This window comes from Microbacterium sp. BDGP8, assembly GCF_029991045.1.
Classification (GTDB): Bacteria; Actinomycetota; Actinomycetes; order Actinomycetales; family Microbacteriaceae; genus Microbacterium; species Microbacterium plantarum.
This window is the reverse complement of the sequence record NZ_CP120712.1, coordinates 454950-568208: the sequence shown is the minus strand read 5'-3', so window position 1 is coordinate 568208 and position 113259 is coordinate 454950. Positions and strand designations below refer to the sequence as shown.

The following is a 113259-nucleotide window of genomic DNA, read 5'->3' as shown; positions in this document are numbered from 1 at the left end:
GTGCAGTATCCGACCGTCGACCGGATCACGGTGCAGGTCCGCCGCATTGCCTGACCCGCAGCCGCCTCACCGAGGCGCCGCCGAGTCCGCTAGCTTCGGATCGTGACAGCGAGCGTCTCGGCATCCCTCTCCAGCGGTGAGGTGCGCGGCACGCGTCGCCCCGACGGCACTCTCGCGTTCCTCGGCATCCCGTACGCGAAGGCCCCGACCGGCACGCTGCGGTTCGCCGAGCCCGCGCCCGTCGAGCCGTGGGACGGCGTCCGCGACGCGACCGCCTACGGACCGACGCCGCAGCGCGGGGACGACGCCGACACCCTCATCCCCGAGCCGTCGATCCCGGGCGACGACACCCTGTCGGTCAACGTCTTCGCGCCCGACTCGCCCGCGCGGGCGGGCGGCGCACGGCATCCGGTGCTCGTCTACATCCACGGCGGAGCCTTCGTGCAGGGTTCGCCCGCGAGCCCCTGGTACGACGGCGGCTCGTTCGCGCGGGCGGGCATCGTCGTGGTGACGGTCTCGTACCGGCTGGGCTTCGACGGCTTCGGCCTCCTTCCCGGAGCCCCGACGAACCGCGCGGTGCGCGACTGGATCGCCGCCCTCGAGTGGGTGCGGGCGAACGTGTCCGCCTTCGGCGGGGATCCGGATGATGTCACGATCGCCGGGCAGTCCGCGGGCGGCGGCGCGGTGCTCACCCTGCTCGGGATGCCGGATGCTCAACACCTGTTCCGCCGTGTGCTGGCGATCTCGGCGGCCCTGACGAACGTGCCGCCCGCCCGGGCCGCGACGGCGACAGGCCGGCTCGCCGCGCGCCTCGGCATCGCCCCGACACGCGAGGCGTTCGCCGGCGTCGACGAGCTCACGGTGCTCACGGCGCAGCAAGCTCTCGAGTCGGAGCGGCACGGCAGCATCATCGCCTCGGTGCGCTCGCGGCTCGCCGAAGGGCTCACGTGGCGTCCGGTCGTCGACGGCGAGCTCATCCCGCGCCCCACCCTCGACGCACTCGCGGCCGGCGTCGGCGCGGACAAGACGCTCGTGCTCGGCACCACTGACGACGAGTTCACGATGATCACCGACGGGGTCGCCGGCCCGTTGCGTTTCGTCCCGCCGGCGCTCGCGCTGGCCGCCCTCGGGGTCGGCCACGCGATGCGCTGGCGCTACATCCGCGACAACCGCGCGCAGCGACGACTCGGCACCGCCGCGTTCCTCGGCCGTTACGCCACCGACCGCATCTTCCGCGACACCGTGCCGCTCGTCGCCCGGGCACGAAGCGGCTCGCCGACGTGGGCCTACCGGTTCAGCTGGCCCTCCCCGACCAAGCGCTGGGCGCTGCACTGCCTCGATGTGCCGTTCTGGTGGGACGTCCTCGACGCCGACGGCGTCGCGAGGCTCGCGGGGCCGCACCCGCCGCAGGAGCTGGCCGATGCGATGCACGGCGCCGCCGTGTCGTTCGTGCGGACCGGCGACCCGGGCTGGCCGCGATGGACGCCGGACGAGCGGGCGACCCGCATGTTCGGCGCTCCGCCGTCGGTGCCGACGGTCGCGGCCGACGGCTACGCGTCGGTGCGGGCGCTCGTCGGCTGACGGGGTACGGGTGAGAGGAGAAGACGATGCGTGAGAGCTCCGCCGCCTCCGCGGCCCGCGAACTCGTGGAGTCCGGGCGCGGATTCGACGCCGCGCTGATCGAGCGCGCCGCCTTCGCCGACGAACCGGCGGTCCAGGATCTGCTGGACGCGTCGGACGAAGAGCGCCGCCGCCCGGTCGGCCGCGGGTCGATGTTCCGCTCACTGGGCGTCGCACTGCTGGAGTTCCTGCCGATCATCGCCGCCGGGGTCGTCGTGATCCCCGCCCGAACGGCATCCGACCTGACCGTGCCGACCCTCGTCGCCGCTGCGCTGGCGATCGTGGCGGCGGCATCGCGTCCGGTGCTGTGGCGGCAGCTGGCGAGCGGGCGCGCCGAGGCGAGCGGTTCCCAGCTGTCCATCAATGCCATCTCGGTGCTCTTCACCGCGTTCGCGATCCTCATCGTCGCGCTGCGCTCCGATGACGCCGGTGCCCCCGGCCTCACCATCGGCGCCTTCGCCGTGCAGGGCATCGCGTCCGCCGTCACCGTCGCCACCATCGTCCGAGCCGGGCGTCGCGCCGGAGGGTCTTCGACTCCGCGCACGGGAGTCGAGGCCCTGCGCGCCGCCGTCGGCGCGCTGCCGGCCGCGCGACAGGAGCGGGCACGGGAAGACATCGCCACCGCGATGCGCGTGGCGGTCGACGGCGGCATCCTGAGCGAATCGGATGCCGCCATCCTGACGCGAGCGCCGCTCGGCGGTCTCACCCGAGCCCACTGGGCCCTGTCGCAGACGCGCCGCTGACGACGCCGCGGCTCAGGGAACGCGCTTGAGCCAGGCGTCCGTCGCGAACTTGGACTCGACGAGCGCTTCGGCCTCGGCGTACTCCTCGTCGGAGATCGTGCCGGGCACGGCGCCGTAGCGCTTCGAGAACACCTCGATGAACCGCTCGATGATCGCGTCGCGAGGCAGACCCGTCTGGCTGCGCAGCGGGTCGACGCGCTTGGCGGCCGAGACGGTTCCCTTGTCGCTGAGCTTTTCGCGGCCGATGCGCAGCACCTCGGTGAGGACCTGACCATCCATGTCGTACGACAGCGTGGCGTGGTGGAGCACCCCGCCGTTCGCGAGACGCTTCTGCGCGGCGCCGCCGATCTTGCCCGACGGTGAGGCGATGTCGTTGAGCGGCTGATACGTCGCCTCGATGCCGAGTGAGCGGAGGGCCTCGAGCACCCAGTCGTCGAGGAAGGCGTACGAGTCGGCGAAGGTCAGCCCCGCAACGAGGGATGCCGGCACGTACAGCGAGTACGTCACGATCGAGTTCGCCGCCATCATCATCGCTCCCCCGCCGGAGATGCGGCGCACGACGTCGAACCCGTGCTTCGCGGCACCCTCGGGGTCGACCTCGTTGCGGTACGACTGGAACGACCCGATCACGACGGCCGATTCGTTCCACTCCCAGATGCGCAGGGTGGGGTTCCGCCGGCCGTCGCCGACGCGGGTGGTCAGCACCTCGTCGAGCGCGAGGTTCATGCTGGGCGACACGGCTCGGTCGTGGACGACCTCCCAGTCGAACTCGCGCCAGCCCGGGGCCGTGATCATGGCGCGCCGCACCGCAGTGCCCACCGACTCGGGCGTGAAGCCGAGCAGCTGGGCGCCGTCGGGCAGCGCCGAACGGACGGCGGCCGCAATGGTGGCGACATCAGACTCCTCGGGCAGGCCCGTCACTGCCGCATCGATGTCGGCGAGCGCGTCGTCGGGCTCGAGGAAGAAGTCGCCCGCCAGGTGGAAATCGGCGATGCGGCCGTCGCGCACCTCGAGGTCGACGACGACCAGCTTTCCTCCGGGGACCTTGTATTCGCCGTGCATGCGTCCAGCCTAGGACCGGGCGGAGGATCGGTCGCCCGACGGATGCCGTTACACCTCGCGACGGACGACGGCGCGGGCCCCGCTCGGAAGAGTGGATGACATGAACCCCACCATCGATTCCGCCCCCGTCCTCGAAGCCCGCGGGCTCGTGAAGCGCTACGGGGCGCTCACCGCGCTCGACCGCGTCGACCTGACCGTGCGCGCCGGCGAGGCCGTCGCGATCATGGGCGCCTCGGGGTCGGGCAAGACGACGCTTCTGCACTGCCTCGCCGCAATCATCTCGCCCGATGCCGGCTCCGTCCGCCTCGCCGCTCCCGGCGCCCCGGCGCAGGAGCTCGTCGGCATGCCCGACGCCGACCGCTCCGCCGTGCGTCGCAGCAGCCTCGGCTTCGTCTTCCAGGACCACCTGCTGCTGCCCGAGCTCACCGCCGTCGAGAACGCCGCCCTTCCGCTGCTCCTCGTCGGCACGGCGCGAGCTGCTGCCGAAGCGCACGCCGCCGCCTGGCTCGGCGCCCTGGGCCTCGCCGGCATGGACAACCGGCGCATCGGCGAGCTCTCCGGCGGGCAGGCGCAGCGCGTCGCCATCGCCCGCGCCCAGGTGACCGGAGCCCCCGTGGTGTTCGCCGACGAGCCGACCGGCGCCCTCGACTCCACCACCTCCGCGGAGGTCCTCGATGCGCTGCTGCACGCCACCACCGGCCAGGGCCGCAGCCTCGTCGTCGTGACCCACGATGCGGAGGTCGCGCGCCGCTGCGACCGCGTCCTCCGGATGCGCGACGGACGCATCGTCGATTCGTCCGTCGCGCCCGCGCGTGGGACCGCAGCCGCCGAGGTGACCCGATGAGCGTCGTCGTCGCGACCGGTTCGCTCCCGCAGCCTCCGACCCCGCTGGCCCGAGCGACGGAGACACCGGGCAGTGTGCGCCGCGTCGCGGCTCTCACGGTCCTGCTCTCCCGGCCGGCGCGGCAAGGGTCTGCGGCCATCGTCCTGCCACTGGTCGCCTTCGCGGTGACGACGATGCTCATGCTGATCGTCGCGGGCGGCACCCGCATGTTCCTCACCGACCCGCGCACGGGCCAGATGGCTTTCCTCTACGGCGTGCTCAGCGTCCTCGCGCTCATCCTTCTCGCCGTTCCGACAGCAACCCTCGGGGCTGCCGCCGCGCGCCTGTCGAGCCGGCGCCGCAACGACCGGCTCTCGACGCTGCGCCTCCTCGGCGCCACCAACACCGAGGTCGGAGCGATGGCGGTGGGTGAGGCATCCGCCGTCGCGTTCGCGGGAGCACTGGTCGGCGCCGCCGCCTACGGCATCGCCCTGCCGCTGGTCGGGCTGCTCCCCTTCTTCGGTGGCCCCGTCGGTGCCGCCGCCGTGTGGGCCGGATGGCCGATCGTCCTGGCCGTCATCCTGGGCGTCGGGCTCATCGCGACGGTGAGCGCGGCAGCGAGCCTGCGACGCGTGCGGCTCACCCCACTGGGCGTGCGCCGCCGCACCGAGGCGCCGCCGCGACGCACCCGCACCCTCGTGATCTCCGGGATCGCGATCGTCGCCGTCGGCACGATCGTGGCCCAGTTCAGCAGCGTGAGCGCGGTCCTCGCCCCCGCAGCGTCGATCGCCCTCCTGCTGGCTCTGTTCGCCGGGGCCCTCGCTCTGGTGAACCTCATCGGTACGCCCATCGTCGCCGCACGCGGCCGCTCGATGGCACGCCGCGCCCGGACGGCTGCTCAGCTCATCGCAGGCCGGGAGCTCGCCGCACATGCCCCCACCGCCTGGCGTCGAGTCTCGAGCATCGCGATGATCTCGTTCATCGCCGTCGTCGGGGGCAGCGGCATCGCGCTCACCGAGATCGCCGGCGACGAGCCTGGAATGACGCTGTTCGCCGACATCCGCACCGGCGTCCTCGTCACCCTCGGGGCGGGCTTCGTCCTGCTCGCCGCCTCGGTGGGCGTCAGTCAGGCGGCGTCGGTGCTCGACGACCGCGAGCTCATCGTGGGCCTCGACCGGCTCGGCATGGAGCCCGCGGAACTCGCTCGGGCACGTCGCATCACGGTGATGCTGCCCCTGCGCTGGGCTGCCGCCGGCGGAGCGGTCGTCGGCGTGGCGCTGGCTCTCCCGGTCGTGGGGATCAGCCTGGTCGTCGCGCCGCTGACGATGGCCGTCATCGCGGCGACCTTCGTCGCGGGCTTCGGGGCGGTCGCGCTGGCGCTCCTCGCGTCACGCCCGCTCGTCACGGCAATCCGACGCGGTCCCGCCGGGTGACACCGACGCTGCTTGCCGCGATTCAGTCCCGCGGGAAGCGGGCGTCGAGCCAGGCGAGCAGATCGGCCTGCACGTCACCCCGGACCGCCTCGTTGAAGATCTCGTGACGAGCACCGGGGTAGACGAGCGTCGTCACATCCGTCAGGCCCGATCGCGTGCGGTAGGCGTCGGCGAGGCGATGGACGCTGCGAGGCCCGCCGACGGTGTCGTCCCGGCCGACCATGAGCAGCACCGGGACGTCGACACCGAGGTCGCGTCGGGGTCGGCCGATGAGCTTGAGCGTCTCGACCGGCCCGAACAGGCGGGGCAGCGCGGTCGTCGTCGTGAGCGGGTCGTCCAGGAAGCTCTGCTGGACGGCGGCATCCGTGCTCAGCCACTCGACGCCGTTCGCGCCGGGCGCCTTCCACGGCGCGTTCAGGTCGCCCGAGTTGAGCGATCCGGGCCAGCGCAGCGCCGACCCCGACAGCACGAGTGCCGCGTATGCCTCGGGCCGGTCGTCGAACAGCATCTGCGCGAGGAATGATCCCCACGAGTGGCCGAGGAGCACGATCGGCGCCCCGGGATGGTCGCGCTCGATGATGCGGGTCAGCTCGGCGCAGGCGTCGCGCGCGGCATGCAGCCCTCCCCGACCGAGCTTGCCGAGCTTGCTCGGATCACCGTGCTGCCGGATGCCGGTGCGGCCATGACCCCGGTGGTCATCGGCGTAGACGGTGAAGCCCGCTGCGGTGAGGATCCCGGCGAGTTCGGCATACCGGCCCGCGTGCTCGCCGACACCGTGCAGCAGCTGCACGACGGCCCGCTGCTCGCCATGCGCGGGATGGATGTCGTAGACGATCGCGACCCCGTGCGCGTCGATGAACTCGGGCATGCGGCGAGTCTACGTTTCCGGCCGTCGCATTCCGGACACCACAGACCGTTAGCAAGACTAATGAGCTAAGCTAAACATCACAGATGAGCACCTCTTCCCCCGCTTCCGCCCCACCGACCGCCATCGATCTCGCGCACGACGCGACCGACCTCCGCATGGCGACCTTCCGCCTCGCACGGCGGCTCCGCGCGCAGCGTGCCGTCGATTCGATGAGCGACGGGCAGTACGCCGTGCTCGCGAACCTGCACGTGCACGGTCCGCACACGCTCGGCGAGCTGGCCGACCGCGAGCGCGTATCGGCACCGTCGATGAACCGCACCGTCAACCACCTCGAAGAGCTCGGGTACCTGACCCGGACACCCGACGACGGCGACCGCCGCAAGGTGAACATCGCCCTCACCGACGAGGGCCGCACCGTCGTGATCGAGACGACCCGCCGTCGCGACTCCTGGCTCGAGCACGCGCTGGAAGAGCTCGAACCGGCCGACCGTGAGACTCTCGCGGCCGCCGCCGTCATCATGCGGGCGGTGGCCGACCGATGAGCTCCGCGATGTTCCGCTCCTTCTCGGTGTTCAACTACCGGGTGTGGTTCTTCGGCGCCCTCGTGTCGAACGTCGGCGCGTGGATGCAGGCCACAGCGCTCAGCTGGGTCGTCCTCACCGGCCTCACCGACAACGACGCGGGAGCGATGGGCGTCACGATGGCGCTGCAGTTCGCCCCGCCGCTCCTGCTCGTGGGCGTCACCGGGTGGGTCGCCGACCGTTTCGACCGGCGCCGTCTGCTCGTGGTCACGCAGAGCTCGCTCATGCTCGTCGGGCTGGTCATCGGCACGCTGCTGCTCACGGGCGTCATGACGCTCCCGCTCATGTACGTCTTCGCGTTCACGCTCGGCATGATCTCGGCCTTCGACAATCCGGCGCGCCAGGCGTTCGTCTCCGACATCGTCGCGCGCGAGATCGCGGCCAATGCGGTCGCGCTCAACGCGGCATCCTTCAACGGAGCGCGCATGATCGGCCCCGCTGCCGCGGGAATCGTCATCGTCGCGGTCGGCACCGGCTGGGTGTTCTTCATCAACGCGGCGACGTTCCTCGCGATGATCGTGGCGCTGTTCCTCATCCGACCCGGCGAGCTCATCCCGCGGGTCACCTCTCCCGGCGCGGCGCGCCTCGCCGACGGCTTCCGGTACGTGCGCGGGCGCCCCGACCTCATGGTGACGTTCGCGATGGTGTTCCTCCTCGGCGCCTTCGGTATGAACTTCCCGATCTTCGCCTCGACGATGGCGATCGAGTTCGGACGCGATGCCGACGGGTACGGCCTCCTCAGCTCGATCCTGGCGATCGGATCGCTCGCGGGCGCCCTGATGGCAGCACGTCGCGATCGCGCCCGCATCCGCGTCGTGATCTTCGGCGCCGGACTCTTCGCGCTCGCCGCAGCGGTGTCGGCCTTCATGCCGGACTACTGGCTGTACGCAGTGACCCTGATGTTCACCGGGTTCGCGGTCGTGACCACCCTCACGACGGCCAACGGGTACGTGCAGACCACGACCGACCCGGCGCTGCGCGGCCGCGTGCTCGCGCTGTACATGGCGATCCTCATGGGCGGCACGCCCATCGGCGCGCCGATCGTCGGGTGGGTCGCCGACCAGTTCGGGCCGCGCGCGGCCATCGGCCTCGGTGCCGTCGCCGCCTTCGTCGCGTTCGGGGTCGGGGTGACGTGGATGCTCGTCTCCGGACGCGTGCACCGCTCGAGCTCGCGCCGGTTCGCCCTCTCGCTCGACGAGACGCGTCCGATCTCGGTCGTCGCCCCGGAGGAGTTCAGCGACGAGGTCGCGGGCACGACGCCCATCTCCCTGCCCGACGCCACGTCCGACCGCCCCCGCACCCGCTGAAGCCCCCGCCCGATCCCGCCCGCGCCCGATACATCTGTCGGATGGGTGGGGCTGGTGAGCATTCGCACGGCCTCACCGGCCCCACCCGTCACTCCGGCCCTTCGGATGTATCGGGGCCTCGCGTCCGAGCGGGACGCCTCAGCACATCCGGGCGAAGTAGGGCACGTCGTAGGTGGCGTGGTAACCGACACCGTCGACCCACTGATACGCCGTGACGGTCGCCGACCCGGGCACGAGCGAGTCGCGGCCCGAGTCGAAGAGCCGGTACGCCGCGTCGGCCGCCGCGACCTTCTGCTGCGCGTGCTCGCCGCCGACCGCGGCCAGCCGCACGTCGACCGGCGCCCCCGCCTGATTCGCGGCATGGACCGCGACGTGCACCGCTCCGTTGACGCACTGCGACCGCGCGCTGACTCGGAGTGGCACCGGCTGCCCCTCTCGCACTGTGGCCGTCGCCGACGGCTGCGACTGCGCCGCCGAGCCGAAGGTGCCAGCGGGCGTGACGGTCGCGGTCCACTCCCCCGGCGGGACCGTCGCGAACCGCGCAGAGCGAGCCTCGGTCCCGACCTGCTGCTCGATCGTGTCGCCCGCCTCCGAGCGGAGGATGACGGTGAAGCCGGTGACCTCGGCGCCGGCATCCGTCGTCTTCCAAGTGACGTTGACGCCGGTCGAGTCCACCCCGATGCCGGGCGTCGCGACGGGCGCGGGAGCAGGCCGCAGCGGCACACCGGCGAAGTCCATGCCCGAGGCGAGGTGGAAACCGGTGTAGCTCGGCTGGTTGTAGGTCGTCTGCTGACGGGCGACCTCGGCGCGGTACTGCGGATCGTGCATGAGCGTGTACAGCTTGTGCTCGGTCACCTCGGTCGAGACGTACACCCGCAGCGCCGACGAGTCGGCCGTGCGCACGACCAGCTCTTCGCGCCAGTCTCCCAGCACGTCGGCGACGAGCCCGGGGTTGCCCTTCGTGCCGTTGTTGGCGAGGGTTCCGGATGCCGTCAGTACGGTGCCGCGCGCCCAGTCGTCGATCGTCGGGGTGACGTCACCGCTGCCGTTCACGATCTGCGTCGTGAGGTCGCCGCCCCAGCGGATCGAGGCGTTGGTGCCGGGCGTCGCCGCCGAGAGCACCTCGCCCTGGGCGGTCAGCAGGCCCGAGGCATCCGTTCCGCCGGGCATGCTCGACCAGACCTCCATGCCGGGCACGTCGGGGCGCACGTCGCCGATCATCCCGCGCCCGGTGTCACGGCCCGAGTAGGCGCCGAAGATGACCTCGCCGGTGGCGGCATCCCGCAGTGCCGTACCGTACGGCGCGTATGCCCCGCCCTCGTGCACGGTGAAGATCTCCAGGCCCGGGCGAGTCGGGTCGATGTCGGCGACGTGCATCGCGTCGCCGTGACCGAGGCGCGCCATCTCGCCCGGGGTCGCCGATCCCTCGGGCATCTCGGCGAACGAGCTGTAGAGCAGGCTGCCGTCGTCGTCGAGCGTCGCCGATCCGTAGACGATCTCGTGGCGGCCGTCTCCGTCGACGTCCGCCGCCGACAGACTGTGGAAGCCCTGCGTCGTGATCGAGCCGTACACGGGATCGGTGCCGTCGACCCCGTGGGGACCGTCGTTGAACGGGTTGGTCATCGGGGCATGCCCACTGTCGACGAACCACCGTTTCGAGAGGTTCTCGCCGTCCCAGTCGTAGGTCGCGATCGTCGTGCGGGTGTAGTAACCGCGAGCGAACACCGCCGACGGGCGCTCACCGTCGAGATAGGCGACGCCCGCCAGGAACCGGTCGACCCGGTTGCCGGGCTCGATGCGCGACATCGCGTAGTCGCCCCACAGCAGGCCGTCGTCGCCGCGGTCGGGCTCGTAGCGCACGGTCTGCAGCTCGGCCCCGCTCTCGCCGTCGAAGACGGTGAGGTACTCGGGCCCGTCGAGGATGAAGCCCTCGAAGTTCCGCAGGGCGTTGCGGGCGCTGCGGCTCGGGGCGTACACGTCGATGAAGTGGTCGACGAGGGCGCGGGCGTCGGCATCCGACAACGGGTAGTCGTAGCGCGGCTCGATGCCGAAGGCCTCTTCCAGGGTGGCCGGCCACTGGCCCGAGACGACTTCGTCGCGCGTCGACCATCCGCGGAACATCTCCTCGAGGTGGTCGGCGTAGTCGGCGGCGCTCATGCGGTAGTCATCGGTGTGGGCGTAGCCCGCCGCGACATCCTCGTCCGGCATCGTGACGTACTGCTCCGAGGCCACCGAGCCGTCGTCGGCGTAGGTGATCGACTTCGTCCCGGGCGCGGTCTTGAGCATCGTCTCCGACCGGCCGTCACCGTCGAAGTCGTAGACGAGGAACTGCGTGTAGTGCGCGCCGGCACGGATGTTCGGACCGAGGTCGAGCCGGTTCAGCAGGCGCCCCTCGAGGCTGTAGGTGTCGATGTAGACCCCGCCGGTGTACCCGACCTGCGAGACATCCTTGGAGTTCGAGGGATCCCACTTCACGATGAACTCGTAGCGCCCGTCACCGTCGACGTCACCGACGGAGACGTCGTTGGCCGAGTAGGTGTACTCCTCGCCCGCCGGGGTCACGCCGCCTTCGGGCCGCTGCAGCGCGATGTCGAGGAAGCCGGCATCCATCGCGATCGCGGCCTCGCTCGCCGCCGCCTCGACGCCCGCCGTGACCGGCGCCACGCGATAGACGGATGCCGCCGTCCCGGCGTCGTCGCGGTAGTTCGTGCTGTCGGTGACGGTGGCGATTGGAACGTCGTCGCGGTAGACGACGAAGTCGGTGCCCGTGAGGCCGGTCTCGCCGGCACCGCTGGCCTCGCCCGCGAGCAGACGCCAGCTGAGGAAGACGCCCTCGTCCGTCGGCACGGCGACCAGGCCGCGATCGAGGGTCTCGAGCCGCGGTATCGGCGCGGACGGCGGCGCCTCGACCCCTGCCGCGGGAAGCGTTGCGACGCCCCCGACCGTGAGGGTCGCCGTGGCGAGCGTGCCCGCGGCGAGGCCGGCGAGCAGCGAGGAGCGGAGTCTGTTCTTCATTGAATGGATCCCATCGGAATGCGCTTTCCTGCGTTCCGATGAGCCTAGGCGCACCTCCCCCGCGCGCCGATGAGTCTTCTCTCATCCGGTCCGCGCGGCCTCCACCCGATGGTGCCGAGGTCCCACTTGGGCCGGTAAAGCGGCGCGCAGAACCGGCCGAACGGGGACCTCGCGGGGCGACGGCGCCTCGCGCGGCGACGGTGCCTCGAGGGGCGACAGGATGCCGCGGTCAGCCGGTCGACTCGCGGACGACGAGCTCGGGGCGGAAGCGCACGCGGCGCTCGTGCTCGCCGGCGGGATCGTCGAGACCGCGCAGCAGGAGGTCGACGGCGCGGTATCCGATCTCGTGGGCGGGCTGGCGGATCGAGCTGAGCGGCACGACGGTGGCGGACGCGAAGTCGATGTCGTCGTAGCCGATGAGCGCGACCTCCTCGGGCACGCGAAGCTGCCCGAGGACCGCGAAGGCCTGCAGCACTCCGACGGCGAGCAGGTCGTTCGCCGCGAACACGGCATCGACGCGGTCCTCTCCGCGGCGGTCGCGCAGCTGCTCGCCGGCAGCACGGCCGTGCAGCACCGACAGGGCGGGCACGCCGAGCTCTTCCAGGTGGGCACCGGCGACTTCGGCCACCGCGCGCCGCGCACCCTCGAGACGATCGGCGACCTGACGGATCGACACCGGTCCGCGGACGAACGCGATGCGCCGACGCCCGCGGGCCAACAGGTGCGACACGGCGAGATAGCCGCCCTCGACGTCGTCGACCGACACCGAGGCGAAGAGGTCGTCGGGCACCTCGCGGTCGACGAGGACGACCGGGACCCCCGCCGCCTGCAGCCCACGCAACCGCTCCAGGTCGTCACTCGCGGGGGTCACGAGCACGCCGTTGACGCGCTGCTCGCGGAAGAGGTCGAGATACGCCGACTCGCGCTCGGGCTTCTCGTCGCTCGTGCTGAGCAGCACCGCCATGCCGCTCTCGGCAGCACGCTCCTCCGCGCCCCGCGCGACCTCGGCAAAGAACGGGTTGCCGATGTCGAGCACCACGAGGCCGATCGACCGGCTGCGTCCGGCCCGCAGCTGTCGGGCCGCATCGTTGCGGACGAACCCCAGATCGGCGATGGCCTGCTGCACGCGCGCGACCATCTCCGGCGACACGCGCGTCGGGTTGTTGAGGACGTTCGAGACGGTCCCCACCGAAACGGATGCCGCGACCGCGACATCCCGCACGCTCACTGCCATGCACACCACCGTAGCGCGAGCACGACGGCAACGGCAGGATGTGGGTAAGCGCTTGCCGTTTGTGCCCGCGCGCACAACCCGCTACGCTCGTGAAACGATTCACACCAGCTCACCAAGGAGCCTCGACGATGAGTGCATCTACCCACCGGGTCTGCTTCTCGCTGCAGATCCATCCGGACCTGCTCGACGAGTACGTCGCCCGGCACACCCCCGTCTGGCCCGAGATGCTGGCGGAGATCGCCGCGTCCGGCCGCCGCAACTACTCCCTGTTCCTCGGTGAGGGCGGCCGGTTGATCGGCTACTACGAGGTCGACGACGACACCGCGGCTCAGGCGTACCTCGCCGCGTCGCCCGTCGCAGCCCGCTGGGAAGCCGAGATGGCCCGCTTCTTCGTCGGACTCGAGGGGCGCCCCGATCAGGCCGCCACGCCCCTCACCGAGGTCTTCAACCTGCACGACCAACTCGCGGCGACCGCCACCGGCACGGCGACCGCCACCGGCACGGCCCCGACGACATCCACCGAAAACCCCGACGAAAGCGACGACGCATCGTGAGCACCCTTTCCCCCGACCACTTCGCCCTGCTCGAGCGCCAGGGCATCGAGCTGCCCAGCTGGGCGTTCGGCAACTCGGGCACGCGCTTCCGCGTGTTCCCCACCGCCGGCACGCCGCGCGATCCGTTCGAGAAGATCGCGGATGCCGCCGAGGTGAACCGTGTCACCGGGCTCGCCCCGGCCGTCGCGCTTCACATCCCGTGGGACAAGGTCGACGACTTCGGCGCCCTGCGCCGCCACGCCGAGGATCTGGGCGTTGCGCTCGGCACGATCAACTCGAACACGTTCCAGGACGAGGACTACAAGTTCGGGGCGCTGACCCACGAGGATGACGCGATCCGCCGCAAGGCCATCGACCACCACCTCGAGTGCATCGACGTCATGGATGCCACGGGCTCCCGCGACCTGAAGATCTGGCTGGCCGAGGGGTCGAACTACCCCGGGCAGAACGACATGCGCGCGCGTCAGGACCGGCTGGCCGACTCGCTGCAGAAGATCTACGACCGCCTGTCCGGCGAGCAGCGCCTCGTGCTGGAGTACAAGTTCTTCGAGCCGTCGTTCTACCACACCGACGTCCCCGACTGGGGGACGAGCTACGTGCAGGTGGCGGCGCTCGGCGAGCGCGCGATGGTCTGCCTCGACACCGGGCACCACGCCCCCGGCACGAACATCGAGTTCATCGTCATGCAGCTGCTGCGCCTCGGCAAGCTCGGCTCGTTCGACTTCAACTCGCGCTTCTACGCCGACGACGACCTCATCGTGGGCGCGGCCGACCCGTTCCAGCTGTTCCGCATCCTCGTCGAGGTGCTGCGCGGCGGCGGCTTCGACAACCCCGATGTCGTGTTCATGCTCGACCAGTGCCACAATATCGAGGCGAAGATCCCGGGGCAGATCCGTTCGGTGCTCAACGTCCAGGAGATGACGGCACGCGCGCTGCTCATCGACGCCGACGCCCTGGCCGCCGCCCGCACCGCGAACGATGTGCTCGGAGCACAGGCAGTCTTCATGGACGCGTTCTACACCGACGTCCGTCCGGCCCTGGCCGAGTGGCGCGAGTCGCGGGGTCTTCCCGCCGACCCGATGGCCGCCTACGCGGCATCCGGCTACCAGGAGAAGATCGAAGCCGACCGCGTCGGCGGCACCCAGGCCGGGTGGGGCGCATGAGCACGACCCGCACCCGCCGCCCGCTGAGCGCCTGGAAGGCGACGATCGCCGTCGCCATGTCGAACTACATCGAGGCCGGCGCGATCATCGCGCTCGCCACGAGTCTGACGCTGTGGCAGGAGGCCTTCGGCTTCGACGACGGGGTCGTCGGCATCGTGGCCGCCCTGTCGGCCAACGCCTTCGGCGCCGCGATCGGCGCCGCGATCGGCGGTCCCCTCTGCGACCGCCTGGGCCGCAAGTTCATCTACACCTACGACCTGATCGTGTTCATGCTCGGAGCTCTCGCCGTCACGTTCGCACCGAACCTCGGGGTCCTGCTCGTCGGCGTCATCCTCATGGGCATCGCGGTCGGCGCGGGCGTTCCGGCGTCGTGGACCTACATCGCCGAGGAGGCACCCAACGAGCACCGTGCCGCACACGTGGGCACGGCGCAACTCGCCTGGTCCATCGGCCCGGCGGTCGGGTTCCTGCTCGCGGTCATCGTCGGCCCGCTGGGACTGCTCGGTTCGCGCCTGATCTTCTTCCACCTCTTCGTCATCGCCGCCGTGACGTGGTGGGTGCGCCGCGGACTCCCCGAGTCGCGCCGGTGGAAGAGCCAGCGCGAGGCCGCGCTCGTCGCGGGCGAACGCCCGTCGTTCTTCTCCGGCATCGTGGGCTTGCTCAAGGAACCGAAGAACTGGGGCGCCCTCGCCTTCCTCATCGGCGTCTACGGCCTCTGGAACACCGTCGCGGGCCAGGCCGGCATCTTCCAGCCGCGTGTGTACGACGCCGCGGGCCTCCACGACCCGATGCAGCAGAACCTGCTGCAGGTGCTCGTCTGGAGCCTCACGGCAGCCGCGACTTTCTTCGGCTTCATGCGCTTCGGCGACCGGGTGCGCCGCAAGTGGTTGTACCTCGGCGGTGCGGCGCTCGGCGTCGTGGCGTGGGCGGTGCTGATCTACGCTCCCCCGGGCCTGTTCTCGCTGCTCTTCTTCGCCGTCGCGTGGGGTGTCTCCGCCGGCGTCGGGGCGCAGGCGTTCTACGGTCTGTGGACCGCCGAGCTGTTCGCCACCCGCTACCGCGCGAGCGCGCAGGGCGTGCTCTTCATGCTCGCCCGGGTCATGGTCGGGCTCCTGAGCCTCGTCTTCCCCGTCCTGCTGTCGGGACTGGGACTCGCCGGACTCGGCGTGATCATCCTCGGGCTGCTCGTCGCCGCGCTGCTGATCGGAACCATCTGGGCGCCGAACACCGAGGGCAAGTCACTCGAGGACATCGAGCTCGAGCGCTACGGCCGGCATGTCCCGACTCCCGCGGAAGAGCGGGTCGCCCGGTGAGCGCCGCCTCCCCGGCCGCGCCCTCGCCCACGTCCGAGGCGGGCGGGCTCATCCGGCTCTACCGCGCGGCCGAACCCGACGGCACCGGATTGGTATGGATGCACGGCGGCGGCTTCGCGTTCGGCGACCTCGACATGCCCGAAGCGGATGCCGTCGCTCGCGGGCTCGCCGCGGCGGGGACGACGGTCTTCTCCGTCGACTACCGCCTCGCCCCGGTGCCGCCCGCGTGGGACGGCGCCGACCAGCAGACGGACGACCGCAGCGGCAACCGCTACCCGGCGGCATCCGACGACGTCCTGCGGGCTTGGCAGTGGGCGGCGTCTCACGCCGAGGAGCTCGGTGTGACGCGCCTGGCGATCGGCGGCGCGAGCGCGGGCGCGAACCTCGCGACGGGCGCGATTCTGCGCCTGCTCGGCGAGGGCGGCATCCTGCCCCGCCTCGTCGTGCTGGCCTACCCCACCCTCCTCGCCGTGCAGCCCGCCCCCGGGCCCGCGCTGCGCGCCGCTCTCGCCGCTCACCCCGAGCACGACCGGTTCGGGGCCGACGTCGTCCGTGAGATGTACGAGAACTACCTCGGCCACTCGGTGATCGGCGCGCCGATCGCGGCCGTTCCGGGCCTCGCGTCGACCGACGAGCTGCGCGGCTTCCCGCCGACGCTCATGATCAACAGCGAGATCGACGAGCTGAGCGTCTCGGGCGACGTGTTCGCCGCGACGCTGCGGGCCGCCGGCGGCGATGTCGACGTCGTCGTCGAGCCGGGCACCGATCACGGCCACCTCAACCGGCCCGAGCATCCGGGTTTCGCCGCATCGATTGCACGTATCGTGCAGCGATTCGCTGCCCTCGCCGCATCCTGACCTCCCCTCCCTACCCCGAAGGAAAGCCATGACCTCCGCCGCAGCCGCCGACCTCATCGCGCGCAGCAACCGCCTGGGCTCCGACCCGAAGAACACCAACTACGCCGGGGGCAACACCTCCGCCAAGGGCACCGACATCGACCCCGTCACCGGTGAGCCCGTCGAGCTGCTGTGGGTCAAGGGATCGGGCGGTGACCTCGGCACGCTGACCGAGTCGGGGCTCGCGGTGCTGCGCCTCGACCGGATGCGGGCGCTGGTGAACGTCTACCCCGGCGTCGAGCGCGAGGACGAGATGGTCGCCGCGTTCGACTACTGCCTGCACGGCAAGGGCGGGGCGGCTCCCTCGATCGACACCGCGATGCACGGGCTGGTGGATGCCGCGCACGTCGACCACCTGCACCCCGACGCCGGCATCGCGATCGCGACCGCCGCGGACGGCGAAGAGCTGACGGCGAAGATCTTCGGCGAGAAGGTCGTGTGGGTGCCGTGGCGGCGACCCGGCTTCCAGCTCGGCCTCGACATCGCCGAGATCAAGGCGCAGAACCCGCAGGCGATCGGGTGCATCCTCGGCGGGCACGGCATCACGGCGTGGGGCGACACCTCGGATGAGGCCGAGGCGAACAGCCGCTGGATCATCGAGACCGCACAGGCCTACATCGACGAGCACGGCGCGGCCGACCCGTTCGGCGGCGTGCGGGCCGGGTTCGAGGCGCTGCCCGAGACGGAGCGCCGCGCCCGCGCCGCGGCCCTGGCCCCCACGATCCGCGGCATCGCCTCGACCGACAAGCCGATGGTCGGTCATTACAGCGACACCGGCGTCGTGCTCCACTTCCTGGCATCCGAGAAGGCACCCGCTCTCGCCGCTCTCGGCACGAGCTGCCCCGACCACTTCCTGCGCACGAAGGTCAAGCCCCTCATCCTCGACGTTCCCGCGACGGCAACGATCGAGGCGCAGATCGCCCGTCTGCACGAGCTGCACGCCGAGTACCGCGCCGACTACCAGGCGTACTACGACGCTCACGCCGACGCGGACTCGCCGGCGATCCGCGGCGCCGACCCGCTCATCGTGCTGGTTCCGGGTGTGGGCATGTTCTCGTACGGCGCGAACAAGCAGACCGCCCGCGTTGCGGGTGAGTTCTACGTCAACGCGATCAACGTCATGCGCGGCGCCGAGGCGCTCTCGACCTACGCCCCCATCTCCGACGCCGAGAAGTTCCGCATCGAGTACTGGGCGCTCGAGGAGGCGAAGCTGCAGCGGATGCCGAAGCCGAAGACCCACCAGGGTCGTATCGCGTTCGTCACGGGCGCAGCATCCGGCATCGGCAAGGCCATCGCCACCCGACTCGCGGCCGAGGGCGCGTGCGTCGTCGTCGCCGACCTCGACCTCGAGAAGGCGCAAGCGGCGGCGGCCGAGCTCGGCGGCACCGACGTCGCGATCGGCGTCGCAGCCAACGTCGCCGACGCCGACGGCGTGCAGGCCGCGATCGACGCGACGCTGCTGGCGTTCGGCGGCATCGACCTCGTCGTCAACAACGCCGGCCTGTCGCTGTCGAAGCCGCTGCTGGAGACCACCGAGAAGGACTGGGACCTTCAGCACGACGTCATGGCCAAGGGCTCGTTCCTCGTCTCCAAGGCCGCGGCGAAGGCGCTCATCGAGCAGAAGCTCGGCGGCGACGTCATCTACATCTCCTCGAAGAACTCCGTCTTCGCCGGGCCCAACAACATCGCGTACTCGGCGACGAAGGCCGACCAGGCCCACCAGGTGCGGCTGCTCGCGGTCGAGCTCGGCGAACACGGCGTGCGCGTGAACGGCATCAACCCCGACGGCGTCGTGCGCGGCTCGGGCATCTTCGCCTCCGGCTGGGGTGCCAACCGCGCCGCCACCTACGGCGTTAACGAGGAGGACCTCGGCCAGTTCTACGCCAACCGCACGATCCTCAAGCGCGAGGTCGTCCCCGAGAACGTCGCCGACGCCGTCTACGTCCTGACCGGGCCCGAGCTTTCCCGCACGACCGGCCTGCACATCCCCGTGGACTCCGGCGTCGCCGCCGCCTTCCTCCGATGAGGGCAGGCATTCGAATGCACGGCTTCGCGCCGAGTGCACGGCATCCGCACGCTCCAAGGTCGTGCACTCGGCGACAGGCTGTGCACTTGCGGGAAGGATGCCGCGCGTGAGCGCATCAGGGAATGTGGTGGCGGTTGACCTCGGGGCCACCAGCGGGCGGGTCATCGTCGGGCATGTGGGGGCTGACACGCTCCGCACCGAGACGGTGGCGCGGTTCGCCAACGATCCTGTGCACGCGGGCGACGGCCTCCACTGGAACCTCGTGGGGATGTACGGATCGGTGCTGGGCGGTCTGCGCGAGGCCTTCCGCGCGACGCCCGAGATAGCCTCGATCGGGGTCGACTCGTGGGCCGTCGACTACGCGTTGCTGCGCGGCGGGCGGATGCTGGGCGAACCGTTCCACTATCGCGACGAGCGCACCGCCCGCGGGGTCGAGAGCGTGCACGCGCGCTTTCCGCACGCCGAGCTCTTCGAGCGGAACGGCCTGCAGTTCCTGCCGTTCAACACGCTGTACCAGCTCGCCGCTGAGGACCTGGAGGTGCTGGCGTTCGCCGACACCGCCCTCCTCGTACCCGACCTCGTCGGGTACTGGCTGACCGGCGAAGCCCGTGCAGAGCAGACCAACGCGTCGACGACCGGACTCCTGCGGGTGCTGCAGGCCTCGTGGGACGGCGCCCTCGTCTCGGCGCTCGGCATCCCCCGCGGCATCCTCCCTCCGCTCATCGCGCCGGGCGATCGGCTGGGCCCGCTGCGTGCGGACGTCGCAGCGTCGATCGGGGCGCCGAGCGACACGCCCGTGACTGCCGTCGGATCGCACGACACCGCCTCGGCCGTCGTCGCCGTGCCGATGCAGCCGGATGCCGCGGCCTACATCTCGTGCGGCACATGGGGTCTCGTGGGCGTCGAGGTCGACCACCTCGTGCTGACCCGCGCCGCTCTCGAGGCGAACTTCACGAACGAGGGCGGCGTCGACGGCCGCGTGCGCCTGCTGCACAACGTCATGGGCCTGTGGGTCCTGAGCGAGGCCGTGCGGCAGTGGGAGCGCCGCGAGGGACACCGCATCGATCTGCCGACCCTGCTCGACGCCGCACGCGAGGCCGACGGCGTCGTCTTCGACGTCAACGACCCGCGTTTCCTCGCGCCCGGCGAGATGACCTCGCGCATCGACGCCTGGTGCGCCGAGCACGACGTCGCGCCGCCGCGCACCCGCGCGGAGTACACCCGGTCGATCGTCGAGTCGCTCGCGCAGGCGTTCGCCGACGCCGTGGCCGATGCCGCGCGCCTCGGCCACGTCGATGTACGGACGATCCACATCGTCGGCGGCGGGGCGCTCAACGAGCTGCTGTGCCAGCGCACGGCCGACCGCGCCGGGGTGCCGGTGCTCGCCGGCCCCGTCGAGGCGACGGCCCTCGGCAACGTCCTGGTGCAGGCCCGCGCCGCGGGGTTCGTCTCGGGCTCGCTCGAGGCGCTGCGTGACCTCGTCGCCCGCACGCACGCGCCGCGTCGCTACGAGCCCCGCGCCTAGCCGCGGAGCCCGTTCGCGATACATTCGCCGGACCGGCGGTGCGGGAGTGGCCTCAGGCGGCCGCCGACACCACTCCTGCCACGCCGATCCGACGGATGTATCGGCACCACGGCCGGATCGCGTGTCAAGGGGTGCCGCGCGCGGCGACCGCGCGCGTAACGTCGCGGCCATGAGCAGCCACGACACCCCGGCCGGCGGCGCCGGCGACAGCGCGATCCCCTCCGAAGAGCCCACCGGCGACCGTCACCTCGACGATCCCAGCGCCGAGCAGTCGATCACCGATGACGCGCCCCGAGGCGGCGACGAGACCACCGAGGACGAGCTCACGGCCGACAACGCCGCCGAAGAGGACATGCTGAAGACCCTCGACCCGGGCGACCCGCCCGCCTGATCCACTTCTCCATCGAGACGGCCGGTTCCCCGCGGGACCGGCCGTTTTCGCGCTGCGCGAACCTCATCTTGTGTCCGCAATTTTGCTAGCTATTCTAGCAATCATGGAAACTTCGGCACGCCGCCGGTGGGCGGGACTCGTCTTCATCAGCATCGCCGTCGCACTCATCATCGTGGACTCGACGATCGTCAACGTCGCCGTCCCCTCGATCGTCGACGACCTCGGCATCACCTCCACTCAGGTGCAGTGGGTCCAGGAGGCGTACACCCTCGTGTTCGCCTCCCTGCTGCTCGTCTTCGGCAGCGTCGCCGATCGGGTGGGTCGACGACGGATGCTGCTGACCGGCGTCGTCGTCTTCGCGCTGGCCTCGGTCGGCGCGGCGCTCGCGTCGAGCGGTGACCTGCTCATCCTCGCCCGCTTCGTTCAGGGCGTCGGCGGCGCGATGATCCTCCCGACCACCCTCTCGCTCCTGAACGCGACGTTCCGCGGCCGCGAGCGCGGCATCGCCTTCGCCGTCTGGGGCTCGACGATCGGCGGCATGGCCGCCGTCGGGCCGCTGCTCGGCGGCTGGCTGACCACGACGTTCTCGTGGCACTGGGCCTTCGGCATCAACATCCCCCTCGGCATCCTCATCGTCGTGGGCGTCCTGCTGACGGTCGACGAGTCCCGCGGCGGGGCCGTCGGAGTCGACGTCATCGGAGCCGTCCTGTCGGTCATCGCCATGGGCACCCTGGTGTTCGGCCTCATCGAGGGACGCACCTACGGCTGGTGGACGGTCGACCAGCGGCCCGCGCTCTTCGGTGCGTCGTGGCCGTGGGACCTCTCCCCGGTCCCGATCGCGTTCGCCGCCTCAGCCGTGACGATCGCGGTCTTCATCGCCTGGGGCGTGCGCCGTCGCCGGGTCGGCAAGCCCACTCTTCTGGCCTTCGGGCTCTTCGGCATCCCGTCGTTCCGCAACGGCAATCTCGCCGCCCTCGTCGTCGCGCTCGGCGAGTTCGGCATCATCCTGGCCCTTCCCCTGTGGCTGCAGTTCGCGCTCGGATTTGAGGCGGTCCAGACGGGCCTCGTGCTGCTCGCCCTGGCCGCGGGCTCGTTCGTCGCCAGCGGGCTCGCCGGCGCCCTGTCGGGCAAGGTCTCGCCGGTCTGGATCGTTCGCGCGGGCCTGGCCGCCGAGATCGTCGGCGTCGTCGGCGTGGCCCTCGTCATCGCCCCCGATGCGACGTGGGGCCCGCTCGTCCCGGCGCTGTTCGTCTACGGGATCGGCGTCGGCCTCGCGACGGCGCAGCTCACCGGCGTCGTCCTCGCCGATGTCCCCGTCGCCGAGGGAGGGCAGGCGTCCGGAACCCAGTCCACCGCACGCCAGCTCGGCGCCGCGCTCGGCATCGCGATCCTCGGGACCATCCTGTTCTCGACGACCTCCGGCGCCCTCACCGCCAAGCTCGACGATCGCGGCATACCCGCCGAGCAGCGCGATCAGGTCGTCAGCGCGGTCGTCGAGAGCGCGGGCGGCGCGATCGCGGGCCTCGAGGCCTCGCCGCAGACCGCCGACGTCGCGACCGACGCGAAGGCTGCCCTCTCGGACGGCACACGGGCCGCGAGCTTCGCCGCGGCGGGCTTCCTCGTGCTGGGCCTCGCGGCGACGGCATCCCTCGGCCGGGGCGCCCGCCGCGAACCGGTCGAAGCGGATGCCGCGGAGGTCACGCCTCGCGGGTGATCGTCACCGTGACGTGCAGGGCGCTTTTGTACGGGCCCGCGAAGACCCCGCGCAGCGGCGGGACGTCGTTGTAGTCTCGGCCCCGCCCGACCAGCACGTGCCGGTCGCTGATCTCGACGTTGTTAGTGGGGTCGAAGCCCTGCCAGTCACCGGCGAACCACTCGATCCACGCGTGCGACTCGCCCGTCACCGGCACGCCGACCTGAGCGTCGGGATCGGGATGCAGATAGCCCGAGACGTATCGCGCCGGGATGCCGACGCTCCGCAGAGCGCCGAGCGTGATGTGCGCGATGTCCTGGCACACGCCCGTGCGCTGGGGCCACGACTCCGCGGCGGTGGAGTGCACCCCGGTGACGCCGGGCATGTACTCGACGGCATCCCCGATCGCGATCGCGATCGCGTGGGCCGCCGGCCCCGGCTCGTCGTGCGACGCCGCGATCTCGCGCGCCAGCGCCACCACCTCCGGATGCGGCGCCGTGCGCGCCGTCTGCCCGAGCTGCTCGACCGTGTGGATCGAGCGCTCCGTCTCCGCGGCGAGCTCCTCCCACGAGATCTGCCGGTGCTCGATGGGGCGCGGCCGAACCTCGACCAGCGAGCGGGCCGTGATCGACAGCGCGTGATGCGCGGCGAGCACGTCGAACGCGGCGACCCGGGTGCCGAAGTAGTCCACGTAGTGGTTGACGGCCGTCGTCGGGTCGATGTCGAGCTGCGAACTCAGCACGAACTGGCTGTCGGTCGAGCCCGGCAGCATCCGCGCCTCGTTGTACGACGCGGCGACGTCGCCGGGATAGGTGAATCCGGTCGCGTGCTCGATGCGCAGACGCTTCACGAGGTCTCTCCGATCCAGTTCGGTTCCGCCGCCGTGGGGAAGAATCGACCGCGGATCGCTTCGGAGGCCTCGCGGGTCACCTTCTGCACGTTGTCCATGTGCTCGGGCAGCTCGGAGAGGATCTCGCCGAGCGGCCGGTACTCGAGGTCGTTGCGGATACGGCCGAGGGCCCGCAGCACCGCATTGGAGTGCCCCACCCGGTCGGCGACGGGGTCGATCGCGCTCATGCACTCCTCGGCACGTTGGATCGAGTGGATGATCGAACGCGGGAAGAGACGGTCGAGCAACAGGAACTCCGCCGCGTTGCGCGCGCTCGGCATCCCGCGATACGTGCGCAGGTACGCCTCGTACGCACCGCAGGAGCGGAGGATCGTCGTCCACGAGGGGCCGGACTCCTCCGTCAGCGAGCGGGTCGCGAGCAGCCGCGCGGTCATGTCGGTGCGCTCGATCGAGCGGCCCAGCGTGAAGAACTGCCAGGCCTCGTCGCGACTCGTCGACGAGTCGGTGACCCCGACGGCGAGCGCCGCGCGCTCTCGCACCCAGTGGAAGAACTCGTGCACCTTCTCGGCGTTGAGTCGCCGCGGCATCCGCGAATAGGTGGTGTTGAGGGTCTCCCACAGCTCGGTGGAGACGATCTCGCGGGCGCGGCGGGCGTTCTCGCGCGCCGACTGCAGCGAGTAGGCGATGCTCGACGGATTGGTGCGGTCGACCGCGAGCCGGGTCAGCACGTCCTGACGGGTGACGGTATCGAGCCCCTCGGGCGGGAACGACCCCATGACCGACAGGAGCGACCGGCAGGCGGTGTCCTCGTCGATCCAGGGGTCCTCGAGCAGCAGCTGCAGGTGGACGTCGAGGATGCGGGCGGTGCCGTCGCTCCGCTCGATGTAGCGTCCGATCCAGAAGAGGCTCTCGGCGATGCGGCTCAGCACGTCGCACCTCCGGTCTGCTGCTGCTGCTCCTGCTGCTCGCTCAGGCCGCCGGGGTGGTCCTGCGGCGAATGGGCCGGCTCGTCCTGCTCGTCGTAGATGATCGGGATCGCCTGCGTCGACGCCTGATCGGCGACGAGGCCGGCGAGGTTGCCCTGGCTGTACTCGACCGTGCGCGGCGCGTCACCGCCGACGACCCACGTGTCCTTCGATCCGCCGCCCTGACTGGAGTTGACGACGAGCTGCCCCTCCGGCAGCGCGACGCGCGTGAGGCCGCCCGGCAGCACCCACACCTCTTCGCCGTTGTTGACCGCGAACGGGCGCAGGTCGGCGTGGCGGGGGCGCATGCCGTCCTCGACGAGCGTGGGGATCGTCGAGAGCATGACGACGGGCTGCGCGATCCACCCGCGCGGATCGGCCAGCAGCTTCTTGCGCAGCTTCTCGAGCTCGGCGGGCGAAGCGTCCGGGCCCACGACGAGTCCTTTGCCGCCCGACCCGTCGACGGGCTTCACGACGAGCTCGTCGAGCCGGTCGAGCACCTCTTCGAGCGCGCCCGGGTCCTCGAGCCGCCAGGTGTCGACGTTCTTGAGGATGGGCTCCTCCGCGAGGTAGTACCGGATGAGGTCGGGCACGTAGGTGTAGAGCAGCTTGTCGTCGGCGACGCCGTTGCCCACGGCGTTGGCGATCGTGACGTTGCCCAGGCGTGCGGCGAGCATGAGGCCCGGGGCGCCGAGCATGGAGTCGGCACGGAACTGCAGCGGGTCGAGGAAGTCGTCGTCGACTCGGCGGTAGATGACGTCGACGCGCTGCGGACCCCGGGTCGTGCGCATGAACACCTTGCCGCCCGAGCAGACCAGGTCGCGGCCTTCGACGAGCTCGACGCCCATGAGACGCGCGAGCAGCGTGTGCTCGAAGTACGCGGAGTTGTAGACGCCCGGCGTCAGCACGACGACGTTGGGGTCGTCGACTCCGGGAGGTGCTGAGGCGCGCAGGGCCTGGAGGAGCTTGTTCGGGTAGTCGCCGACGGGTCGGACCCGCATCGAGACGAACAGCTCGGGCAGGGTCTGCGCCATGACGCGGCGGTTCGAGATGACGTAGCTGACCCCCGAGGGGACGCGCACGTTGTCCTCGAGCACGCGCATCTCGCCGTGCTCGTCGCGGATGAGGTCGATGCCCGAGACCTGGATGCGCACGCCGTTGGCGGAGCGGATGCCGGCCGCCTGACGGTAGTAGTACTGCGACGAGGCGATGAGCTTCGCGGGCAGCACGCCGTCGCGGACGCAGAACTGGTGTCCGTAGGCGTCGTCGAGGAAGGCCTCCAGCGCACGCACGCGCTGCTTCACGCCCGACTCGACGTGCGACCACTCGTCGTAGTCGATGACGCGGGGAACGGCATCGAGCGGGAAGGGGCGCTCCTCCCCCGCGAAGTCGAACGTGACGCCCTGCGCGAGGTACGAGCTCGCGAGCGATTCGGTGCGGCCGCGGAGCTCCTCCTGGGTCATCTGCGCGAGCGCCTGATACAGCTCGCGGTACGCCGCGCGCGAGCTGCCGGGGGCGGGCATCGTGCCCGAGACCTCGAACATCTCGTCGTACGGCGGCACCCCCGATACGGTCTTGCGCGGCGTCAGCGTCGAGCCGTATCCGTCGAAGAGGTCACCCATGGATGCGAGCCTAATCCGGGCTGTGTTGCGTCAGTATTTCCCGACCTGTTTCCCCCGCCGTGTTGACATCCGGCGCGCGGCTGAGCGATACATCCGTCGGACTGGTGGGGCTGATGTCGTCACGGCGTCGGCTGGACCAGACACCAGCCGCACCGGTCCTGCAGATGTATCGCGCCGCGGCGGGATCAGGCCGCGAGCACGACGCGCAGCTGCTCGATCGCCCAGTCGAGCTCGGTCGCCCGGATGACCAGCGGCGGAACCAGCACGATCGTCGCGTCGCCGACGACATCGACGAGGACGCCGCGCGCGACGAGGCGCCGGGCGACCTCGGCTGCGGTGACGACGGTCGGGTCGACGTCGACGCCCGCCCAGACCCCCGCGGTCCGGACGGCCACCGCGCCCGCCCCGACGAGGGCCTCAATGCGTCCGGCGAGATGTTCGGCGAGAGCACGGGCCCGGTTCTGCACCTCGCCCGCCTCGAGCATCTCGACCACGCGGTGCGCGATGGCGCTCGCGAGCGGAGACGCGGATGCCGGGTCGGCGGCCTCACCGAGCAGCGTGCGACTCCCGACGACGGCGGCGACGGGGACGATGCCGCCGCCGAGCGCCGGGCCGATCACACGGAGGTCGGGCGCCGCTCCCGTCCCGGCGAGCGCGACGGTGTCGCCGAGCCTGCCGAGGCCGCTGCGCGTCTCGTCGAGGATCAGGGCGATCCCGCGATCGGCGGTCGCCTGCCGTGCGGCTTCCAGGTATCCCGCGGGCGCGCCGACCACCCCCGCCGCGGCCTGCACGGGCTCGAGGACGACGGCGGCGACGGTGTCGTCGAGCGCCGCGACGAGCGCATCGATCTCGCCGAAGGGCACCACGACGGCGCCCGCTGCCGTGAGATCGGGATGCGAGCCGGCAGCGACGACGACGGCCGTCCGTTCCCCCGCGGCGAGCGTGGCATCGACGGCTGCTCGCAGTGCGTCCCGCCCGGTGGTGGCCGGCAGCACCGCCTCAGCCCCCAGCAGCGCAGCCAGCGCGTCGGCGAATCCGTCGGCGCGGTCGTCGGCGACGACGGTGCCCGTGCTGGTCAATCGGCCCAGCTGCTCGGTGGCGACGGCGAGCAGAGCGGGATGGCGGTGCCCGAAGGTGAGCGCCGGATCGGCGGTCAGGTCGAGGTATCGGCGCCCCTCGACGTCGGTCACCCACGCTCCCTCGCCCGTCGCGACCATGACCGGCAGGAGCGGCGGCGCTCCCGCGAGAGCGCGCTTCGCGCGGTCCTCGTCGTTCGCGTCCGGCGTCGGGTGGTGGTCGGCGATCGTCATTCGGACTCCTGGCTTCGGCGGTCGCGCACGCGGCGGCGGGTCGCCGCGCGGCCGGCATCCATTCTCCCCCGGCACGATCTGGCGCCGCTGAGGACTGCGACGACGACCCGCGGTAGCCCCCTGACCCGATTGCGCAAGGTCCTGCCCGTTCGTCGTCGCGCCTGACAGGCTGGAGCCACACCACCGCGAATCGTCGAAGGAGACCCATGCAGCAGCGCACCCTCGGACCGTTCACCGTCTCGGCCATCGGCCTGGGCGGGATGCCCGTCTCGATGAACAACGACAAGCAGATCCCCGACCGGAAGGATGCCGTCGCGACGGTGCACGCCGCGCTCGACGCGGGCATCACCCTGCTCGACACCGCCGACATCTACGCCCCGAGCTGGGACACGATGGGGCACAACGAGGAGATCATGGCCGAGGCCCTGGCCACGTGGGGCGGCGACCGCTCTCAGATCGTGGTGGCGACGAAGGGCGGCATCACCCGCAGCGACGGCGAGAAGTGGGGCCGGGACGGCTCGCTCGACTACCTCCGGAAGGCGGTCGAGGCCTCGCTCCGAGCACTCCGGGTCGACGTGATCGACGTCTACCAGTACCACCGCCCCGACCGCTGGATGGTCTACGGCGAGGTCATGGAGAACTTCAAGACCTTGCAGCAGGAGGGCAAGATCCGCGCGATCGGCATCTCCAACGCCAGCGTCGAGGAGATCGAGATCGCCCAACAGGTGCTCGGCGAGGGCAACCTCGCGAGCGTGCAGAACGAGTTCTCGCCGCGGCATCCGGGCAGCTACGACGAGCTGCGCTACTGCGCCGACCGCGGCATCGCATTCCTCCCGTGGAGCCCCCTGGGCGGAACGGGCGGTGGCGCACGGTCGATCGGTGATCGCTTCGCGGTCTTCGGCGAGGTCGCCCGCGCCCACGACGTGAGCCCGCAGCAGGTCGTGCTCGCGTGGGAGCTGGGGCTCAGCGACACCGTCATCCCGATTCCGGGAGCGCGCCGCGCCGCGTCGATCGCCGACAGCGCGAAGGCCGTGCACCTCGAGCTCTCGGGCGACGAGCGCGCACGCCTGTCGCACTCGGTCGGCATCGACGCCTGATCCGGCGCACGCCGCTCACGACCCGAGGCGACCTCAGGCCGTGAGCGGACGCTCGCCGACGACGGCATCCGGGTTCATGGGAATCGGCCCGTGGATGCGGGGCCGCCCGTCGACGCGCGTCACCTCGACGCCGTGGCGCGCGAGGCCCGCGACGCTGCAGTCGATCCGCAGGAGCGGCAGCCGCACGTCGGCGTAGACGGTTGCGACGACGTCGGCGACGTCGGCGGGGTCGCAGGCCCGGATGTACTCGCCCGGTTCCCACGGCACGCCCCGCGTCGCGACCTCGTACTCGCCGAACTTGCGGCTCATGCCCCAGTCATCGGCGATCGCGATGTGGCAGACGATCTCGTCCATGGCGCCTCCTTAATGAAACGCCACCGTATCATTCTGCTAGCCTGTCTTCATGCCCTCGACCGGAGATCGACGCCGAGGCCGCCCGCCCGCCCATGAACAGGCCGCGCGCGACGCCCGCATCGTCGCGATGGCGGCAGACGTCTTCGTCGAGGTCGGCTTCCACGCCGCCTCGCTCGACGCGATCGCGCAGCAGGCGGGCGTGACCAAACGCACGATCTACGAACGCATCGGTGACAAGTCGGCGCTGCTGGGCGCCGCGGTGACCGATGTGCACGGCTACCTCGATGTCGCGGCCCGCGACCTCCGGCACGCCTGCACACTCATCGCGACGGCGCTGTTCGCCGACCGTGCGATCGGCCTGCACCGCGCGGCCGTCGCGGTCGCGCTCGACGACCCCGCGGTCTCGCGTGCGTTCTACGACGCCGGCCCGATCGCGGCGCAGCGTTACCTCGCGGCCCACCTGGACGGCGACGACCGTCGCGCCGAGCATCTGTTCGGTGCCCTGCTCGGCGAACCGCACCGTCGACGCCTCCTCGGCCTCGACCCCGAGCCGGCGGCCGCGTCGCTCGACGCCCACGTCGACTCCGTACTCGCCGCGTTCGTCTGAGGCGCCGAGCAGCGCTCAGCTCAGCTCAGCTCGGCTCGGCTCGGCGAGAGACGGAGGCCGGAGCGGACTCGAGCCGGTCGAGGGCGGCCGCGGCACGGGCGGCGGCCGAGCGGCGCAGGATGCCGTGGACGAGCAGCACCGTTCCCGCGCCGACACCAACGAGCACGGGCAGGTTGAGCCCCGGCGAGAGCGCCAGCGCGATGACGGTGATCGCGAGCGCCACCGCCCCGAGCCCGATGAACAGGGCACCGAGGAGCGACTCGCGCTCGACCGACAGGCGGGCGAGGATCAGCGTGGGTGCAGCGGCTGCGTCATCCGTCATCCCGCCACGCTACCGAGACGGCACCGCGGCCGCACGTCAGATGACCGCCTCGGACCAGTCGTCGGGATTGCCGAAACGGTGCGCGGTGATCGTGATGGACTGCTCGTGCACGAAGGGCAGCAGCTCGATCCGCGCCGCGGTCGTGACCTCGTCGGCGTAGACGGCGACATCCGGGTCTCCCTCGGTCGCTGCCGCGATGGCCGTCCGCAGCTCGGCCACCGTCTCACGCGAGCCGACCAGGCGGATGCGTCCCGGTCGACGCTCGGGGGCGGCGATGCGCTGCAGCCATTCGCCGTCGGTCTCGACCGAGACCGCGATGTCGACCTCGCCGAGCGCCCGCCGCACGTCGGCGGGAAGACCGACCGGCGAGCTCAGCGTCACGGCCGATCCGGCCCGCACGCCCGCGACGAGCACGCGGAGCACCGCCTGCCAGGTCGCGTCCGACGACGCTCGCACCGCCACGTCGACCGGGCGATACCGGAACAGGTTCCGCTCGACGCCGAGGCCGGACACGTCGCGCACCTGGCCGAACTCGCGGTCCCAGGCGACGGCATCCGAGAGCGCGCCGCGCCGCAGCCATTCGAACGATTCGTAGTCGAGGGTGGGCTGGGCCGACTCGATGATGGTCGTGATGCGCGAGTCGAGACCGCGCAGATGCAGCGTGCTGGATGCCGAGCCGTTCGACGCACGCCAGGAACCGAGCCCGACGAGGTAGTTCGGTCCGCCGGCCTTCGTGCCTGCGCCCACCGACGACCGCTTCCAGCCGCCGAAGGGCTGACGCTGGACGATGGCCCCCGTGATGCCGCGGTTGACGTAGAGGTTGCCGGCCTCGACCCGGTCGAGCCAGGTCGCCAGGTCGGCGGCGTCCTGGGTGTGCAGGCCCGCGGTCAAACCGTAGGCGACCGCGTTCTGCAGTTCGATCGCCTCGTCGAGAGTGCGCGCGTGCATGACGCCGAGCACGGGTCCGAAGAACTCCTCGAGGTGCGTGCGCGACCCGGCGCTCACCCCCACCTTCACGCCCGGAGACCAGAAGCGCCCAGCGGTCGCGTCACCGAAATCGAGGGGACGAGGCTCGACGAGCCAGCGCTCACCCTCCTCGAGTGAGGTGAGAGCCCATTCGAGCTTGCCCTGCGGCGGCTCGATCACGGGCCCGACCTCGCTGCGGGGATCGGTGGGCGGTCCGACCCGCAGCGACCGCGTGGCGTCGACGAGTTGACGCGCGAACCGCTTCGACCGCCCGACCGGCCCCACCAGGATCGCGAGCGACGCGGCGGAGCACTTCTGACCCGCATGACCGAAGGCGCTCTTGATCAGGTCGGACGCCGCCAGATCGAGGTCGGCGGAGGGCATGACGATGATCGCGTTCTTGCCGCTGGTCTCGGCAAGCAGCGGCAGCTCGGGCCGCCACGACCGGAACAGCGCCGCCGTCTCCCACGAGCCGGTGAGGATGACGCGGTCGACCGACGGGTGGGTGATGAGCCGGCGGCCGAGATCGCCCTCGTCGATGTCCACGAGCGCGAGGAGATCGCGGGGCACCCCGGCATCCCACAGCGCCTCGGCGACGACCGCCGCACAGCGACGGGCCTGCGGAGCGGGCTTGAAGACGACGCCCGATCCGGCGGCGAGGGCCGCGAGCACGCCGCCGGCGGGGATGGCGAGCGGGAAGTTCCACGGCGGAGCGACCACCGTGACCGACGCCGGCTCGAAGACGGCGCCGCTGACCCGATCGAGCTCGCGCGCCGTCGCGGCGTAATAGGCGGCGAAGTCGACCGCTTCGCTGACCTCGACGTCGGCTTCGGCCAGCACCTTGCCGGTCTCGGATGCGGCGACCTCGATGAGCTCGGCCCGACGTGATTCGAGTGCGCGCGAGGCGGCGAGCAGCACCGCACTGCGGTCGGCCGCGGCCATCGAGCCCCAGGCGGATGCCGCCGATCCCACACGCGCCACGATTCCATCGAGCTCTCCCGCGTCATCGACCCGGGCGGCGGCGATCGTCTCGTCACCGGCCGTGCTGCCCTCGATCCGCGACAGGATGCCGCGGGCCCACTCCCGGTTGACGGCGAGCGCGGGGTCGGAGTCGGGAGTGTTGGCGAACCCGGGCGCTCCGAGCGCCGGGGCCCGGCGCGTCTCGCGCGGGGCGTAGACGGCGGTCTCGACGAAGTGCTCACCGCCGAACAGGACATCGTCGGGCTCGCCCAGAGCCGTGGTCTCGTCGGACCGGCCCGCGGCGTCGGCGATGCCGAGCACCGCCTGCGTCAGCCCGTCGTCGCCCTCGGCGGGGTCGCGCGTGATGCGTTGCGGCGCGATGGGCCGCAACGACATCGTGCGGTCCTGCGTGCGGTTCGGCCCGCTGGGCAGAGCCGGGTCGGCCGCGCGCTCGAGGGAGGCGAGGAACCGGTCGCGTTCGCGCTCGAACAGGCTCGCCTCGGTCGCGAGGTCGAACGCCGCCGAGAGGAAGTTCTCGCTCGAGGCGTTCTCCTCGAGCCGCCGCACGAGGTAGCTGATGGCGACGTCGAACTCGTCGGGGCGGACGACCGGGACGTACAGCAGCACGTGGCCCACGTCGGCCGTGACCGCGGCGACCTGACCCTGCGCCATGCCGAGGAGCATCTCGATCTCGATGTCATCGCGCACACCGCGCTCGCCGGCGAGCAGCCAGGCGTAGGCGATGTCGAAGAGGTTGTGCCCGGCGACGCCGAGCCGCACCGCGGCGCTCCGCTCGGGGCGCAGGGCACGGTCGAGGCATCGCAGGTACATCGCGTCGGCGTCGAGCTTGCTCGCGTGGGTCGCCAGCGGCCAGCCGTGGATCGTGGCGTCCACGCGCTCCATCGCGAGGTTCGCGCCCTTGACCAGCCGCACCTTGATGCGGCTTCCACCGGCCGCGACGCGGGCCTGCGCCCAGGCGGTCAGCTCGTCGAGGGCGTCGGCGGCGTCGGGCAGATAGGCCTGCAGCACGATCCCGGCCTCGAGCCCCCGCAGCCGCTCATCTTCGAGGATGCGGGTGAAGACGGCGATCGTGAGATCGAGGTCGCGGTACTCCTCCATGTCGAGGTTGATGAAGGTGCCGTCCTCAGCCGCGCTCAGGTAGAGCGGCAGCAGCCGCTCGACGACATCGGCGACGACCTCGTCGAACGCCCACATCGAGATGCGGCTGACGATCGCCGAGACCTTCACCGAGACGTAGTCGACGTCGGGCCGGCGGATCAGCTCGTGGATGCCTTCGAGCCGGCGGCGTGCTTCTTCCTCGCCGAGCACCGCCTCGCCGAGGAGATTGAGGTTGAGGCGGGCTCCGGACTCGCGGATGCGGGCGATGGCGGGGCCGAGCTTGTGCGGTCGCGCGTCGACGACCAGGTGCCCGACCATCTCGCGCAGTGCCGTGCGCGCGATCGGCACGACCGGGGTCGGCAGCACGGGGGCCACGGCGCCGCCGATGCGCACGGCACCGCGGAGATACCAGGGCAGGAACTCCGGGACCAGCGGGGCGACGTGGTGCAGTCGGGTCGCGGCGGCGGTCACGCTCTCGGGGCGCATGACCCCGTCGACGAAACCGATCGTGAACGGCAGGCCGTTCGGGTCGCGAAGGACTCCCGCGAGGCGCTGCGCTGCGGCATCCGCGGGGAAATCGGCCGACGTGTGCACCCATTTCTGGGCCAGGTCCACCGCCTGATGGGCGAGGGAATCGTCGGCGGGGAAGCCCGGCGGGGTGGTGCCGGACGAAACGGTGTCGGACATGCCGTCAGCCTATGTCGCAAGCGCTCTCGAAGGGCGGCGCCTCGCCCGGGGATCACTCCCAGACGCTGGGCGCCTCGGCACGCGTCGACGGCAGAGCGGTCGCCGCAGCCCACTCGGTCATCCACGGCTCGAGCTCGGGCAGATCGTCGCGCCGGCCGAGCACCGCGAACAGCTCGTCGAGCGGCACGATGCCGCCCGTGCGACGCAGGAACCGCGAACGCACCAGCATCTCGGCGTAGACCTCGCCGCGGACGACCGCACGATGCACCATGTACACCGACTTGTCGTCGTGTCCGTGCAGGCGCGTCTCGATCGTGAAGCGCTGCCAGAGGTTCAGCGACTTCCGGAAGGTGATCGTGCTGCTCGCGACGACGCCGTACCAGCCCTTCTCCTGGAAGGTGTCCCAGATGCCGTTGCGCACCAGCAGGTCGAACCGGCCGAGGTCGAACAGCGAGGCGTACCGCCCGTTGTTCATGTGCCCGAGCAGATCGATGTCGGTGGGCAGCGTCCGGAGCTTCACCCGGCCGACCGCCATAAGCGGCCGCGGGCCGTTCCTGCGCAGCTGTCGCTTCGCTCGCCAGATCGTCAGCAGGGTCCGGAGCCACACGTTCACGAGGGCCGACGCTATCGGATGCCCCATGCCCCCACCCGCATCCGTTGTGCGCCTTCCACAACTCCGCGCCCGCCGCCCCGCGCGCAGGAACGGAGAATCGCGCGAACATCGGAGGATCTCGCGGGATCCGTCCGACGTACGCGCGATTCTCCGACGTACGCGACGCGCGGTCAGGCGCGGGCGGTGTCGAGCACGATCACCGCCCACGACAGCGCGGGCAGGGTCGCCCGCAGCGTGCCCTCGTCGAGTCCGACGCCGCGCAGGGGCACGAGGCCGACGGCATCCTGGTCGTGCTCGGTGTTGGCCGACCGCCGGTCGCCGCCCTCGGGCACCGTCAGCACCTCGGCCGAGACGACGCCCGACGCCCCGAGTCCGCGCAGCTCGAGCGACACCTCGGTCTCGGACTCGAGCGAGCGATTGGCGACGAACAGTGCGACGCGGCCGGTCGCCTCGTCCCACGTCGCGGCCGCGTCGACGACATCCACGTCGCCGAACTTCGCCGTCGGCGTCTGATCGGAGTCGATCGCGAGCCGCAGCACGCGCCCCTGCGCCAGCTGCGACATGCGGGCGAACGGCCAGAAGATCGACTGCCGCCAGGCCGGTCCGCCCTCCTCCGAGCGGATGGGTGCGATCACGTTGACCAGCTGCGCCTGGTTGGCGATGCGCACGCGGTCGCCGTGGCGCAGCAGGCTGTGCAGGAAGGTCCCGACCACGACGGCGTCGGTGACGTTGTAGGTGTCCTCGATGAGGCGCGGGTGGGCGCGCCACTCCTTCGCCGCCGAGACGATGTGCGGCTGGTCCTCGGTGTCGAGGCCCCGCTGGTACCAGACGTTCCACTCGTCGAACGAGATGTCGACCTGCTTGCGATGCTTGCCCGCAGCCTTGACCGCGTCGATCGTCGAGACGACGCCGTCGATGAAGGCGTCCATGTCGACGGCCTCGGCGAGGAAGGATGCCGCGTCCCCGCCGTCCTCCTGGTAGTAGGCGTGCATCGAGATGTAGTCGACCTCGTCGTACGCGTGCGTGAGGACCGTGTGCTCCCACGAGCCGAAGGTCGGCATCTGCCGGTTCGACGATCCCACCGCCACGAGCTCGATGTCGGGGTCGACCAGGCGCATCGCCTTCGCCGTCTCCTGCGCGAGCCGGCCGTACTCGTGCGCGGTCTTGTGGCCGATCTGCCACGGGCCGTCGAGCTCGTTGCCGAGGCACCAGAGGCGGATGTCGAAGGGTGCTGCGGCCCCGTTGCGGCGACGCAGGTCCGACCAGTACGTGCCGCCGGCGTGGTTCGCGTACTCGACGAGCGCGCGGGCCTCGTCGACACCGCGCGTGCCGAGGTTGACCGCCTCCATGACCTCGACCTCGGCCTCGCGCGCCCAGTCGACGAACTCGTGGAGCCCGAACGCGTTGGTCTCGACCGTGTGCCAGGCGCCGTCGAGCCGGTGCGGACGGTCGGCGACCGGCCCGACGCCGTCCTCCCAGTTGTAGCCCGAGACGAAGTTGCCGCCGGGGTAGCGGATCACGGTGGCGCCCAGCTCCTTCACGAGCGAGAGGACGTCGCGACGGAAGCCGCGTTCGTCGGCCTGCGGGTGACCCGGCTCGTAGATGCCGGTGTAGACGCAGCGGCCCATGTGCTCGACGAACGAGCCGAAGAGGCGGCGCGGCACGTCGGCCACGGTGAAGTCGCGATCGAGGACGATGCGGGCGCGGGGCATGATGCTCCTGTTCTTTCGGGGTGAGGGGATGCGGACGACGCGTGCCGGGCGGCGCCGGTCACTGACCGCCGAAGCCGGTCGTGGCGACGCCGCGGACGATCTGCTTCTGGAACACCAGGAAGACGATGATCAGCGGCACCGAGGCGAGGACGGCCTGAGCCATGACCTGCGCGTACTGCACGCCGTAGGCGCTGATCACGGTCTGGAGTCCCACCGGCAGGGTCATGAGGGTCGTGTCGTTGATGATGAGGAACGGCCAGAGGAAGTTGTTCCACGCGCCGATGAACACGAAGATCGCGACGGCACCGAGGATGGGCCGCGACAGCGGCAGCACGATCGACCAGAACACCCGGAAGCGTCCGGCGCCGTCGACCCGCGCGGCATCCTCGAGCTCGATGGGCACCTGGTCGAAGAACTTCTTGAGGATGAACACCATCGCCGGCGCGACGACCTGCGGCAGGATCAGGCCCCACGGGGTGTCGACGAGGTTGAAGGCGAGCATCTCGTAGAACAGCGGGATGATCAGCACCTGCGGCGGAATGACGATCGAGGCGATGACCGCGCCGTAGAGGAACTTCTTGCCGCGGAACTCGAGCCGTGAGAACGCGTACGCGGCCACGGCCGAGATCGCGACGGTGAGCAGGGTGATCACGGCGGAGGTCCAGAGGCTGTTGCCGGCCCAGACCCACACGTTGCCCTGCGAGAGGATCGAAGTGAAGGCCTCCGTCGTGGGCCCGCTCTCGCCGATCCAGCCGCCGGCGCCGGAGGCGGCATCCGTCTCGGTCTTGAAGGCGGTCGCGACCGCCCAGAGGAACGGCAGCAGCCACCCGATCGCCAGGAGGGCGAGGGCGACGAACGCGACGATGTTGAGCGCGCTCAACCGGCGCTGACCGGGTTTGCGGCTCCGCGGATCGGGGGCGACCCCCGGGGCGACGACGGCGCGCGTGGCCGTGGAGCTGGCGGTGGCGGCGCTCATGAGTGCTCCTTCCGGCGACGGGTGGCGAGGGCCTGGATGACGCCGATCAGCACGATCACGGCGAAGAAGACGTACGAGATCGCCGCCGAGTAGCCGAAGCGGTACCCGACGAAGCCGGACTCGTAGATGTACTGGACGATCGAGCGGGTGGTCTCGCTCGCGATTCCTCCGAGCATCTGGTACGCCTGGTCGAACAGCTTCAGCGACGCCAGCACCTGCAGGATGACGATGAGCACGGTGACCTGGCCCAGCTGCGGGATCGTGATCGAGAAGAGCTTGCGCCACTCCCCCGCGCCGTCGATGGACGCCGCTTCGTACTGCGTCTCGGGGATGTTCTGGAGGGCCGCGAGGTAGAGCAGGAAGTTGAAGCCGATCGTCCACCACACCGTCGCGACGACGATCGCGAGCATGTTGGTGTCGGGGTTCTGCAGCCACGCGATCGGCTCGAGACCGAACGCCTCCAGGATGCCGTTGGCCGCGCCGATCTGCGGGTTGAAGATCCACACCCAGATCTGCGAGATCACCGTGGAGGCGAGCAGATAGGGCATGAAGAACGACAGCCGCCAGAGCCACTGTCCGGGCAGTCCGCGCTGCACGAGCAGAGCCATGACCAGGGCGAGGACGACCAGCGGCACGGTCGAGAGCACCGTGAACCAGGCGGTGTTGCCGAGCGATCGCCACATGACGGGGTCGCCGAGCGCTTCGACGTAGTTCGCGATGCCGATGAACGATCCGCCGGCGCCCGTCAGCGACTGATCGGTGAAGCTCAGATAGAGCCCGTGCAGGAGCGGCCAGACGAGGAAGAGCAGGAAGGCGGCGAGGAACGGCGCGAGGAAGGTCCAGGCGATGCGCTGCTCGCCGCGGTCGCCGGCGTGCCGGCGTCGCCCCGCGCGGTCGCCGGTGACGATCGTGCGCGTCGCGGCGGTGTCGGCGAGTCCGGCGCGGCCGGATCCGGTGTCGAGGGTCATGCGCGGGCTCCGTCCGGTGCGGCGGGGTTCGGCGTCTGCAGGCGCAGGTCGACGCCCGCGCGGAAGCGGGAGACCGCGGCGGCCGGATCGGCGCCCTGCAGCAGGACGTTCTGCACCGCGGCGCCGAAGTCGGCCTGGAAGCGTGAGCCCGAGCCAGTGAACCAGGCCGGCGGGTCGTACCGGACGAGCTCGGCGGCCTCGGCGTAGTGCGCCTGCGGCAGCAGATCGGCGTAGGCGGGCGACTGCGTCACGGGAAGATACGCGGGGATGTGGCCGGCCCCGGCCCAGTCGAACGACCCCTTCAGGATGTCGGCGACGAAGCGGTAGACGAGGTCGCGGGTCTCCTCGTCGGGCGCGCTCTGGTGCGGCAGGGTGAACGAGTGCGAGTCGGCGTAGACCGACGGGGTGCCGAACACGGGCGGGATGATCGCGGCGTCGATCGGCAGGTTCTGCTGCTGCATCGAGCGCAGCTCCCAGACACCGGTGAGGAAGAGCCCGCTGCGCCCGGTGGCGAACTCGGCGATCGCGCTCTGGTAGTCGGCGCTGCGCGACGCGATCTCGTCGTCGAGGAGCTGCTGCATGAAGGTCAGCGCCGCGACCGCGGCATCCTCGTCGATCTCCGCCTTGCCGCCCTCGGGAAGCTCGATCTCTAGCCCGTGCTGCGTGTAAAGCGTGTAGAAGAGGCGCCACATCTGCGCGCCGTCGCCGAGATAGCCGAAGGACAGCCCGTGAGACTCCGACACGGCCGCCACGGCTCGCCCGAGCTCGAGGAAGTCCTCGGGCGAGGTGATCGGCGGCAGCTTGCCGTCGCTGTCGAGCACACCCGCCTCGGCGCAGATGTCGGTGTTGTACATCAGGATGAACGGGTGCGCGTCGAGCGCGACGCTGTAGAGGTCGTCGTTGATGAAGCCCTTGCGCCAGATCGCGTCGGTGAAGGTGCTCGCGTCGACGCCGAGGTCGGCCAGGCGCGCGGTGTCCCACGTGTCGAGCAGCCCGCCCGGCGCATAGCCGACGACGCGCGAGGCGTGCATGACCGAGACGTCCGGCGCCCGCCCGCCCGCGGCCGCCATCGCGAGCTTGGTGTAGTACGGCTCACCCCAGGCGAGCACGGTCGGACGCACGCGATAGTCGGACTGCGCCGCGTTCACGCCGTCGATGAGCCCGGACATCGTCACGCCGTCGGCACCGGAGAGCAGGTGCCAGAACTGGAGGGTGCGGGCGCCCGTGCCGCCGGGGAGACCGGCGCACGAGGCGAGGAAGGCGGTTCCGGCGAGGGCTGCGGCTCCCGTGAGGAATCGCCGTCTGCTGAGTTCTATGGGTGGGGCCATCGGTCACTCCTTTGTGACGGCACGACATCGTGACAACCAGGGACCCTCATACTTTTACATCGATGTAATCAATGCGCAAGGAAAATCCGGATGTCGTCGATGCCGACGGTCAGCGGCCGGGCGATACGCCTCGCGGCACCGCGTCCGTGCTCGCTCGAGCGACCACCCGGTGCTCGATCGCCACCGCTCGCACCGGAACGTCGCGCGCCGCGATGCGCTCCTCGAGGAGCGCGATCGTCGCACGCGCGAACTCGTTCCGGTCGAAGGACACGGTCGTCAGCTGCGGTGTCGTGAAGCGCGACTGCTCGATGTCGTCGAAGCCGCACACGAGCACGTCCTCCGGCACCCGGATGCCCGCACGCGCCAGTTCGTGCAGCGCGCCGACGGCGATCGAGTCGGTGAAGCAGAGGAGGGCGTCGACCTCGACCCCGCGATCGAGCAGTGTCCGCACGCCCAGCGCGCCCGCCTCCATGTTCCAGGGCAGCAGGTTGACCTCCCGGCGGCGGTCGTGCTCGAGCCCGGCCGCGGCGAGCCCGTCGCGCACGCCCGCGAGGCGCAGGCGACTGGTCGCCGTGGCGAGCTCGGGCTGATCGTCGCCGCCGATCGCGGCGATCCGCCGCGCCCCGCGCGCCACGAGGTGAGCCACGGCATCGCGCGCGCCACCCCGGCTGTCGACGAGCACCCGGTCGGTGACGTGCTGCTCGACCTCGCCGATCAGCACGACAGGCGGCAGCCGTTCGTCGCGATCGACGACGCTGTCCTCGATGCGGATCGGGTTGAGCACGACACCGTCGACGAGATGCTGACGCGCCCGCGAGACGAGGTCGCGCTCACGCTCCGGCTCGAGCGCGGTCTCCTCGATCTGGACCGCGTAGCCGCGCTGGTGAGCCGCGTCGACGAGGTGATGCAGCATCTCAGCGGAGAACGCCGTCGCGAGGTCGGGGAGCGCGATGGCGATCACACCGGAGCGGCCGTTCCGCAGGCCCCGGGCGCTGAGGTTCGGCACGAAGTCGAGCTCGCGCATCGCCGACTCCACGCGCTGCTGCGTCTGCGGCCGGACCGCGGCAGTGCCCGTCAGCACGTTGGAGACCGTCTTCGCCGATACCCCGGCGAGCGCCGCCACATCCTTCATCGTGGCTCGGCCGGCTCTCTCCTTCGGCATGAGCACAGACTAGGCCCCGCGCGCAGGCCCTCTCGCCCGTGTTGCGCCGGCCAGCGCTGCGATGGGCGCCTCGAAGAAGGCGAGCTCGTGGCGCATCGATCGCGCGAACGCGACGCTCATCCGCGCGCGCTCTGCCGCCGACGCGTCCGCCGCCGCCCGCTCGACGATCTCGATCGCGGCGCGGGTCGATGCGGCGAAAGCGGGGTCGGCGTAGGTCGAAAGCCAGTCCCGATACGGATGGTGCGGGTGCGACGCCGCCGCGAATCGCTCGCCCACATCGGAGTACAGCCAGAAGCACGGCAGGAGGGCGGCGACCAGCTCACCGTACGAGCCGCGAGCGGATGCGGCGTGGAGGTGATCGGTGTAGGCGAGCGTCGCGGCGGCAGGGTCCGCGGCGTCCGCGCCGACCCGCGAGCGGTGGAGCTCGGATTCGACCGCGATCGCCGAGGCGGCGGCCTCCGCCCAGAACACCTGTTCCTCGCCTCGCGGGGCGAGCGCGCTGGCTCGGGCGAGGACACGGGCGTACTCCGAGAGGTACAGCGCGTCCTGCTGGAGGTACCAGGCGAAGACCGGCTCATCGAGCTCTCCCGTGCGCAGCCCCTCGACGAAGGCGCAGGAGTCGACGGCGGCGCGGAGCGGAGCGGCGCCGGCCCAGGCGCGCTCTGTCCACGACACGGGCGACGGGAGGTGCGGGCGCAGCTCGTGCAGGTGGTCGACGGGGCCGTTGCCTCGCCCGACGCCGAGCGCCGCGCCCGCTGTGATCGAACCGGCCAACCATTCGGTCGCACGCGCGAGGGCAACGGTCCAGCCGATGCCACTCGCGCCGAGCGTCGCCATCGCCGACGACAGGGAGCACCCGGTGCCGTGGGTGTTGGTCGAGGCGATGCGGCGGCGCGACACCTCCGCCGCGACCCCGTCCGGCGTCACGATCGCGTCGGGGCAGTCGTCGCCGTCGAGATGCCCGCCTTTGACGAGCACCGCCGCACCCGATGTGCGCGCGAACCGCTGTGCCTGGGCGAGGGCGGCGAGCCACGTGCGTGCGACCGGCTCCTCCGCGAGCACGGCCAGCTCGGGGAGGTTCGGCGTCACGAGGGCGGCGCGCCCGCAGAGGGCGCGGATCGCGTCCTCTGCGGCGGGATCGAGCAGGCGATCGCCGCTCGTGGCCACCATGACGGGGTCCAGCACGACGAGGTCATGGCCCCGCCGAGCCAGCCAGTCGTCGACGACCGCGACGAGCGGCTCGGAATGCAGCATCCCGATCTTGATCGCATCGATCTCGACGTCATCGCCGACCGCGTCGAGCTGCGTACGCAAGAACTCCGGCGGAGGCACGTGCACGGCCCGCACACCACGAGTGTTCTGCGCCACGAGGGCCGTGACGACGGCCATGCCGTAGCCGCCCATCGCCGCGATCGACTTGAGGTCGGCTTGAATGCCCGCGCCGCCCGACGGGTCGGTGCCCGCGATGCTCAGCACCCGCGGCACGCGCGGCGCCCGCGCCTCCGCGGTCACCGGACCGCTCCGTCCGCAGTGTCGGAACCGCGCCCGCTCGCTGCGACGGCGAAGGCGCGCGCGGCCGCGGCGGGGTCCGCGGCACCGCTGATCGCCGAGACGACGGCGACCCCGGCCGCCCCCGCTCGGCGGAGGGCGGCGACGTCATCGGGACCCACGCCCCCGATCGCGACGCACGCGAGCGGCGTCGCCGCGGCCCGTTCCGCGAATCCCTCGATGCCCAGCGCGGGCGGGTGATCGGCCTTCGTGATCGTCGGCCGGATCACACCGACCCCGAGATAGTCGAGGGTGCCGTCCGGCATCGCGTGGGCGGCCTGCAGATGCGCCGCCGTGTTCGCCGTCCACCCGATGACGGCGTCCGGCCCGAGGACTCGCCGCGCAGTCGTGGGCGGGATGTCGTTCTGACCGAGATGCACGCCGTCCACGCGGGCCCCCGCATCGATGGCGGCGAGGGCGACGTCGACCCGGTCGTCGATGAGCAGCGGAACCCGCCCCGCGATCACATCCGACAGCATCCGGGCGCGGCGGATCAGCTCGGCCGCGGTCACTCTCTTGTCGCGCAGCTGCACCACCGTCACGCCCCCGTCGACGGCGGCGTCGACGATCGACAGCAGCGTGTCGGCGTTCAGCCGGTCATCGGTGACGAGGTGCAGGGCGAGGTCGACCCGGCGGGTCACCGGACGCCCTCCGCCGCCATCGCGCGGGTCGCGACGCGTGCGGCATCGAGGTCGCCGGGAGCGAGCGTCGCGAGCGCGTCGAGGAAGGCGACGGCGAACGAGCCGGGACCGGACGACACGGATGCCGCAGCCTCGGCGGCCTGCTTGTGCACGAGCGACGCTGCGACGGCTGCCGAGAAGGGCTCGACGACGCCGAGGAAGGCCGCCATCGTCGCGCCCAGCGAGCAGCCTCCGCCGGTCACCCGGGTCAGCAGCGGGTCTCCCCCGGGAACCCGCGCGACCCGTTCTCCGTCGGTGACGAGGTCCGTCGCGCCCGACACCGCGACGACCGCGCCGGACCGGCGGGCCAGGGCCGCCGCGGCCGCGTGCACCGAGTCCGGGTCGTCGATGCTGTCGACGCCGCGGCCGCCCGCGCCGGTTCCGGCGACCGCCGCGATCTCCGAGGCGTTGCCGCGGATGATCGCGGGGCGAGCAGCGACGAGCTCCGCGGCGAGGGCCGTGCGGATCGGCAGCATCCCGACCGCGACGGGGTCGAGCACCCAGCGCCGCGTCGCCGCCACGATCTCGCGGGCGCTGGCCTGCTGCTGCGGATTCGGGGTGCCGAGGTTGATCAGGGCACCGTCGGCGACGCCGGCGAAGATGCCCGCCTCACCCTCGATGTCGACCATCGCCGGACTCGCCCCGAGCGAGAGCAGCGCGTTCGCGGTGAACCCGGTGACGACGGCGTTGGTCACGCAGTGGGTGAGCGGAGCGGCATCCCGCAGCGCTCGGAGCGCCGCTTCCGGTCCTCGGACGGTGGGCACGACATCGCGCATTTTCGACATCCCTTCGCCAGCATTGCACTGGAGCAGGTTCGACGGGTCTGATCTCAGCTCGCGGTCGCGGGCACCCCGTGTCGGAACACGACCATAGCAGGCCGGTTTGCACGCTCTGGGCCGCTGTGCTTTTCTCCCGGCCCCCGAAGCGCGTAGGTTGCGAGTGAGCGCGCTTCACGGGCCGGCGCGCGAGGGGGTGGGGCCGTGCTGACAGCGGGATGCGCGCTGGTCTTCGCGTGCCTCATGACGATCATCGGTCTCGTCGTGCTGTTCACGCTGCGCCCGAGCTGGCGTCGGCGCGGCGCGCTCCTGCGCTTCGGGATCGTCGGCGCGCTCTCGGCCACCACGTCCAGCCTGCTGTACCTCGTCCACACCCAGACCGGCGATCCGGCATCGCTCGTCATCAGCGACATCGCCATGGTCCTCGGCCCGGGACTGATCTTCGCCGGGCTCGGCTCGCTCGGCGGCGGCGTCCTCGCCCGCGGCGGCATCGCCGTCTCGCTCGCTGCTGTCGTCGGCGTCGTGTCCGCGGCGATCGGGCTGCCCGTCTCGCTCGCGGTGAAGGTCCTGATCATGGCGGTCATCTGCGGGTTGACCAGCGTCGCCGCGAGGCACCCGGCCATCGCGGCGCGACGCGGGTCGTGGCTCCTCGCAGCGACCATGGCGGTCTACGCGCTCTTCTCCGTGTGCCGCGCCGGCGTGGGGCTCACGCTCGGATGGGATTCAGCGCTCTACCGCCTCGGGTTCTCGGTCGTGCCGACGACCATCGCGGGGGCCGTGCTCGTCCTCCTGAGCGGCGCTGCCCTCCTGATGATCCTGTCGGACCGCAGCGCCGCGCTGGCCGCGCAGCGCTCGCGCGGGGCCTCGGGCGACGACCGGGGGCCGGCGTGGACGGTCACGCTGGGTTCGTACGAGATCGTCCGAACCGCCCTCGGGGCCGCGCGCGCCGATCGGATGCGGGAGGACCTGATCGCCGCGGCGCGGACTATCGATCCCGGCGCCGTCGTCGAACCCGCGGGGGCCGGTGCACGGCTGCACAGCCCCAGCGAGCAGAGGGTCATCGAACGAGCGCTGCGGGCTCGACTGGTCGCGGCGGGCTGGAGCCCGGGCGAGGTCGGCCTGGTCTCGGTCGAGGTCGCCGTGGTGGACGGTGTCGGCGCATGACGGCAGGCGGCGCAACCCCGACTCCCCGATTTCACGCCGTCGCCGGCCGCGCGTAGAGTCTGGCCATGGAAGCCGAACTGCAGACCGACATCGTCGTCCGTCCGGTGCGGGATGTCGACGCCGAAGCCCTCGGGCGGGTGCACGCCACCTGCTGGCACGAGACCTACGACCACCTCATCAGCACCGCCGCTCTACAGAGCGTCTCGCCGCGACGACTCGCCGAGCTGTGGACCCACTGGGCCGCGCAGGGCGAGGACTTCCGGATGTACGCCGCGCTCGTCCGCGGCGAGATCGTCGGCTTCGTCGGGTCGGGCCCGGCGCGCGATCGCGACGCCCCCCGGATGCGCGAGCTGTACTTCATCTACCTGCTCGACGCCTGGCACGGCACCGGCATCGGTCAGCGGCTCTTCGACGCGGCCGTCGAGAAGGACGAGGGCGTCTACCTGTGGGTCGCGGAGGACAACCCCCGCGCGCACCGCTTCTACGAGCGAAATGGCTTCACGCTCGACGGGCAGACCCACACCGAGCCGTTCCTCGGCGAGACGCTGACCGAGGTCCGCTTCGTCCGCTGACCCGGCGCCGGCCGGGTGACGGCGGCGGAGCGATCGGCGCCGCTCCTCCCCCGCCGGTCTTCTTAGCGAGTTGCCCACATTCGCACCTCTGTTCGACTTCGATGTCGTACTCCACTGCCATCATGGGAACATGACAGCGAATGGCGCGGGTGGCGAGGTGGGACGCGAGGCACCCACGCCGTCGCAAGCGCTTGTTTTCTCGCGTTACGCCGAGGCGCTCGACCTCTCTCACGCCGCCGATATCGCCCGCACCCGGGCGCTGGCGGACCTGGGCCACGCTGCACTGCACGACGCGCGGCGCGACGGGGTTCGTGGGATGGCGTCGGACATGGAGCTGCGGTCGGTCGCAGCCGAGGCGGCCGGGATGGCGCGGCTCACCGATCGGCGCCTGCAGGGCGAGATCGACCACGCGATGACCGTCATCGACGACTACCCGGCCGTGTTCCAGGCGTGGGTGCAGCGGCGGATCGAACGCGGACACGTCGATGTGGTCGTGCGGGTCGGCGCGAGGGTTCCTGACGAGGTGCGGTCGGCGTACGAGGCAGCCGCGATCACGGTGTGCGAGCGGGATGTGCCGTCGCGGGTGCGGGGTGCGCTGGATGCGTTGGCGGCCCGGTTGCATACGCAGACGTTCGCCGACCGACACAAGGCTGCCGCGGCGGAGCGGTGCGTGCGGGTGTTCCACGGGTCGGATGGGATGTCGAACCTCGTCGCGAACCTCCCGACGGTCATCGCCGCGGGGATGCTCGACCGGCTCACGCAGATGGGGCAGTCGGTGAAGGACGCGCGGGCGGAGAGTAACGGGGCGGAGAGCGATGGGGCGGATGCCGCTGGGTCGGGGGAGCCCGCCGACACCAGGACGATGGATCAGCTGCGCGCCGACATCCTGGGCGACCTGGTGCTCGGCGGGGCGCCGGTCGTTGACCCGACGTATGGGATCGACCGGGCTGGTGGGCTCGGGGCGATCCGCGCGCGGGTTCAGGTGGCGGTCACCGCCGAGACGTTGATGGGGCGTGACGAGAACCCGGCCGAAGCCGTCGGGGGCGCGCTGATCGATGCGGATACGGCGCGCGAGCTCGCCGGGCAGGTCAGCGAGTGGGACCGGCTGTTCATCGACCCCGTCACCCGCACCCCGGTCGAGATCGACACCTACCGGCCGACCGCTTCGATGAAGAAACTTCTGATGGCACGGGACCAGCACTGCCGATTCCCCGGATGCCGCAGAGCCGCGATCCGCTGCGAGATCGACCACACGATCGACTACGCCCTCGGCGGGCACACCCACATCTTCAGCCTCGCCCACCTCTGCCAACGACACCACTCGATGAAGCAATTCACGAAGTGGGAGGTCAGGCAGATCGGCGGCGGCGTTCTCGAATGGACCTCACCCCTCGGCCGGGTCTACCGCGAAGACGTACCCATACCCGCGGTCTGCTTCACCATCGACACCACGGATCCGCCACCGGATGCGACACGCGGCGGACCACCGCCGGACGAACCGCCACCCTTCTGACACCGCCTGATCGCGCGGGCGTGATCTCCGACCGGCCGACGACGGTCAACGGGTGATGGTCGTGCCGAACAAACGCGCGATCGGTACGAGGACAGCGGGGCGAGCGGCGACGCACGCCCCGACGATGACGGCGAGCGACAGGACGAACAGCCAGAAGCCGGTCCAGTTGTCGGCGTAGGCCGTCGGGTCCGCCGATCCTTGTGCGGCGTACATGTGGTTGAGGTTGCGGAGCGCTCCCGTAGCCAGGACGAGAGCGACATGGGTCACGATGAAGACGACGAAGAAAAGCATCACCAGCACGTGCAGGCGTCGTGCCCACTCGAGCGGGTACAGACGGTTGATCCGCCCGTCGCCCCGCGGCCAGACCGTGCTGAGCCGCGCGCCGGTGACGACCGCGAGCGGTGCCGCGACGAACACGGTCGTGGCGTACGCGAGCTGCTGCAGGCTGTTGTAATTCACCCAGCCGTTCTCCGTCGGCCAGTCGAGCGACACGTACTGCAACGCCGCCGAGGCAGCATTCGGCAGCACGTCCCAGCTCGTCGGCACGATCCGCATCCACTGTCCGGTCGCGAAGAGCAGGATGACGAACACGATGCCGTTGCCGATCCAGATGACGTCGAGCGCCTGATGGAACCAGATCGTGAGGCTCGTCCGGCGCTTCGGCCTGCCCCGCGGTGACCAGAACACCCTCGGACGCTTCTCCTTCCGCGCCTGCAGACCCGTGCGAATGATCAGCACCATCAGGAAGGCGTTGAAGAAGTGCTGCCAGGCGAGCCACGGCGGAATCCCGACCGGCGCCCCCGCCGGCAGCGGGTATGCGCCCGGGTACCGCTCGACGAACCCACGCATCGCATCGAGGCTCAGCACCCAGCGGGCGAACGCGACGGCACCCGCCGCCGCGAGCACCAGTGCGACGCCGACGGCCACGATCACCGTCACCCGTCGGCGTGCGGCGGCCCCGCGTTCGACCAACACCGCGGCAGGTCAGCGGTGGCGGAACTCGGGGGCGCGCTTCTCGGCAAAGGCGGCCATGCCTTCCTTCTGGTCCTCGAGCGCGAACAACGACGCGAAGAGCGTGCGCTCGAGGCGCAGCCCCTCCGCGGCACTCGTCTCCTGCGAGGCGCGTAGCGCCTGCTTCGCCGCATAGGCGACCGGCAGCGATCGCGACGCGATCCGCTCGGCGACGGCACCGGCTTCGTCGAGCAGCTGCGCCGCCGGAACCACACGAGACACGAGCCCCGCACGCTCCGCCTCCTCCGCCGGCATCCGCCGTCCGGTCAGCACGAGCTCCGCGGCCTTGTAGTAGCCGACCGCGCGCGTCAGCCGCTGCGTCCCGCCGATGCCCGGAATGACGCCGAGGTCGATCTCCGGCTGCCCGAACACCGCGGTGTCGGCGGCCAGCACGATGTCGCACATCATCGCCAGCTCGCACCCGCCGCCGAGCGCGAACCCGGCAACCGCGGCGACAACGGGGGTACGCACCCGCGCGAAGTCCTCCAACGCGGCGAAAGGGTTCTCCATCGACATGTCGCGGGCACTCTTGCCCGCCATCTCTTTGATGTCCGCGCCGGCCGCGAACGCCCGCTCCGAGCCGGTCACGACGATCGCGCCGATCGCCTCGTCGCGGTCGAACGCCATGGCCGCGTCGGCGAGCTCGGCGACGAGCGTCGAGTTCAGGGCGTTCAACGCCTCCGGTCGGTTCAGTGTCAGCCAGCCGACGCGCCCTCGCGTCTCGCTGACGATGGTCGTGTAGTCGCTCATCCCCTCATCGTGCCACGCGCCTCTCCGCGCGTCTCCGATCGGTTGCCGGGCATTCACATGCCGGACACGTGCGGAGAGTACTCACGACCTGCACCCGTTCACCCGACCAGAGGACACCTATGCCTTCGCCTGCCCGGAGCCGCACGGTTCCCCGCGCGCTCGCCGCCGTCGCGACGGCCGCACTCACCTGCACGCTGGCACTGACGCCGCTCACCACGGCATCCGCCGCGATCGTCAGCGAACCGATCACCGACTCCGCTCCCGGCGCGACGCTCGCGCTCACACCCATCGGCACCCACGAGACCGGCGTCTTCGATGAGTCCGCCGCCGAGATCGTGCAGTCGTACCGCGACCGCCTCTACGTCGTCAACGCGCAGGCCGGCTCGGTGACGGTGCTCGACAACAGCGACCCGACGGCTCCCGTCGAGCTGTTCACCATCGCCGATGCCGGCACGGCGAACTCCCTTGCGATCCGCGACGACGGTCTGGGCATCGTGGCGTTCGAGGCCGAGGACAAGACCGCGAACGGGTCACTGGTCTTCTTCGACGCGAACGCCGGCGACGCGGCAGCCGCTCGCCTCGGCTCGGTCACCGTCGGCGCCCTGCCCGATATGGTCACGATCTCGAAGGACGGCGCGTACGCGGTCGTCGCGAACGAGGGCGAGCCCGCCGACGACTTCTCGGTCGACCCGGAAGGATCCGTCGGCGTCGTCGCGCTCCCCAAGACCGTCTCGGCCCCCGCGCCGGCGGCCGTGCGCATCGCGGGCTTCGGCGCGTTCGAGCCCGGCGGCTCGAAGACGCTTCCGGCCGGCGTGCGCGTGTTCGGACCGGACGTCGCGGCACCGGACCAGGGAGACAAGCCCCTCACCGCCAATCGTGTGAGCCGCAACCTCGAGCCCGAGTACATCACCGTCGACGGCACGACCGCTTACGCGGCGCTCCAGGAGGCGAACGCGATCGCCGTCGTCGACCTCGCCAAGGCCGAGGTCACCAAGGTCGTCCCGCTCGGGTTCAAGGATCACGGCGCGGTCGGCAACGGGCTCGACGCGAGCGACAAGGACGGCGCGATCAACATCGCCGAGTACGCCGGGCTGAAGGGCATGTACATGCCCGACGGCATCCAGTCGTACTCGGCCACGGCGGGCGGCAAGGCCACGACCTACCTCGTCACCGCCAACGAGGGCGACGCCCGCGAGTGGGGCGACTACGCGGAGGCCGTCCGCGTGAAAGACCTCGGCAAGAAGGGGCTCCCGGCCGTCTGCGCCGATTCTCCCCTCGCGGCGCAGCTCGGCGATGCAGCCCTCGGACGTCTGAACGTCACGATCGAGAACGGTCTGCGCGCGGACGGCAGCTGCTACGACGAGCTGTACTCCTTCGGCGGTCGCTCGTTCTCGATCTGGGGCACCGACGGCTCGCTGGTGTTCGACTCGGGCGACCAGTTCGAGCAGATCCTCGCGCGCGTCGCGCCCGAGTACTTCAACTCGAACCACACCGAGGCCAACCTCGAGGGACGCAGCGACGACAAGGGCCCCGAGCCCGAGAACCTTTCGATCGGGACGGTCGGCGGCCGCACGTACGCCTTCATCGGCTTCGAGCGCGTCGGCGGCGTCATCGTCTACGACATCACGGATCCGAAGGCGGCGACGTACGTGACGTACGTCAACAACCGCGACTTCAGCGCCGCCGCCGACTCCCCCGCCGCGGGCGACCTCGGCCCCGAGGGCATCCACTTCATCGGGGCGCACCGCTCCCCCACGGGCCAGCCGCTGCTCGCGGTCGGCAACGAGGTGTCGGGAACGACGACGCTGTACAGCATCGAGCAGCTCGTCGGCGGCGCTCCCGTCGCGCAGCCCGACATCCGCGTGCTGACGATCAACGACTTCCACGGGCGGCTCGTGCAGGAATCCAGCGGCGTCGCGGGTGCCGCTGTCCTCGTGGGCGCGGTCGACACGTTCCGCCAGCAGAACCCGAACACCCTGCTCGTCTCGGCCGGTGACAACATCGGCGCGTCGGCGTTCGAGTCGTTCATCGATCAGGACACCCCCACGATCGACGCACTGAAGACGGCCGGCCTCGACGTCAGCGCAGTCGGCAACCACGAATTCGACCGTGGTTTCGACGACCTGACCGGTCGCGTCATCCCTCGATTCGAGGAGGACGCGGATGCCGACGCCTTCAGCGACTTCGCACTCGGTGCGAACGTCTTCGTGAAGGGCACCGACGAGCACGCGCTCAAGCCGTACACGATCAAGGAGGTCGACGGCACGCAGATCGCGTTCGTCGGCACCGTGACCGAGCAGACCGCGGGCATGGTGAGCCCACAGGGCATCGCGGGCATCGAGTTCCGCGACCAGGTCGCATCGGCCAACGATGCAGCGGCCGACGCGGTCGCCGAGGGCGCGGACGTCGTGGTGCTTCTCGCGCACGAGGGCTCCGCGGGCTCCGACTGCACCGCGATCGCCACCGAGACCGGCGACTTCGGCGACCTCGTCCGTGGCGCGTCCGACGACATCGACGCGATCGTCTCCGCTCACACGCACCAGAAGTACGCGTGCGAGATCGGCGGGCGCCCGGTGCTCCAGGCGCACCAGTACGGCACGACGCTCGGCGCGCTGGACATCGAGCTGACCGACGCGGGCGAACTCGAGTCGATCACCCCCAGCACGGTGTCGCTGTACGACGCCACGCTGGGGCAGTACATCGCCTACCCCGACACCGAGACGGCCCAGGTCGTCGCGAACGCGGTGCGCATCGCGGACGAGAAGGGCCGCGTGCAGGTCGGCTCGATCACCGCCGACATCCTGCGCGGCAAGACCGCGTCGGGCTCGGAGGACCGCGGCGTGCACTCGACGCTCGGCAACACCGTCGCCGACGTCTACCTGTGGGCCACGTCGCAGAACCCGGCCTACGGTGGGCGCGACGCCGAGGTGGCGTTCATGAACCCGGGCGGCCTGCGCGCCGACCTGCTGTTCGGCGACGACAACGGCGCTGTGTCATACCGTGAGGTCGCCAACGTCCAGCCGTTCGCGAACACCCTGGTCACGCTCGAGCTCACCCCGGCACAGATCAAGCAGGTTCTCGAGGAGCAGTGGCAGCCCGACGGAGCGTCGCGTCCCAAGCTCGCGATGGGCGTGTCGAAGGGCTTCACGTTCGAGTACGCACCCGAGGGAACGAGGGGCTCGCACATCCGCTCGATGCAGCTGAACGGTGAGCAGCTCGCGCTCGACGACACCACCACGAAGATCCGCGTCGTCACCAACTCGTTCCTCGCGGGCGGCGGCGACAACTTCGGCACCTTCGCGACGGGCACCGGCGCGGCGGACTCCGGCCAGGTCGACCTGCAGGCGACGGTGGAGTTCTTCGCCGCCGTGGGCCCGGTCTCACCGGCGCCGGCGAACCGTGCCTACGTCGCCGGCGAGCAGCCGCCGGTCGAGCAGCCCGGCTTCCCCGGCCCCGGCGCGCCCGGTGACGGCGAGCCCACGGAGCCCGGCGAGCCCGGCGAGCCCGTACAGCCGTGGGCGACGGTCGAGCTCGGCGGCAGCACGGTCGCGCAGGGCGGCACGCTCGATGTCACGGTGACCGGCCTCGAGCCGGGCCAGCGGATCGCCGCGACACTGTTCAGCGAGCCGATCGTCGTCAGCGGCATCCCCGCGGCCGACGCATCCGGCCGCACGGCGTTCTCGATCGCGATCCCGCGTGACTTCGAGGTCGGCGCGCACCGCCTCGTCGTGACGTCGGGGACGCTCACGCCGATCGAGGTCGCCGTGACGGTGACGGCCGCCGCGCCGGCGGGCACGATCGCCGTCACCGGCGGGACGGCTCCGATCGGATTCGCGGTGGCGGGCATCCTCGCCCTCGCGCTGGGCGGCCTCCTGGTCGCCGCGCGTCGCCACCGAACCGCCTGACCCGTCCGAGTCCGCCCCGAGGGAGCCGTCAGCCGGCGGCTTCCTCGGGGCGCTCTGCTGCCTCGACCTCGGCCTCGTCGGCGACATATCCGTCGACGTGGCGCTCATCCGGCCCGTCGTACGCCGACAGCGGCCGGATGAGCGCATTGGCGGCGTACTGCTCCACGATGTGCGCCGTCCATCCGACCACGCGGGCCGCGACGAAGAGGGGCGTGAAAGTGACGGTGTCGAACCCCATGAGGTTGTACGCGGGGCCCGACGGATAGTCGAGGTTCGGGTAGATGCCCTTGCGCTCGGTGAACTCGCGCTCGAGGGCGTCGTAGAGCTCCGCGACATCCGGCCGGTCGTAGTGGGCGACCAACGCGTCGAGCGCCGCCTTCATCGTCGGAACCCGCGAATCGCCGCGCTTGTAGACGCGGTGACCGAACCCCATGATCTTTCGCTTCTCGGCGAGCGCCCGGTCGAGCCAGGCCTCGACGGCGGCGGCATCCCCGATCTCGTCGAAGACGTGCATCACCGCCTCGTTCGCGCCGCCGTGGAGCGGCCCCTTGAGGGCTCCGATCGCCCCGACGACGGCCGAGTACAGGTCGCTCAGGGTCGAAGCGATGACCCGAGCCGTGAAGGTCGAGGCGTTGAACGAGTGCTCGGCGTAGAGGATCAGCGACCGGTTGAACGCGTCGGCGACGACCGGATCGGGCTCCTCGCCGAAGGTCATCCACAGGAAGTTCGCCGCGTCGTCGAGGTCGTCGCGCGGCTCGATGGGGCCGAGCCCGCGGCGGCGACGCTGCCCGTAGGCGACGACCGCCGGCAGCACCGCGAACAGGCGCAGGCTTCGCTCGCGGTTGCGCTCGGGCGTCCCGACGGCGTCGAGCACGGATGCCGCGCCGGCGGTGTCGAGAGCGCCGAGAACGCTCACGGCGGTCCGCACCTCGTCCATCGGGTGCGCGTCCACCGGCATCCGGTCGATCGCCTCCCGCAGCTCCGGCGGCAGCGCCCGCTGCGGCCGAGCCCGCCGGCGCTGCTCGGCGAGCTGGTCGTCGGTCGGCAGTTCGCCGTGCCACAGCAGATGCGCCACGGCGTCGACCGGCTGCGTCGCGGCGAGCTCCTGCACCGGGTAGCCCCGGTAGAGCAGCGAGTTCGTCTCGGGGTTCACCTTCGAGATCGCCGTCACGTCGGCGACGACCCCCACGAGCCCCTTACGGATGTCTTGCTCGGTCATGTTCTGTTCCCTCTCCGTCGAGTAGCCAGAATTCGCGGGTCTCAGCGCCGGTCGATCGACTCATTCTGGCGAGTCGACAGGGTGAAGTCGAAGACCGACGAGTCGAAACGCGTGTAGCCCTCGTAGTCGACGAGGTCGTACAGGTCGGCGCGGTGCTGCATCTCGCCGAGCTTCGCCGTCAGATTCCCCGCCGTCGTGAGCTCCTCGAGCGCACGGCCCGCCGCGCCCATCGCGATGCGCAGCAGCGAGACGGGCCAGATCACGATCCGCACGCCCGCGTCGCGCAACTGGTCGACGGTGAACAGCTCCGACTTCCCGAACTCCGTCATGTTCGCCAGGATCGGCACGTCGACGGCCGACGCCATCGCCTCGAACTCCGCGAGGTCGCGCATCGCCTCGGGGAAGATCGCGTCGGCCCCGGCGTCGACGAGCGCGCGGGCGCGGTCGACGGCGGCATCCATCCCCTCGATCGCCCGCACATCGGTGCGCGCCATGATGAGGAAGTTCGCGTCGCGCCGGGCGTCGACGGCAGCCCGGATGCGGCCCACGGCCGTGTTCTCGTCGACGACGCTCTTTCCGTCGAGGTGCCCGCAGCGCTTGGGGTTGACCTGGTCCTCGATGTGGCATCCGGCGAGGCCGGCATCCTCGAGCGTCTGGATCGTGCGGGCGACGTTCATCGGCTCGCCGAAGCCCGTGTCGGCGTCGATGATCGCCGGAAGCTCCGTCATCCGCGCGATCTGCTGGCCGCGCCCGGCGACCTCGCTCAGCGTCGTGAGGCCCACATCGGGCAGCCCGAGGTCAGCCGCGATGACCGCACCCGAGACGTACACGCCGTCGAAGCCGTGCCGCTCGATGAGCCGGGCCGAGAGCGGGTTGAACGCTCCCGGAAAGCGCAGCGTCTCTCCGCTGGCGAGTCGTTCCCGGAGGATGCGGCGCTTGTCGGCGGCGGTGGTCTGCGAATACAGCATCAGAACAGCCCTCGCGGGTTCGGCGCGGACGCGATGACGCCGTCACGTGCGACGATGTTCAGCTCGCGCACCTCGTCTGCCGTGAGATCGGGCAGACGCTGCGCGAGGTCGAGGAAGCGCTCGATCTGGGCCGGTTCGAGCACGGGCTCGGCGAGGATCCGGAACTTGCGGATGTAGTCCTCGCGCGCGAACGGGCGAGCACCGAGCGGGTGGGCGTCGGCGACGGCGATCTCGTCGACGATCGTCGAGCCGTCGGCCATCCGGATCTCGACGCGCCCGCCGAAGGCCTTCTCCGCCGGATCCTCCGAGTGGTAGCGCCGCGTCCATTCGGCATCCTCGGCCGTCGTGATTCGCTGCCACAGGGCGACCGTGTCGGGGCGGGCGGCGCGCTCGGGCGTGTACGAGTCGACGTGGTGCCAGCCGCCGTCCTGCAGTGCGACCGCGAAGATGTACGGGATCGAGTGGTCGAGCGTCTCGCGCGACGCGGTCGGGTCGTACTTCTGCGGGTCGTTCGCCCCCGAGCCGATGACGTAGTGCGTGTGGTGGCTGGTGTGGAGCACGATGCTCTCGACGTTCGCGGAGTCGAGCAGCTCGGGGTGCTCGCCGTGCAGCTTGCGCGCGAGGTCGATCCACGCCTGCGCCTGATACTCGGCCGAGTGCTCCTTCGTGTACGAGTCGAGGATGCCGCGCTTGGGCTCTCCCGGCGCCGGCAGCGGCACCGTGTAGGCGGCATCCGGTCCGTCGAGCAGCCACGCGATGACACCGTCCTCACCCTCGTAGATCGGGTTCGGGCTCGTCTCGCCGCGCATCGCGCGGTCGACGGCCTCGACCGCGAGCTTGCCGGCGAAGGCGGGGGCGTGGGCCTTCCAGGTCGAGATCTCGCCCTTGCGCGACTGGCGCGTCGCGGTGGTCGTGTGCAGCGCCTGGCCGACCGCCTGGTAGATCGTCGCGGTGTCGAGGCCGAGCAGCGTGCCGATGCCGGCGGCGGCCGAAGGCCCGAGGTGGGCGACGTGGTCGATCTTGTGCTTGTGCAGGCAGATGGCCCGCACGAGGTCGATCTGGATCTCGTACCCGGTCGCGAGGCCCCGCACGAGCGCCGCACCGTCGGCACCGACGTGCTGAGCGACCGCGAGGATCGGCGGGATGTTGTCGCCGGGATGCGAGTAGTCGGCGGCGAGGAAGGTGTCGTGGTAATCGAGCTCGCGCACCGCGACGCCGTTCGCCCACGCGGCCCACTCGGGGCTCGTGCGGTCAGTCACGCCGAACACGCTCGCCCCCGCGCCGCCCCGCGAGACCGGGTGGTCGAGCGCCTGCGCGCGGGCCGAGCTGACGGGCGCCCGGGTGAGGGATGCCGCCGCGACGGCGGCGTTGTCGATGATGCGGTTCACGATCATGTCGACCACGGCGGGCTCGACCGCCACGGGGTCGACGGCGACCTCGGCGATCTTCCACGCGAGCTGGTCCTCGCGCGCGAGCTCCTCGTCGCTGCGGTGGACGCGGACGTGATGGCTGACGGTCATGCGGATGCCTCCAGGGAGTCGAGGATGCTGGTCAGGGCGTTGTGCAGGTGCACATGGGTCGCGTGGGCGGCGAGGTCGGCGTCGCGGGCGGCGATGGCGCTCGCGATGAGCCGGTGCTCCTCGATCGACGCCGCGAGCCGCGCCGGGTTGTCGCGTGCGAGGCGGCGAACCCGCACGAGGTGAGCGCGGACCTTCGTCAGCGCCGACGTCAGATAGGCGTTGCCTGCGGCGTCGTCGAGCGCCGCGTCGAAGCGAGCGATGAGCGCGTAGTACGCGTCGGGGTCACCCGCTGCGGGCGCATCGGCCTGCGCGGTGCGGTCGAACGCCGCGGCGAGCTCGGCGAAGAGCGCGGCGTCGCCCCGGGATGCCGCGAGCCGTGCGGCGGTCTCCTCGAGCGCTCGCCGCACCTCGAACAGCGAGCGGATGTCGTCGCGATCGATGTCGGCGACGACAGTCACCCGCGGCGAGGCCTGGCGCACGAGGCCGTCGGCCGCGAGTCGCCGGAGAGCCTCGCGCAGCGGAGTACGGCTGACGCCCAGTCGCGTCGCCTGCTCCACCTCGCCGAGCACCGCCCCGGGAGCGAGGTCGCCCTTCTGGATCTCGGCCAGCAGAGCGGCGTAGGCGCGCTCTCCCGCCCGTGCTCCGCCCTCGGCCACCATGCGACGATTGTATACACAGAGCCCGCTTCGGCGGGTCAAAACCGCGGAATCGGACTCCAACGTATACAGAAACCGCATCGCACGACTCCCCGGGTACCCTTGCCCGAGTGAGTTCCGACCGATACACCGTGGCCACCGACGGCGCCTGCAAGGGCAATCCCGGACCGACCGGCTGGGCCTGGGTCGGCGAGGACGGCCACTGGGCCGCCGGAGCGATCCCGCAGGGCACGAACAACATCGGCGAGCTGCTCGGGCTGCTGAAGGCGATCGAGGACCACCCCGACGTCCGCGAGCTCGTCGTTCAGGCCGATTCCAAGTACGCGATCGACACGTACGCATCGTGGATGGACGGCCATCGCCGCCGCGGCTGGAAGACCTCGACCGGCGCGCCGACGAAGAACCGCGACATCCTCGAGCAGCTCATCGCCGCCCGCGACGCCCGCCGTGCGCGCGGCCTGCCCGACGTCATCCTCGAGCACGTCCGCGGGCACCGCGGCCACGTCCTGAACGAGTGGGCCGACGAGCGAGCGGTTCGCGGCGCCGAGCACGCGGCGAAGGGAACGGCGAGCGCCTGGTCATCGCTGGGTGGGCTGCACGACAAGCTCGACGTGGCGGAGGCCCCGAAGAAGAAGCGCTGACGGGACGGCGAGACCGGTCAGCCGTCCCGATTGTCGGGATGCCGCGGATCGTCCGTGGTGTACGCCGACCGCGCGAGCGCCTCCGGCATCCAGGTGAGCGGATCGGCGAAATCCGCGATGATGACACCGCCCGCGCCGTGCGCGTCCCCGTGCCGCGCGAGCCTTCTCCGCGCCCGCTCGGGCACGCGCTCGTCGGCCCGCACTCGTTCGAACACGGCGGCGCGGACGCGTTCGACGAACCGGGCTCGCTCCGGCGGCAGTGCAGCGCTCGTCTCGCGCTCGAGACGCTCGACATGAGCGGGAAGGTCCGCGATGACCGCCCGGTAAGCGGCGGTCAGACTGTCATCCACCTCGCGGGCCTGCTGCGGCTTGGCGCCCCGGATGATCATGCCTGCGACCAGGGAGGTGACGACGATGACCGGGGCAGCCACCAGCACGGCCATCGCGGAGGCGGTGGCACCGTTGCCGACGAGGACGGCGGCAACCGCCGTCCCGACGAGGGCGACAGCCTGCGGCCGCCACAGCGCACGATCGAGCGGGCGTCCTCGCGCGCCCGCGGCCGCCACCAGCACCGCCATCGCCGTCGCGGCGGAGAACGCGGCTGTGAGCACCACGTCCTTCGTCTGCAGCGCGACGGCGAATGCGAGTCCGGCGGTGAGGGCGGCGAGCACCAGCACCCACCCGATCCAGCCAATGCTGGATGCGCGACCGCCGAAGCGAAGCCGAGCCGACGACCGGGCGCGTGCGTTCGCTGACTCGCCGAGCCATCGGGCTGCATGCCAGATGCGCACGCCGTCCGCGCTCATGCCGCACGCGTCGAAGATCACCATCTCCGCTTGCCGCGGCGCGAAGTCCGCGGCGGCCGAGGCCCGGACGATGCGATCCGTGGCGACGGGGATGACGCGCGCCAGGTGCTCATCGGAGAACGGCTCCCACCGGTCGGCGGGAAGCATGCGATGCTGCGCCACCCTCGACTACCTCCCGCTCGCTTGAACGAGTTCATCGAGCCGGTCGAGGGCCGGTCGCTGACCCTTGACGAGCAGCTCGCGAGCGCGCCCCACCTCGACCCACTCGACCCGGTCGACCTCGGGGAACGACGCCGTGCGCCCCGACCGCGGCGGCCACTCCATCTCGAACTCGCCGAATGCCGCGTTCGAGGCATCGAACCCGCTGCCGTCGACGACGAACACCGTGATGCGCTTGCCCGACGAGTACGAGAAGGTGCCGAGCTCGGCGTACTCGCCGTCGGGCGGCTCGAGCCCGAGCTCTTCGCGGAACTCGCGCCGCGCGGCATCCAGGGCCGCCTCGTCGTCGGGGTCGTACTCGCCCTTGACGATCGACCACGCCCCGGCGTCCTTGGCCGCCCAGAACGGTCCGCCCATGTGGGCGACGAGCGCCGACACCGTGCCGTCCGCAGCGATGCGGTAGGGCAGGATGCCGGCGCTCGTTACCGCCACGATCAGGCCGGGCGGGTCTTCGGCGAGACCGTGTCGGTCTCGGCCGGGTCGGTCACCGCGACCCCGCCGAGGGCATCGTTGATCGCGTCGTACGCCGACTGCTCGAGCTTCACACCCGAGGCCTTCACGGTGTCCTCGAGCTGCTCGGGACGCGAGGCGCCGACGAGCGCCGCAGCGATGTTCTCGTTGTGCAGCACCCACGCGAGCGAGAGCTGCGCGACGGTGAGGCCCGCCTCATCGGCGATCGGCTTCAGCTTCTGAACGGCCGTGAGCACCTCGTCGTTCAAGAAGCGCTTGATGAAGTTCGCGCCGCTCTTCTCGTCGGTCGCGCGCGATCCCTCGGGTACGGGCTGGCCCGGCTGGTACTTGCCCGTCAGCACGCCCTGCGCGAGCGGCGACCAGACGATCTGCGAGATGCCGAGCTCCTGCGAGGCGGGAATGACCTTGCCCTCGATGACGCGCCACAGCGCCGAGTACTGCGGCTGGTTCGACACGAGCTGGAACCCGAGCTTCGTCGCGAGGGCGTGCCCCTCGCGCAACTGCTCGGCGGTCCACTCGCTGACGCCGATGTAGAGCGCCTTGCCCTGGCGGACGATGTCGGCGAAAGCCTGCATCGTCTCTTCCAGCGGCGTCTCGTAGTCGTAGCGGTGCGCCTGGTAGAGGTCGACGTAGTCGACACCGAGACGGCGGAGCGACCCGTTGATGCTGTCGAAGATGTGCTTGCGCGAGAGGCCCTGGTCGTTCGGCCCCTTGCGGCCGGTCGGCCAATACACCTTCGTGAAGATCTCGAGCGTCTCGCGCGGCTGACCCTTCAGCGCCTCGCCGAGCACGACCTCCGCGGCCGTGTTGGCGTACGCGTCTGCGGTGTCGAACGAGGTGATGCCGAGGTCCAGCGCCTTGTGGACGGTCGCGATGGCCGCGTCGTTCTCCACCTGCGACGCATGCGTCACCCAGTTGCCGTACGTGATCTCCGAGACCTTGAATCCACTGTTGCCGAGGTAGCGATACTCAACCATGGGAAAACGCTACCTCGCGGTGGGCCCCGGCGGGCCGGAGTTGCGTCTTATGACCTCAACCCGCGGGAACCGTGTCGGCCGCGCGCTGGTCGTCCTCGGTCGCGACGAGCTGACCGCACGCCCCGTCGATCTCCTTGCCGCGCGTGTCGCGAAGGGTCGTCGGGATGCCGGCCTCGTTCAGCCGTCGCACGAACTCGTCCTGCACCTCGGGCTCGGACGAGGTCCAGATGGAGCCGGGCGTCGGATTGAGCGGGATGGGGTTGACGTGCACCCAGCCGCGTCCGCGGGCGTTCAGCTTCTCGGCGAGGAGGTCCGCGCGCCACGCGTGGTCGTTCATGTCCTTGATGAGGGCGTACTCGATCGACACCCGCCGGCCCGTCTCGTCGAAGTAGGCCTTCGCCGCGTCGAGCGCCTCGTCGACCTTCCACCGCGAGTTGACGGGGATGAGCTCGTCACGCAGCTGGTCGTCGGGGGCGTGCAGCGAGAGTGCGAAGGTGACGGGAATGTCCTCCTTCGTCAGCTTCTGGATCGCCGGCACGAGACCGACCGTGGAGACGGTGATGCCCCGCGCGCTCATGCCGATGCCGTGATCCTTGTCGACCATCGTGCGCACCGCCTGCATGACGCGGGCGTAGTTCGCCAGCGGCTCGCCCATGCCCATGAAGACGATGTTCGTGACGCGCTCGCCCTCGTGCCCGACCTTGCGCGGGTCGCCGAGGCCGCCGTCGGCGATGAGACGGTTCGCCCGGACGACCTGCTCGATGATCTCGGCGGCCGACATGTTGCGGGTCAGGCCCGCCTGGCCGGTCGCGCAGAACGGGCAGTTCATGCCGCATCCGGCCTGGCTCGACACGCACAGCGTGATGCGGCCCGTGTAGCGCATCAGCACCGACTCGACGAGGGCGCCGTCGTGGAGCTTCCACAGGAACTTGATCGTGTCGCCGCGGTCGGTCTCGAGCCGGCGCACCTCGGTCAGGAGCGGCGGGAGCAGACCCGCGACGAGCTCGTCGCGCCCCGCGGCGGGCAGGTCGGTCATCTCCGCGGCATCCGAGGTGAAGTGGCGGAAGTAGTGCTTCTCGAGCTGCTTGGCCCGAAAGCCGGGCATGCCGAGCTCCTTGACCTTCTCGACGCGCTGCTCGGGCGTGAGGTCGGCGAGGTGGACGGGCGGCTTGCCGCGCTTCGGGCTCGCGAACTGCAGCAGCGGACGACCGGACTCGTCCTTCTGCTGCGACCAGCCCTCGGTCGCCGGGCGCACCTGACGCGGCTTGGTGGAGCGCACGGGCGACGAGGTCTCGCGCACGGACGACGCGGTCTCGCGCACGGGATCTGAATCGGTCATATGATCCAGGGTACCGGCGCCGCCTGCGCGAAGGCTGGCCGCCGGCGTTCGCCGCGCCCGGCGGCCCCCGCCCTGCTCCGCCCTAGACTGCAGCCATGAACCTCGACGACGTCGCTCCGCCCCCGCGGGGCACCGTCGTGCACAAGGTGCTGAACAACAACGTCGTCATCACTCTCGACGAGCATGGCCGCGAACGCGTGCTCATGGGACGCGGGCTCGGGTTCCAGCTGAAGCCGTCCGACACCCTCGACCCCGACAAGGTCGAGAAGACCTTCATCCTCGATGCGGGGGATGCCGGCGACCGCGAACGCCAGCTCCTCACCGACGTGCCCTACCCGGTGGTGGAAGCCGTCACTCGCGCCGTCGACGAGGCCGAGCGCCGTCTCGGCCACCACCTCGACCGGTTCTTCACGATGGCCGTCATCGATCACATCCAGTTCGTGCTCGAGCGGCTCGACAACGGCATCCAGATCCCCGCGACCAACATGCCCGAACTGCGCGTGCTGCATCCCCACGAGTTCTCCGCGGCGCAGCGCATGGCCACCGCGATCTCCGAGTCCCTCGATCGCGAGCTGCCCGCCGAGGAGGCGGTGTTCCTCACGATGCACCTGCTCAACGCGACCCGCGACGAGCCCAACGGCACGGCGGCGCTCCTCTTCCGCCGCCTGCAGCACGTCGTCATGACGGTCGAGAACGGCCTCGGCGTCAAGCTCGACACCGACAGCCCCGATTACGCCCGATTCATCCTGCACATCCAGTTCCTGCTGCAGCGCCTCGTCTCGAAGACGATGCTGCGCAGCGCCGACACCTCGTTCTTCGAGTTCGCCAAGCACAGCTACCCGCGCTCGTACGCGATCGCGGAGGAGGTGAAGGCCTACGTCCGTGCGGCGACGGAGTCGGAGCTGACCGACGAGGAGCTCCTGTACGTCATCGTGCACGTCGAGCGCCTCGCGACGCAGGTCGGTGCGAACGAAGCTGGCCAGAACCCCGGTCCCGTGCTACCGTGACCCTCGCAGGGCGTCGCTGCCCTGCGGAAGTCTCCGGATTGTTACCGCGGCAGCGGGCAAAACCTGAACTCACATCGTCTTGATCGGCGGTGAACGAGTTCAGGTTTTTTTGTTGCCCGGAAACAGGGATGCGGCGGCTTCCTCCACCCGAGTGCCGCGATGCTGCGGCAGAAAGCGAGCAGTCCCGATGGATTACTCGAAGACCGCGGCCGGCGTCCTGGCGGGCGTCGGCGGCGAGGAGAACGTCACCTCCCTCGTCCACTGCGCGACGCGTCTGCGTTTCGTGCTGAAGGATGAGTCCAAGGCGAACACCGCCGCCGTCAAGGCCGTGCCCGGTGTCGTCACCGTCGCCCAGGCCGGCGGCCAGTACCAGGTCGTCATCGGCAACGACGTCCCCGACGTGTTCGCCGAGATCGGCAAGATCTCGAAGTTCGGCGCCGGCTCCGACGCCGCGGCATCCGAGGGCCCGAAGGGCAACCTCTTCAACCGCTTCATCTCGATGATCTCGGCGATCTTCACGCCGCTGCTGTGGGCCCTCGCGGGCACCGGTCTGCTGAAGGCCTTCCTCGCAGCCGCGGTCACCTTCGGCTGGATCGGCACCGACAACTCGACCTACGCGGTGCTGAACGCCCTGTCGGACGGTCTCATCAACTTCCTGCCGATGGCGCTCGCGTTCACCGCGGCGCGCTACTTCAAGGCCAACGAGTTCACCGCGTTCGCGATCGCGGCCGCGCTGCTCTACCCGACCATCACCCCGCTCGTCGGGGTCGAGGGGCTGACGTTCTTCGGCATCCCCTTCACGATGGTCACCTACGTCTCGAGCGTCATCCCGATCATCGTGATCGTGTGGCTGCAGAGCCACGCCGAGAAGTTCCTCTACGCGAAGCTCCCGGGCGCGGTACGGCGCTTCGTCACCCCGATGATCGTCGTGCTCATCGCCGTCCCGATCGTCTTCGTCGTCATCGGCCCGATCTCCGCGATCCTCAGCGGCGCGCTCGGCAACGGCATCGGCTGGGTCTTCGAGAACGCCCCGTGGGCCGGCGGCGCCATCATGGGCGGCTTCTGGCAGGTCTTCGTCATCTTCGGTCTGCACTGGGGCCTCGTGCCGCTGTTCACGCTGGAGTACCAGACCACCGGTCAGATCCTGCTCATCGGCCCCGTGTTCGCAGCCGTCCTCGCGCAGGCTGCCGCCGTCGCCGGTGTCTGGGTGCGCGCCCGCAACAAGAACCTCAAGTCGCTCGCGGCTCCCGCGACGCTGTCGGGCTTCCTCGCCGGCATCACCGAGCCCGCCATCTACGGCATCAACCTGCCGCTCAAGCGCCCCTTCGCCTTCGGCATCGTCGGCGGTGTGGTCGGCGGCGCGATCATCGCGATGGGCGGCGTCTTCTCGACCGCCTTCGTCGTCCCCTCCGGACTGGCGCTTCCGGCCCTGTTCGGCAACGGGAACATGGTCATGCTCATCATCGGCCTCGCTGCCGCGATCGCCATCCCGTTCCTGCTGACCGCGATCGTCGGCTTCAAGGAGCCCGAAGAGGATGCCGCACCGGCGGCCACCCCGGCGGCATCCGGCAACGACGTCGTCGTTCTCAGCCCGGTCGACGGCACGGTCGTGCCGCTCAGCGAGACCCCCGACGCGGCCTTCGCCGAGGGCAGCCTCGGTGACGGCGTCGCGATCAAGCCGCGTTCCGGCGCCGTCTACGCCCCGTTCGACGCGACCGTCGCAGCTGCGTTCCCGACCGGACACGCGATCGGCCTGCGCCACGCCGACGGCGCCGAGGTGCTCATCCACATCGGCATCGACACGGTCAAGCTCGCCGGCGCTCACTTCGACGTCAAGGTCACCACCGGCCAGGAGGTCAAGGCCGGCGATCTGCTCGTCGAGTTCGACGGCGACGCGATCGAGCGGGCGGGCTACGACCTGACGACGCCCGTCATCGTCACCAACGGCGAGCTGTACCCCGCTCTGACCGACCAGGCGTCCGGCCCGATCGCGCACGGCGAGCCGCTGTTCACGGCGGTCTCGGTCGAGTCCGCGCTCGCGAGCTGACCGACGCACCCGAACGGAGGGGGCGGGCAACCCGAACCCCGCCCCCTCCCCCACCCGTCCCGCCATCCGCGGGACCAGCGATACACAGTCCCGTCACCATCGGGACAAGCGATACGAAACGAGAGAGTCATGAGCACCATCACCTTCCCCGACGGATTCCTCTGGGGCGGCGCGACCGCCGCGAACCAGCTCGAGGGCGCCTACGACGAAGGCGGCAAGGGCCTCTCGGTGCAGGACGTCATGCCCCGCGGCATCGTCGGCGCCCGCACCGACGCACCGACCCCCGACAACCTCAAGCTCGTCGGCATCGACTTCTACCACCGCTACGCCGAAGACATCGCCCTGTTCGCCAAGATGGGCTTCAAGACCTTCCGCTTCTCCATCGCGTGGAGCCGCATCTTCCCGAAGGGCGACGAGACCGAGCCGAACGAAGAGGGCCTCGCCTTCTACGACCGCGTGCTCGACGAGCTCGAGAAGCACGGCATCGAGCCGCTCGTCACGATCTCGCACTACGAGACGCCGCTCCACCTCGCCGAGACCTACGACGGATGGACCGACCGCCGGCTCATCGGCTTCTACGAGAACTACGCGCGCACCCTCTTCGAGCGCTACGGCGCACGGGTGAAGTACTGGCTGACCTTCAACGAGATCAACTCGCTCCTGCACGCCCCCTTCATGTCGGGGGGCATCAACACCCCGAAGGACGAGCTGACGGAGCAGCAGCTGTACCAGGCGATGCACCACGAGCTCGTGGCATCCGCCCGCGCGACGCGCATCGCGCGCGAGGTCGCCCCGAACGCGCAGATCGGCTGCATGGTGCTGTCGATGCCCGTGTACCCGCTCTCGCCCTCTCCCGCCGACGCACTCGAGGTCATGTCGTTCGATCACTCGAACCTCGTCTACGGCGACGTGCACACCCGCGGCGCCTACCCCGGGTACTTCCTGCGCACGCTCGCCGAGAAGGGCATCGAGCTCGACATCACCGACGAGGACCGCGACGACCTCACCAACACGGTCGACTTCGTGTCGTTCAGCTACTACATGTCGGTCGCCGCGACCGCCGACCCGGCGAAGAAGGTCACCGGCGAGGGCAACATCATGGGCGGCGTGCCGAACCCGACCCTCGAGGCGAGCGAGTGGGGCTGGCAGATCGATCCCGTCGGCCTGCGACTGGTGCTCAACCAGTTCTGGGATCGCTGGCAGAAGCCGCTGTTCATCGTCGAGAACGGCCTGGGCGCGAAGGACCAGCTCGTCGAGGTCGACGGCGTCAAGACGGTCGTCGACGACTACCGCATCGCCTACCTCAACGACCACCTCGTGCAGGTCGGCGAGGCGATCGCCGACGGCGTCGAGGTGCTCGGCTACACCTCGTGGGGCTGCATCGACCTCGTCAGCGCCTCGACCGCTCAGCTGAGCAAGCGGTACGGCTTCATCTACGTCGACCGCAACGACGACGGCTCGGGCACGCTCGAGCGCTTCGAGAAGAAGTCGTTCGGCTGGTACGCCGAAGTCATCCGCACCAACGGCGCCTCGCTGACCCGCTGAGACGCTGACCCGACCGGGCGCGGTCGCGGGGCCCTCCTTCTGGCCCGCGGCCGCGCCCTTCTCCGCATCCGAGAGGGGATCCGCATGACCTCGTCCGACTTCCGCCGCCGCGCCGTCTTCCTCGACGTCGACGGCACGCTTTTGCAGGACGGCACCCACCTGCCCGAATCCGCCGTCGCCGCCGTCCGCCGTGCCCGCGAGAACGGTCACCTCGTGCTGCTGAGCACCGGACGCGGCATGGCCGAGCTCCGCGGCCGCATCCTCGACATCGGCTTCGACGGTGCCGTCACCAACGGCGGCGCGTTCGCCGGGGTCGGCGACGAGCTGATCGTCTCGCGACTCATGACCGCCGCCGAGGTCGCGCGCCTCAGCGCCGCGTTCGAGGCCCGCGGCATCCACTGGTACTACCAGTCGTTCGACCGCATGTTCGCGAGCCCGGGACTGCCGGCTCTGCTCGCGGACCGTCTCGAGCGCGACCGCGCCCGCCACATCGAGGACGCGCGGGCCGCCGGGGCCGACCCGGAGGAGCTCGAGTTCTTCAGCGTCGGGATGAAGACCTTCGACGACGAGGTCCACTTCTCGGATGCCGAGGTCGCCAAGGCCGTCATCCTCGGGCACGACGCGGACGCGGTCGCCGACCTGCTCGCGGAGCTCGCCCCCGACTTCGCCGTCGTCTCGGGCACGATCCCCCTGCCCGAGGGCAGCTCGGGCGAAGTGGCGCCGCGCGGCGTGAACAAGGGCGCCGCGATCCTCGAGGTGCTCGCCCACCTGGGCGTCGACCCCGCCGACGCGATCGGCATCGGCGACAACTGGAACGACGCCGAGATGTTCGAGGTCTGCGGCACCGCGATCGCGATGGGCAACGCCGCGCCCGAGGTGCAGGCCCTCGCCGACGAGGTCACGACCGCGATCGACGACGACGGCATCCACAACGCCTTCGTCCGCCACGGCCTGCTGTGAGCCACCCGCATTACGCTGGAGGGGTGACGTCGGATTCTCGCATCATCTTCCTCGACGTCGACGGCACCATCCTCGCGCACGGCGAGACGATCGCCCCCTCGACGATCGCAGCGGTTCGCGCCGCCCGCGAACGCGGGCATCTCGTCTACCTGTGCACGGGACGCGCCGCCGGCGACATCAACCCCCGCGTGCTCGACATCGGCTTCGACGGCGCCATCTCCAACGGCGGGGCCCTCGCGGTCTCCGGCGACGAGACGGTGCTCGCCGAGCTGATGCCCCGCGCCGCCGTCGAGCGGGTCATGGCCTACTTCGACGAGCAGGGCACGAGGTACTTCATCCAGTCGCACGACGGGGTGTACGCGAGCGAGGGCGTGCGGTCCTTCATCGCCGAGTTCATCAGCGAACGCCGACGCCGCCACGCCGAGGACCTCTCGACCGTCGCCCTCGCCGAAGACGTCGTGGCCGCGCCGCGCTTCGCTCCCGTCGAAGAGGCCGATCTCGACCACATCGCGAAGGCGGTGTTCGTCAGTTCCGATCCCGACGCCGTCGAGAAGACCCAGCGCGCGCTCGGCGACGAGTTCCACGTCATCCCGGGCAGCATGCCCCTGCCCACCGGGGCGAACGGCGAGGTCGGGATGCGCGGCACGAACAAGGGAACCGGCATCCAGGCGATGCTGACGCACCTCGGCCGTGACGCCGCCGACGCCGTCGGAATCGGCGACAGCTGGAACGACGTCGAGATGTTCGAGGTCTGCGGCACCGCCATCGCGATGGCCGAGGCCGACCCCCAGCTGCAGCGCATCGCCGGCGAGGTCACCACCGGTGTCCTCGACGACGGCATCTGGAACGCCTTCGTCCGCCACGGCATCATCGACCCCGAGACGGCCGTCTGATGTCCCGCGAGGCCGGCGACCGCGACATCCGCCCCATCGACCCCGCTGACGCGGGCGAGGTGCTGACCCTGCAGCGCGCGGCATTCGTGTCCGAGGCCCTCATCTACGACGCCGCCGACATGCCGCCCCTCACGCAGACCCTCGATGAGCTCCGTGCGGAGCTGCAGGAGAACCTCGGCTGCGTCGCCGTCGACGACGGTCGCATCGTCGGAGCGGCGCGCGCCCGCCTCGACGGCGAGCTGCTGCTGATCGGCCGCATCGCGATCGCCCCCGACCAGCAGGGGTCCGGACTCGGCACGGCACTGCTCGCCGCTGTCGAGGCCCGCGGACGGGCGGCCGGAGCGCACGAGGCCGAGCTGTTCACCGGCTCGCTCAGCGAGGCCAACCTGCGCCTCTACGAACGCGAAGGCTACAGCGAGTCCGAGCGCGTGCCGCAGGGCGACGGCACCTTCCAGATCTTCCTGCGCAAGCCTCTCTGATCCCGACCCGTCAGTCGAGGAAGACGTCGGGGAACAGCTCGGCGTCGGGCGTTCCCGGGACGGCGGCGTAGCTCGAGAAGTCGGTCACGCCGGCGGCTTCGAGCACATCCTCGACGATGAGGGTCTGCCCCGTGTACTCGCGCGAGGGCTGGACGAGCACGTGGTAGGCGGCATCCGCGTAGATCTCCGGAGTGCGGCTCGCGGCCATCATGCGGTCGCCGCCGAGGGAGTACTTCACCGCCGCCGTCGCGATCGTCGTCCGCGGCCACAGGGTGTTGGCGGCGATGCCGTCGCCGGCGAACTCCGCGGCGACGCCGAGGGTCGCCATCGTCATGCCGTACTTCGCGAGGGTGTAGCCGGTGTGCGCGCCGAGCCACTTCGGCGAGAGGTTGAGCGGGGGCGACAGCGAGAGGATGTGCGGGTTCTCGGCCTCTCGCAGGATCGGGATGGCGGCCCGCGAGAGCAGGAACGTGCCGCGCACGTTGACCCCCTGCATGAGGTCGAAACGCTTCGTGGCGAGCTCCAGCGTGCCCGAGAGATCGATCGCCGATGCGTTGTTGACGACGATATCGATCCCGCCGAACTCGCCCTGCGTCTTCAGCACCGCCTCGGTGATCGAGTCCTCGTCGCGGACGTCGCCGACGATCGGCAGGGCCTGGCCGCCGGCCGCGACGATCTCGGCGGCGGCAGTGTGGACGGTGCCCTCGAGCTTCGGATGCGGCTGGTCGGTCTTGGCGAGCAAGGCTATGTTCGCACCGTCGCGCGCAGCGCGCAGCGCGATGGCCAGACCGATGCCGCGGCTCCCGCCCGACATCAGCAGCGTCTTGCCCGCCAGGGGCTTCGGGTCGGTCATGACTTCTCCTCGGGTCGGGTCCGGCGGGCGGATGCTGCGGCGAACGCGTCGATGCGGACACGCGCCTCGTCGCTGTCGAAACGCGCGCCGATCGTCCGCGCCTCGTCGTCGAGGTTCTGCGCGAAGGTGCGCCCGGCGCCCTCGCGCACGAGGCGCTTGGCCTGACCGAACGCGGTCGTCGCGCCGTGCAGCCACGATTCGGCGAGCGCCTGCGCGCGGGCGGCCGGGTCGTCGATGACCTCGGCGATCAGGCCCCAGTCGCGTGCGGTCGCGGCGTCGAGCGCCGTGTCGTCGAGCAGCAGCTGCAGCGCCCGGCGCTGGCCGATGGCGGCCGGCAGCAGAGTCGACACACCGAGATCGGGAGTGAGCCCGATGTTGGCATACTTGCTGACGAAGACCGCCGACGGCGACGCGACGATGTAGTCGGCGACCAGCATGATCCCGAGCCCTCCCCCAGCGACCGCGCCCTGGACCGCCGCGACGATCGGCACCGCCGCCTCGGTCAGCGAGGTGATGCCGTCGTGGATGACGCGGGCCGTCTCGGTGACCGCGGTGCCGCCCATGCCCGACGTAGACATCGACACGACGTCGCCGCCCGCGCAGAAGGCACGGCCCGCAGCATCCAGGATCACGGCCCCGATCGACGCGTCGGCCGCGACCTCGGCGGCGACCTCGCGCCAACGGGCGGCCATCTCGGCGTCGACCGCGTTGAGGGATGCCGGACGGTTCAGGGTGATGCGCGCGAGCGCGCCCTCGCGCCGCAGCAGAACGGTGTCGGATGCAGTGTCGGGTGCGATGTCGGATGCAGTGTCGGTCATCGTGGTGCCATTCTGATCGCGCCGTCGAGACGGATCGTCTCGCCGTTGAGGTAGTCGTTGTCGACGATGTGGGCGGCGAGCGCGGCGAACTCCTCCGGCGCCCCCAGCCGCTGCGGATACGGCACCTGCTCACCGAGCGAGCGCTGCGCAGCATCCGGCAGCCCCGCCATCATCGGCGTCTGCATGATCCCGGGGGCGATGGTGCAGACGCGGATGCCGTAGCGCGCGAGCTCGCGCGCGATCGGCAGGGTCATCGCGTGCACTCCCCCCTTCGATGCGGCGTAGGCGGGCTGGCCGATCTGGCCGTCGAAGGCGGCGACGGAGGCGGTGTTGACGATCACGCCGCGGGCTCCCGAGTCGGTCGGCTCGGTCCGCGCGATCGCCGCCGACGCCTGAGCGACGACGTTGTAGGTGCCGACGAGGTTGATGCGTATGATCCGCTCGAAGTCCGGGAGCGGCGTGGGCGCGCCCTCGCGGTCGAGCACCTTGGCGGGCGGTGCGATTCCGGCGCAATTGACGACGATCCGCAGCGGCGCGGCACGGCCGGCTGTCTCGACGGCATCGGTGACCTCGTCCGGGTCGGTGACGTCGGCGGGGGCGAACCGCCCGCCGAGCTCGGCGGCGACCTCCCGGCCGGGCGACCCCGGCAGGTCGACGATCGTGACGTGCGCACCGTCGGCGGCGAGGCGCCGCGCCGTGGCCGCGCCCAGTCCGCTGGCGCCGCCCGTGATGAGGGCGGAGACTCCCGCGATCTGCATGTGTTCTCCTTCGAACTCGCCCCTCCACCCTAGAACGCCCGCGGCCGGCTTCCCGCCGGTCGTCGCGCGTGCCGTCGACAGGCTGAGCTGCAGGGGCAGGATGGGGCTGTGACCCTGCTGCCGCCGGATGCGCCGATCCCGCCCGACATCGCCGCACGGCTGCGCCGACTCACCCGCGGCGCGAGCTCGACGCCGCTGTGGCGCAACGCGATCGGTGGCCTCACGTTCCGCACCGACGACGGCCGCGTCGTCAAGATCGGCCCGCGGAATCTCGAGACCTCGATGCACGACGAGTCGGGGCGCCTGCGATGGGCCGCACAATTCACACCGGTGCCCGAGGTCATCGAGACCGGTGAGGACGGCGACATCGAATGGCTCGTGACCCGCGCGCTGCCCGGCCGGTCGGCGGTCGATCCTCGCTGGGTCGCGGATCCCGCCACCGCCGTGCGCGCCGTCGGCGAGGGGCTCCGCGCCCTCCACGACGCCCTGCCCGTCGCCGGCTGCCCGTTCGACTGGGGCGTCGAGCACCGGCTGCGCACCGCAGCGGCCCGCGGCATCGCCGTTCCGACATCCCTCCACGAGGCGCCCGAGCCCGATCTCCTCGTCGTCTGCCACGGCGACGCCTGCTGCCCGAACACCCTCATCGACGACGGCGGACGGTGGCTCGCGCACGTCGACCTCGGCGCGCTCGGCGTCGCCGACCGCTGGGCCGACATCGCCATCGCCTCGATGAGCACCGAGTGGAACTACGGTCCCGGCTGGGAAGACACGCTCATCGCGGCCTACGGTGTCGACCCCGACCCCGAGCGACTGGCCTACTATCGGTCGCTGTGGAACGAGACCTGACCTGGCGGATCGTCGACGTCGCCTACGACGATGCCCGCGCCCGCGACCTGCGCCGCCAGCTCGACGACGACCTCGGCGCGCGTTACGACGGCTTCCACGGCGACGAGCCGGACGAGCGACGCCGCGCCCGCGCCCGTGCACTCGCGACGCACCCCGACGAGATCGTCGCGACGCTGATCGCCCTCGCCGCCGAAGCCGGCGCCGACGAGGCCCCCGCGGGGCACGTCATCCTGCGCCGGCTCGGCGACGAGTGGGAGATCAAGCGCCTCATCGTGGCACCGGGCTTCCGAGGGCTCGGCATCGCCCGCGGACTCATGTCGGCCGCGCTCGAGGCCGCCCGCGCGGACGGCGCGGAGCGCGTGATCCTGCAGACCGGACTCCAGCAGCCCGAGTCCATGGCGCTCTACGCGTCGATGGGCTTCAGCCGCATCCCCGTCTACGAGCCCTATGTCGAGACGATGCCGCGCTCGGTCTGCTTCGCCCTCTCCCTCTGACCTCAGCGGACGTCGTCGTCGACCCAGTCCATCGACTTCGTCACGGCCTTCTTCCACAGCCGCAGCTGGCGCTCGCGCTCCTCGACGTCGTCGTTCGGCGTCCAGCGCTTGTCTTCCTGCCAGTTGGCCCGCAGCTCGTCGAGGTCGCTCCAGAAGCCGACCGCGAGGCCGGCTGCGTAGGCGGCACCGAGCGCCGTCGTCTCGGCGACGACCGGCCGCACGACGGGAACGCCCAGGATGTCGGCCTGGAACTGCATCAGCGTGTCGTTGGCGATCATGCCGCCGTCGACCTTCAGCTCGGCCAGGTCGACCCCGGAGTCGGCGTTGACGGCATCCAGCACCTCGCGGGTCTGGAAGGCCGTGGCCTCGAGCGCTGCGCGGGAGAGGTGGCCGCGGTTGGCGTAGCGCGTGAGCCCGACGATCGCGCCGCGGGCATCCGGCCGCCAGTACGGTGCGTACAGACCCGAGAAGGCGGGGACGAAGTACACGCCGCCGTTGTCTTCGACCGACAGCGCGAGCTGCTCGACCTCGGGAGCGGTCGAGATGATCCCGAGCTGGTCGCGCAGCCACTGGATGAGCGACCCGGTGACGGCGATCGAGCCCTCGAGCGCGTAGTGGGTCGGCCCGTCGCCCAGCTTGTAGCCGACCGTCGTGAGCAGACCGTTCTCGGACTTCACGATCTCGGTGCCGGTCTGGAAGATCAGGAAGTTGCCGGTGCCGTAAGTGTTCTTGCTCTCACCGGCGTCGAAAGCCGCCTGGCCGAAGGTCGCGGCCTGCTGGTCGCCGAGGATGCCGGCCACCGGCGTCTCGCGCAGCAGAGACGTGTCGCGCGCCTCGCCGTAGACCTCGCTGGACGAGCGGATCTCGGGCATCATCGAGCGCGGCACACCGAAGTCAGCGAGGATGTCGTCCCGCCATTCGAGGGTCTCGAGGTCCATGAAGAGCGTGCGCGACGCGTTCGTGACGTCGGTGGCGTGGATGCCGCCCGTCGGGCCTCCGGTGAGATTCCACAGCACCCACGTGTCAGTCGTGCCGAAGATGAGATCGCCGGCCTCCGCCTTCTCGCGTGCACCCTCGACGTTCTCGAGGATCCAGACGATCTTCGTGCCCGAGAAGTACGTCGCCAGCGGCAGTCCGACGATGTCCTTGTACCGCTCGACGCCCTCGTCGCCCGCCAGACGGTTGACGATCGACTGCGTGCGGGTGTCCTGCCACACGATGGCGTTGTAGACGGGGATGCCGGTGTTCTTGTCCCAGACGACGGCGGTCTCGCGCTGATTGGTGATGCCGATCGCGGCGATGTCGTGACGGGTCAGGTTCGCCCGGCCGAGCGCGATGCCGATGACCTCGCGCATGTTGTCGCGGATCTCGATCGGGTCGTGCTCGACCCAGCCGGCCCGGGGCATGATCTGCTCATGCTCCTTCTGCCCGACGGAGATGATCGACCCCTTCTTGTCGAAGATGATGGCGCGGCTCGAGGTCGTGCCCTGGTCGAGGGCGATGATGTAGTCGGTCATGATGTGACGTCCTTGTCTGTCAGCGTTGTCGGTTCGGGGGTGGACGGATCAGGCGAAGCCGAGCAGGGCGCCGGCAGCGAGTGCCGCGAGCGTACCTCCGATGAGGGGTCCCACGACGGGAACCCACGCGTACGACCAGTCGCTCGAGCCCTTGCCCTTGATGGGGAGCACGGCGTGAGCGATGCGGGGTCCGAGGTCGCGGGCCGGGTTGATCGCGTAGCCCGTCGGTCCGCCGAGCGAGGCGCCGATGCCGACCACGAGGAGGGCGACCGGGACGGCGGTCAGGGGTCCGAGCGAGCCCGGGGTGCCGATCTCGATGTCGCCGTAGTCGGCGAAGCCGAAGATCACGAACACGAGCACGAAGGTCGCGATGATCTCGGTCACGAGGTTCCAGCCGTAGGCGCGGATGCCGGGGCCGGTCGAGAACACCCCGAGCTTGTTGGCCGGGTCGGGCTCGGCGTCGAAGTGGTCGTGGTAGGCCAGCCAGCAGAGCACGGCGCCGAGGAAGGCGCCGACGAACTGGGCGGCGATCGCGACGAGGAACTGGACGAACTCGATCTTCCCGCCCACCAGGAGCCCGATCGACACGGCGGGGTTCAGCTGCGCGCCGGAGTACGACGACACGAGCACACCGGCGAAGACCGCGAGGCCCCAGCCCCAGTTGATCATCAGCGTCCCGCCGCCGAGACCCTTCGACTTGGCGAGGATGACGTTGGCGACCACGCCACCGCCGAGCAGGAGCAGCATCGCTGTTCCCACGAGCTCTGACACGAAGTAGAGCCCGAGATTGATGTCGTGCATGTCAGCGTCGACCTTTCTGCAGAATCATCGCGGGCGACGTCGCCGCGCGAGAGGGTGACCCGAGGGTGATCCGGCGTCGGGCCTCGCCGGGTCTGCGAGCGTCAGGCGTCGAGCGGCGCCAGGTGCGAGGTCCGCACGTCGATGCGGTGCGCCTCCTCGAGGGCCTGCGCCGCCTCCTCGACCTGGGCGCGCACGGCGTCATCGTCCCAGTCCAGCGCCGACGCAGCCGCCTCGGCGACCTCGGAGAGCGTCTCCATCGAGACGCCGCCGACGAACGCGATCGACGTGCGACGCAGCAGCAGGTCCATCAGCGACACGACCTCCTCGCGCTCCGCGAGGAAGGCGATCTCCTCGACCGAGTAGCCGGGCGCGTGCGCGAGCTCCTGCTGAGCGACAGGGAGGGCAGCGAGCACCTCCTGGGCGTAGGTGCCGTAGCGCTCCAGCATCCGATCGGCGAACTCCGCCGAGTGCGCACCGCGATGGGCGTCGATCCAGCGACGGCGCTGCGCGACGCTGCGGGGGTACCCGGCACCGCCGCCGATCGCGAGGTCGGTGGTGGCGACCCGGCGCGGACGCCGCATCAGACCGAGCACGTCGGTGGCGAGGTGCTCGGCGAGCGCCCGGAACGTCGTCCACTTGCCGCCGACGAGGCTCAGGACGGGCACATCGCCCAGACGGTCCTTCTCGATGCGGTAGTCGCGCGAGACGAAGCCCGGGGCGAGGTCGTCGTGCCGCGGGAGGGGACGGATGCCGGAGAAGGTGTAGACGATCTGCGATCGATCGACCGAGATGTCGGGGAAGACCTGCCCGATCAGATCGAAGAAGTAGTCGATCTCGTCGTCGGTGCAGACCGTCGCGCTCGCGGGGTCGGCGTCGATGTCGGTCGTGCCGACCATGACCCGGCCCTTGAGCGGGTAGATGAGGACGATGCGGCCGTCCGCGGCCTCGAAGAAGATCTCGTTGCCGCCCGTGGCCTCCAGCAGCGACGTGTTGTCGAGGACGATGTGCGAGCCCTTCGTGCCACCCATGAAGCGCGTCGGGGTGCCGAGTGCGGTGTTGGTCAGGTCGGTCCAGGGTCCGCTCGTGTTCACGATGACGTCCGCCGAGAAGGGGAACTCCTCGCCGGCGACGGCGTCGCGGATGATGACCGACGATCCGTCGGCACCGACCACCGGGGCGTAGTTCGCGGCCCGAGCGGAGTCCTCGCGCGCTCCGTCGCGCAACACGTCCAGCGCGAGGCGCTCGGGGTCGTGCATCGAGGCGTCGTAATACGTTGCGGTGTACCGGAAACGCTCGTCGAGTTCGGGGAACTGCGTCCGCGAGCTGCGGCGGCCGCGGAACCGGTGACGAGGCACCGATCCGCCGTCGCGCGAGAAGGTGTCGTACATGATCAGACCGACCTTGATCAGCAGAGCGCCGCGCTCGCGGGGCTTGCCGCGGCCGTGCGTCACGAGCAGCCGGAACGGGGCCGCGAGGATGCCCGAGAAGGTGCGGTGGATCGGGATCGTCGTCGGCAGCGGCTTGACGAAGTGGGGGGCGTTGCGCACGAGGCGGTTGCGCTCGGTCACCGACTCTTTCACGAGGCGGAACTCGCCGTTCTCGAGGTAGCGCACGCCGCCGTGGATCATGTGGCTCGATGCCGACGAGGCGCCGCTGACGTAGTCGCCGCGCTCGACGAGGGCGACGTCGACGCCCTGGAGCGCGAGATCGCGGAACGTCGCGATGCCGTTGATACCGCCGCCGATCACGAGGACCTCGGCATGGGGGCGCTCACGCAGGGCTCGGATGTTCGCTCGGGTGGTCGGCGTCGACTCGGTCATACATGCATCCTTTTCCACGGCTGTCCCGATCTACACTGGGGTCCACCGCACGGATGCGCAACGGTCGTGCACAGATGTGCACCGGCGCCGCGGCTATGCACGAACGTGCAGAACGGACGACGATGAGCGCGGATGCCGAAGCCGAAGCCCGGACGCGCGACGCATTGCGCGCCGCGCAGCTCTACTACGTGCAGGACCGGACCATGGATCAGATCGCGGCCGAGATGAGCCTGTCGCGGTCATCGGTGTCGCGTCTGCTCTCGCACGCCCGCGACATCGGTCTCGTGGAGATCACGGTTCACTCCCCGCACGAGGCGAACTCGGTGGTGGCACGGCGGCTCTCCGAGCGCTTCGGCATCTCGGTGCACGTCGTGAGCACACCGCCGCGCACGAATGACGCCGAACGGCTCGAGCGCACCGCACGGACGGCGGCCCACGTCCTGTCGTCGACGCTCGATCCCGACGCCAGCATAGGCATCGCCTGGGGAGCCACGGTGTCGGCGATCGCCCGCCACCTGCCGACGAAACGGCTGCACGACTCGCAGATCGTGCAGATGAACGGTGCGGCGAACGAGTCGACGTCGGGCATCTCGTACTCCGGCGCGATCCTCGAGCGGTTCGGGCAGGCGTTCGGCACCGACGTCCAGCAGTTCCCCGTGCCGGCGCTGTTCGACGACCCGCTGACCAAACAGCTGCTGTGGCGCGAGCGGTCGATCCGGCGCGTCCTCGACGCGCAGTCGCGCGTGCAGGTGTTCGTCTTCGGGCTCGGCTCCCCGCACGCCGACGTCCCGTCCCATGTGTACGCGGGCGGCTACCTCACCGGCGAGGACCTGCGCTCGCTTCTCCGCGACGGCGTCGTCGGCGACTGCGCGACGGTGTTCTACCGCATCGACGGCTCGGCGACCGGCATCGAGCTCAACGCCCGCTCGAGCGGACCCTCGCTCGAAGCGATCCGGCGCATCCCCCGCCGCCTGTGCGCGGTCTCCAGCCTGACCAAGCTCGACGCGCTGCGCGGGGCTCTCGCCGCCGGGCTGATCACCGAGCTCGTCGTCGAGGAGGCGCTCGCCCGGCGCCTGGCGGAGACGACGGTCGGGAGCCTCTGAGCCCCGATCTCGTGTCCTGATCTCAGGACGGGCCGAAGATCGGGTGAAAGGCTCCCACCGCGACCGACACGGCCACTGCCGTGACCGAGATCGCGAGCCCGCCCGCCATGACCGCGACATCGGATGCCGCGAGCCGCGACTCCCGCGCCCACGTGCGGCGCACCGGCGCACCGAAGGCCCGAGCCTCCATCGCGGTCGCGAGCGCCGAGCCCCGTCGAATGGCCAGCACGAGAAGCGCGAAGGCCATCCCCAGCGTGCGCCGCAGCCGGCCGGCGTCGGCCACGCCACGGGCCCGCCGCGCGAGGGCGAGCGCGCGCCAATCCTCCGCGAGCAGACCGAGCATCCGCATCCCGGCGAGTCCCCCGATGACGAAACGGGCCGGAAGGCGCAGGATCTGCGCCAGCCCGTCGGCGAGGTCGGTCGGGTCCACCGTGATGAACAGCACGACGGCCGGCAGCCCGATCGCGAGGACGCGGAGCGCAGCCGCCAGCCCCAGCGCGAGCGAACCCTCGCTGACGTGGACGAATGCCCAGGAGAAGACCTCGGCGCCGCTTCGCTCGCCGTAGAGCGAGATCGTCACCGCGGCCGCCGGCGCGGCGATCCACAGCGGCAGTGTCCGCATCCAGAACCGGCGCCACCCGACGCCCGACGCGAGCAGGAGCGGCAGCTCGAGGAGCAGGGCCACGCCGGCCGAGACCGGGTCGATCGTGATGACCAGCGGAAGTGCAATGAGGAGCGCCGCCAGCAGCTTCGCCACGGGGTTGAGCGTCGCGACGCCGCGCGGCGCAGCTTCGAGATGCACGGGAGCGCTCACGCCCGCACCCCCGCCGGCGCGAGCGCGAACCGGCGCGCCGCGAGCGCGTCGAGCACGGCATCGTCGTGGGTGATCGTGACGACGCCGAGCGGGCCGCGGTCGTCGACACCGTCGCGCAGGGAAGCGATGATCGCGACCAGCTCCGACCAGGTGCGCGCATCCTGGCCGAAAGTCGGCTCGTCGAGGACCACGACCCGGGGACGCGCCGCCAGCATCGCCGCGACAGTGAGGCGACGCTTCTCGCCGCCCGACAGTGTGTACGGGTTGGCCCCGGCGAGCGGGGCGAGCCGAAGCCGCTCGAGCAGTTCGTCGACGCGAGCAGTGATCTCCGTCTCCTCGAGACCCAGAGCGCGGGGCCCGACCTCGAGCTCGTCGCGCACCGATGCGCGCAGGATCTGGTGCTCGGGCTCCTGCAGGACCGTCCCGATCCGCGTCAGCAACGCCGTCGACGTCCACGCCGCGGGGTCGGCGGGGGCCGCGGCGACACGTCGCCGCGGCCGGCGGACGAGCGCAGCCCCGGCAGCGAGTCCGTCCGCCGCGCGCACGGCGCCGCCCTGCGCCCGGAGCAGTCCCGCAAGAGTGAGCCCGAGAGTCGACTTGCCGACGCCGTTCGGCCCGACGACACCGAGCACCTCGCCCGCGCGCACGTCGAGGTCGAGTGGCCCGGCGGCCGTCGAGCCGGCGGCACGTCCGACGACGAGATCCGCGGCCGACAGCAGCACATCGCCGGGCGCAGTGGCGGGCCGCGGCGGGAAGGAGGGGCGGATGCCGGGCACCCACACGCCCGCCGCAGCGAGCTCCTCGCCCCGTTCGGTCAGCACCATTCGAGGATCGCCGTCAGCGATGACCTCGCCGCCGGGCGCCAGCACGATGACCCGATCGACGACGGGAAGCCACGCCTCGATCCGGTGCTCGATCACGACGAGCGTGGCCCCGGTCGCATCGAGCGCGCGGGCGACGGCATCCCGGACGTCGACGACGCCCGCAGGATCGAGGTTCGCGGTCGGCTCGTCGAGCAGCACCGCACCCGGCTGCATCGCGACGATGCCCGCGAGGGCGAGGCGCTGCTTCTGCCCGCCCGACAACGCCGCGGTCGAACGATCCAGCGGGACGTCGAGTCCGACCGCATCCAACGCAGCCCGTACCCGGCGCCAGATCTCGTCGCGGGGCACGCCCAGGTTCTCGCAGCCGAACGCGACGTCGTCGCCCACCCGCGCGAGGATCGTCTGGCTGTCGGGGTCTTGCAGAACGAGCCCTGCTCGGCCACGGGCCTCCGCGGCCGGCTGCCCGTCCACGAGCAGCGTCCCCTCCTGCTCGCCTTCGCCGGCTCCGCCGAGGACCCCTGCGAGGCCTTGCAGCAGCGTCGATTTGCCCGACCCCGAAGCGCCGAGCAGCAGCACGCGCTCGCCGGCATCGATGCGGAACGTCGTCTCTCGTGCAGCCCACGCGCGTCGCGTCGCGTAGCGCCACCCCCACCCGCGGGCCTCGAGGGTCGCGGGCCGCGGAGCCCCGGCGTCGCCCACCGTCAGACGCGGGCGGTGGCTTCGCGCCCGGCCGCGAACCGGCCGAGGGCTCCCGTCCGCGCCAGCGCGCGCGTGATGAGCCATCCGCCGAGACCGGCGATGACGGCGCCCGAGATCGTCGTCGAGGCGATGTAGACCGACGTGAAGAGAGTGTCGGCACCGGGGTACCAGAGGATGCGGTCGTTGATGCCGCCGGCGAGACCCGCCCCCGCACCCGCGAGGAGCGCGACCGGAAGACGCCACGATGCGTAGAGGAACACCAGGAAGATCAGTTCCGCGCCCAATCCCTGGACGAGACCGGAGACGATCGTGAGGGGGCCCCACTGGTTGCCGACCAGCGCCGAGATCACAGCCGCGAGCAGCTCGGTGTAGAGCGCGGCGCCCGGCTTGCGGATGATGAGGCCGCCGAGAACGCCGGCGATGAGCCAGGGCCCGGCGAGCAGGCCCTGCAGTCCAGGAAGCAACGGCGTGAGCGCGGCGGACGGGCCCTGATAGGCGACGTTCCACAGCAGGAACACCGCGGCGCAGGCGACGCCGATGACGCTGGCGATGACGATGTCGACGACGCGCCAGCGGAAACGGCCGGGCGTGCGGCCAGTACGACGATCGGACTCGGTGGTGGACGCAGCAGCGTGCATTCTCTCTCCTCCCTGCGCCGGCATGATCCGGATCAGGTTCGACGGTCGAAGCGTGGATCGCTTCCTCTCAGCCCGGCTCACCGGACTCCCGTGGTTGTCGCTGAAGTATAACGTCGCGCGGGCGATGTACGTTGGGCGGGTGAGTTCTCCCGACGCGCGCGTCGCCCTCGCGTGGGTCGACGAGGACGCCGTCGCGCGCGGCGGCAGGCGAAACGAAGCGGCTGCCTCAGCAGGCCCGTACACGGTCGCGCACGCCGACCTGCTCACCGAGCCGCCGCGACGCTCCGCGGCGCCGGCCGCCCTGTCGACGCTGGGAATCGCCGCCCTCACCGTGGGCGGCTACGCGGCGGCGACGCTTCTCTGGCCGCTCGACGCCGTCGCGCCCGACATCCTCCCCGCCGCCGTAACCGCCCCCGCCGCAGCCGTCGCACAGCCGGCGTGGCCCCTCGAAGGCGCCGGCGCGACCGGCGTCGAGGGCTTCGCGAACGTCTCGACCTCGTCGAGCGAGCCCGAGTCCATCGCGAGCATCACCAAGCTCGTCACGGCCCTCGTCGTCCTCGACCGGATGCCGCTCGCCGACGGCGAGCAGGGTCCGGAATTCGCTTTCACCTCCGCCGACCGCCGGGAATACCGCGCCTACCTCGCCGACGACCAGTCGGCTCTCGACGTCCCCGTCGACGGCGTACTGACGCAGTATCAGCTGCTGCAGGGCGTGCTGATCGGATCGGCGAACAACTACGCCGACCGTCTCGTGTTCGACCTCTGGCCCGATGAAGACGCCTACGTCGAGGCGGCGAACGCCTGGCTGCAGGCCCATGATCTCGGCGGCGTCACCGTCGTCGATTCGAGCGGGATCGATCCGGAGAACACGGCGGCACCGGCATCCGTCATCGCCCTCGCCGAGACCGCGATGACGAACCCGGTCATCGCCGGTATCGTGGCGCAGCGCTCCGTCGAGCTGCCCGGCGCCGGTTTCGTCGAGAACACCAATGCTCTGCTGGCCGACCCCGCGGTCGTCGGCGTCAAGACGGGCAGCCTGTTCGGGTCGTACAACCTCGTCGCCGCGAAAGACACCGCCATCGACGGGGTGAACGTCCGCGTGTACGCGACCGCTCTCGATCAGCCCGACGACGAGACCCGCCACTCGGCGACGGCCGAGCTGCTCGATCGCACGATCACCGAGATCGGCGCCTCACCGGCCCTGCCCGCGGGAACCGTCGCGGGCACCGCGACCACCGCGTGGGGTGCGACAGCCGAGATCGTCACCGACGCCGACGTCCGGGTCGCGCTCTGGAACACGCAGTCGTCTCAGGCTGCGGCGAACGTCGAGCTCGGCGATTCCCGCGACGCCGGCGACGAGGCGGGCGAGCTGACGCTCACCGGCCCGCTCGGCTCGGCGACCACGACCCTGCGCCTGACCGCGGACATCCCCGACCCGGACATCTGGTGGCGCCTCAGCCACCCGCTGCAGCTGTGGGGTCTCGCGGACTGACCTCGCGACGCGCGAGCACGAACCCCTGCGCATGGCGCTCTCCGTCTCGCGCGGGACGCTCGAACTGCTCGAGCACCTCGAATCCGAGAGCCGCGAACGTCGCCGCGACGTCGCGCGGTTCGTGCAGGACGGCGTCCAGGGAGACATCGTGACCGTAGGCGCGCTCGATCCGGCGGGTTCCGCTCCCGCTCTGGAACCCGAGGAGGACGAGGCCGCCCGGCATCGAGACGCGGGCGAACTCGGCGGCGATCACCGCGAGCTCGTCCGGCGTCGCGTGGATCACGGAGTACCAGGCGAGCAGGCCGGCCGCGGACCGCTCAGGCAGCGGCAGCTCGCCGAGGTCACCTACGGCGAGGTCGGCGAACGGACAGCCCGCGCGCGCCTGTTCGATCATCCGCGGCGAGAGGTCGATGCCGGCCGTGCGCAGATCCGGGCGGCGGTCGTGCATGAGGCGAAGCATCCGACCGGCACCGCACCCGGCGTCGACCACCCGGGCGCCGCTCGGGAGCAGGTCGAGGAACCGATCGATCAGGGCGACATCATCCGGGGCCTCGAACGACGCATCAGGCAGGAGGGCCGCGTAGTCGGCCGCGACGGTGTCGTACGCCGCGCGCGTCGCACCTCGCGAGATCATACGAAGCGGACGGTCTGCTGCAGGCGGGTGCGGACGTCGAAGAGCTCGTTCCCGCCGATCTCACGCGCACCGGCGACCCCGCGACGGAGCACCGTGGCCAGCGCCGAACGTCCCACCACCGCGACCCCGAGACCGCGCACACGGCCGAGTTCCTCGATGGCCTGCACCACATCGTCGTCGGGGAGCACCACGATCGCGCCGCTGAACTTCACCCGCGCGGCGCGGCTGAGTGCTCGCGCTCGATGCACGAGCGTCGCGATCGGCGAGTCGACGCCCTCGCCGATCAGCTCGCCGCGCCGAGTGCGCACCGGAGCGCCGAAGTCCTCCGACAGCACGGCGTAGAGCCCGGAGGGCCCGAGCACCACGTGGTCGAGCTTCACGTCGGGATCGCGGGGGTCGGCCGCCACGTCATGCCAGACGGTGTACCCCATTCCGAGGTCCGCGACCACGCGAGCTGTCGCCTCCTCAGCGAGGGCGTCGGCCAGCAGCCGCCGGATCTCGTGGGGCGCGGTCCGGACGAGCGCGGGGTCGTACGGGTCGTCGACCGCTGCGCCACGTCCGACCCACTCCCGGATGAGGGTCAGGTAGCGCTCACGGCGCCAGCCGCCGGGCTGCCCGAACGACCGCGCCCGCGGGCGGGTGTCGGTCGGGCGCTGCGGCGGCCGCCACGTCGGGGCGTCGGGAGAGAAGGTCGGGGCGTCCGCGAAACCGTGTCCGCGGTCGTAGGCGGCGCGGGCGGCGGACGTGCCGACCAGGTCCCAGGCACGCTGCACCTGCACGAACTTCACGGCGTCGCCCCCGGTGTCGGGATGCGTCTGCCGCAACCGGAGTCGGTAGGCGCGGCGAAGCTCCTCGTCGTCGACGTCGGGCGCGACCCCGAGCACGTCGTACGCCGAGGCGGACAGCGGACTGTCGAACACGAACCCTCCCTCGCGCGGCGCAGCCCCGGGACGGCGCGGACGCACAGCATCCCGAGACTATTACCTCGCGGCCGGGCGGAGCCCGGGCGTCCGACGGAACTCAGTCAGTCCATAGGGCCGGGACGGGCTCGAACCCGAACGCCCGCGCGACGACATCGGGAGCGAGGTCGTCTCGAGACCCGGGCGACCACGACGGCGCCCCGTCCTTGTCGACGAGGCGGGCTCGGATGCCCTCGACGAGGTCGGGCTGCGTCGTGGCGAACCACAGCACCAGGCCGTACTCCTGCGCCAGGACCGTTCGCAGCTCGTCCTGCTCGCGCGCTGCGCGGACGGCCGCGAGGGTGACGGCAAGAGCGGTCGGCGGAAGCGTCTCGAGCAGCTCAGCGGTGGCGTGGGCCTCCTGCTCGGCGCGCCCCCGCAACCGGCCGATGATCTCGTCGACGGAGTCGGCGGCGAAGGCGCCGTCGATCCAGGGCCGGGCGGCCTCGAGGCGGGCAGGACCGGCCGTCTCGTCGAACAGGAGGACGAGCTCGGTCGCGGTCTGGGGGTCGGCGCGACTGACGAGGGCGTCGCGTAGATCATCGAGCCGCTCGGAGGGAACGAGGTGGTCGGCGAACCCGGCGTAGATCGCGTCAGCGGCATCCATCGACTCACCGGTCAACGCGAGGTACTCCCCCACGCGCCCCGGCGCCCGGGCCAGCAGCAGGCTGCCGCCGACGTCGGGAGTGAAGCCGATCCGCACCTCGGGCATCGCCAGGCGCGACCGTTCGGTGACCACCCGCACCGCCGCGTGACCGGCGAGCCCGATCCCGCCGCCCATCGTCACACCGTCGGCGAACACGACCACGGGCTTGGGGTACGCGGCGATCCGTGCGTTGAGGGCGTACTCGGCCCGGAAGAAGTGCGCCGTCTCGGCGACATCGCCCGCGACGATCTGGTCGTACAGCCCGCGGACGTCGCCCCCCGCGCACAGCCCGCGGTCGCCCGCGCCATCGAGGAGGACGGCGTCCACACCCGGGTCGTCCTCCCACGTGTCGAGCGCTGCGGCGAGGCGCTGGATCATGCCGAGGTCGAGGGCGTTGATGGCGCGCGGCCGGTCGAGAGTGAGATGTCCGAGTGCACGATCGACACGGACTCGGACACGCGGATCGGATGCAGCGGCGTCGGTCACCCTCGCCACGCTACCGCTCGGAGTTCGCGGTGAACGCGGCGTGTCGGGCAGGATGGGAGCGGAACCACCCGGCGAGAGGGGGCGCGATGGCGGACGGACAGGTGCTGGAGTTCACCGACGTGGCCAAACGTTTCGGCACCGTCGCGGCGGTCGACGGCCTGACGGCGCGGGTCGAACCGGGCGCCGTCACCGGCTTCCTCGGACCGAACGGTGCGGGCAAGACCACGACGCTGCGCATGCTCCTCGGGCTCATCTCCCCCACGTCGGGCTCCGCCACGATCGGTGGCCGCCGCTACCGCGACCTGAAGCACCCGCTGCAGACCGTCGGCGCCGTCCTCGAGTCGTCCAGCTTCCACCCGGGCCGATCGGCCGCCGCACATCTCCGGGTCTACGCCCATGCGGCGGGGATCCCGACGTCGCGCGTCGACGACGCCCTGGGCATCGTCGGTCTCGGCGATGTCGCCGGCCGCAAGGTGGGCGGGTTCTCACTCGGGATGCGGCAGCGCCTCGGTCTCGCCTACGCCCTGCTGGGCGACCCCGGCGTCCTGGTCCTCGACGAGCCGACGAACGGGCTCGACCCCGAAGGCATCCGCTGGATCCGCCGCTTCCTCCGCGACCTCGCCGCGGAAGGACGCACCGTCCTGGTCTCGTCGCACCTGCTGGCAGAGGTGCAGCAGTCCGTCGATTCGCTCATGATCATCACGCGCGGGCGCCTCGTTTACCAGGGCGGCATCGAGCATGTCGTGCCGCAGGACGAGATCGCGACCGTCGTCGACGCCGAAGATCGCGACGCGCTCCGCCGCGCCCTCTCGGCCGCCGGCTTCGAGAGCGACGAACGCCGCACGGGCCTTGCCGTACGCGGTGCCGACGCCCCGACGGTCGGACGCATCGCCGCCGACGCCGGCATCGCCCTGACCGCGTTGCAGCGGAAGGGTCCGGCTTTCGAGGAGGTCTTCCTGGAGCTCGTCAGCGGCACCCGCGTGCACCCGTCGGCCGTGACCGGGGAGGAGACGCGATGAACCTCGTGAACGCGACCCGATCGGAACTGACGAAGCAGTTCTCCACCTCGGTCTGGTGGATCCTCCTGATCGTCCTCGTCCTGTACATCGGCGGAACGGCCGGCGGCATGGCCGCCGTCTTCGCGGCGGGCGAGAACGGCTCGCTCCCGGGCACCACGTCGCTGCCGACGGGGCTCGGCGATCGGCTGCCGAGCCTCATCTACGGGCTCGCCACGGCGATGGGATACGTGTTCCCGCTCGTCGTGGGTTCACTGCTCGTGACCGGCGAGTACCGCCACAAGACCCTGACGCCGACCTTCCTGGCCACCCCTCGACGTGGCGTCGCGTTGTCGGCGAAGATGCTCGCGGGCGTCGTCATGGGTCTCGTCTTCGGCGTCGCCGCCGTCGGCTCGACGGTCGCCGCAGGCGGTGGGATGCTGGCGCTGTTCGGCGTCGACCCGCAGCTCGGACGCCCCGAGACCTGGGCGTTCCTCGGACGGATGCTGCTCGCCCTCGTGCTCTGGGTGCTCGTGGGCATCGCGCTCGGCACCCTCATCCGCAACCAGATCGCCGCCGTCGTCGGCATCCTCGCTTTCACCCAGTTCGTCGAGCCGATCGCCCGCGTGGGCGCGAGCATGGTCGACGGGCTCGCCGACGTGGTGCGCTTCCTCCCGGGTGCGGCCTCGGATGCGCTCGCGGGCGACAGCATCTACGCCGCCATGGGCGGGAGCGCCGGCCAGCCCCTGGAGTGGTGGGCGGGCGGGCTCGTGCTCGTCGGCTACGCCGTCGTGTTCGCCGTGATCGGCTACGCGGTGTCGTGGCGGCGCGACGTCGCCTGATCGACCAGATCCGCCACGTCAGCCGGCTCGTCCTCGACGTCGAGGCGCAGGGCGCGCACGAGCGCCACCCCGTGCCGCGTCGTGAGGATCAGACGCTGGAACTCGTCGTCGCCCTCGAGGTCGACGACGACCGACGGGCGGCGACGCCGGACCAGGACGAAATCGGTGCCTCCCGCTGACTCGAAGGAACCGGCCGCGATGACCGCAGGAACCAGCAGTCCGGGGCGCGGCACGCCGCGGAGCCACGACCACGCGTCATCCGTCAGCTGCACCCGCGCGATGTGCTCGCGAGACACCAGGACATTCCGCTGACGGAATGCTGCGGCGCGCTCGGTCGCCGAGAGCACGACTTCGAGCTGCGCGGAGTCGAGCAGAAGCGTCACCATGCGTCTCAGTCTGCCAGTCGGACACTCACGAAATGCTCACAGACCGGCAACGATCACCGCCGCGATCGCGTCAGGACGCCGATGCTCCCGATGCCGGGGCAGGCTGGCGGGCGATCGCATCGAGGAGGGATGAGATCGTGGTCTCGGCGGCCACCACATCGACGGTGAGACCGAGCTTGCGCGCGTCGCGGGCCGTCCGCGGGCCGATCGCCGCGATCAGGGTCGACGCCGGCAGATCGGGGAACTGCTCGCTGACCTGCTCGGCGACCGAGCCGCTGGTCACGAGCACCGCATTGATGCGCCCGCTGGCCACGTCGGCTGCAATGCGTTCGGTCACCGGGACGCCGACGGTGCGGTACGCCACGACGCTGCGGACGTCGTGACCGGCCTCGACGAGCATCCTGGTGAGGACGGGCTTGGCGACCTCGCTGCGCAGCGCCAGGACGCGTGTCGGCTCGGGCTCGATGGCGAGGATCTGCTCGGCGAGCCCGGCCGCCGAATCGTCCTCGTCGGGAACCAGGTCGACGCGGTACCCGACCGCGGTCAGCGCCGCAGCCGTCGTCTCACCGACCGCGGCGACGCGCGTGCGCGCGGGGATCTCCGCGCGATAGGCGTACAGGACGTCGACGGTCGTGGCACTCGTCAACGTGATCCAGTCGAAGGCTCCGGCCGCGAGCTCGGCGAGCGCGCCTTCGAGATCGGCGACATCCGTCGTGGGCGCGAAGTTCACCAGCGGCGCGATGACGGGCGTGGCACCGTGCGATCGCAGGAGTGCCGCGACCTGGTCGCCCCAGGGACCGCCGCGCGGCACGAGCACGCGCCACCCCCGGAGGGGCTTCTGGGGCTCTGGGTGGCCGGGCTCGACATGCATATGGTGGCTCTCATGAGGCGCGGCCGCCCCCGGAAGAGCGGCCGACGCACGTTCCTTCTCCGGGCGGTGCAGACCCGGATGCGCAACATCGGCAGCATCCGCTCCATCGCCGCTGCCTCGTTTCCGAGCATACTCCGATGCGGGCGCGAGGCGGCGGCGGGAGGTATCGATCCGGACTCGGTTGGCCGAGAACGGACGGGTCAGCGGGCGATCAGCCGGGCGATGCCCCAGACCACGGCGCCCACGGCGACCGCGACGCCGACCGCTGCCGCAGCGGCTCCCGCCGGGTTGCGCTGCGCATACGCGCGCGCCTCGCGGCTGGCGCGGTCGGTTGCGATGACCGCCCGCTTGGGGAGGTTCGCCTTGTGCTCGATGGCGGCGAGCGCGGCCTTCAGCTCGGCACGCGCCTTCTCGACCGGGTCGGAGATGCCCAGCGGCACCGCGGTGTCAGGGAGCTCAGAACTCATCGGCCACTTCCTTCACGATCTTGGCGTCGGTGGAGATCGCCTGGGCGGGGTTCTGCCGTGAGCTCAGACGCTTGAAGCGGAGGAGCCCCAGCACCGCGAACACGGCGGCGATCACCAGGAGGATTCCGATCACGATCAGCGACGCGGCCCACGCGGGCAGCCACGACGACAGCCCGATGATCGCGAAAGCGCCGATGGCCGGGATCGTCCAGAAGAGGAAGAACAGCGCGACGATGAACCAGACACCGCCGAGGCCGGCATCCTTTCCCGTCTTCTTGGCCCAGGCCTTCGCCGAATCGATCTCGGCGACGACGAGGTTGCGGATCAGCTCGGGGATCTCGCCGATCAGAGCGAATAGGCTGTCGTCGGCGCGATCGCGGAATCCGCGGGGCGTGCTCATCTCAGCTGTCCGCCACGGCGCTCGCGTCGGCGACCTTGCGCGCGTCGCGCTCGGCGGCCTTGCGCACGTCGCCGGCAGCCTTCTCGCCCTCGGCCACGGCCGCGTCGAGCTTCTCGCCGGGGGTGCCGCTCTTGCTCGCGGCCTTGACGACCTTCTTCGCGCTGTCCCAGACGACGCTGGGGACGGCGAGGGCGGCGGACTTGCCGAGCTCGGTCACCTTGCCGACCTGCTTCTGCACGGGGTCGAGCTCCCAGACCTGCTGGGCCTTCTCTTTGATCTGCTCGTAGCGCTGACGCCCGGCGCGTGCCCCGAGCACGTAGCCCGCGGCGAGTCCGACGGCGATGCCAATCTTGCCCCTCATGGGGTCTCCTCACGTTCGACGTTGCTGCGTGGTCCCAGGCTATCGCCGTATGCCGCCTCAGGTATCCACTCCCGAAACCCGGCGGAGCCGACTATCATGCCGGATCGACTCCTCGCCAGAGCACCGCACGGCGAGCGGCGTCCGCCTCGGCGATGGCGTCGGCGGCGACCCGATCAAGGCTGTTGCCCGACAGCCACCCGCCCACGAGCGCCAGGGCGGGCATCTCACGCGCCCGCGCCCGGACAGCCTGGGCCGCCTCGTCATGACCCAGCAGTGACGCCGGGGCCGCGCGGGAGTAGCTGATGCGGGCCGACGCGCGTACGGCGCCTGCCGGGATCGCCACGCCGCACAGATCGGATGCCGCCGCGCGCGCGGCCCCGACGACCTCCGCGTCCGACCCGGCGGTGTGCGGCAGGGTTACCCGGATGATGTGCTCGCCCTCGGCAAGCGCCTCGCCGATCCACGGCCAGGTCCGCGAGATCGGACGCACGGTGGCCGGCTCGGACCCGGGCCCGATCACGAGCGACCCCCGCTCGGGCAGGTCGACCCCCTCGATGCGGAGCAGCACCACGTCGAGCGGCGCTGGCCGGGGCTCGGCGCTCGCGGGAAGCTCCACGTGCGGGGACAGCAATCGGCGGGCGGTGTCTTCGTCCGCGGCGACGATCAGCAGATCGGAAGGTACCGGCTCTTCGACGCTGTCGGCACGCACGAGCCACGTGTCGCGCTCGCGACGGATCTCCGTCACGTCCGCGCCGGTGCGGATGTCGACGTCGAAGTCCCGCAGGCGCGCCTCGAGCGCATCGATCAGGCGGAACAGCCCGCCGCGCGGCGCGCGGCGCTGCGCGGAACCGGGGCGCACGGTCTGCGCGACCGCGCCGCTGAGCGAGCCGGTCCGCGTGAGCGCGGGGTTGAGCGACGGCGCCGCGGCGTCGACGTCGATGAACTCGGGAGCGACGCCGTGGACGGCGAGCACATACGGGGCTACGAGCCGGTCGCGCACCCGCTCGCCCATGCGCGACGAGACCAGCTCGCCGAGACTGCGGTGACGCCCGACCGTCAGCGGCGGGCGCACGCGGTCGAGATAGGCACGCCAGGCGCCACGCCCCTCGATGTGTCGTCGCACATCCTCGGCCCAGGGGTTGGCGGGGATGCCCAGCACCGTCCCCGCGGGCGCGGGAGCAGGTCCGGCCGGACCGGCGCCGAGCCACAGCTCGTCGTCGCGGGCGGTCTCGAGTTCATCGCTCAGCCCGACCTCGTCGATGAGCTTCGCGAGCGTCTTCGCGGACGCCGGGATGCCGTCGGCCGCGGCATCCACCGTCAGGTCGCCCAGCGTCGCCCGGTCGAGGGAGCCGCCGAGCTGCGGCCCGGCCTCGATCAGGGTGACCTGCAGTCCGAGGCGCGCACATTCGAGCGCCGCGACGATGCCCGCCATACCGCCGCCGACGACGACGACCCGGGTGTCGTGGGCATGCGTCACGAGATCCGTCATGCCCCCATCCTGCCGTCTCGCCGATGAGAACATGGAGAGCATGAGCCTGCACATCACCGACGACTCCGCCGCCGACCAGCTGCTGACCGAGAATCCGCTCGCGCTGCTGATCGGGATGCTGCTCGACCAGCAGATCGCCATGGAGACGGCGTTCACCGGGCCGCTGAAGATCCGCGAGCGCGCGGGGTCGGTCGACGCGGCGACGATCGCGGGCTACGACCCCGACGAGTTCGTCGAGGTCTTCCGCCAGACGCCGGCCGTGCACCGCTTTCCCGGGTCGATGGCGGGCCGGGTGCAGACGCTCTGCCAGACGATCGTGGACGACTGGGACGGCGACGCGTCGGCGATCTGGACCGCCGGCGACCCGGACGGCCTCACCGTCTTGAAGCGGCTCAAGGCGCTGCCGGGGTTCGGTGAGCAGAAGGCGAAGATCTTCCTCGCGCTTCTGGGCAAGCAGTACGGCTTCACCGGCGACGGTTGGCGGGAGGCCGCTGGCTCGTACGGCGACGAGGGCTCGTTCCGCTCGGTGGCCGACATCGTCTCACCCGAGTCGCTGACGAAGGTCCGCGAATACAAGCGCGCGGCGAAGGCGGCAGCGAAGGACGCCTCTGCCTCCTGAGTCGCGGTTTTCGAAAAGACTGGCGGACGACACCGAATATGTTTGAGTAGTCGACATTCCGTACCCCCGGTCTGCGCAAAGGAGCGCTCGAACCATGCGAATTCGTCGACCCCGTTTACTGGCAGCCGCGGCGACCGCGGCGCTCGCCGCACCGTTACTCGTCGCGACGGGAGCCGCCGCGGCCCCCGGGGCGACTACCCCCGTCGTCGCCAACGACTTCTCGAGCCCGACGCTCGGTGACGCGCTGACGCAGAGCGGAGGCGACGGCTCCACGCTCGACTACGTCGACGGCGCTCTCGTCGTGCGGGACCGCGACGCCGACTACGTCGGCATCCAGACGGCGCTGGGCATCCTCGAGCCCGAGACCGAGTACACCGTCAGCGCCCGCGTCCGGCTGGCCGCGGGCACGCCCGACACGCAGGCGCGCTGGGTCGGCGTCCCGGGATACACCTGGATCGGGAACACGACCATCACGGCCGGCGACTGGACGACGGTCACCGGCACCTGGACGTCGCCGCAGACCACCGAGGACGTCCGGCTCTACCTCGGCACCGGCGACATCGCCGGCACGGCCGCGTACACCTACCTCGTCGACGACGTCACCGTCACGGCGACGGACGGCGATCCGGGCACGAATCCGGGTACCGGCCCCGACGCCCCGGGCACCGTCCTGATCGAGAGCACGTTCGACGACGGCGCCCTCGGCGCCTGGCAGCCGCGGGCCGGGTCGAGCGGTGCCGGCCCGACCGTGGAGGTCGTGCCCGGCGGAGCCGACGAGTCGTCGCACGCGGCTCTCGTCACCGATCGGACGCACGAAGGCGACGGCATCCTCCTCGATGTCACCGACACCCTTCTCGCGGGACAGACCTATGCATTCTCCGCGGCGCTGCGCTTCGCGCCCGGCGCGGACCCCGGCCAGGGCCTCACCGTCTCGATGCGCACCGACGACGGCGGCACGGTCGCCTATACCAACCTCCTGCAGGCCGAGAGCGTCTCGGCGACCGGATGGACGACCGTCGCCGGCGACATCACCATCCCCGGGTACGACGCCGCGGCCGAGCTCTACATCGAGGCGCGGTACAACTCCGGCAACACCTCGCCGTTCCTCGTCGACCAGGTGCGGGTCGCGGTGCCCGAAGCCGGCCAAGGCGACCTCGATCTCACTCCGCTGAAGGACACGACCGACTTCCCCGTCGGCGTCGCGATCGATCAGCGCGAGACCAGCGGCGCGGCATCCGATCTGCTCCGGCACCACTTCGACCAGATCACACCCGAGAACCACATGAAGGTCGAGGCCTGGTACGACCACCAGCAGCAGTTCCAGCGCCACCCGCAGGCCACCGCGCTGCTCGACTACGCGGCCGCGAACGGCCTGCGGCTCTACGGGCACGTGCTGCTGTGGCACGCCCAGACCCCCGACTGGTTCTTCCAGGATGCTTCCGGGCGAGAGCTCACCGACTCGGAGGCCGACAAGCAACTGCTGCGCGACCGGCTCGCGACGCACATCGACGACGTCGCCCGGTCGATCGCCGACGACTACGGCCTGTTCGGGTCCGAGACCAATCCCCTCGTCGCGTGGGACGTCGTCAACGAGGTCATCTCCGACCAGGCGACGCCCGACGGCCTGCGAACCAGCCGGTGGCACGACGTCCTCGGTGAGGAGTTCATCCACCTCGCTTTCCGGCTCGCCGACCAGGCGTTCAACCGCGACTACGCGGCCCCGGACTCGGACCGCCCCGTGAAGCTGTTCATCAACGACTACAACACCGAGCAGGACGCCAAGGGAACGCAGTACGAGGCCCTCGTCGGCCGGATGGTCGCCGCCGGAACGCCCCTCGACGGCGTCGGCCACCAGTTCCACGTCTCGATCAACACCCCTGTCAGCGCTCTCGCGAGCACGCTCGACCGGTTCGCCGGCCTCGGCCTCATGCAGGCGGTCACCGAGCTCGACGTCACCGTCAACCCCGCCACCGCGGCGAACCTCGCGCGTCAGGGGTACTACTACCGCGACGCGTTCGAGGTGTTCCGCGACTACCACGCCGGGGCGCCGGCATCCGAGGACCTCTACTCGGTCACCGTGTGGGGTCTCACCGACGCCCGCTCGTGGCGCTCGGAGCAGGTTCCGCTGCTGTTCGCGGGCGACCTGAGCGCGAAGTCGGCGTTCTTCGGTGCGATCGGCCAGGACGACGGTCTGCCGCCGCTGGTGACGACCGCCGATGTGTTCCGCGGCGATGTGGGGCTCGACGGCGCGATCGCCGATGCCGCCGAATGGCGCAACCTGCCCGAGCACCCGCTCACCGGCGACGCGGGCGGTTTCCAGACGCGCTGGAGCGACGATCACCTCACGGTGCTCGTTCGCTCGAACGTGCGGCCCGAGCGGATCGAGTTCACCTACCGTGACGAGCAGGCCGCTTTCGGCACCGGCGGCGACCTCGCCGGCCGGACCGTCGAGGCCGACGGCGCGTTCTACTCCGTCGTTCAGCTGCCGCACGAAGCCCCGGCCGTAGGCGCGACCGCCGCCTTCGACGTGCGCGTCTTCGGTGCCGACGGGCTCGTGGGATCGTGGAACTCGGCGGGTGCCATGGGTCAGCTGACCTTCTACGAGGAGCTGTCGTACCTCGAGATCCCCCGCGCTGACACGATCACGGTCGACGCGGTCGTGGATGACGCGTGGGCCGACGCTCCGCGGATCGAGACGGCCAAGCGCGTCGAGGGCGACGCGACCGGCGCCACGGCGACGGTCCGGACGCTCTGGCGCGACAACGTGCTCTACACCCTTTTCGAGGTCGTCGATCCCGAGATCGACACGTCGAACAGCGATCCCTGGAACCGCGACGGCGTCGAGATCTTCCTCGATCTCGGCAACACCAAGAGCGGCGCGTACGGTCCCAACGACACGCAGATCCGCATCACGGTCGACGGCGACGTCACCTTCGGCACCGGCAACGAGGCGCTCCAGCGGTCACGACTGCTCGAGAGCGCGACCGCGCGCACCGCGAACGGGTACATCGTCGAGGCGGCCATGGACCTCGTCGGTCAGTCCGGCGGGCAGAGCGACGTTCCGCTCGGTGGTCCCGGCACCTTCCAAGGCTTCGACGCGCAGGTCAACGACGCTCGCGGCGGCTCGCGCTTCGCCGTGCACACGTGGGCCGAGCCGACCGGCACCGGCTACCAGACCACCTCGCGGTGGGGCGTCGTGCACCTCGTCGACTCGCTGACCACGCCGGGCGAACCGGGCGGTCCGGGTGAGCCCGGCGAGCCCGACGCGTGGGCGACCGTCGACATCGGCGACGGCCGCGTGGCCCAGGGCGGATCGCTGCCCGTGCGGGTCTCGGGCCTCGAGCCGCAGCAGCAGATCGGCGCCACGCTGTACAGCGATCCGATCGTCGTCAGCGGCATCCCCGCGGCCGATGCGTCAGGCGAGGTGCGCTTCGCCGTCGCCGTCCCCCGTGACCTCTCGACCGGAGAGCACACGCTCGTCATCACGTCGCCCGGGTTCGACGACATCCGCGTGGCCGTGACGGTCGTGAGCGGCGCCTCGAGCGGCAGCGGCGCCGCGGGCGGCACGGCCAGCGGGAGCGGCAGCCTCAGCGCGACCGGGGGCGAACTGCCGTGGGGCGCGGCACTCGCGGCGGCGGCGCTGCTCACCGCGGGCGGACTGTTCCTGGCGCTGCGGCGACGCCGCACCCCCTGACCCGCGGGTCTGCTCTCGGGCGCGAACGTCGGAGAAAAGCGCGAACCTCGGAGTCCATCGCAGGATGGCTCCGAGGTTCGCGTCGTTCTCCGCTCGAAGGTGCGTCAGGCGCCGCGCAGGCGCTCGGCGAGGTAGCCCTCGAGCGCGTCGAGCGCGATGCGCTCCTGCGCCATCGTGTCGCGGTCGCGCACGGTGACGGCCCGGTCGTCGAGCGAGTCGAAGTCGACGGTGACGCAGAACGGCGTGCCGACCTCATCCTGACGGCGGTAGCGGCGCCCGATCGCACCGGCGTCATCGAAGTCGATGTTCCAGCCGCGGCCACGGAGGGTGTCGGCGACCTCGCGCGCCAGCGGCGAGAGACGCTCGTTGCGGCTGAGCGGCAGCACGGCCACCTTGACGGGCGCCAGGCGCGGGTCGAGGCGCAGCACGGTGCGGGTGTCGACGCCGCCCTTCGCGTTGGGCACCTCTTCTTCGTCGTACGCGTCGACGAGGAAGGCCATCATGGCCCGCGTCAGGCCGAACGAGGGCTCGATCACGTAGGGCGTGTACTTCTCGCCGGATGCCTGGTCGAAGTAGGTCAGTGACTGGCCGGATGCCTCGGAGTGGCTGCCCAGGTCGTAGTCGGTGCGGTTCGCGACGCCCATGAGCTCGCCCCATTCCTTGCCCGGGAACCCGAAGCGGTACTCGACGTCGATCGTGCCGGCGGAGTAGTGGGCGCGATCGTCCTCGGGGACGTCGAAGCGCCGCATGTTGTCGGCGTCGATGCCCAGCTCGATGAACCAGTTCCAGCACGCCTCGACCCAGTGCTCGAACCACTGCTGCGCCTCGGCGGGCGGCGTGAAGAACTCGATCTCCATCTGCTCGAACTCGCGCGTGCGGAAGATGAAGTTACCCGGCGTGATCTCGTTGCGGAACGCCTTGCCGACCTGGCCGATGCCGAACGGCGGCTTCTTGCGGCTCGCGGTGAGCACGTTCGAGAAGTTCACGAAGATGCCCTGCGCGGTCTCGGGGCGCAGGAAGTACAGGCCGGTCTCGTCGTCGACGACGCCGAGGTAGGTCTTCACGAGGCCCGAGAACGACTTGGGCTCGGTGTACTGGCCCTTGGTGCCGCAGTTCGGGCACGGGACGTCGGCGAGGCCGTTCTCGGCCTTGCGGCCCTTGCGCGCCTCGAAGTCCTCGATGAGGGTGTCTTCGCGGAAGCGCTTGTGGCACTGCAGGCACTCGACCAGGGGGTCGGTGAAGGTCGCGACGTGGCCGGAGGCCTCCCAGACGCGCTTGGGCAGGATGATCGACGAGTCGAGGCCGACCATGTCGCCGCGACCGCGCACGAAGGTCTGCCACCACTGGCGGCGGATGTTCTCCTTGAGCTCCGTGCCGAGGGGGCCGTAGTCCCACGCGGAGCGCGAACCGCCGTAGATCTCCCCCGCCTGGAAGACGAACCCGCGGTGACGGGCGAGGGCGATGACTTTGTCGAGGCGGGACTGCTCGGCCACAGGTGGCTCCTCATGGTCGTTTTCGGGATGCGCCGGCGGCGCGGATGCCGCAGACAACGGCATCCTCGATTCTAGTCGCGCCGCACAGGTCGACCCCGATACGGTCGAAGGACACATCGTTACGCACGGGAAAGGTCAGCATGGAAGCTCTATTCGCCGGAGGCGCGCTCGTGATCGGCGGCATCGCCGTGATCGCCGTCATCGTCCTTCTGATCTTCCTGCTGATCATGGTGCGGGCCTGGTACAAGGTCGCCAAGGCCGACCAGGCGCTCGTCGTCGTCGGTCGCAGCCAGAAGAACGCGGCGGGAGACTCCTCGCGCATCTCGGTGATCACCGGCGGCGGCGCCCTCGTCAACCCGCTGACCCAGCGCGCCGAGATGATCTCGCTGCGCGCACGTCAGATCAAGATGGAGCCCACGGCTCAGGCATCCAACGGCGTCACCGTGTCGGTGGCAGGCGTGGCCCTCGTGAAGATCGGCTCAGACCCCGAGTTCGTGCGTCGTGCCGCCGAGCGCTTCCTGTCGCAGGACGGCGCGATCGAGCAGTTCACGACCGAACAGCTCGAGGGCGCGCTCCGCGGCGTCGTCGCAACGCTGACCGTCGAGCAGCTCATGAAGGACCGCCAGAAACTGTCGGACCAGATCGCCGAGGGCATCAAAAGCGACCTGCTGGCCCAGGGCCTCATCCTCGACTCGTTCCAGATCCAGGGCATCACCGACAAGAACGGCTACATCGACGCCCTCGGCGCGACCGAGGTCGAGCGCGTTCGCCGCGAGGCCGAGGTCGCCCGCATCAACGCCGCCCGCGAGGTCAAGGCGCGTCAGCTCGCGACCGACGAGGCGAACCTCATCGAGCAGACCGCGTACGACAAGAACTCCGCCGCCGCCTCCGCCGAGGTCGGCCGCGCCCGCGCCGAGGCAGAGCAGGCCGAGGCTCTCGCCCGCGCGCAGCGCGAGCAGGACGTGCTGCTGCAGGCCGCCGAGAACCGGCAGGCCCAGCTCGACGCCGACATCAAGAAGGTCGCCGACGCCTCGCTCTACGAGCGCCAGCGCAAGGCCGACGCCGACGCGTACGCCGAGGTCAAGGCCGCCGAGGCCCGCGCACAGATCGCCGCCCAGGAGGCCGAGGCCACGCGCCTGCGCGCCCAGGCCGAGGCCGACGCCGTGCGCCTGGCCGGTGAGGCCCGCGCCGAGGCGATCGAGGCCGAGGCCGCCGCCATCGCCCAGAACCAGGAGGCCCTGCTCGCGCAGCGCGCGATCGAGGCCCTCGTGCCGCTGATGACCGAGTTCGCCCGCGGCTTCGACAAGGTCGGCTCCATCACGGTGCTCGGCGGCGACGGCGCATCGAGCCACATCGCCTCCGAGAGCGCGTCGAGCATGCGCGCCACCTTCGACGCGGTGCAGGCCACGACCGGCATCGACCTGCGCCAGATCATCCAGGGCCAGGCCACCGGCCGCGGTGTCGCCCAGGGTCTGCGCGAGGACGACGCCGCCGCGGCTTCGGCTCCGGCTCCGGCTCCGGCTCCGGCTCCGGAGGAGACCTCCGCGGAGTGACCCCGCGCTGACTCCTCAGATCCGACGACGCCCCGTCTCACCTCTCGCGTGATGACGGGGCTTCGTCGTTTCCGGGCGCCGGGATCTGAGGAGTTCCCGCGCGGGATTGTCAACCGGGTGCGACACCGCGCCGGGGGTTCGTAGCGTCGGGGCATGACGTTCACTCCTCGCAGTGCCATCGTGACCGCTTCCGACTCGGGGATCGGCCGTGCGACCGCCCTCGCCCTCGCCGACGTGGGGATGGACGTCGGGGTCACCTGGCACTCCGACGAGGAGGGCGCGAACGAGACCGCAGCGGGCGTTCGGGCCCGGGGCCGCAAGGCCGTCGTCGCCCAGTTCGACGCGACCGAGTTCGAGAAGGTCCCCGGTGTCATCGAGCACCTCGCCGAGGAGCTCGGCGGCCTCGACGTCTTCGTCAACAACGCCGGCGGCGGCACCGGCGGGCCCGTGCTCGACCTCGACCTCGACGGGTGGCGGACGGTCGTCGCGCTCAACCTCGACGGCGCCTTCCTCGGAATGCAGACCGCCGCGAAGCTCATGGCGGATGCCGGTGACGGCGGGCGCATCATCGCGGTGACGAGCGTCCACGGCTCGCAGCCGCGCGTCGGCTCGGCCGCCTACGTCGCCTCGAAGCACGGCCTCGAAGGCCTCGTGAAGACGATGGCGCAGGAGCTCGGCCCCCGAGACATCACCGTCAACTCCGTCGCGCCCGGCGAGATCGCGACCCCCATCAACGACATGGAGGGCGACGAGGCCGACAAGACCCACCGCCCCGGCATCCCGATCCCGCGTCCGGGCAAGCCCGAGGAGATCGCCGCGGTCGTCGCGTTCCTGGCGTCGCCGGCGTCGTCGTATGTCACCGGTGCGACGTGGGTCGTCGACGGAGGGATGCTGCAGATGGGCCCGCAGGCCGGCTCGCACCTCGAGTCCGACGACTGGCGCGACGCCGGCGCGGAGTAACCGCGCCGCGGGCGGCGCGGGTCAGGGCCGGACGAGAAGGTAGCCGCGCTCGTCGTCGAAGCCGCCGACGGTGAGCCCGGCCGCGAAGTGCTCGAGGAACTGCGCGCGCACGCGGTCGCGCCAGGCGTCGGAGTCCGCGGGAGAGGCGGCGCGGATGGCGTGGATGTCGGCGGGCACCTCGATCGTCGCGACGATCCGGTCGTCGGACGGACGCTCCTGCGGCGGCGCCGCGAGCGGCCACGTCACCATGAGCCGGTCGGTGACCTCGCCGCGATTGATGCCGTCGTCCATGAGCCCGTACTGGTCGACGAGGTAGTCGCTGATGCGGGCTCCGAGTACCTGCAGGTTGAAGTGCGCGTTGCGGGCGAAGAGCGGGTCGAACGTCCAGGTGATGGTGCCGACCTCACGGGCGAAGGCCCATGCGCGCTGATGCTGCTTGAGCACGCGCCCGAGTCCCTGCTGCTGGTACTCCGGCAGCACACCGGTCACGTGCGAGTGCATCGACCGCGCACCCGGCTCGGCGAAGAACGCCACCGACGCGCCGACGACCCGGTCGCCGTCGAAGAGTCCGACCACGTAGTTGCCGGAGTAGGCGAGGGCGCGCATGAGGTTCGTGGGCACCGAATCGCGGTCGCCGCCCCACACCTCGCGCAGCACCGCGGCGCCGGCGAAGATGTCGGCGACGGTCTCGAGGGGGCGGATGTCGATCCCCGCGGGCACGTCGGCTGGGGTCGGGGGAACGCTCTCGCTCATGAGCCCACCCTACGCCGCCGCGGATAGCCTGAAGGGATGGCATCGGGTGAGAGCGGACGACGACGACTCACCCGGATGCCGCGACAGGGCGCGATCGTCACGGTGCTGGCGATCGCGGGACTGGCCTCGTCCTTCATGTTCACCCTCGTCGTCCCCATTCAGTCGAAACTGCCCGAGCTGCTCGACGCGAGCCGCGAAGACACGGCGTGGGTCGTCACCGCCACCCTCCTCGCCGCCGCGGTGTTCACCCCCATCGCGGGGCGCCTCGGCGACATGTACGGCAAGCGCCGCATCGTGCTCGTACTGCTCGGCCTGCTCATCGCCGGGTCGGTCGTCGCGGCGCTGTCCACGGACATCGTCGGGGTGATCGTGGGGCGCGCGCTGCAGGGTGCGGTGACCGGCGTCGTGCCGCTCGGGATCTCGATCATGCGCGACGTGCTGCACGAGAACCGCGTCGACGCGGCGATCGCACTGATGTCGGCGACCCTCGGCGTCGGGGGCGCCGTCGGCATGCCCGTGAGCGCGCTCATCACCGAGACGAGCGACTGGCACGTGCTGTTCTGGATGTCGGCGGGCCTGGGCGCGATCGTGCTCGTGCTGGTCGTGCTCGTCGTTCCCCCGAGCGTGCTGCGGACGCCGGGGCGCTTCGACCTCATCGGGGCGATCGGCCTCGCGGTCGGTCTGACCGGAGTGCTCCTCGCGGTCTCGCGCGGGAACACTTGGGGCTGGACCTCGGCGGCGACCCTCGCGTGCGGCCTCGGCGGCATCCTCGTCCTGCTGGTGTGGGGCCGGTTCGAGCTGCGCATCGCCGACCCGTTGCTCGACCTGCGCGTCGCCGCCCGCCCGGCAGTGCTGCTGACGAACCTCGCGTCGGTCGCGATCGGCTTCTCGCTCTTCGCCTCGAACGTGTCGTACCCGCAGATGCTCGAGCTTCCCGAGACGGTCGGCGGCTTCGGGCTGACGCTGCTGCAGGCGAGCCTCATCGTCATGCCGGCGGGTCTGGTGATGATGGTCCTCTCGCCGTTCTCGGGGCGACTGGCCCGAACGGTGGGGCCGCGCCTGCTGCTCGTCCTCGGCTCGATCGCCCTGATCCTCGCCTACGGCTTCTCGCTGCTGTGGGCCTCCGAGGTCTGGCACCTGCTCGTGGCGAACCTCCTCATCGGCGTGGGCATCGGATTCGGCTACGCCGGCATGCCGATGCTCATCATGCGCTCGGTCCCGCCGACCGAGACCGGCGCGTCGAACGGCCTGAACGCCCTCTTCCGCTCCCTCGGGACGAGCACCGCGGCCGCTCTCGTCGGCGCCGTGCTGGCCGCCCTGTCGATCGAGCGCGACGGCGTCGCCGTGCCGACACCGGCCGCGTTCCAGGTCTCGTTCGCCCTCGGCCTGGGCGCCGCCGTGATCGCCCTGGCCGTGGCGCTGTGCATACCGCAGCGCCGCGATCCGCACGAGTCGCGCCCGTCGCTGCCCTGAGCGGCGTATCGTCGGCATCCATGAGCCACGAGGACGCAGACACCACCGCATCCCGCCCCCACTCCCCCGACGACAGCCGGAACGACCGCCGCTTCTTCGGGCAGCCGTGGGCGCTCACACACATCTTCGGTGTCGAGCTGTGGGAGCGGTTCAGCTTCTACGGCATGCAGATCGTCCTGGTCTACTACCTCTACTTCTCGGTCTCGGAGGGCGGGGCGGGCCTGCCCGAGGCCACAGCCGTCGGCATCGTCGGCGCCTACGGCGGAGCGGTCTACCTCTCCACGATCCTCGGAGCCTGGATCGCCGATCGCCTGCTCGGCTCCGAGCGCGTGCTCTTCTTCAGCGCGATCATCATCGTCGCGGGCCACGTCGCGCTCGCCGTGCTCCCGGGGCTGCTGTCTGTCGCGGTCGGACTCGTGCTGGTCGCGCTCGGCTCGGGCGGGCTGAAGGCGAACGCCACGGCGGTCGTCGGATCCCTCTACTCGGAGCACGACCCCCGCCGCGACGCCGGATTCTCGCTGTTCTACCTCGGCATCAACCTCGGCGCCTTCGCGGGGCCGCTGCTCACCGGCTTCCTGCGCACGAGCCTCGGTTTCCACTGGGCGTTCGGAGCCGCGGCGGTCGGCATGACCATCGGCCTGATCCAGTACGCGATCGGACGCCGGTCGCTGCCCGAGGCCGCACGTCGCGTTCCCAACCCGCTGCCCCGGTCGCGCTACCCGCTGGTCATCGGCATCGCGGTCGCAGCCGTCGCGGCCATCGCGCTCCTGATCGCCCTCGGCGTCATCCGGGCCGACAACCTGTCGCTCGTCGTCGTCATCGTCGTCATCGTCGCGACGATCGCCTACTTCACCGTGATCATCTCGAGCTCGCGGATCACCTCGACCGAGCGGTCGCGCGTGTACGGCTTCATCCCGCTCTTCATCGTCAGCGTCGCCTTCTGGTCGCTGTATCAGCAGCAGTTCACCGTCATCCCGATCTACGCCGAGAAGCGGCTGGACCGGAACGTCCTCGGGTGGGAGATGCCGCCGGACTGGGTCAATTCCATCAACCCCGTGTTCATCATCATCCTCTCGGGGGTCTTCGCGGCCCTGTGGACGAAGCTCGGAACACGTCAGCCCTCGACGCCGATCAAATTCGCCGCGGGCGTCATCGTCATGGGACTGGCGTTCCTGCTGTTCCTGCCATTCGCCGGCGGCGGCCCGGCCGCGACCCCGCTGCTCGGCATCGTCGGCATCCTGTTCGTCTTCACCGTCGCCGAGCTGCTGATCTCGCCCGTCGGGCTGTCGGCCGCGACGAAGCTCGCGCCGGCGAGGTTCCAGACGCAGATGGTCGCGCTGTTCTTCCTCTCGGTCTCGCTGGGAACGGCGATCTCGGGACTGCTCGCGCCGCTCTACAATCCCGAGAACGAGGTGCCCTACTTCTCGATCCTCGCCGCCATCGCGATCGTCCTCGGCCTCGCGCTCGCAGCGGCCCGCAAGCCCGTGCTCGCTCTCATGCGCGACGTCCGCTGACACACGCGAGAGGATGGACACATGTCCTCTTCCGTCGCGCGTCGTTCCAACCCCACCGCCTGGGCCGCCTTCTGGGTCGGCCTCCTCGGGCTCATCCTCATGCCGATCCCGCTGTTCATCGGCTTCGTGCTCGGGGGCGGTCTCTCGCTCGTGGCCGCCGTGCTGGTGGTGATCGCCCTGCTCAAGGGCCTCGCGCGCAGCGGCGCGGGTATCGCTCCGGTCGTCTTCGCGGGCATCTTCGTGCTGCTCACCTGGGGCGGCATCTCGCTCGGCGGCGGCATCGTCTGGTGAGCCACCCCCGCGGGCTGTCGGGCCGCGATGCACCCGCGACCGCGGGCGCCCAGCTGATTCGGCTAGCGTGAATGGTCGCAGGACACCGCGAGAGGGAGCCATGACCTACACACAGCCGCAGATCTTCGAGCCCGAGGGCCGCGCCATCCCCTACGTCGAGGATGCCGGCAGCGAGCCGGTCCTGGTGCTGATCCCGGGCTACAGCAACGTCGCGGCGCTCGGAACGCTCGCCCACGTGCTGGCCGAGGAGGACTTCCGCATCCTGCGGGTCGGCTACCGCACGGCGCAGACCGAGGGCGTCACGCTGCACGACCTGGCACAGGATGTCGTCGACGTCATGGACCACGTCGGACTCGGCGACGCCTGGGTCGGCGGTCACGCCTTCGGCGGCGCCGTCGCGCGCACCGTCTCGATCGACCACACCGACCGCGTCGACGGCGTGCTGCTGCTCGGCGCCGAGGGCGACGAGCCCCGCACCGACCTCGAGCCGCTGCAGGCGGCGGCCGCGGCATCCGTGTCGGCCGAGGAGTGGCGCGCGCTCGCCCCGACGGTTCCGGTCATGCTCATCCAGGGCGCCGACGACGAGGTGCTGCCGCCCGCGAACGGCGAGCGCCTGCAGGCCGCCGCTCCCGGCCTCGTCAGCCTCGTGACCCTTGAGGGTGGCGGGCACCTCTTCCCGGCGACGCACGCCGGCGAGGCCGCCTTCGTCATCGAGGACTACCTCGACGTCGACTGAGCCGGGTGCCGAACCGGGGGCTGGGACAGGGCAGAATCGAAGGATGACCGATTCGTCGACTGCGCTCCACCCCGCCCACGCCTGCCTCATCGTGCACGGGCAGGACCAGCCGGGCATCATCGCCGCCCTGTCGGCGATGGTCACCCGCGTGGGCGGCAACATCGTCGCGTTCGACCAGTACTCCGACGACCCGACCGGTGGCGCCTACTTCTGCCGCGTGGTCTTCCACCGCCCGAACTTCGCCGTCGACCGCCCGTCGATCGAAGCCGAGATCGGCGAGACGCTCGCCGGGTTCGACCTGCAGTGGTCGCTGACCGACCAGTCGGTGCCTAAGCGCATGGCAATCCTGTCGTCGAAGCAGGACCACTGCCTGCTCGACCTGCTGTGGCGCCACCGCCGCGGCGATCTGCCCGTGACGGTACCGATGGTCGTGTCGAACCACACCACCTCGGCCGAGGACGTCCGCTCGTTCAACGTCCCGTTCTTCCACGTCCCGTCGACGCCCGGCCCCGACAAGTCGGCGTCCGAGGCCGAGATCCTGAAGCTGCTCGTCGGCAACGTCGACTTCGTCGTCCTGGCCCGCTACATGCAGATCCTGTCGTCGGACTTCCTCGAGAAGCTCGGCGTGCCCGTCATCAACATCCACCACTCGTTCCTCCCCGCCTTCATCGGCGCCGAGCCCTACAAGAAGGCCAAGGAACGCGGCGTCAAGCTCATCGGCGCGACGAGCCACTACGTCACGACCGACCTCGATGAGGGGCCGATCATCGAGCAGGACACGATCCGGGTCACCCACGCCGAGACGGCGGCCGAGCTCGCCCGCCGCGGCGCCGACGTCGAGCGTCAGGTGCTCTCGCGGGCGGTGCTGTGGCACGCGCAGGACCGCGTCATCCGACACGGCAACCACACGATCGTCTTCTGACCGCGGGCCGCGCGAGCTCGCGGGCCGGGTCTCAGCTCGCGGGCTGCACCGGCTCGAAGTCGTCGGGGCCCGTCGCGCCGGTCGGCGACAGGAAGATGCGCGTCGTGTCGCCGGGATCGGCGGGATCGAATACGAGCGGACGCGTGTCACCGATCGCCGGCACCTCGCGCGGCGCGATGAGCACCATGGTCGTGACCCAACGATCCGTGCCCACGGCGTCGGTGAACTTCGCCACCAGCGACGCGGCCATCCGCGACGCGTCATGCGCGGGAAGGGGTGCCTCGACGATCTCCGCGTCGACGCGCGAGCCGGAGGCCAGGAGGCGCGAGATGACCGCGTTGTTGCGGCGGCGCGTCGCGAGGGAGCGCACCCGCGCGATGTAGCTCAGCACGGCGAGGAGCGTGAAGAGCCCGGGCAGCCACCATTGTCCGGCGTACAGGATCCACTCGCCGACACCCCAGGTCTCGTTGCCGCCGAATGTCGGGTCGACGGCGACGCCGACGGCGTCGGGCTCGATCCACATCGTCGTCGCGATCCACGTGCCGATCGCCAGCCCGGCCAGGATCATCGTGAGCGGGCCGATCGCCGCGTAGCCCTTCTCGCGGGCGCTGAACCGGTGGTTCCACTTGCCGTACTGGCCGATGCAGACGATCAGCAGAAGGATGCCGACGGGCAGGCCCCACCCGCGCGCAGCCATGGGGACGCCGGTGTCGCGCGTGCCGAACACACTGTTGATGTTCACGACCCGGAGCTGCTCGAAGATGCCGCCGATAGCGAACCCGACGACCGCCGCAGCGGCGACCGACAGGATGCCCCAGATCAGGCTCGCGGCCCAGGCGGAGGTGGTCCCCCGATACTTGGCCTGTTCACGTCGTGCGGCTTCTCGGGGATCCAGCAAACTCACTCCCCCAGGCTAGCGCTGCCCGCACCGGCGCTCAGGACACGGGCTGCTGCAGGTCGATGACCCATCGGTCGCCGTCACAGGGCGTCTGCAGGTAGATCTCGCGGCACGCGCCGTCGGATCGCAGTCCGCGCCGCTCCGCCTCGGCGACCAGCGCCTGCCACGCGCTCTGGATGCCAGCGAGATCGTCGGCCTCGTAGCGAAGGGTGAGCGCTCGCGGTTCGGCCGAGACGACCGCCCGCTCGAGGCCGTCGGGCACCGGAGCGTCACCGATCTGCTCAGCCGCGGCGGCGATCATGCCGTCGCCTGTTGTCATGTAGACCGCGACGCCGGGGCCCAGCCGTCGCGCACCGGCGGCATCGATGCTGTCGTTCACGCGTTGGAACATGACGCTGATCTCGTCTTCGATCTGCGCCATCTCGTCGATGCGGACCGACAGCTGAGTCAGAGTCAGCTCGGGCAGTGCGGTCTCGATGAATGTGGACACGGGTATCTCCTTCTCGATCGATCGGAGCCTCGCCTCGACCTCGTGCAGCCGCTGTACGTCCGCGGTGATCTGACCGCTCAGCTCAGCCCTCCGCTCCCGCAGGAGCGCGGCCACCGATGCCGACGACATACCGTGGTCGAGCAGCCGGCCGACCTGTTCGAGGGTGAAGCCGAGGTCCTTCAGCGCGATCAGCCGGTTGGCTCGATCGAGCTGCGACGCGGAGTATGAGCGGTAGCCCGAGGCCGGATCGACGCGATGCGGATGCAGCAGACCGAGTTGGTCGTAATGGCGCAGCATCCGCACCGACACGCCGGCCAGCCGGGCGAACTCTCCGATACTCAACATGGTGATCCCACTCGACAGCCTGACACGGTGTGAGAGTCAAGCGAACAGCGGGATCGGATCAGAAGACGTACTCCATGAGATCGAGCCCGAACGCGCGGAACGCCTCATGAGCGCGCAGGCGGTCGCTCATCGACAGGTCGTCGAACCCGACCAGGAGCGCGTACGACACCCCGGCACGGGGGCCGGCGAGCACGCCGGCCTCGGCGCGGATGCCGTCGGCGCGGCCGGTCTTGTTCACGAACAGCAGCTCGTGCTTGTCGTCGTCGTGCGCGAAGGGGTCGAGTCCCGTCACCGAGCCGACGAGCGACAGGTCGTGGTTCAGGCTCAGCCACTCCGACACCTGGGCGCTGACGCCGGGCGAGACGACGTCGGTGTTGACGAGGGCCGCGAACATCGCGGCGAGCTCGCGTGCCGTGCCGAGCGCGTAGTGCGGGGCATCGTCGGGCCCACGGGTGTCACGGAACCGGTCGAGCAGCGCCGTGCGCGGCATCCCCAGGCTCCCGATCCGGGCGCGCACCGCATCGAGACCGACCCGCTCGAGCAGGGCGTTGGCCGCGAGGGCGTCGCCCGTCGAAGCCGCGAGCACGGCGAGGTCGCCGAGCGGGAGGGCCGGTGCCACGAGGTGTCGCCAGAGTCCCGCGACGGCGACGTCGCCCACTGTCGAACGATCGACGATCTCGAGCGGGTCGAGGGTCCCGGCGTCGAACCGCGTGGCCACCTCGATCAGCAGCGGGACGATCCCCATCCCCGCGACGGGCAGCGTGACGAAGTCGTCGCCCGCGAGCACCGGTGTGCCGCGGTCGAGGTCGCTGACCCGCACGGACACCCGTGCTCCTGAAGCCGCCAGCGTGTCGAGCGCCTTCTCGGTCGACGCGAACCCCCGGCGCGGCACGCTCGAGCGACGTCGCGGACGCGCGGCGCCCCGTCGCTCCGCGCGCGAGCGGGCGGTCCCGGAGGAGGACTCGGATCCATCCACCGTCATGTTCTCGTCTCCGTCGGAGTCAGTCTGAGCGATTCGGTTCGGGTGATCACCAGATCGTGACGCGGCGATCTGGGGCGAGCCACAGCTCGTCTCCCTCGGTGACGCCGAATGCGTCGTAGAACGCATCGATGTTACGGACGATCTGGTTGCAACGGAACTCGTTCGGAGCGTGAGGGTCGATCGTGAGCAGTCGAATGGTCTCGGCGTCGCGGCCCTTCTGCTGCCAGATCTGACCCCAGCTCAGGAGCAGCCGCTGCACACCCGTGAAGCCGTCGATCACGGGACCGTCGGGCGCTTCGGCCAGCTCCTCCGGCGACATCGTCGCGGCGAGGTGGAGCCGGTAGGCCTTGAGGGCGATGCCGAGGCCACCGAGGTCGCCGATGTTCTCCCCGATGGTCAGCGCCCCGTTCACGGTGTGCTCGTCGCCGAGGCCCCGCGGCACGAGGGCGTTGTACTGCTCGATCAGGGCGCCCGTGCGCTCCTCGAAGGCAGCACGATCAGCGTCGGTCCACCAGTCGTTGAGCGCGCCGGTGCCGTCGTAGGCGCTGCCCTGGTCGTCGAACCCGTGCCCGATCTCGTGACCGATGACCGCCCCGATGCCGCCGTAGTTCGCCGCGGCATCGCGCTCGGACGAGAAGAAGGGCAGCTGCAGGATCGCCGCGGGGAACACGATCTCGTTCATCAGCGGGTTGTAGTACGCGTTGACCGTCTGCGGCGTCATGTGCCACTCGTCGCGGTCGATCGGCTGACCGAGCTTCGCCAGCTGACGCTCGTACTCCCACTCGGTGGAACGCAGCACGTTGCCCAGGAGGTCGGTGGGGTCGATCTCGAGCGCGGAATAGTCCTTCCAGCGGTCGGGGTAGCCGATCTTCGGGGTGAAGGCAGCGAGCTTCTCGAGAGCGCGCTCGCGGGTGGCCGGCGTCATCCACTCGAGCCCCGTGATCGACTGCCGGTACGCCTCGATGAGGTTGTCGACGAGGGCATCCATCTCGACTTTGGCCTGCGGCGGGAAATGCCGCTCGACGTAGATCTCGCCGACAGCCTCGCCGAGCGCCGCCTGCACGATGCTCACGCCGCGCTTCCAGCGCTCGCGGTTGACGGGCACGCCGGTGAGCTGGGTGCCGTAGAAGTCGAAGTTCTCGGCGACGAAAGCGTCGGGCAGGAACGGCGCCGAGGCGCGAACGACCTGCAAGCGCAGCCAGGCCTTCCAGTCCTCGAGGTGCTCGTCGGTCAGGAGCGTGCCGAGCCCGGAGAGGAAGCTCGGCTGATTGACGTTGATCTCGGCGAAACCGTCACGGTGCCGCGGCGCGAGCCCGTCCAGCCACGGGTCGAGGTCGACGCCGGCGAGGGTCGTCACCTCGTCCCACGTGTGCAGGTTGTAGGTCGCGACGGCGTCGCGGTTTCGCACGTTGTCCCAGTGGTGCGCGGCGAGCTCCGTCTCGAGCCGTGCGATGCGCTCGGCCTGCTCCGCGGCGTCTGCGACCCCGGCGAGCTCGAGCATGCGCTCGGCGTATCCGCGGAAGGCCGTGCGCGTCGCGGCGAAGCCGTCGAGGCGGTAGTAGCTCTCGTCGGGGAGCGACAGCCCGCCCTGCACGAAGAACACGACGTAGCGCTCGGGATTGCCCGGGTCGGGCTCGATGAAGGTACCGATCATGCCGCCGATGCCCTCGCGCTCGAGCTCGCCGACGGTGCGCAGCAGCGCCGGGATCGAGTCGACCGCGTCGACGCGCGCCAGCTGCGGTCGGAGCGGCTCGGCACCGAGCTCGTCGATGCGAGCCGTGTCCATGAAGCTCGTGAACAGGTCGCCGATCTTCCGCTGCACCGTGCCCGGCTCGGCGGTCGTCGCCTCGTCGATGATGGCGCGGACGTCGCTCTCGGCCTGCTCGGCGATGACGTGGAACGATCCCCAGCGGGCCTTGTCGTCGGGGATCTCGGTGCGCTCGAGCCAGCTGCCGTTGACGTGCCGGAACAGGTCGTCCTGCGGTCGGATCTCGGGACTCAGCTCGGCGATGTCGATGCCGGAGGGAAGGACGGGGTCGGTCATGGCACCCATGCTAGGCCGACCGGACGACACGAACTTCTGAGACCATTCAGCGTTCCGTGGTGGTACACCCCTCGGCAACCGGGATGCCGGCGAAACGATCCCTCGTCCAGTCGAACAGCTCGTCGATGAGGGGCGACGGTCGCTCGACGACCCCCGCATGCTCGAACCCCGCGTACGTGCGGAAGTCGACGTCCTGACCGGCCGCGCACATGCGGTCGACGAATGCGGCCTGGGTCTGCACCGGGATGACGCTGTCGGCCCCGCCGTGCGCCAGCAGCACGGGCGCGGTGGAGCGTAGCGGCGCCGTGTTCTCGCGCAGGTGCCGCCCGAGCACTCCGGATGCCGGCGACCGCGAGAACAGCGCCGGGTCGCGGCTCATCCCGAGAGCCGCGGCGACGGAGAGCACGATCGTCGGGTCGGACAGGCACCGCTCCGACATCTGCCGCAGCACGGTCTCCGCGCCGGGACGCACATAGTCGCGGTACTCGATCTCGGGATAGATCGACGAGAACGAGGCGAAGGCGTAGGACGCGAAGATGCTGCCGCCGGTGACACTCGAGATGCCCTGCACGAGAGCTGCGGGGTCGCTCGCCGGCGCGAGGGCGGCGACGCCCTGCACCCAGACCTCGGGAGCGTACTCACGGGCGACCGCGCCCGTCCACAGCGCCGCCGCACCGCCCTGCGAATGCCCCCACACGACGGTGCGGGCGCCGAGGTCGGCCTCCTCGAGCTCGCGCGCAGCCCGAACGGCGTCGAGCGAGGCGTGGGCGCTCGGCAGCCCGACGAGATAGGGATGCGGCCCCTCGGTGCCGAGTCCGATGTAGTCGGTGCCGACGACGGCCCAGCCCTCTTTGATGGCTCGCGGCAGCATGTAGAAGGCGCCCGCCCACAGTCCGCGCGGCTGCAGCGACGGGGCGCAGTGCTGCGCGAACCCGGTGGTCCCGTGGTTCCAGTCGATCACCGGCCATTGCCCGTCGCCCTCGCGCGGCACCGCGACGATGGCGCTCGCGACGCGGACATCTCCGTCGACGCCGGTCGTCGTGTAGAGGATCCGCCACCCTTCCGCGCTGGCCGGGATGCCGGCGTCGAACGGCTCCGCCCGCACGAGACGTCCGGGCTCGTCGGGCAGGTCACGCGGCGCCGCATAGAAGTCGTCGACGACGGTCGAGCCGTCGCGCAACGGCGCTGTCACGATCGTCGTGGTCACGGCCAGCGCGACGGAGGCGATGGCGACCACCGTCCGTCCCCAGCGCCGGCGAGGCCTGCCGTCCGGCCCCACGCGTTCGGCCACGCGGTCGTCGCGACGGCGGCGGAGCCGCGTCCAGAGGTCGACGACGCCGCTCATGATCAGCCGGGCGCCGAAGACGACGGCGGTCACGAGCAGGGTGATGTCGGGCCAGAACAGTGCGAGCGCGCCGAAGATGACGCCCGACGCGCCGAAAGCGGCGTCGGCGATGCGCGCGTCCCAGGTGCGGCCACGCCCGAAGGCTGCGATGACGCCGAGGATGCCGCCACCGAGGAGAAGGATGCCGACGACGACCGCGACGACACGCACCGTCAGTCCCGGCGCGAGGAGGACGATCGCGCCGCCGAGAAGCCAGGCGACCCCCGTTGCCGTGCGCCAGCGCGGGCGGTGCGCCTCGCCCTCGCGCCCGGTGAGCTCGAGGAGGCCTGTCAGCGCCATTCCGCCGCCGATCAACCAGGCGAGGACGTCGAGAGCCGTCGTCGGACGGATGACGATGACGACGCCGAGCACGACGGCCGCTGCGGCCACGACGACGCGCACCCACGTCGGCAGCCGAGCGTGCAGGCGCGCAATCGCCAGGCGTTCGAGCAGCCGCATCCGGCGTCCTCTCCCTCGGTCGATGATCAACGGTAACCGTCGTTGCGGTGGCGTTCCGCGCGCTCGACAGCGACCCGGCGGTCGTGCAAAGGCGGGTCCGCCGGCGTCACGCCTCTAGGCTCGAGTCATGGCGCCCACGCTCAACCGCGAGATCCTGCGGCTGGCCGTTCCCGCCCTCGGCGCCCTCATCGCCGAGCCGATGTTCCTCATCGTCGACGCCGCGCTCATCGGCCACCTCGGCGTCGTGCCGCTCGCGGCGCTCGGCATCGCCGGCGCCGTGCTGCAGACGATCGTGGGGCTGATGGTGTTCCTCGCCTACGCCACGACCCCGGCGGTGGCCCGTCGCTTCGGAGCGGGCGATTCGACCAGCGCCGTCAGCGCGGGGATCGACGGGCTGTGGCTCGCGCTCGGCCTCGGCGCCGTGCTCGCGGCCGCGGGCTCGCTCGCCACGCCGCTGCTGGTCGGCATGTTCGGAGCCGGCGAGGCCGTCGCGACGGATGCCGAGACCTACCTCCGCCTGTCGATGTGGGGTCTTCCGGCGATGCTCATCGTCTTCGCCGCGACCGGGCTGCTGCGCGGCATGCAGGACACCGTCACCCCGCTGTGGATCGCCGGCCTCGGCTTCGGCGCCAACGCGGTGCTGAACGTCCTCTTCATCTACGGGTTCGGCTGGGGCATCGCCGGGTCGGCGATGGGCACCGTGATCGCCCAGTGGGGCATGGTCGGAGCCTACGTGGTCGTGATCGGCCGCCTCGCTCGCCGGCACTCGGCGTCGCTCCGGCCCCGCGCCGACGGCATGCGCGGGTCGGCGCGTCTCGGCGGCTGGCTGTTCCTCCGGACGGTCTCGCTGCGCGCGGCGCTGCTCGCGACCGTCGCCGTCGCGACCGGCCTGGGCACGAGCGAACTCGCCGGCTGGCAGGTCGCCTTCACGATCTTCTCCACCGCGGCCTTCGCGCTCGACGCGCTCGCGATCGCCGCGCAGGCGCTCATCGGGCGTGGCCTGGGTGCCGGCGACGAGGCCTTCGTCCAGCGCGTCCTCGGTCGCACCGTCGCCTGGGGCGCCTGGTTCGGCGTACTCGTCGGGGGCGTCATCGCCGCGACGTCGGGGGTCATCGGGTTGCTGTTCACCGGCGACCCGGCCGTGGCCGCCCTGATCCAGCCGGCGCTCCTCGTCCTCGCGATCGCGCAGCCCGTCTGCGGCATCGTCTTCGTCCTCGACGGGGTGCTGATGGGCGCCGGCGACGCGCGCTATCTCGCGATCGCCGGAGGCCTGAACCTCATCCCCTTCATCCCCGCTCTCCTGGTGATCGGAGCGCTGCATCCGGGCGGCGCGGCAGGCCTCGCCTGGCTCGCGGTGGCGTTCTTCGGCGTCTACATGATCGCCCGGCTGGTCACGCTGGGGTGGCGCGTGCGGCGCGGCGCGTGGCTGCGCATCGCCGTCTGAACCCCGGAGACGCGAAGCCGAACTGTGATCGGGTCGAAACCCCATTCACGTGCGAACCTCAGATTCCGCGCTTAGCGTGGCGGCATGCCGAAGCTCACCTCTGCCGCCGCCGCCGGTGCCGCCGTGCTCGTGGTCGGGATGCTCGCCTCCGGCTGCGCGCAGGAGACAGCGCCGGTCGAGATCCCGACGCGCTCCGACGACCCCCGGACGCTGCCCCGCCCCACCGCCGACGACGCCCGGCAGTGGGCTGACACCGTCATCCCCGAGAACGGGCTCGGCGGGGCGTCCTGGACCCAGCGCGAGGCCGGTGTTCTCGAGCCCGGCAGAGAGCCGATCATCTCCGTCACCGCCGGCGAAGCGCCCGCCGTCGTGACGATCGCCTGCGTCACCGGATCGGGAAGCGAGCTGGCCTACACCGTCACAGCCGACGGCACGACCATCGAGAGCGGAAAGGTGCCGTGCGCCGCCGTCGACGGCAACGCCGAGCCGCACGGCATCCGGGATGTCCCGGCCGACGCGACGGTCGAACTCAGCGCGTCGGCGACGGGTCTGTTCGTCTACGCCGTCACCCCGGACCGCCACCCGGAGCGGTGACCTCTCGCCGGTCGGTCCTCATCGAGCCCAGCGACGGCACCACTCGTACATGACCACGGCGCCCGCGGCCGATGCGTTGATGGAACGCGTCGAGCCGTACTGCGTGATCTCGACGACGACGGATGCCGCAGCCACGGCCTCGGGCGACAGCCCCGGCCCCTCCTGACCGAACATCAGGACGGCCCGCTCGGGCAGGTCGGCGCGGTCCACCGGAACCGACCCCGGGACGTTGTCGACCGCGACGATCGGGAGGTCATTCTCACGTGCCCACGCCGCGAAGGAGGCCACATCCTCGTGGTGGCGGACGTGCTGGTAGCGATCGGTCACCATCGCGCCCCGGCGGTTCCACCGCCGCCGTCCCACGATGTGGACCTCCGCCGCGCCGAAGGCGTTCGCGCTGCGCACGATCGAGCCGATGTTCATGTCGTGCTGCCAGTTCTCGATCGCGACGTGGAAGGGATGCCGGTGCTCGTCGAGGTCGGCCACGATTGCCTCGAGCCGCCAATAGCGGTAGTGGTCGACGACGTTCCGGCGGTCACCGTCGGCCAGCAGCTGCGGGTCGTACCGGGGGTCGTCAGGCCACACGTCCGGACCGCCCGGCCACGGCCCCACGCCGACCGGCAGCTGCGGTTCCGCGTCGACGCCGTCGCGGTCGCCGCTCGCGTCGGCGGGGTCGGGGCGGGTCACCGGGACAGGCTATCCCGCCGCCGCGGATAATCTGGAGTGTGCCCTCCCCCGCCGTCGACGACTACCTGAAGACGATCTACCACCACACCGAGTGGCAGCCGGCGCCGATCACCCCCTCGCAGCTCGCGGCGACGCTCGGGCTCGCGCCGTCGACGGTCACGGAGATGGTCCGCAAGCTCGCCGCTCAGGACCTCGTGTCGCATCGCCCGTACGGACCGGTGGCCCTGACCGAAGCCGGCCGGCGGCGTGCGGCATCCATCATCCGGCGTCACCGCCTCATCGAGACCTGGCTCGTCCGCGAGTTCGGCTACGCCTGGGACGAGGTCCACGACGAGGCCGAGGTGCTCGAGCACACCATCAGCGACCGGCTGCTCTCGGGC

102 protein-coding genes and 2 riboswitches (2 of these 104 running past the window's edge) are annotated in these 113259 nt (G+C 70.9%); of the genes, 46 read left to right on the top strand and 56 right to left on the bottom strand.

Going from position 1 to position 113259, the window contains the following annotated elements:
• The 3 genes in view from P6897_RS02690 to P6897_RS02680 are tightly spaced (at most 48 nt apart) and all read left to right on the top strand, a layout consistent with a single transcriptional unit that may run on beyond the window.
• Positions 1-54: the final stretch of a hypothetical protein gene (locus P6897_RS02690; protein ID WP_282502009.1), read on the top strand. 267 nt of this gene lie to the left of the window's left edge; only the last 54 of its 321 coding nucleotides appear in the window; the start codon falls outside the window, past its left edge; it ends in the stop codon at positions 52-54.
• Between the two features lie 48 nt (positions 55-102).
• A complete protein-coding gene (locus tag P6897_RS02685; protein ID WP_282502008.1) occupies positions 103-1581 on the top strand; it encodes a carboxylesterase family protein in 1479 nt (492 codons plus the stop codon).
• A gap of 26 nt (positions 1582-1607) precedes the next feature.
• Positions 1608-2363, top strand: coding sequence for a hypothetical protein (locus tag P6897_RS02680; RefSeq protein WP_282502007.1), 756 nt, complete (start codon positions 1608-1610; stop codon positions 2361-2363).
• 12 nt (positions 2364-2375) lie between these two features.
• On the opposite strand, the gene P6897_RS02675 is transcribed toward P6897_RS02680, so the two are convergent.
• On the bottom strand, positions 2376-3425 hold the full coding sequence (locus P6897_RS02675; protein ID WP_023952552.1) for a biotin/lipoate A/B protein ligase family protein: 1050 nt from the start codon (positions 3423-3425) through the stop codon (positions 2376-2378).
• Positions 3426-3525: 100 nt separating this feature from the next.
• On the opposite strand from P6897_RS02675, the gene P6897_RS02670 reads away from it, so the two are divergent.
• Together P6897_RS02670 and P6897_RS02665 are read left to right on the top strand one after the other, a co-directional pair.
• Positions 3526-4269 carry an ABC transporter ATP-binding protein gene (locus tag P6897_RS02670; RefSeq protein ID WP_282502005.1) on the top strand — a complete coding sequence of 248 codons (744 nt, stop codon included), beginning with the start codon at positions 3526-3528 and terminating at the stop codon, positions 4267-4269.
• Positions 4266-5681 carry an FtsX-like permease family protein gene (locus tag P6897_RS02665; RefSeq protein WP_114589116.1) on the top strand — a complete coding sequence of 472 codons (1416 nt, stop codon included), beginning with the start codon at positions 4266-4268 and terminating at the stop codon, positions 5679-5681. The genes P6897_RS02670 and P6897_RS02665 overlap by 4 nt, the downstream gene beginning before the upstream one ends.
• A 22-nt stretch (positions 5682-5703) precedes the next feature.
• Here the strand turns inward: P6897_RS02665 and P6897_RS02660 are convergent, their stop codons facing one another.
• Positions 5704-6549, bottom strand: coding sequence for an alpha/beta fold hydrolase (locus P6897_RS02660; RefSeq protein ID WP_274178307.1), 846 nt, complete (start codon positions 6547-6549; stop codon positions 5704-5706).
• A gap of 83 nt (positions 6550-6632) precedes the next feature.
• Between P6897_RS02660 and P6897_RS02655 the strand changes: the two genes are divergently transcribed.
• Both P6897_RS02655 and P6897_RS02650 read left to right on the top strand, forming a co-directional pair.
• Entirely contained in the window at positions 6633-7091 is a 459-nt protein-coding gene (locus P6897_RS02655; protein WP_112616303.1) for a MarR family transcriptional regulator, read from the top strand.
• A gap of 8 nt (positions 7092-7099) precedes the next feature.
• The gene (locus P6897_RS02650) at positions 7100-8437 is read left to right on the top strand and encodes an MFS transporter (protein WP_282502004.1); all 1338 of its coding nucleotides are present in this window, start codon (positions 7100-7102) and stop codon (positions 8435-8437) included.
• Between the two features lie 138 nt (positions 8438-8575).
• Here the strand turns inward: P6897_RS02650 and P6897_RS02645 are convergent, their stop codons facing one another.
• Positions 8576-11452 carry a rhamnogalacturonan lyase gene (locus tag P6897_RS02645; protein ID WP_323987186.1) on the bottom strand — a complete coding sequence of 959 codons (2877 nt, stop codon included), beginning with the start codon at positions 11450-11452 and terminating at the stop codon, positions 8576-8578.
• 229 nt (positions 11453-11681) lie between these two features.
• Positions 11682-12686 (bottom strand): LacI family DNA-binding transcriptional regulator, encoded by a 1005-nt coding sequence (locus P6897_RS02640; RefSeq protein ID WP_282502003.1) that lies wholly within the window; start codon positions 12684-12686, stop codon positions 11682-11684.
• Positions 12687-12814: 128 nt separating this feature from the next.
• On the opposite strand from P6897_RS02640, the gene P6897_RS02635 reads away from it, so the two are divergent.
• The 8 genes from P6897_RS02635 (at position 12815) to P6897_RS02600 (ending at position 22268) form a co-directional block, all read left to right on the top strand.
• Positions 12815-13240, top strand: coding sequence for an L-rhamnose mutarotase (locus tag P6897_RS02635; protein ID WP_282502002.1), 426 nt, complete (start codon positions 12815-12817; stop codon positions 13238-13240).
• A complete protein-coding gene (gene rhaI, locus P6897_RS02630; RefSeq protein WP_282502001.1) occupies positions 13237-14403 on the top strand; it encodes an L-rhamnose isomerase in 1167 nt (388 codons plus the stop codon). Before P6897_RS02635 ends, rhaI begins: the two co-directional genes overlap by 4 nt.
• Complete coding sequence (locus P6897_RS02625; RefSeq protein WP_220118289.1) at positions 14400-15716, top strand: MFS transporter; 1317 nt, start codon at positions 14400-14402, stop codon at positions 15714-15716. Before rhaI ends, P6897_RS02625 begins: the two co-directional genes overlap by 4 nt.
• A complete protein-coding gene (locus P6897_RS02620; RefSeq protein WP_282502000.1) occupies positions 15713-16573 on the top strand; it encodes an alpha/beta hydrolase fold domain-containing protein in 861 nt (286 codons plus the stop codon). The genes P6897_RS02625 and P6897_RS02620 overlap by 4 nt, the downstream gene beginning before the upstream one ends.
• A gap of 28 nt (positions 16574-16601) precedes the next feature.
• Positions 16602-18638 carry a bifunctional aldolase/short-chain dehydrogenase gene (locus tag P6897_RS02615; protein WP_282501999.1) on the top strand — a complete coding sequence of 679 codons (2037 nt, stop codon included), beginning with the start codon at positions 16602-16604 and terminating at the stop codon, positions 18636-18638.
• Between the two features lie 106 nt (positions 18639-18744).
• A complete protein-coding gene (locus tag P6897_RS02610) occupies positions 18745-20163 on the top strand; it encodes a rhamnulokinase family protein (RefSeq protein ID WP_274178301.1) in 1419 nt (472 codons plus the stop codon).
• A 169-nt stretch (positions 20164-20332) separates the two neighbouring features.
• Positions 20333-20554, top strand: coding sequence for a hypothetical protein (locus P6897_RS02605; RefSeq protein WP_112616291.1), 222 nt, complete (start codon positions 20333-20335; stop codon positions 20552-20554).
• A 103-nt stretch (positions 20555-20657) separates the two neighbouring features.
• Positions 20658-22268: a DHA2 family efflux MFS transporter permease subunit gene (locus P6897_RS02600; protein WP_274178300.1), complete on the top strand. Its 1611-nt coding sequence runs from the start codon at positions 20658-20660 to the stop codon at positions 22266-22268.
• On the opposite strand, the gene P6897_RS02595 is transcribed toward P6897_RS02600, so the two are convergent.
• The 4 genes from P6897_RS02595 to P6897_RS02580 all read right to left on the bottom strand — a co-directional run bounded on the left by P6897_RS02595 (position 22252) and on the right by P6897_RS02580 (position 26994).
• The gene (locus tag P6897_RS02595; protein WP_112616287.1) at positions 22252-23097 is read right to left on the bottom strand and encodes a transglutaminase family protein; all 846 of its coding nucleotides are present in this window, start codon (positions 23095-23097) and stop codon (positions 22252-22254) included. The genes P6897_RS02600 and P6897_RS02595 overlap by 17 nt on opposite strands.
• Complete coding sequence (locus P6897_RS02590) at positions 23094-24026, bottom strand: alpha-E domain-containing protein (RefSeq protein WP_112616285.1); 933 nt, start codon at positions 24024-24026, stop codon at positions 23094-23096. The genes P6897_RS02595 and P6897_RS02590 overlap by 4 nt, the downstream gene beginning before the upstream one ends.
• Positions 24020-25684, bottom strand: coding sequence for a circularly permuted type 2 ATP-grasp protein (locus tag P6897_RS02585; RefSeq protein ID WP_112616283.1), 1665 nt, complete (start codon positions 25682-25684; stop codon positions 24020-24022). Before P6897_RS02585 ends, P6897_RS02590 begins: the two co-directional genes overlap by 7 nt.
• Before the next feature lie 185 nt (positions 25685-25869).
• Positions 25870-26994: an aminotransferase class III-fold pyridoxal phosphate-dependent enzyme gene (locus P6897_RS02580; RefSeq protein WP_274178298.1), complete on the bottom strand. Its 1125-nt coding sequence runs from the start codon at positions 26992-26994 to the stop codon at positions 25870-25872.
• Between the two features lie 206 nt (positions 26995-27200).
• Here P6897_RS02580 and P6897_RS02575 point away from each other — a divergent pair, with 206 nt between their 5' ends.
• Positions 27201-28091, top strand: coding sequence for an aldo/keto reductase (locus P6897_RS02575; protein ID WP_282501998.1), 891 nt, complete (start codon positions 27201-27203; stop codon positions 28089-28091).
• A gap of 33 nt (positions 28092-28124) precedes the next feature.
• Here P6897_RS02575 and P6897_RS02570 read toward each other — a convergent pair whose 3' ends face one another.
• Positions 28125-28445 carry a hypothetical protein gene (locus P6897_RS02570; RefSeq protein ID WP_274178296.1) on the bottom strand — a complete coding sequence of 107 codons (321 nt, stop codon included), beginning with the start codon at positions 28443-28445 and terminating at the stop codon, positions 28125-28127.
• 49 nt (positions 28446-28494) lie between these two features.
• On the opposite strand from P6897_RS02570, the gene P6897_RS02565 reads away from it, so the two are divergent.
• Positions 28495-29052, top strand: a complete 558-nt coding sequence (locus tag P6897_RS02565) for a TetR/AcrR family transcriptional regulator (RefSeq protein WP_282501997.1) — start codon at positions 28495-28497, stop codon at positions 29050-29052.
• A gap of 25 nt (positions 29053-29077) precedes the next feature.
• On the opposite strand, the gene P6897_RS02560 is transcribed toward P6897_RS02565, so the two are convergent.
• The 11 genes from P6897_RS02560 to thiM form a co-directional block, all read right to left on the bottom strand.
• Positions 29078-29374, bottom strand: coding sequence for a hypothetical protein (locus tag P6897_RS02560; protein WP_114589103.1), 297 nt, complete (start codon positions 29372-29374; stop codon positions 29078-29080).
• A gap of 36 nt (positions 29375-29410) precedes the next feature.
• Positions 29411-33106 carry a proline dehydrogenase family protein gene (locus P6897_RS02555; protein WP_274178293.1) on the bottom strand — a complete coding sequence of 1232 codons (3696 nt, stop codon included), beginning with the start codon at positions 33104-33106 and terminating at the stop codon, positions 29411-29413.
• Between the two features lie 52 nt (positions 33107-33158).
• Positions 33159-33719 carry an acyl-CoA thioesterase gene (locus P6897_RS02550; protein WP_112616269.1) on the bottom strand — a complete coding sequence of 187 codons (561 nt, stop codon included), beginning with the start codon at positions 33717-33719 and terminating at the stop codon, positions 33159-33161.
• Positions 33720-33889: 170 nt separating this feature from the next.
• Positions 33890-35431: an alpha-N-arabinofuranosidase gene (locus P6897_RS02545; RefSeq protein WP_282501995.1), complete on the bottom strand. Its 1542-nt coding sequence runs from the start codon at positions 35429-35431 to the stop codon at positions 33890-33892.
• A 58-nt stretch (positions 35432-35489) separates the two neighbouring features.
• Complete coding sequence (locus P6897_RS02540) at positions 35490-36407, bottom strand: carbohydrate ABC transporter permease (protein ID WP_274178292.1); 918 nt, start codon at positions 36405-36407, stop codon at positions 35490-35492.
• Positions 36404-37375, bottom strand: coding sequence for a sugar ABC transporter permease (locus P6897_RS02535; protein ID WP_274178291.1), 972 nt, complete (start codon positions 37373-37375; stop codon positions 36404-36406). Before P6897_RS02535 ends, P6897_RS02540 begins: the two co-directional genes overlap by 4 nt.
• A complete protein-coding gene (locus tag P6897_RS02530; protein WP_274178290.1) occupies positions 37372-38703 on the bottom strand; it encodes an extracellular solute-binding protein in 1332 nt (443 codons plus the stop codon). Before P6897_RS02530 ends, P6897_RS02535 begins: the two co-directional genes overlap by 4 nt.
• Positions 38704-38812: 109 nt before the next feature.
• Entirely contained in the window at positions 38813-39865 is a 1053-nt protein-coding gene (locus P6897_RS02525) for a LacI family DNA-binding transcriptional regulator (RefSeq protein ID WP_114589098.1), read from the bottom strand.
• 9 nt (positions 39866-39874) lie between these two features.
• Complete coding sequence (gene thiD, locus P6897_RS02520; protein WP_282501994.1) at positions 39875-41377, bottom strand: bifunctional hydroxymethylpyrimidine kinase/phosphomethylpyrimidine kinase; 1503 nt, start codon at positions 41375-41377, stop codon at positions 39875-39877.
• Positions 41374-42054 carry a thiamine phosphate synthase gene (thiE, locus tag P6897_RS02515; protein ID WP_282501993.1) on the bottom strand — a complete coding sequence of 227 codons (681 nt, stop codon included), beginning with the start codon at positions 42052-42054 and terminating at the stop codon, positions 41374-41376. Before thiE ends, thiD begins: the two co-directional genes overlap by 4 nt.
• On the bottom strand, positions 42051-42878 hold the full coding sequence (gene thiM, locus P6897_RS02510) for a hydroxyethylthiazole kinase (RefSeq protein WP_274178288.1): 828 nt from the start codon (positions 42876-42878) through the stop codon (positions 42051-42053). Before thiM ends, thiE begins: the two co-directional genes overlap by 4 nt.
• Positions 42861-42957: riboswitch (TPP riboswitch) on the bottom strand. It overlaps the preceding gene by 18 nt.
• Positions 42958-43073: 116 nt before the next feature.
• Here thiM and P6897_RS02505 point away from each other — a divergent pair.
• The 3 genes from P6897_RS02505 (at position 43074) to P6897_RS02495 (ending at position 46118) form a co-directional block, all read left to right on the top strand.
• The gene (locus P6897_RS02505; RefSeq protein WP_282501992.1) at positions 43074-44033 is read left to right on the top strand and encodes a hypothetical protein; all 960 of its coding nucleotides are present in this window, start codon (positions 43074-43076) and stop codon (positions 44031-44033) included.
• A 65-nt stretch (positions 44034-44098) separates the two neighbouring features.
• Complete coding sequence (locus P6897_RS02500) at positions 44099-44605, top strand: GNAT family N-acetyltransferase (RefSeq protein ID WP_112616251.1); 507 nt, start codon at positions 44099-44101, stop codon at positions 44603-44605.
• 130 nt (positions 44606-44735) lie between these two features.
• Positions 44736-46118, top strand: coding sequence for an HNH endonuclease signature motif containing protein (locus P6897_RS02495; RefSeq protein ID WP_282501991.1), 1383 nt, complete (start codon positions 44736-44738; stop codon positions 46116-46118).
• Between the two features lie 45 nt (positions 46119-46163).
• Here P6897_RS02495 and P6897_RS02490 read toward each other — a convergent pair whose 3' ends face one another.
• Both P6897_RS02490 and P6897_RS02485 read right to left on the bottom strand, forming a co-directional pair.
• A complete protein-coding gene (locus tag P6897_RS02490) occupies positions 46164-47093 on the bottom strand; it encodes a cytochrome b/b6 domain-containing protein (RefSeq protein ID WP_282501990.1) in 930 nt (309 codons plus the stop codon).
• A gap of 9 nt (positions 47094-47102) precedes the next feature.
• On the bottom strand, positions 47103-47879 hold the full coding sequence (locus P6897_RS02485) for an enoyl-CoA hydratase-related protein (RefSeq protein ID WP_274178284.1): 777 nt from the start codon (positions 47877-47879) through the stop codon (positions 47103-47105).
• A gap of 119 nt (positions 47880-47998) precedes the next feature.
• Here P6897_RS02485 and P6897_RS02480 point away from each other — a divergent pair, with 119 nt between their 5' ends.
• Complete coding sequence (locus P6897_RS02480; RefSeq protein ID WP_282501989.1) at positions 47999-51784, top strand: choice-of-anchor I family protein; 3786 nt, start codon at positions 47999-48001, stop codon at positions 51782-51784.
• 28 nt (positions 51785-51812) lie between these two features.
• Here P6897_RS02480 and P6897_RS02475 read toward each other — a convergent pair whose 3' ends face one another.
• Genes P6897_RS02475 through P6897_RS02460 form a run of 4 tightly spaced genes read right to left on the bottom strand, consistent with a single transcriptional unit; the run spans position 51813 to position 56150 of the window.
• The gene (locus P6897_RS02475) at positions 51813-53003 is read right to left on the bottom strand and encodes a bifunctional 2-methylcitrate synthase/citrate synthase (RefSeq protein WP_282501988.1); all 1191 of its coding nucleotides are present in this window, start codon (positions 53001-53003) and stop codon (positions 51813-51815) included.
• Positions 53004-53044: 41 nt separating this feature from the next.
• Positions 53045-53971 (bottom strand): methylisocitrate lyase, encoded by a 927-nt coding sequence (gene prpB / locus P6897_RS02470; protein WP_282501987.1) that lies wholly within the window; start codon positions 53969-53971, stop codon positions 53045-53047.
• Positions 53971-55491 carry an MmgE/PrpD family protein gene (locus P6897_RS02465; protein WP_274178280.1) on the bottom strand — a complete coding sequence of 507 codons (1521 nt, stop codon included), beginning with the start codon at positions 55489-55491 and terminating at the stop codon, positions 53971-53973. The genes prpB and P6897_RS02465 overlap by 1 nt, the downstream gene beginning before the upstream one ends.
• Entirely contained in the window at positions 55488-56150 is a 663-nt protein-coding gene (locus tag P6897_RS02460) for a GntR family transcriptional regulator (protein WP_274178279.1), read from the bottom strand. The genes P6897_RS02465 and P6897_RS02460 overlap by 4 nt, the downstream gene beginning before the upstream one ends.
• Before the next feature lie 107 nt (positions 56151-56257).
• On the opposite strand from P6897_RS02460, the gene P6897_RS02455 reads away from it, so the two are divergent.
• A complete protein-coding gene (locus P6897_RS02455) occupies positions 56258-56788 on the top strand; it encodes a ribonuclease H (RefSeq protein WP_274178278.1) in 531 nt (176 codons plus the stop codon).
• Between the two features lie 17 nt (positions 56789-56805).
• On the opposite strand, the gene P6897_RS02450 is transcribed toward P6897_RS02455, so the two are convergent.
• The 4 genes from P6897_RS02450 to rlmN are packed head-to-tail and all read right to left on the bottom strand — an operon-like array spanning position 56806 to position 60600.
• A complete protein-coding gene (locus tag P6897_RS02450) occupies positions 56806-57756 on the bottom strand; it encodes a hypothetical protein (protein ID WP_274178277.1) in 951 nt (316 codons plus the stop codon).
• A 6-nt stretch (positions 57757-57762) separates the two neighbouring features.
• Positions 57763-58245, bottom strand: coding sequence for an NUDIX domain-containing protein (locus tag P6897_RS02445; protein ID WP_282501986.1), 483 nt, complete (start codon positions 58243-58245; stop codon positions 57763-57765).
• 2 nt (positions 58246-58247) lie between these two features.
• The gene (locus tag P6897_RS02440; RefSeq protein WP_274178275.1) at positions 58248-59261 is read right to left on the bottom strand and encodes an aldo/keto reductase family protein; all 1014 of its coding nucleotides are present in this window, start codon (positions 59259-59261) and stop codon (positions 58248-58250) included.
• Positions 59262-59316: 55 nt separating this feature from the next.
• Positions 59317-60600 carry a 23S rRNA (adenine(2503)-C(2))-methyltransferase RlmN gene (gene rlmN, locus P6897_RS02435; RefSeq protein ID WP_112616219.1) on the bottom strand — a complete coding sequence of 428 codons (1284 nt, stop codon included), beginning with the start codon at positions 60598-60600 and terminating at the stop codon, positions 59317-59319.
• A gap of 95 nt (positions 60601-60695) precedes the next feature.
• On the opposite strand from rlmN, the gene P6897_RS02430 reads away from it, so the two are divergent.
• The 6 genes from P6897_RS02430 (at position 60696) to P6897_RS02405 (ending at position 67531) form a co-directional block, all read left to right on the top strand.
• Positions 60696-61607, top strand: coding sequence for a PRD domain-containing protein (locus P6897_RS02430; RefSeq protein WP_274178274.1), 912 nt, complete (start codon positions 60696-60698; stop codon positions 61605-61607).
• A 187-nt stretch (positions 61608-61794) separates the two neighbouring features.
• On the top strand, positions 61795-63654 hold the full coding sequence (locus P6897_RS02425; protein WP_274178273.1) for a beta-glucoside-specific PTS transporter subunit IIABC: 1860 nt from the start codon (positions 61795-61797) through the stop codon (positions 63652-63654).
• 129 nt (positions 63655-63783) lie between these two features.
• The gene (locus P6897_RS02420; protein WP_274178272.1) at positions 63784-65199 is read left to right on the top strand and encodes a glycoside hydrolase family 1 protein; all 1416 of its coding nucleotides are present in this window, start codon (positions 63784-63786) and stop codon (positions 65197-65199) included.
• 84 nt (positions 65200-65283) lie between these two features.
• Positions 65284-66159, top strand: a complete 876-nt coding sequence (locus P6897_RS02415) for a Cof-type HAD-IIB family hydrolase (protein ID WP_274178271.1) — start codon at positions 65284-65286, stop codon at positions 66157-66159.
• Positions 66160-66182: 23 nt separating this feature from the next.
• Positions 66183-67052, top strand: coding sequence for a Cof-type HAD-IIB family hydrolase (locus P6897_RS02410; RefSeq protein ID WP_274178270.1), 870 nt, complete (start codon positions 66183-66185; stop codon positions 67050-67052).
• Complete coding sequence (locus P6897_RS02405) at positions 67052-67531, top strand: GNAT family N-acetyltransferase (protein ID WP_274178269.1); 480 nt, start codon at positions 67052-67054, stop codon at positions 67529-67531. Before P6897_RS02410 ends, P6897_RS02405 begins: the two co-directional genes overlap by 1 nt.
• Before the next feature lie 10 nt (positions 67532-67541).
• Here the strand turns inward: P6897_RS02405 and P6897_RS02400 are convergent, their stop codons facing one another.
• Genes P6897_RS02400 through P6897_RS02390 form a run of 3 tightly spaced genes read right to left on the bottom strand, consistent with a single transcriptional unit; the run spans position 67542 to position 69960 of the window.
• On the bottom strand, positions 67542-68384 hold the full coding sequence (locus P6897_RS02400; RefSeq protein WP_269267089.1) for an NAD(P)-dependent oxidoreductase: 843 nt from the start codon (positions 68382-68384) through the stop codon (positions 67542-67544).
• Positions 68381-69202, bottom strand: a complete 822-nt coding sequence (locus tag P6897_RS02395) for an enoyl-CoA hydratase/isomerase family protein (RefSeq protein ID WP_274178268.1) — start codon at positions 69200-69202, stop codon at positions 68381-68383. The genes P6897_RS02400 and P6897_RS02395 overlap by 4 nt, the downstream gene beginning before the upstream one ends.
• Entirely contained in the window at positions 69199-69960 is a 762-nt protein-coding gene (locus P6897_RS02390) for an SDR family NAD(P)-dependent oxidoreductase (RefSeq protein ID WP_274178267.1), read from the bottom strand. Before P6897_RS02390 ends, P6897_RS02395 begins: the two co-directional genes overlap by 4 nt.
• 108 nt (positions 69961-70068) lie before the next feature.
• On the opposite strand from P6897_RS02390, the gene P6897_RS02385 reads away from it, so the two are divergent.
• Positions 70069-70806 carry an aminoglycoside 3'-phosphotransferase gene (locus P6897_RS02385; RefSeq protein ID WP_274178266.1) on the top strand — a complete coding sequence of 246 codons (738 nt, stop codon included), beginning with the start codon at positions 70069-70071 and terminating at the stop codon, positions 70804-70806.
• Positions 70791-71300 (top strand): GNAT family N-acetyltransferase, encoded by a 510-nt coding sequence (locus P6897_RS02380; RefSeq protein WP_240309802.1) that lies wholly within the window; start codon positions 70791-70793, stop codon positions 71298-71300. The genes P6897_RS02385 and P6897_RS02380 overlap by 16 nt, the downstream gene beginning before the upstream one ends.
• 2 nt (positions 71301-71302) lie before the next feature.
• Here P6897_RS02380 and glpK read toward each other — a convergent pair whose 3' ends face one another.
• The 3 genes from glpK to P6897_RS02365 all read right to left on the bottom strand — a co-directional run bounded on the left by glpK (position 71303) and on the right by P6897_RS02365 (position 75438).
• Positions 71303-72817, bottom strand: a complete 1515-nt coding sequence (gene glpK, locus P6897_RS02375; RefSeq protein WP_112616195.1) for a glycerol kinase GlpK — start codon at positions 72815-72817, stop codon at positions 71303-71305.
• 48 nt (positions 72818-72865) lie between these two features.
• Complete coding sequence (locus P6897_RS02370) at positions 72866-73618, bottom strand: MIP/aquaporin family protein (RefSeq protein ID WP_274178264.1); 753 nt, start codon at positions 73616-73618, stop codon at positions 72866-72868.
• Positions 73619-73719: 101 nt separating this feature from the next.
• Positions 73720-75438, bottom strand: a complete 1719-nt coding sequence (locus P6897_RS02365; protein WP_274178263.1) for a glycerol-3-phosphate dehydrogenase/oxidase — start codon at positions 75436-75438, stop codon at positions 73720-73722.
• A gap of 122 nt (positions 75439-75560) precedes the next feature.
• Here P6897_RS02365 and P6897_RS02360 point away from each other — a divergent pair, with 122 nt between their 5' ends.
• Positions 75561-76541: a sugar-binding domain-containing protein gene (locus tag P6897_RS02360; RefSeq protein ID WP_112616956.1), complete on the top strand. Its 981-nt coding sequence runs from the start codon at positions 75561-75563 to the stop codon at positions 76539-76541.
• A gap of 22 nt (positions 76542-76563) precedes the next feature.
• Here the strand turns inward: P6897_RS02360 and P6897_RS02355 are convergent, their stop codons facing one another.
• The 3 genes from P6897_RS02355 to P6897_RS02345 all read right to left on the bottom strand — a co-directional run bounded on the left by P6897_RS02355 (position 76564) and on the right by P6897_RS02345 (position 79516).
• The gene (locus tag P6897_RS02355) at positions 76564-77355 is read right to left on the bottom strand and encodes an energy-coupling factor transporter transmembrane component T (protein ID WP_114589073.1); all 792 of its coding nucleotides are present in this window, start codon (positions 77353-77355) and stop codon (positions 76564-76566) included.
• A complete protein-coding gene (locus P6897_RS02350) occupies positions 77352-78878 on the bottom strand; it encodes an ATP-binding cassette domain-containing protein (RefSeq protein WP_282501981.1) in 1527 nt (508 codons plus the stop codon). Before P6897_RS02350 ends, P6897_RS02355 begins: the two co-directional genes overlap by 4 nt.
• A gap of 2 nt (positions 78879-78880) precedes the next feature.
• Positions 78881-79516 carry an ECF transporter S component gene (locus tag P6897_RS02345; RefSeq protein ID WP_112616187.1) on the bottom strand — a complete coding sequence of 212 codons (636 nt, stop codon included), beginning with the start codon at positions 79514-79516 and terminating at the stop codon, positions 78881-78883.
• Positions 79509-79618: riboswitch (TPP riboswitch) on the bottom strand. It overlaps the preceding gene by 8 nt.
• Positions 79619-79655: 37 nt before the next feature.
• Between P6897_RS02345 and P6897_RS02340 the strand changes: the two genes are divergently transcribed.
• Positions 79656-81008 (top strand): D-alanyl-D-alanine carboxypeptidase, encoded by a 1353-nt coding sequence (locus tag P6897_RS02340; RefSeq protein WP_282501980.1) that lies wholly within the window; start codon positions 79656-79658, stop codon positions 81006-81008.
• Here the strand turns inward: P6897_RS02340 and P6897_RS02335 are convergent.
• The 3 genes from P6897_RS02335 to P6897_RS02325 all read right to left on the bottom strand — a co-directional run bounded on the left by P6897_RS02335 (position 80971) and on the right by P6897_RS02325 (position 83733).
• Complete coding sequence (locus P6897_RS02335) at positions 80971-81642, bottom strand: class I SAM-dependent methyltransferase (protein ID WP_282501979.1); 672 nt, start codon at positions 81640-81642, stop codon at positions 80971-80973. The genes P6897_RS02340 and P6897_RS02335 overlap by 38 nt on opposite strands.
• Complete coding sequence (locus tag P6897_RS02330; RefSeq protein WP_282501978.1) at positions 81639-82562, bottom strand: DnaJ domain-containing protein; 924 nt, start codon at positions 82560-82562, stop codon at positions 81639-81641. Before P6897_RS02330 ends, P6897_RS02335 begins: the two co-directional genes overlap by 4 nt.
• Positions 82563-82662: 100 nt before the next feature.
• Positions 82663-83733 (bottom strand): enoyl-CoA hydratase/isomerase family protein, encoded by a 1071-nt coding sequence (locus P6897_RS02325; protein ID WP_274178259.1) that lies wholly within the window; start codon positions 83731-83733, stop codon positions 82663-82665.
• An 86-nt stretch (positions 83734-83819) separates the two neighbouring features.
• Here P6897_RS02325 and P6897_RS02320 point away from each other — a divergent pair, with 86 nt between their 5' ends.
• Both P6897_RS02320 and P6897_RS02315 read left to right on the top strand, forming a co-directional pair.
• Positions 83820-84752, top strand: a complete 933-nt coding sequence (locus P6897_RS02320; RefSeq protein WP_274178258.1) for an ATP-binding cassette domain-containing protein — start codon at positions 83820-83822, stop codon at positions 84750-84752.
• Positions 84749-85570, top strand: a complete 822-nt coding sequence (locus tag P6897_RS02315) for an ABC transporter permease subunit (protein WP_282501977.1) — start codon at positions 84749-84751, stop codon at positions 85568-85570. The genes P6897_RS02320 and P6897_RS02315 overlap by 4 nt, the downstream gene beginning before the upstream one ends.
• Here P6897_RS02315 and P6897_RS02310 read toward each other — a convergent pair.
• The 6 genes from P6897_RS02310 to P6897_RS02285 form a co-directional block, all read right to left on the bottom strand.
• On the bottom strand, positions 85537-85956 hold the full coding sequence (locus P6897_RS02310; RefSeq protein WP_114589068.1) for a hypothetical protein: 420 nt from the start codon (positions 85954-85956) through the stop codon (positions 85537-85539). The genes P6897_RS02315 and P6897_RS02310 overlap by 34 nt on opposite strands.
• A 70-nt stretch (positions 85957-86026) precedes the next feature.
• Positions 86027-86827, bottom strand: coding sequence for a uroporphyrinogen-III synthase (locus P6897_RS02305; protein WP_112616173.1), 801 nt, complete (start codon positions 86825-86827; stop codon positions 86027-86029).
• Positions 86828-87027: 200 nt separating this feature from the next.
• Positions 87028-87294 (bottom strand): hypothetical protein, encoded by a 267-nt coding sequence (locus tag P6897_RS02300; protein ID WP_114589066.1) that lies wholly within the window; start codon positions 87292-87294, stop codon positions 87028-87030.
• Positions 87284-87694, bottom strand: coding sequence for a phage holin family protein (locus P6897_RS02295; protein ID WP_282501976.1), 411 nt, complete (start codon positions 87692-87694; stop codon positions 87284-87286). The genes P6897_RS02300 and P6897_RS02295 overlap by 11 nt, the downstream gene beginning before the upstream one ends.
• 1 nt (position 87695) lies before the next feature.
• On the bottom strand, positions 87696-88055 hold the full coding sequence (locus P6897_RS02290) for a hypothetical protein (protein WP_112616169.1): 360 nt from the start codon (positions 88053-88055) through the stop codon (positions 87696-87698).
• A gap of 94 nt (positions 88056-88149) precedes the next feature.
• Entirely contained in the window at positions 88150-89544 is a 1395-nt protein-coding gene (locus P6897_RS02285) for an FAD-dependent oxidoreductase (protein ID WP_282501975.1), read from the bottom strand.
• A gap of 40 nt (positions 89545-89584) precedes the next feature.
• Here P6897_RS02285 and P6897_RS02280 point away from each other — a divergent pair, with 40 nt between their 5' ends.
• Positions 89585-90163 (top strand): HhH-GPD-type base excision DNA repair protein, encoded by a 579-nt coding sequence (locus P6897_RS02280; protein WP_274178253.1) that lies wholly within the window; start codon positions 89585-89587, stop codon positions 90161-90163.
• 94 nt (positions 90164-90257) lie between these two features.
• The gene (locus P6897_RS02275) at positions 90258-93857 is read left to right on the top strand and encodes an endo-1,4-beta-xylanase (RefSeq protein WP_274178252.1); all 3600 of its coding nucleotides are present in this window, start codon (positions 90258-90260) and stop codon (positions 93855-93857) included.
• A gap of 104 nt (positions 93858-93961) precedes the next feature.
• Here P6897_RS02275 and P6897_RS02270 read toward each other — a convergent pair whose 3' ends face one another.
• A complete protein-coding gene (locus P6897_RS02270) occupies positions 93962-95350 on the bottom strand; it encodes a glycine--tRNA ligase (RefSeq protein WP_112616161.1) in 1389 nt (462 codons plus the stop codon).
• Positions 95351-95490: 140 nt separating this feature from the next.
• On the opposite strand from P6897_RS02270, the gene P6897_RS02265 reads away from it, so the two are divergent.
• Complete coding sequence (locus tag P6897_RS02265) at positions 95491-96903, top strand: flotillin family protein (RefSeq protein WP_282501974.1); 1413 nt, start codon at positions 95491-95493, stop codon at positions 96901-96903.
• A gap of 153 nt (positions 96904-97056) precedes the next feature.
• Positions 97057-97863: an SDR family oxidoreductase gene (locus P6897_RS02260; RefSeq protein WP_282501973.1), complete on the top strand. Its 807-nt coding sequence runs from the start codon at positions 97057-97059 to the stop codon at positions 97861-97863.
• Positions 97864-97884: 21 nt separating this feature from the next.
• Here P6897_RS02260 and P6897_RS02255 read toward each other — a convergent pair whose 3' ends face one another.
• A complete protein-coding gene (locus P6897_RS02255) occupies positions 97885-98616 on the bottom strand; it encodes a GNAT family N-acetyltransferase (protein ID WP_282501972.1) in 732 nt (243 codons plus the stop codon).
• Positions 98617-98691: 75 nt separating this feature from the next.
• Between P6897_RS02255 and P6897_RS02250 the strand changes: the two genes are divergently transcribed.
• From P6897_RS02250 to purU, 5 genes are all read left to right on the top strand, one after another.
• Complete coding sequence (locus P6897_RS02250) at positions 98692-100089, top strand: MFS transporter (protein WP_282502632.1); 1398 nt, start codon at positions 98692-98694, stop codon at positions 100087-100089.
• A 20-nt stretch (positions 100090-100109) separates the two neighbouring features.
• Entirely contained in the window at positions 100110-101603 is a 1494-nt protein-coding gene (locus P6897_RS02245) for a peptide MFS transporter (RefSeq protein WP_282501971.1), read from the top strand.
• Between the two features lie 21 nt (positions 101604-101624).
• The gene (locus tag P6897_RS02240) at positions 101625-101894 is read left to right on the top strand and encodes a hypothetical protein (protein WP_112616153.1); all 270 of its coding nucleotides are present in this window, start codon (positions 101625-101627) and stop codon (positions 101892-101894) included.
• Positions 101895-101994: 100 nt separating this feature from the next.
• Entirely contained in the window at positions 101995-102630 is a 636-nt protein-coding gene (locus P6897_RS02235; protein WP_282501970.1) for an alpha/beta hydrolase, read from the top strand.
• Positions 102631-102673: 43 nt separating this feature from the next.
• Positions 102674-103552, top strand: coding sequence for a formyltetrahydrofolate deformylase (purU, locus tag P6897_RS02230; protein ID WP_114589060.1), 879 nt, complete (start codon positions 102674-102676; stop codon positions 103550-103552).
• Positions 103553-103583: 31 nt separating this feature from the next.
• On the opposite strand, the gene P6897_RS02225 is transcribed toward purU, so the two are convergent.
• The 5 genes from P6897_RS02225 to P6897_RS02205 are packed head-to-tail and all read right to left on the bottom strand — an operon-like array spanning position 103584 to position 110154.
• Complete coding sequence (locus tag P6897_RS02225; RefSeq protein ID WP_282501969.1) at positions 103584-104456, bottom strand: hypothetical protein; 873 nt, start codon at positions 104454-104456, stop codon at positions 103584-103586.
• Positions 104457-104487: 31 nt separating this feature from the next.
• Complete coding sequence (locus P6897_RS02220) at positions 104488-105285, bottom strand: MerR family transcriptional regulator (protein WP_282501968.1); 798 nt, start codon at positions 105283-105285, stop codon at positions 104488-104490.
• A gap of 58 nt (positions 105286-105343) precedes the next feature.
• Positions 105344-106267: a serine hydrolase gene (locus P6897_RS02215; RefSeq protein ID WP_112616143.1), complete on the bottom strand. Its 924-nt coding sequence runs from the start codon at positions 106265-106267 to the stop codon at positions 105344-105346.
• A gap of 46 nt (positions 106268-106313) precedes the next feature.
• Positions 106314-108311, bottom strand: a complete 1998-nt coding sequence (locus P6897_RS02210) for a M13-type metalloendopeptidase (protein ID WP_282501967.1) — start codon at positions 108309-108311, stop codon at positions 106314-106316.
• 46 nt (positions 108312-108357) lie between these two features.
• The gene (locus tag P6897_RS02205; RefSeq protein ID WP_112616139.1) at positions 108358-110154 is read right to left on the bottom strand and encodes an alpha/beta fold hydrolase; all 1797 of its coding nucleotides are present in this window, start codon (positions 110152-110154) and stop codon (positions 108358-108360) included.
• A gap of 127 nt (positions 110155-110281) precedes the next feature.
• Here P6897_RS02205 and P6897_RS02200 point away from each other — a divergent pair, with 127 nt between their 5' ends.
• Positions 110282-111598, top strand: a complete 1317-nt coding sequence (locus P6897_RS02200; RefSeq protein WP_282501966.1) for an MATE family efflux transporter — start codon at positions 110282-110284, stop codon at positions 111596-111598.
• Between the two features lie 84 nt (positions 111599-111682).
• Positions 111683-112192: a hypothetical protein gene (locus P6897_RS02195; RefSeq protein ID WP_114589054.1), complete on the top strand. Its 510-nt coding sequence runs from the start codon at positions 111683-111685 to the stop codon at positions 112190-112192.
• Positions 112193-112210: 18 nt separating this feature from the next.
• Here P6897_RS02195 and P6897_RS02190 read toward each other — a convergent pair whose 3' ends face one another.
• On the bottom strand, positions 112211-112816 hold the full coding sequence (locus tag P6897_RS02190; RefSeq protein WP_282502631.1) for an RNA methyltransferase: 606 nt from the start codon (positions 112814-112816) through the stop codon (positions 112211-112213).
• Between the two features lie 101 nt (positions 112817-112917).
• On the opposite strand from P6897_RS02190, the gene P6897_RS02185 reads away from it, so the two are divergent.
• Positions 112918-113259 carry the 5' portion of a metal-dependent transcriptional regulator gene (locus P6897_RS02185; RefSeq protein ID WP_114589053.1) on the top strand. Its footprint extends 297 nt past the window's final position, so only the first 342 of its 639 coding nucleotides appear in the window; its start codon is at positions 112918-112920; the stop codon falls past the right edge of the window.

Bases quoted from the DNA above. Each gene is read 5' to 3' on its own strand.
- P6897_RS02680 (WP_282502007.1), top strand. From the start codon at position 1,608: ATGCGTGAGAGCTCCGCCGCCTCCGCGGCCCGCGAACTCGTGGAGTCC.
- P6897_RS02675 (WP_023952552.1), bottom strand. From the start codon at position 3,425: ATGCACGGCGAATACAAGGTCCCCGGAGGAAAGCTGGTCGTCGTCGAC.
- P6897_RS02670 (WP_282502005.1), top strand. From the start codon at position 3,526: ATGAACCCCACCATCGATTCCGCCCCCGTCCTCGAAGCCCGCGGGCTC.
- P6897_RS02665 (WP_114589116.1), top strand. From the start codon at position 4,266: ATGAGCGTCGTCGTCGCGACCGGTTCGCTCCCGCAGCCTCCGACCCCG.
- P6897_RS02660 (WP_274178307.1), bottom strand. From the start codon at position 6,549: ATGCCCGAGTTCATCGACGCGCACGGGGTCGCGATCGTCTACGACATC.
- P6897_RS02655 (WP_112616303.1), top strand. From the start codon at position 6,633: ATGAGCACCTCTTCCCCCGCTTCCGCCCCACCGACCGCCATCGATCTC.
- P6897_RS02650 (WP_282502004.1), top strand. From the start codon at position 7,100: ATGTTCCGCTCCTTCTCGGTGTTCAACTACCGGGTGTGGTTCTTCGGC.
- P6897_RS02645 (WP_323987186.1), bottom strand. From the start codon at position 11,452: ATGAAGAACAGACTCCGCTCCTCGCTGCTCGCCGGCCTCGCCGCGGGC.
- P6897_RS02640 (WP_282502003.1), bottom strand. From the start codon at position 12,686: ATGGCAGTGAGCGTGCGGGATGTCGCGGTCGCGGCATCCGTTTCGGTG.
- P6897_RS02635 (WP_282502002.1), top strand. From the start codon at position 12,815: ATGAGTGCATCTACCCACCGGGTCTGCTTCTCGCTGCAGATCCATCCG.
- P6897_RS02625 (WP_220118289.1), top strand. From the start codon at position 14,400: ATGAGCACGACCCGCACCCGCCGCCCGCTGAGCGCCTGGAAGGCGACG.
- P6897_RS02615 (WP_282501999.1), top strand. From the start codon at position 16,602: ATGACCTCCGCCGCAGCCGCCGACCTCATCGCGCGCAGCAACCGCCTG.
- P6897_RS02605 (WP_112616291.1), top strand. From the start codon at position 20,333: ATGAGCAGCCACGACACCCCGGCCGGCGGCGCCGGCGACAGCGCGATC.
- P6897_RS02600 (WP_274178300.1), top strand. From the start codon at position 20,658: ATGGAAACTTCGGCACGCCGCCGGTGGGCGGGACTCGTCTTCATCAGC.
- P6897_RS02585 (WP_112616283.1), bottom strand. From the start codon at position 25,684: ATGGGTGACCTCTTCGACGGATACGGCTCGACGCTGACGCCGCGCAAG.
- P6897_RS02580 (WP_274178298.1), bottom strand. From the start codon at position 26,994: ATGACGATCGCCGACCACCACCCGACGCCGGACGCGAACGACGAGGAC.
- P6897_RS02575 (WP_282501998.1), top strand. From the start codon at position 27,201: ATGCAGCAGCGCACCCTCGGACCGTTCACCGTCTCGGCCATCGGCCTG.
- P6897_RS02570 (WP_274178296.1), bottom strand. From the start codon at position 28,445: ATGGACGAGATCGTCTGCCACATCGCGATCGCCGATGACTGGGGCATG.
- P6897_RS02565 (WP_282501997.1), top strand. From the start codon at position 28,495: ATGCCCTCGACCGGAGATCGACGCCGAGGCCGCCCGCCCGCCCATGAA.
- P6897_RS02560 (WP_114589103.1), bottom strand. From the start codon at position 29,374: ATGACGGATGACGCAGCCGCTGCACCCACGCTGATCCTCGCCCGCCTG.
- P6897_RS02555 (WP_274178293.1), bottom strand. From the start codon at position 33,106: ATGTCCGACACCGTTTCGTCCGGCACCACCCCGCCGGGCTTCCCCGCC.
- P6897_RS02545 (WP_282501995.1), bottom strand. From the start codon at position 35,431: ATGCCCCGCGCCCGCATCGTCCTCGATCGCGACTTCACCGTGGCCGAC.
- P6897_RS02540 (WP_274178292.1), bottom strand. From the start codon at position 36,407: ATGAGCGCCGCCACCGCCAGCTCCACGGCCACGCGCGCCGTCGTCGCC.
- P6897_RS02535 (WP_274178291.1), bottom strand. From the start codon at position 37,375: ATGACCCTCGACACCGGATCCGGCCGCGCCGGACTCGCCGACACCGCC.
- P6897_RS02530 (WP_274178290.1), bottom strand. From the start codon at position 38,703: ATGGCCCCACCCATAGAACTCAGCAGACGGCGATTCCTCACGGGAGCC.
- P6897_RS02525 (WP_114589098.1), bottom strand. From the start codon at position 39,865: ATGCCGAAGGAGAGAGCCGGCCGAGCCACGATGAAGGATGTGGCGGCG.
- thiM (WP_274178288.1), bottom strand. From the start codon at position 42,878: ATGTCGAAAATGCGCGATGTCGTGCCCACCGTCCGAGGACCGGAAGCG.
- P6897_RS02500 (WP_112616251.1), top strand. From the start codon at position 44,099: ATGGAAGCCGAACTGCAGACCGACATCGTCGTCCGTCCGGTGCGGGAT.
- P6897_RS02495 (WP_282501991.1), top strand. From the start codon at position 44,736: ATGACAGCGAATGGCGCGGGTGGCGAGGTGGGACGCGAGGCACCCACG.
- P6897_RS02485 (WP_274178284.1), bottom strand. From the start codon at position 47,879: ATGAGCGACTACACGACCATCGTCAGCGAGACGCGAGGGCGCGTCGGC.
- P6897_RS02480 (WP_282501989.1), top strand. From the start codon at position 47,999: ATGCCTTCGCCTGCCCGGAGCCGCACGGTTCCCCGCGCGCTCGCCGCC.
- P6897_RS02475 (WP_282501988.1), bottom strand. From the start codon at position 53,003: ATGACCGAGCAAGACATCCGTAAGGGGCTCGTGGGGGTCGTCGCCGAC.
- prpB (WP_282501987.1), bottom strand. From the start codon at position 53,971: ATGCTGTATTCGCAGACCACCGCCGCCGACAAGCGCCGCATCCTCCGG.
- P6897_RS02465 (WP_274178280.1), bottom strand. From the start codon at position 55,491: ATGACCGTCAGCCATCACGTCCGCGTCCACCGCAGCGACGAGGAGCTC.
- P6897_RS02460 (WP_274178279.1), bottom strand. From the start codon at position 56,150: ATGGTGGCCGAGGGCGGAGCACGGGCGGGAGAGCGCGCCTACGCCGCT.
- P6897_RS02440 (WP_274178275.1), bottom strand. From the start codon at position 59,261: ATGGTTGAGTATCGCTACCTCGGCAACAGTGGATTCAAGGTCTCGGAG.
- rlmN (WP_112616219.1), bottom strand. From the start codon at position 60,600: ATGACCGATTCAGATCCCGTGCGCGAGACCGCGTCGTCCGTGCGCGAG.
- P6897_RS02430 (WP_274178274.1), top strand. From the start codon at position 60,696: ATGAACCTCGACGACGTCGCTCCGCCCCCGCGGGGCACCGTCGTGCAC.
- P6897_RS02425 (WP_274178273.1), top strand. From the start codon at position 61,795: ATGGATTACTCGAAGACCGCGGCCGGCGTCCTGGCGGGCGTCGGCGGC.
- P6897_RS02420 (WP_274178272.1), top strand. From the start codon at position 63,784: ATGAGCACCATCACCTTCCCCGACGGATTCCTCTGGGGCGGCGCGACC.
- P6897_RS02415 (WP_274178271.1), top strand. From the start codon at position 65,284: ATGACCTCGTCCGACTTCCGCCGCCGCGCCGTCTTCCTCGACGTCGAC.
- P6897_RS02405 (WP_274178269.1), top strand. From the start codon at position 67,052: ATGTCCCGCGAGGCCGGCGACCGCGACATCCGCCCCATCGACCCCGCT.
- P6897_RS02400 (WP_269267089.1), bottom strand. From the start codon at position 68,384: ATGACCGACCCGAAGCCCCTGGCGGGCAAGACGCTGCTGATGTCGGGC.
- P6897_RS02395 (WP_274178268.1), bottom strand. From the start codon at position 69,202: ATGACCGACACTGCATCCGACATCGCACCCGACACTGCATCCGACACC.
- P6897_RS02390 (WP_274178267.1), bottom strand. From the start codon at position 69,960: ATGCAGATCGCGGGAGTCTCCGCCCTCATCACGGGCGGCGCCAGCGGA.
- glpK (WP_112616195.1), bottom strand. From the start codon at position 72,817: ATGACCGACTACATCATCGCCCTCGACCAGGGCACGACCTCGAGCCGC.
- P6897_RS02370 (WP_274178264.1), bottom strand. From the start codon at position 73,618: ATGCACGACATCAATCTCGGGCTCTACTTCGTGTCAGAGCTCGTGGGA.
- P6897_RS02365 (WP_274178263.1), bottom strand. From the start codon at position 75,438: ATGACCGAGTCGACGCCGACCACCCGAGCGAACATCCGAGCCCTGCGT.
- P6897_RS02360 (WP_112616956.1), top strand. From the start codon at position 75,561: ATGAGCGCGGATGCCGAAGCCGAAGCCCGGACGCGCGACGCATTGCGC.
- P6897_RS02345 (WP_112616187.1), bottom strand. From the start codon at position 79,516: ATGCACGCTGCTGCGTCCACCACCGAGTCCGATCGTCGTACTGGCCGC.
- P6897_RS02335 (WP_282501979.1), bottom strand. From the start codon at position 81,642: ATGATCTCGCGAGGTGCGACGCGCGCGGCGTACGACACCGTCGCGGCC.
- P6897_RS02320 (WP_274178258.1), top strand. From the start codon at position 83,820: ATGGCGGACGGACAGGTGCTGGAGTTCACCGACGTGGCCAAACGTTTC.
- P6897_RS02315 (WP_282501977.1), top strand. From the start codon at position 84,749: ATGAACCTCGTGAACGCGACCCGATCGGAACTGACGAAGCAGTTCTCC.
- P6897_RS02310 (WP_114589068.1), bottom strand. From the start codon at position 85,956: ATGGTGACGCTTCTGCTCGACTCCGCGCAGCTCGAAGTCGTGCTCTCG.
- P6897_RS02305 (WP_112616173.1), bottom strand. From the start codon at position 86,827: ATGCATGTCGAGCCCGGCCACCCAGAGCCCCAGAAGCCCCTCCGGGGG.
- P6897_RS02300 (WP_114589066.1), bottom strand. From the start codon at position 87,294: ATGAGTTCTGAGCTCCCTGACACCGCGGTGCCGCTGGGCATCTCCGAC.
- P6897_RS02295 (WP_282501976.1), bottom strand. From the start codon at position 87,694: ATGAGCACGCCCCGCGGATTCCGCGATCGCGCCGACGACAGCCTATTC.
- P6897_RS02290 (WP_112616169.1), bottom strand. From the start codon at position 88,055: ATGAGGGGCAAGATTGGCATCGCCGTCGGACTCGCCGCGGGCTACGTG.
- P6897_RS02285 (WP_282501975.1), bottom strand. From the start codon at position 89,544: ATGACGGATCTCGTGACGCATGCCCACGACACCCGGGTCGTCGTCGTC.
- P6897_RS02280 (WP_274178253.1), top strand. From the start codon at position 89,585: ATGAGCCTGCACATCACCGACGACTCCGCCGCCGACCAGCTGCTGACC.
- P6897_RS02275 (WP_274178252.1), top strand. From the start codon at position 90,258: ATGCGAATTCGTCGACCCCGTTTACTGGCAGCCGCGGCGACCGCGGCG.
- P6897_RS02265 (WP_282501974.1), top strand. From the start codon at position 95,491: ATGGAAGCTCTATTCGCCGGAGGCGCGCTCGTGATCGGCGGCATCGCC.
- P6897_RS02260 (WP_282501973.1), top strand. From the start codon at position 97,057: ATGACGTTCACTCCTCGCAGTGCCATCGTGACCGCTTCCGACTCGGGG.
- P6897_RS02255 (WP_282501972.1), bottom strand. From the start codon at position 98,616: ATGAGCGAGAGCGTTCCCCCGACCCCAGCCGACGTGCCCGCGGGGATC.
- P6897_RS02250 (WP_282502632.1), top strand. From the start codon at position 98,692: ATGCCGCGACAGGGCGCGATCGTCACGGTGCTGGCGATCGCGGGACTG.
- P6897_RS02245 (WP_282501971.1), top strand. From the start codon at position 100,110: ATGAGCCACGAGGACGCAGACACCACCGCATCCCGCCCCCACTCCCCC.
- P6897_RS02240 (WP_112616153.1), top strand. From the start codon at position 101,625: ATGTCCTCTTCCGTCGCGCGTCGTTCCAACCCCACCGCCTGGGCCGCC.
- P6897_RS02235 (WP_282501970.1), top strand. From the start codon at position 101,995: ATGACCTACACACAGCCGCAGATCTTCGAGCCCGAGGGCCGCGCCATC.
- purU (WP_114589060.1), top strand. From the start codon at position 102,674: ATGACCGATTCGTCGACTGCGCTCCACCCCGCCCACGCCTGCCTCATC.
- P6897_RS02220 (WP_282501968.1), bottom strand. From the start codon at position 105,285: ATGTTGAGTATCGGAGAGTTCGCCCGGCTGGCCGGCGTGTCGGTGCGG.
- P6897_RS02215 (WP_112616143.1), bottom strand. From the start codon at position 106,267: ATGACGGTGGATGGATCCGAGTCCTCCTCCGGGACCGCCCGCTCGCGC.
- P6897_RS02210 (WP_282501967.1), bottom strand. From the start codon at position 108,311: ATGACCGACCCCGTCCTTCCCTCCGGCATCGACATCGCCGAGCTGAGT.
- P6897_RS02205 (WP_112616139.1), bottom strand. From the start codon at position 110,154: ATGCGGCTGCTCGAACGCCTGGCGATTGCGCGCCTGCACGCTCGGCTG.
- P6897_RS02200 (WP_282501966.1), top strand. From the start codon at position 110,282: ATGGCGCCCACGCTCAACCGCGAGATCCTGCGGCTGGCCGTTCCCGCC.
- P6897_RS02195 (WP_114589054.1), top strand. From the start codon at position 111,683: ATGCCGAAGCTCACCTCTGCCGCCGCCGCCGGTGCCGCCGTGCTCGTG.